Below are 112,381 nucleotides of genomic sequence, written 5' to 3'. Positions count from 1 at the left end.
ACGTGCTCTCGGCCTTCCGCCAGACCGTGACCAACCGCCAGACCATCGGCTATGCGACGGCTGCCGGCAGCGTCATCGGCGCGCTGTTTGCCTATGTGTTCTGCGCTCAGCAGGTCTTCACCGGCATCTATCATCTCGGCCATTATTTCCCGCTCGCCTTCGCGGCGATCGCGGCCGGCACCGCCATCGCAGGCTTCCTCAACGCGAGGCTGGTCGGACGGCTTGGCATGCGCGTGATCTCGCATGGGGCACTGGCGCTCTACACCTTAGTGGCGGGCGTGATGCTGCTGACGGAGATTTTTGGCGTACTGCCGCTCGCCCTGTTCATGGTGCTATCGGCGCTGATGATGTTCTCGTTCGGCATGATGGTTGCCAACTTCACCGCGCTCGCCATGGAGCCGCAGGGCCACATCGCCGGCACCGCTTCGTCGCTGTACGGCTCGATTACGACCTTGATCGGCATCGTGGTCGGCATGGCGATCGGCCAAAGCTTCGACGGCACGCTGCTGCCGTTTTCGGTCGGCTTCTTCCTGTCGACACTGGCGGCGCTCGCGATCGTGCTGGTGGTGGAGAAGGGACGGCTGTTCAAGCCGCATCATCGTCCCGTTAGTTAAGGAACTTCCCCGCCGCCTCCATGTTGTCCTGCAGCAATCGAGAGGATGGCGAGATGGAACCAAAGAAGAAGCCGGATCAGCCCACGTGGGAAGCGGAGCGACCCGCACCACAGCAAGGGCATTCCGAGGAGCGGCCGGACACAAGCCTGCCATTCGCGAGTGAAGGGCTCGAGCAGGTGCGCGACAGCCACTGCTGAGCGCGCACTCTACTCCGCAGCACGCCTGCTGGCGCTGAACTCTTCGGCAGCGCCCTCCGGGGCCGAGCTTCTCCCACGCGGCGGCACCATCAACACCACCACCTCACGCGTCAGGCCGGGCTTGCCCCAAAGCATTGCCTGCACCGTGAACTCGCGCTTGACGAAATGCTCGGCGCGCGACGACACCCCCTCCATCCAGCGGATGCAATAGTCCTGGCCGCGGAAACAGAGCGCGGCCCAGCCGCGGTCCAGCGTCGTCTTGCGCGGCAGGCCCCAATTGTACTGATACTCGAACGGCCGCGCGTAACGCGGATGGTCGGGGCTGTAGAATGCCGTCGCAAACGCCAGCGAATCGTCGCCGCTCACGGCGCTCAACGGCTCGCCGGTCAATTCGCGCCATTCGCGGGTCAACTCGTTCGCCGCCTGCGCGTAGAAATTCCGCCCTTCTTCATAGCCGTGGCCGTTGCGATAGACGGCATGGATCGGGGCCGCGACCAGAACTGCGGCGAGCGCGACGCCGGCCACGATCACCGTGACGCTGACGGTGTAGAAGCGCTCGATCGGATAGCGCGTGCCGCAGACGACGAGAACGGCGAACAGGAACAGCCCCTGCAACGCCCACAGCGACGGCAAATCCGTCCCCATCGCGAGCGAAATCAGCACCGGCAGCGCGATCGTTCCGATCGCAACGTAGAAGAGAAGTCGCAGGCCCGGGCTCATCGCGGCAAAGTCGGCCGGAAACTGCTTCAACCGCGTGCCGGCGATCAACGCCCAGAACACGGCCGACACGCTCATGGCCGCCGCCAGCCCCAGCAGGAAGTTTCTGACCTCACTAAGCGAGCTCACAACATTGCCGTTTGCGTGAGCCAACGCATAGGTGAAGGTCGATGCGCCCGTCGTGGCGAGCCAATACAGATGCGGCGACAGCGCCGCGAGCCCGACGACGACCGAGATCCAGGGCGATGCCGAGAAGAAATAGGCGCGCCGCTCCGGATGCGCCAGCGCGGCAAAGGCGAAGCTCGCGACGAGGAAGATCGAGTAATATTTGCCGACCATCGCCAGCGCCGTCGTGAATCCCACCGCAACCGCCCATGGAGCGGTGCGTGTCTCGAACGCGCGCAGGAAGCACCAGGTCGCCAGCGGCCAGGTCGCGAGCAGCACCGCGTTGGCGTTGAAGCGCTGGGCGTGGAATTGATAGGCCGGCGTCAGCATCAACAGCAGAAGCACCAGGACGCGCTTGTGCCCGGTCACGAACTGCCGCGCGATCAGATCGACGAAGAACAGCGCGAGCCCGGCATTGGCCATGGCCATCAATTGCAGCGACCAGTCGCTGAGCGGAAACACTGAGGTCCACCCCGCCGAAACCCAGCCCATCAGCGGCGGATGCTTGTGATAGCCGAAGGCGAAATTCCGTCCCAGCGTCCAGGCCTCGAGCGTATCGGGATGGAGGCCGCCGCCGGCATAGGCGATGGTGAGGTAGAGCGTCCAGATCGCGACAAAGCAGGCAATGAGAAGCGGCACGGCCCAGCCCGCCTCGACGCCATCGAGCCAGCGCAGGAAAGGCCGGCGCCAGCGCGCCGGCGCGCGATCGGACCGTTCGGCCGTCGCCTGGAATGCAAAATCGAACGGCACGGGAAGCAAATGGGACAACGAAAGTGATGCGCGAAGACGCCATATCTATTTCAGAACAGAAACAAATAGCAACAATTGGAAACTGGAAGAGTTAAAAAGCGGCCACCTTCTCTACCAACGCAACAACAAATGAAAACGGCGCCGCTGATGACAGCGGCGCCGCGCGATGATCGAGCCGAAAGGCGTGAGGCCGCGCCTTCGCCTTACTCCGACTTGTCGATGTTCCAGAACACCGGGGTTGCCGGACCGTCGATCACGCCGGTGAGCGATTTCCGCCACGCGCTCGGTGCCTGATATTGACCCAGCGGCATGTAAAGCACCTGGTCATAAGCTTCCTTCTGGATCTCGGTCGCGATTTTCTTCCGGTCCTCCATCGAGGTCGCGCGAACGAAGGCATCCTTGAGCTGCTCGATCTTGGCGTCCTCCGCCCAGCCGAACCAGCCGCCCTTCTTGCCCTGCCCGCCGACGGCGACGTTGGAGATCGGGTTGTCCACGTCGGCGCTGACCCAGTTGGTGATGAACATGTTCCAGCCCCCCTCCTTCGGGGGCTTCTGGCTGGCGCGCCGGCTCACCACCGTCTGCCAGTCGGTCGCCTGCAGGTCGACCTTGAAGCCGGCTTCGCGCAGCTGCTGAGCCACCACGATCGGCTGGGCCTTCAGCGTCAGCACGTCGCCCGGCGCCATCAGCACGACCGGTGTCCCGTCGTAACCGGACTCGGCGAGCGCTTTCCTGGCCGCAGCGATGTCCCCTCCCTTGGCGAGGGTCTCGCCGCCAACATCCGTCGCGAACGGCGTGTCGCAGATGAAGATCGCAGTGCAAGTCTTGTAGTACTTGGGATTGCCGATCAGCGCATCGAGCACGTCCTTCTGCTTGATCGCCAGGAATGCGGCGCGGCGGACCTTGACGTTGTCGAATGGCGGATGAAGGAAGTTCATCCGCGCGCCCGTTTGGTATCCGAACTTGTTCAGGATCTCGAGCTTGAGCTCCTTGTCGGCTTCGATGGTGGGCAACATTTCGATGGCAGGAATTTCCATGAAATCGACGTCACCCGACTGAAGCGCGTTCAACGCGGTCTGCGCGTCCGGCATCGTAATCCATTCGACGCGGTCGACCTTCACCACCTTGCCGCCGGTGGTCCAGCTCGCCGGCTCCTTGCGCGGCACGTAGTCGGTGTTCTTGACGTAGACTGACTTCACGCCCGGCTGGAATTCGCCCTGCACGAACTTGAAGGGGCCGGAGCCGATCTGCTCGGGGATCTGCTTGTCCACCGGCGTCTCGGCGAGACGCTTCGGCATCATGAAAGCGACCCGCGAGGACGGCTTGCCGATCGATTCCAGCACGAGCGCGTACGGCTCCTTCAGCTTCAGCGTGATGGTCTTGGCGTCGGTCGCCTCGATGCTCGCGGTGAACAGCATCATCTGCTGCCCCATCCCGTCGACGGCGGCCCAGCGCTTCAGGGAGGCAACGCAATCCTCCGCGGTGACGGGCGTGCCGTCATGCCACTTCAGGCCGTCGCGGAGCGTGAAGGTGTAGGTCAGCTTGTCGTCGGAGATCTTCCAATCCGCCATCTGCGGCTGGATCTTGAAGTTCGAATCCGTCGAGATCAGCGTGTCATAGACCATGTAGCCATGGTCGCGGGAGATATAGGCGCTGGTGAAGATCGGATCGAGGATGCGCAGATCCGAATGCATCACGGCCGTGATGGTCTTGCCTGCGGCAAGAACTGGCGAGGCCAGTGCCGAAAGCGCCACGATCGAAAGCGCAAGTTTGGAGGCGAACGCGAGACGTCCCCGGCGGATGAGTTGGAACATCGATGTTCTCCTGGCAGTTCTGTTGGCAGTTTTCTTGGCAGTTTTCCTGGCAGTTCTCCCGGCAAGCGGCGCCGCTGATGACAGCGGCGCCGCGCGATGGTCGAGCCGAAAGGCGCACGATGCGCCTTTCCTCAACTGGACTTGGTCTTACTCCGACTTGTCGACGTTCCAGAACAGCGGCGTCGCGGGGCCGTCGAGCACGCCTGCGAGCGATTTGCGCCAGCCGCTCGGCAGCAGGTACTGCCCGAGCGGGATGTAGATCACCTGCTCATAGGCTTCCTTTTGAATGTCGGCTGCGATCTTCTTCTGCTCGTCGATCGAGGACGCGCGGACGAAGGCCTCCTTGAGCTGCTCGATCTTGGCGTCTTCCGCCCAGCCGAACCAGCCCTTCTTGCCCTGGCCGCCGATCGAGAGGTTGGCGATCGGGTTGGACACGTCGGGCGCGACCCAGTTGGTGAAGAACATGTTCCAGCCGCCCTCCTTCGGCGGCTTCTGGCTGGCACGGCGGCTCACCACGGTCTGCCAGTCGGTCGCTTGCAAGTCGACCTTGAAGCCGGCCTCGCGCAGCAGCTGGGCCGCGACGATCGGCTGCGCCTTCAGCGTCGTGACGTCGCCCGGCGCCATGATCACCAGCGGAGTGCCGTCATAGCCGGATTCGGCCAGCGCCTTCTTGGCTTCCGCCATGCCATTGCCCTTAACCAGCGTCTCGGCGCCGACCTCGGTCGCAAACGGCGTATCGCAGATGAAGAACGCGCCGCAGATCTTCTGGTACTTGGCGTTGCCGACCAGCGCGTCGAGCACGTCCTTCTGGTTCATGGCCAGCAAGGCAGCACGTCGCACTTTCACGTTGTCGAACGGCGGATAAAGGAAGTTCATCCGGCCGAGCGTCTGATAGCCGAACTTGTTCAGGACCTCGATCGTGAGTTCCTTGTTCGCTTCCAGCACCGGTAGCATGTCATACGGCAGGTTTTCCATGAAGTCGATGTCGCCCGACTGCAGCGCGTTCACCGCGGTCTGCGAGTCCGGCATCGTGATCCACTCGACGCGGTCGACCTTCACCACCTTGCCGCCGGAGGTCCAGCTCGCCGGCTCCTTGCGCGGCACGTAATCGGTGTTCTTGACGTAGACCGCCTTCACGCCCGGCTGGAATTCGCCCTGCACGAACTTGAAGGGACCCGAGCCGATCTGCTCGGGGATCTGCTTGTCCGGCGGCGTCTCGGCGAGACGCTTCGGCATCATGAAGGCGACGCGCGAGGACGGCTTGCCGATGGAGTCGAGGACGAGGCCGTAGGGCTCCTTCAGCTTCAGCGTGATGGTCTTGGCGTCGGTCGCCTCGATGCTCGCCGTGAAGTCCATGAGCTTCTGGCCCATGCCGTCGACCGCGGCCCAGCGCTTGAGCGAGGCGACGCAGTCTTCCGCCGTCACGGGCGCGCCGTCATGCCACTTCAGGCCGTCGCGCAGCGTGAAGGTGTAGGTGAGCTTGTCGTCGGAGATCTTCCAGTCCGCCATCTGCGGCTGGATCTTGAAGCTCGAATCGGGGGCCACCAGCGTGTCGTAGACCATGTAGCCATGGTCACGCGTGATGTAGGCCGTGGTGAAAATGGGATCGATGATGCGCAGGTCGGAATGCATCACCGCGGTGAGAGTCTTGCCGGCCGCAAGCACTGGCGAGGCCAGCGCCGTTGAAAGCGCGACGACCGACAGCGCAAGTTTGGAGGCGAACGCGCGAGGCCCCCGGCGCATGAAGTTGGACATAAAAAGTTTCTCCTGACGTGAAACTGTTCAAAGGCAGGTTATTGATTGAGCATCCGGTTCGTTCCTTGGGCGAACTAACCTCATGCAATGCCTTTATCTTTTCGAGACTTGCAGACAGTGTTGAGCGCGTCAATCCGGTTTCGTCGCAAGCCCTCGCGGCGCGCGCACGGGCTCCACAAAGATCGGTTTAGCTCTACAACGCTCTCCGCTTGTCCTGCCCCGCGCCGATGCAATGCGCGTTCCATCTTTCGCAGCTTGAGAGACATTGAGATGAATCCAGCCAATCTTCCCTTCGATTCCGAGACCATGCTCGAGGGCCTTCGCACCTGGGTGGAATGCGAAAGCCCGACCTGGGACGCGAACGCGGTGAACCGCATGCTCGATATCGCCGCGCGGGATATGGCGATCATGGGTGCGACGATCGAGCGCATCGCCGGCCGTCAGGGCTTTGGCGGCGTGATCCGCGCGCGCTTTCCGCATCCGAAACAGGGCGAGCCGGGAATCCTGATCGCCGGCCACATGGATACCGTCCACCCGGTCGGCACCATCGAGAAGCTGAAATGGCGGCGCGAGGGCAACAAGTGCTACGGCCCCGGCATCTACGACATGAAAGGCGGCAACTATCTCTCGCTGGAAGCGATCCGGCAGCTGGCGCGCGCCTCGTTCACGACGCCGCTGCCGATCACCGTGCTGTTCACGCCGGACGAGGAAGTCGGCACGCCTTCGACGCGCGACATCATCGAGGCGGAAGCCGCACGCAACAAATATGTGCTGGTGCCCGAGCCCGGCCGCGCCGACAACGGCGTCACCACCGGACGTTACGCCATCGCACGCTTCAATCTCGAGGCGACGGGACGGCCGAGCCACGCCGGCGCGACGCTGTCGGCGGGACGTTCGGCGATCCGCGAAATGGCGCGGCAGATTCTCGCGATCGACGCGATGACGACGGAGGACTGCACCTTCTCGGTCGGCGTCGTGCATGGCGGCCAGTGGGTCAATTGCGTTGCGACGACCGCGACCGGCGAGGCGCTGTCGATGGCCAAGCGGCAGGCCGATCTCGACCGCGGCGTCGAGCGGATGCTGGCACTGTCCGGCACCAACAACGACGTCACCTTCAAGGTCACGCGCGGCGTGACGCGGCCGGTCTGGGAGCCGGATGCCGGCACCATGGCGCTGTATGAAAAGGCGCGCGGCATCGCCAAATCCCTCGGCGCGGAATTACCGCATGCGAGCTCCGGCGGCGGCTCCGACGGCAATTTCACCGGCGCGATGGGCATCCCGACTCTCGACGGCCTCGGTGTACGCGGCGGCAACGGCCACACACTCGAGGAGTTCATCGAGGTCGATAGCCTCGTCGAACGTGGGCGCTTGATGGCGGGGTTGCTGGCGACGCTGGAGTGACAAGCAACCCGTCATTCCGGGGCGCGTCGAAAGACGCGAACCCGGAATCTCGAGATTCCGGGTTCGCGCTACGCGCGCCCCGGAATGACTGCGACAGCTTCGCACTGCACAATGCGTTGGCAGTCGCGGTCTAAATTTAGCCTTGTCTAAAAATGAGGCGTATCGTACTGCTCGATCGTCCACGCGACGATGCGGGAGAGATCGCAACGAAGGTTTTCAGCTTTCGTTGCGGCGCCGACGGAGCAACCGCCCCGGAAACTCTCAGGCAAAAGGACCGTATCGTCAGGACGATCTGGAGAGAGGCGGCGCGATTTCAGGCAATCGTGACGTCCACCGAAGGGGATAGTCCGTTGCAGGATCCGCAGCGGATCAAGCTCTCAGGTACCGTGACAGATGGGGCGCCGCCAACGGCCTTTGGCCGGCGGTCGGCCTATCCTAACTCACGGGAGCCCCGAAACCTGCCATGACCCATATCGCCATCATCGGCGCCGGCATCACCGGCGTGACGACTGCCTATGCCCTGCTCGAACGCGGCTTTGAGGTGACGGTGCTCGACAAGCACCGTTACGCCGCGATGGAGACATCGTTCGCCAATGGCGGACAGCTCTCCGCCAGCAATGCCGAAGTGTGGAACAGCACCGCGACGATCCTGAAAGGCCTGCGCTGGATGTTCCGGCGCGACGCGCCGCTGCTGATGAACCCGCGGCCGAACTGGCACAAATATTCGTGGATGAGCGAGTTCGTCGCCAACATCGGCAACTACCGCGCCAATACCATCGAGACCACGCGGCTCGCGATCGAAGCCCGCAAGTATCTGTTCGAGATCGCGGCGCGCGAAGGCATCGACTTCGATCTCGAACGCCGCGGCATCCTCCACATCTATCACGACAAGACGGGTTTTGAGTCCGGCCTGCGCGTCAATGCGCTGCTGCAGGAAGGCGGCCTCGATCGCCGTCCGGTGACGCCGGAGGAGATCCGCGCGATCGAGCCGACATTGCGCAAGACGTATTATGGCGGCTTCTACACGCCGTCGGATGCGACCGGCGATATCCACAAGTTCACCCGCGGGCTTGCGAACGCCTGCAAGCGGCGTGGCGCGACCTTCATCCACGAAGCCGATATCGATTCAATCGCACGCGCCGGCAGCGGCTTCGTGCTCGGCTGGGCCGATCTTGCTGCAAGCGATGCCGCAGCGCCTGCGCGCGGCATGCTGAAGGCGGACGGTGTCGTGGTCTGCGCCGGCGTCGCCAGCCGCCACTTCGCCGCCCTCCTCGACGATCGCATCAACGTCTATCCCGTGAAGGGCTACTCGATCACCGTGCAGCTCGACACCGCCGAGAGCCGCAACGCGACACCGACCGTGAGTCTGCTGGACGAAGCCGCCAAGATCGTCACCAGCCGGCTCGGCGCAGATCGTTTTCGTGTGGCCGGCACGGCCGAGTTCAACGACTTCAATCGCGACATCCGCGCCGACCGCGTGCAGCCGCTGGTCGACTGGGTCCGCAGCAACTTCCCCGCCATCGAAACATCGCGCGTCGTGCCCTGGGCCGGGCTGCGCCCGATGATGCCGAACATGATGCCGGTGGTGCGCGCAGGAAGGATACCGGGCGTGTTCTTCAACACCGGCCACGGCCATCTCGGCTGGACCCTGTCGGCCGCGACCGCGCAGATGATCGCCGGGACCATCGACGGCTGGCGCGGGCTCAATGCGCCGCCGACAGTGCCTTCACTTGGGGTTGAGCGAGAGCTGCGTCATGCATCCTGAGTGGTTTCGATCGGGCGCGGGGCGGCCTCTTGCGACCGCCCTGCCCTTGGCACGCAATTTGCCCCGAAAGACCGGCATCTCCGGCCGGCTTTCCAGCCCGAGCGACAGGCGCGCATGATAGACACGATCGAATCCACGGGCGCCCCAGGGCCCCACAAGTTCCGCAGCCGGAGATAGGTGCATGCTAGGTTATCTCATTCGCCGCGTTCTGGCCGCGGTGCCCGTGATGGGCGTCGTCGCGCTGTTCGTGTTCCTGCTGTTGCGGCTGACGCCGGGCGATCCCGCCGCGATCCTCGCCGGCGACAACGCGACCCCGGAACGGCTGGAGCGCATCCGCGAATCGCTCGGCCTCAACGAGCCCCTGATCGTGCAGTTCATCACCTGGGTGAACAAGCTGCTGCACGGCGACCTCGGAACCTCGCTGATCTCCAACCTGCCGGTCATGAAGATGATCGGCCAGCGCGTCGAGCCGTCGATCTCGATCGCGCTTTGCACCATCATCCTCGCGGTCATCGTCGCAGTTCCCTTGGGGGTGATCGCCGCATGGAAGCACGGCACCTGGATCGACCGTTTCGTGATGGGTCTGTCCGTGCTCGGCTTCTCGGTGCCGGTGTTCGTGGTCGGCTATGTCCTGATCGAGGTCTTCGCGATCGATTTGCGCTGGGTGCCGGTGCAGGGCTTCCGCAGCATCTTTAACGGCTTCGGTCCGTTCTTCGAGCGCATGATCCTGCCGACCTGCGCCCTGTCCTTTATCTATATCGCATTGATCGCGCGCATGACGCGCGCGGCGATGCTCGACGTGCTCGGTGAGGACTATGTCCGCACCGCGCGCGCAAAAGGCATCAACGAGGTCGCCGTCATGATGCGGCATGCGCTGCGCAACGCCGCCGTGCCCGTGATCACCGTGATCGGCACCGGCTTTGCGCTGCTGATCTCCGGCGTCGTCGTCACCGAGAGCGTGTTCAACATCCCCGGCATCGGGCGCCTCACCGTCGATGCGGTGCTGGCGCGCGACTACCCGGTGATCCAGGCCATGATCCTGTTGACGTCGCTGATCTATGTCGTCGTGAATCTTCTGATCGACGTCGCCTACACCCTGCTCGATCCCCGGATCCGGTACTGAGGCAAGGACAAGAACAAAATGTCGGTCGATACCCTTCCCCAGTCGTCCATTCCGATCACGTCGCCGCTGCGGCCGCGCTTCGGATTCCTCACCTCGACGCCGATCATCGCGACGGCGACATTCCTGCTCGCGCTGATCGTGGTGATCTCGATCCTCGCGCCGCTGATCGCGCCGCATGATCCGATCCAGCTCGCGCCGTCGCAGCGATTGAAGCCGGCCTCGGCGCAATTCCTGCTCGGCACCGACGCTTACGGACGCGACCTCTTGTCACGCGTGATCTATGGCGGCCGCATCTCGCTGCTGATCGGCATCGGCTCGGCGATCCTGTCGATCGCCATCGGCCTTTCGATCGGCCTCGTCTCCGGCTTCTTCAAGCTGGTCGATTCCGTGATGATGCGCATCATGGACGGCCTGATGGCGATGCCGAGCATCCTGCTCGCGATCGCGGTGGTGTCGCTGTCCGGCGCCAGCATCTGGACCGTGCTGATCGCGATCACGATCCCTGAGATTCCGCGCGTGGCGCGCCTGGTCCGCTCGGTCGTGCTGTCGGCCCGCGAGGAGCCTTACGTCGAGGCAGCGATCTCGGTCGGCTCGTCCTTGCCGAAGATCATGTGGCGGCATCTGATGCCGAACACGATCGCGCCGCTGATCGTCCAGGGCACCTATGTCTGCGCCTCCGCGATCCTCACCGAGGCGATCCTCTCCTTCCTCGGCGCCGGCATCTCGCCGGAGACGCCGACCTGGGGCAACATCATGGCCGAGGGCCGCCAGTACTTCCAGATCAAGCCCTCGCTGATCTTCTGGCCGGGCCTGCTGCTCTCGATCGCCATCCTCAGCATCAACCTGATCGGCGACGCCGCCCGTGACGCCCTCGATCCCCGCATGAAGCAGCGGGAAGGGAAGTGATTTGTTTCGCCGGCCCATCCCCTTGTTCCGTCATTGCGAGCGAAGCGAAGCAATCCAGTCTGCCTCCGCGGAAAGATTCTGGATTGCTTCGTCGCTTCGCTCCTCGCAATGACGACGGAGAGACCTGATGACCAACCCTGTTCTCGACATCAACAACCTCGTCGTCTCCATCGGCAAGAAGCCGAAGGGCGCCAACATCATCGACGGCATCTCGATCCAGGTGCGCGAGCGCGAGACGCTCTGTCTCGTCGGCGAAAGCGGCTCGGGCAAGTCGGTGACCTCGCTCACCACGATGGGCCTCCTGCCGAAGGGCACGCTGGTGCCGACCTCCGGCAGCGTCAAGCTGGTCGGCGAAGAGCTGCTCACCGCCACCGACCGTCGCCTGCGCCAGCTCCGCGCGACGCAGATGGCGATGATCTTCCAGGAGCCGATGACCGCGCTCAATCCGGTGGTGCCGGTCGGCCGCCAGATCGACGAGGTGCTGCGCGCGCACACCAATCTCGACGCGAAGGCGCGCAAGAAGCGCATCCTCGACATGATGGAGCAGGTCCGCCTGCCTCAGGTCGAGCGCATCTTCGCCTCCTACCCGCACCGCCTCTCCGGCGGCCAGCGCCAGCGCATCATGATCGCGATGGCGCTGGTGCTGGAGCCGAAGCTGCTGATCGCGGACGAGCCGACCACCGCGCTCGACGTCACCACGCAGAAACAGATCCTGACCCTGATCCGCGACCTCCAGCGCGATCACGGCACGGCGGTGCTGTTCATCACGCATGACATGGGCGTGGTGGCCGAGATCGCCGACCGCGTCGCGGTGATGCGGCAGGGCCGCCTCGTCGAGACCGGCCCGCTCGAGACCGTGCTGCGCAGTCCGACCATGGAGTACACCCGCAATTTGCTGGCGTCGGTGCCGAGCCTGGTGCCGCGGCCGCCGCGCGAGGAGAGCCGGGAGCCTGTCGTGCTGGAGGCCAACGACCTCAGCAAGGTCTACAAGGAACGCGCGTTCTTCGGCAAAGGCCGCGAGGTCGTCGCCGCCGACAAGGTTACGCTGACGCTGCGCAAGGGCCGCACGCTCGGCATCGTCGGCGAAAGCGGCTCGGGCAAATCGACGGTGGCGCGCTGCATCGTCCGCCTGATCGACCCGACCTCCGGCGGCGTGCGCCTCGCCGGCCGCGAAATCTCCGACATCTCGCGCCGCCTGCTGCAGCCACACCGGCAGAAGATCCAGATCGTGTTCCAGGATCCCTACCGCTCGCTCAACCCGCGCGTCAGCGTCGGTGAGAGCATCGCGGAAGGCCCGATCAACTACGGTATCTCACATGCCGACGCGATGAAGCGCGCCCGCGAGCTGCTCGAGCTCGTCGGCCTGCCGGCCGATGCGGTGTCGCGCTATCCGCACCAGTTCTCCGGCGGCCAGCGCCAGCGCATCGCGATCGCCCGCGCGCTTGCGCTCGATCCGGACGTGCTGGTCGCGGACGAAGCGGTCTCCGCGCTCGACGTCTCGGTGCAGGCGCAGGTGCTGGAACTGCTCGACGAGATCCAGAAGCGGCTCGGCATCGCCATCCTGTTCATCACCCACGATTTGCGCGTCGCAGCCCAAATCTGCGACGAGGTCGTGGTGATGCAGCACGGCCGCGTCGTCGAACAGGGCCCCGCCGCCGAAGTGCTGACGCATCCGAAGGAGGCCTACACCAAGGCGCTGCTGGATGCGGCCCCGGGGCGCAACTGGGACTTTGCGAACTTCCGGCCGGTGGCGGAGGGCGTGGCGGCTACCGCGTGATGTCCATCCGCGCGTGATGGCGTGGTGTGGAGCGCTATTGCCTCCACACCGTCGTCCCGGCGAAGGCCGGGACCCATACCGCGGAATCTTTCGATTGCGGGCGGCAGAAGTCCCGAACTACGACTCTTCGCCAAACTTCTCCCTGGGGTTATGGGTCCCGGCCTTCGCCGGGACGACACTGAGTATGTCGAGGTATCTCCTCTCACACCACCCACCGCATCTGCAGCATTCCCAAAACGTCTTGACCCTATGCGCGGCGCGATTGCTTCCCGCCTTGCTCTTCTCGCAAGGCCGGGGCTAACGTCGCGCACTCTTGTGATTGACTGGACTGGAATTGATGACACGTATCGCCGTCGGCGGCTTCCTGCACGAGACCAACACTTTCGCCCCGACCAAGGCGACGTTCGCGGACTTCCAGCATGGCGGCGGCTGGCCGGCGATGACTGAGGGTGCCGACGTGCTGAAGGTGATGCGCCGCATCAATGTCGGCCTCGCGGGCTTCGTCGACAGCACTGAGGCGAACGGCTGGGAACTCATCCCGACCATTGCTTGCGGAGCGAGCCCGTCGGCGCATGTCACGGAGGATGCCTTCGAGCGGATCGTGAAGGTGATGGTCGACGGCATCGCCGCCGCGGGCCCGATCGATGCGGTTTATCTCGATTTGCACGGCGCGATGGTCACGGAGCATCTCGACGACGGCGAAGGCGAGATCCTGGCGCGTGTGCGCCGCGTCATCGGCAAGGACGTTCCGCTGGTCGCGAGCCTCGACCTGCACGCCAACGTCACTCCCGAGATGATGGAACACGCGGACGCGCTGATTGCCTACCGCACCTATCCGCATGTCGACATGGCCGACACCGGCCGCGCCTGCGCAAAGCATCTCGCGCTGCTGCTGAAGACCAAGCAGCGCTTTGCAAAGTCGTTCCGCCAATTGCCGTTCCTGATCGCGATCAGCTGGCAATGCACCAACGACTTCCCCACCAAGGGCATCTACGAAAAGCTGGCCGCGCTGGAGAACGATGCGGTTCCGACCCTGTCCTTCGCGCCCGGCTTCCCCGCCGCCGACTTCCGCGATTGCGGCCCGAGCGTGTTCGCCTATGGGAAGACGCAAGCCGACGCCGACCGCGCGGCCGATGCGATCGTCAGGCTCATTGAAAGCCACGAGGACGATTTCGACGGCAAGATCTGGACGCCCGACGACGGCGTGCGCCACGCCATGGAACTTTCGAAGAGCGCGAGCAAGCCGATCATCATCGCCGACACCCAGGACAATCCCGGCGCCGGCGGCGATTCCGATACGACGGGCATGCTGCGCGCGCTGGTGCGCAACAAGGCGAGTGCCGCCACCGGTGCCATCTACGATCCGGAGTCGGCGAAGGCCGCGCACGCGGCCGGCGTCGGGGCCACCGTGACGCTCGCGCTCGGCGGCAAGTCAGGGATTCCCGGCGACGAGCCCTATCGCGAGACTTTTGTCGTCGAAAAGCTCTCCGACGGCCGCTTCATCGCGCCCGGTCCCTACTATGGCGGCCGCGAGATGGAGATGGGTCCCTCCGCAGCCTTGCGCATCGGCGACGTCCGCGTCGTCGTCTCTTCGCACAAAGCGCAGCTCGCCGACCAGGCGATGTATCGCTATGTCGGCATCGAACCGACGCAGGAGAAGATCCTCGTCAACAAGAGCTCGGTGCATTTCCGTGCCGATTTCGAACCGATCGCGGAAAAGCTGATGATCTGCGCCGCACCAGGCGCGATGCCGGCCGACACCGCTTCCCTGCCGTGGACGCGCCTGCGTCCGGGCATCCGCATCAAGCCCAACGGCCCCGTTTTCAATCCTCCTTCACACTAACCGGACAGGACCACATGCCCACGATCGACCGCATCGACGGCTATGCCGACGAACTCACCGCCATCAGGCGCGACCTCCACGCCCATCCCGAGATCGGCTTCGAGGAAGTGCGCACCTCCGGCATCGTCGCCGACAAGCTGAAGAGCTGGGGCATCGAGGTGCATCGCGGTCTCGGCGGCACCGGCGTGATCGGCGTCGTCAAGGGCAAGGGTTCGGGCGGCAAGCGCATCGGCCTGCGCGCCGACATGGACGCGCTGCCGATGGAAGAGAACACCAATCTGAAATGGAGCTCGAAAATCCCCGGCCGCTTCCACGGCTGCGGTCATGACGGCCACACCACGATGCTGCTCGGCACCGCGCGCTATCTCGCCGAGACCCGGAACTTCGACGGCACCGTGCATCTGATCTTCCAGCCGGCCGAGGAAGGCCTCGGCGGCGCCCGCGCCATGATCAAGGACGGCCTGTTCGAGAAGTTCCCCTGCGACGAACTCTACGGCCTGCACAACGCACCCGACCTCAACCACGGCGAGATCGCGATCCTGCCCGGCCCGGCCATGGCCAGCGCCGACTTCTTCGACCTCCGCATCACCGGCTACGGCGCCCATGGCGCGATGCCCGAGCGCTCCAAGGACGCGGTGATCATCGCAACCACGCTGGCGCAGGCGATCCAGACCATCGTCAGCCGCAACGTCGAGCCGCTGCAGGCCGCGGTCGTCTCGATCACCCAGATCCATGCGGGTTCCGCCTATAACGTCATTCCGGGCGATGCGCATCTGTGCGGCACCATCCGTACCTTCTCGAATGAAGTCCGCGCCCTGATCGCCGAACGCATCCGCACGATCTGCGCCGGCGTCGCGGCCGCGTATCAGTGCACGATCGAAGCCGACATCCGCGACACGTTCGGTGTTCTGGTCAACCAGGTCGAGCAGTCCAAGGTGGTCGAGGAGGTCGCGCGCACCATCGTCGATCCCGCCAACGTGATCACCCGCGCCCAGCCGAAGATGGGCAGCGAGGATTTCGCCGACATGCTGCAGACCATTCCCGGCGCCTATTTCTGGGTCGGTCATGACGGCTCGGTGCCGGTGCACAATCCCGGCTTCGTGCTCGACGACAAGATCCTGCCGATCGGCGCCAGCATGTTCGCCCGGATCATCGAGACCCGTATGCCGGTAGGTTAGCAATGCACAAGAAGAGTCCTGAGGAGGCGGTCACCTCGCTGCACGATCTGTCCGCGGTCGATCTGATCGCGGGCTATCGCGCAAAGCAGTTCTCGCCGAGCGAGGTGCTGGAGGACCTGCTCGCGCATGTCGCTGCGTGGGAACCGCATCTGAAGGCGCTCTATGCATTCGACCCCGACGGCGCGCGCGAGGCCGCAAAGGCCTCGACCGCGCGCTGGACCGGCGGCGAGCCCTCCGGCGCGCTCGACGGCGTACCTGTCACGGTGAAGGACAACATCGCGACCAAGGGCGTGCCGGTGCCGCTGGGCGCAGCCAGCGTCAAGCTGGTGCCGGCCGAGAAGGACGCCCCGCCCGCCGCGCGGCTGCGCGAGGCCGGCGCGATCATCTTCGCCAAGACCACCATGCCCGACTACGGCATGCTGTCCTCCGGGCTGTCCAGCTTCCATGCGCTCGCGCGCAACCCGTGGGATCTCAGCAAGAACCCCGGCGGCTCCAGCGCAGGCGCAGGCGCCGCTGCCGCGGCCGGCTATGGTCCCTTGCATCTCGGCACCGATATCGGCGGCTCGGTGCGCCTGCCCGCCGGCTGGTGCGGCCTCGTCGGCCTGAAGCCGAGCTTCGGCCGCGTGCCGATCGATCCCACCTATGTCGGTCGTGTTGCCGGTCCCATGACCCGTACCGTCGATGATTGCGCGCTGATGATGAGCGCGATCGCAAAGCCCGACCGGCGCGACGGCATGAGCCTGCCGGCCGAGCCGCTGAACTGGAAGGGACTGGAGAAGTCTCCGCGAAAACTGCGCATCGGCCTGATGCTCGATCCCGGCTGCGGCCTGGCGCTGGAGAAGCCGGTGCGCGAGGTCGCGGTGAAGGCCGCGCAGGCATTCGAATCCGCGGGCGCAGTCGTGACGGAAGTCGACGGCATCCTCACCCGCGAGATGCTCGACGGCCTCGACAATTTCTGGCGCGCGCGGATGTGGGACGATCTGGCCAAGCTGACGCCGGCCGAGCAGGCAAAGGTGCTGCCTTACATCTTCAAATGGGGCGAGTCCGGCGCGAAGCTCTCGGGTGTCGACGTCATCCGCGGCTTCAACCAGACCGTGGCGATCCGCGCGGCGGCAGGAAAGCTGTTCTGCGAGCTCGACTATTTGATCTCGCCGACCGCGCCGAACGTGAGCTATCCGGCCGACTGGGCCTCGCCGACCAACGATCCCATGAAGCCGTTCGAGCACATCGCCTATACCGTGCCGTGGAATATGTCGGAGAATCCTGCCGTCTCCATCAACGGCGGCTTCGACGCCAAGGGTTTTCCCATCGGCGTGCAGATCGTCGGCCGCCGCTTCGACGATATCGGCGTGCTCGGCATGGCCAAGGCATTCGAGGGCCTGCGCGGTGCGCAGAAGCCCTGGCCCAAGCCGCCGGCTCATTAAGCGCGCATCTAGCGTCTCAGCACAAATCGTCATGCGCGGGTTCGCCGTCTTCGCATACGCTTCGCCGGCCCTGGACCGAGGGTCCGGCGAAGCCTTGGCGTAGCCGGGACCCGCGCATCCATCCTCTTCAAAAAAGATGGATTGCCGGGTCAAGCCCGGCAATGACAGAATTGATTCAAGAATGACAAGGAAGGAAACCACCATGGCGTATGAGACGATCAAATACGAGGTCGCCGAGCAGATCCTCACCATCACGCTGAACCGGCCCGACAAGCTCAACGCCTTCAACGCGCAGATGCAGGCAGAGCTGATCGACGCGTTCGACGCCGCCGACAAGGACGACAACGTCCGCGCCATCATCGTCACCGGCGCCGGCCGCGGCTTTTGCGCAGGCGCTGATCTGTCCTCCGGCGCCGACACGTTTGATCGCGACGCGCGGCGCGGGCCCGTCAAACGTTTTGCCGACGGCAAGGTCGATTACAGCGATCCGCAGGTACGCGACGGCGGTGGCCAGGTGACGCTGCGCATCTTCAAGTGCCTCAAGCCCGTCATCGCCGCGGTGAACGGTCCCGCCGTCGGCATCGGCGTCACCATGCAGCTTGCGATGGACATCCGCATTGCCTCGGATGCGGCGCGCTTCGGCTTCGTGTTCTCCCAGCGCGGCATCGTGCCGGAGGCCGCCTCGAGCTGGTTCCTGCCGCGCATCGTCGGCATCTCGCAAGCGCTGGAATGGTGCTATTCGGGCCGCGTCTTCCCGGCGCAGGAGGCGCTCGCTGGCCGCCTCGTCAGCAAGGTCGTCGCCCCCGATGATCTGCTACCGACAGCCCGCGCGCTCGCCAAGGAGTTTGCGGCCAAGACTGCGCCGGTGTCGGTGGCGCTGATCCGCCAGATGATGTGGCGCATGATGGGCGCCGACGATCCCATGGAAGCCCACAAGGTCGACAGCCGCGGCATCTACGCCCGCGGCCGCTCCGACGATGTGAAGGAAGGCGTGGTGTCGTTCCTGGAGAAGCGTCCTGCGCAGTTCAAGAACAAGGTCTCGACGGACATGCCGGACTATTTTCCGTGGTGGACGGAGCGGGAGTATAAATAGCTCGCGGTCATTCCGGGGCTCGCGAAGCGAGAACCCGGAATCTCGAGATTCCGGGTTCGATGCTCCGCATCGCCCCGGAATGACGGCGGTAGAAACTACTCCATCACCAGCGCCACGCGCCCGATCGCCTTGCGCTCGATCAGCAGCCGCATTGCCTTCGCGTAATCCTCCAGCGGCAGGCGGTGCGAGACGTTGGGGCGCAGCTTGCCCTCTTCCGCCCATTGCAACAGCGCCTTCAGGCGCACTTCGCCGAGCGCGGGGTTCTTCCGCACCGCTTCGCCGGCACGCACGCCGAGCACGCTTGCACCCTTGATCAGCAGCAGATTGGTCTTGGCCGAGCCGATGCCGCCGGTGAAGCCGATCACCAGCAGCCGCGCCCCCCAGGCGATGCAGCGCATCGAGTCTTCAAAGACCTTGCCGCCGACGGGGTCGAACACGACATCGGCACCGCGGCCGTCGGTGACGCGCTTGACGGCGTCGCGGAACGGCTCGCGATCGTAGCGCACGAGATGGTCGGCGCCGCGCGATTTCGCGATCGCAAGCTTCTCGTCGCTGGAGGCCGTCGCGATCACGGTTGCGCCCAGCATCTTGCCGATCTCGACGGCGGCAAGGCCGACGCCGCCGCCGGCGCCGTGCACCAGCAGCACCTCACCCGGCTCGACCCGGCCGCGATCGATCAGCGCATGATAGGCCGTGCCGTGGCCGGCGAGATAGGTCGCAGCCTCGGCGTAGTCGAACGTCGAGGGCATCGGCGTGAGCTGTGACGGCGTGACCACAGCTTCATCGGTGAAGGCGCCATGACGCATCTTGACGATGACCTTGTCCCCGACGGCGACGCCGCTCGCCTCCGCGCTCAATTCGGTCACGTCGCCGGCAGCTTCCATGCCGGGCGTGAACGGCAGATCGGGCTTGAGCTGATATTCACCGGCGGCCATCAGCACGTCAGGAAAATTCAACCCGGCCGCGCGGATCGCGACGCGCACCTCGCCCGGCTTCAGCGCGCGCGGCGGAAACTCCTCCAGCCGCAGCGTCTCGGGCGCACCAAGCTCGCGGCAAACGACGGCGCGCACCATCAGGCCGCGCTCGCCTTGCTGCGCTGAAGCGCCTCGCGGATCAGCGGCAGGCGGTCGTTGCCGAAATACATGTCGGTCTTGCCCACGAAGATCGTCGGCGAGCCGAAGCCGCCACGGGCAACGACCTCTTCGGTATTGGCCTTGAGCTGGTCCTTGATGCCCTGCTCGGAAATGCCGGCAAAGAATCTCTGCTCGTCGATGCCGACCTTCTTGCAGATCTCGGCAAGCACCGCGTCCTGCGAGATGTCCTTGTCCTCGCCCCAATAGGCCTCGAACAGAGCGGTCGCGAACGGCACCATGTCCTTGCCGAGCCAGATGCAGCCGCGCATCGCCTTGACGCTGTTCACCGGAAACACCGTCGGCGGCATCTTGATCGCAAGGCCTGCGGAACGTGCCCAGTCGGCGAGGTCCTTCTTCATGTAGCGCGCCTTCAGCGGCACCGGCTTTTCGCGCTGGGCGTAGACGCTCGGATTGACCGTGTTGAAGATGCCGCCGACCAGGATCGGCCGCCAGACGATCTCGGCGCCGAGCTCTCTGGCCAGCGGCTGGATGTTGTGGAAGGCGAGATAGGTCCAGGGGCTGGAGCAGTCGAAGAAGAATTCGATCATGGGGGTTCCTTGTGTCTTGTTTCTCTCGATCTCTCCGCCGTCATTGCGAGCGAAGCGAAGCAATCCAGAGTCTTTCCGCGCAACCAGTCTGGATTGCTTCGCTTCGCTCGCAATGACGAGGAGGGAGCGGATGCCTACCTCTTTCCCAATACTTCCTTAGCCCTCTGGCCGAACATGATCTTGCGTGATTCCTCGTCGAACGGCTCTTTCACGAATTTTCCGATCGCAAGCCCCGCCTGCACCTGCGGCCTCGCGCGCACCTCAGCGTACCAGCGCTTGACGTTCGGATAGTCGTCGAGCGTAAAGCCTTGCGCCTTGTGGGTCATGGTCCAGGGGAAGCAGGCGATGTCGGCGATGGAATAGTCGCCGGCGACATAGGCGCCCGTCTTGCCGAGCTGCCGGTCGAGCACGCCGTAGAGCCGCGCTGCCTCGTCGCGATAGCGCTCGATCGCATAGGGAATCTTCTCGGCCGCATAGAGCGCGAAGTGACCGTGCTGGCCGAGCATGGGCCCGAGGCCCGCCATCTGCCACATCACCCATTGGATGGTGCTGGAGCGCCCGCGCAAATCCGTCGGCAGCAAGCGGCCGGTCTTCTCTGCGAGATAGATCAGGATCGCGCCGGTCTCGAACGCCGAGAACGGCGCGCCGCCGTCGGCGGGTTCGTGATCGACGATCGCGGGAATTCGGTTGTTTGGAGAGATGGCCAGAAACTCAGGATTGAACTGCTCGCCAGCGCGGATATTCACGGGGATCACCTTATAGGGAAGCCCGAGTTCCTCCAGCATGATCGAGATTTTCCAGCCGTTCGGCGTCGGCGCGTAATAGAGGTCGATCATGACCTGTCCATTGGCCTTTCCTCTGGCCCTTTCCTTGGGCCTTCCCTGTCGCCGCCGCTGGAATAGAGAGCGACTTTCGTTGTTCTGTACCTCGACGTTAGGACATGGCAGGAAGGGGCGCAACTCAACCTGCCGGGAGGGCCGCCATGCTGTTTCCAACCACAATCGCCGGCTCCCTGCCGAAGCCGGAGTGGCTCGCCGAGCCCAACATGCTCTGGGCACCCTGGAAGTCCGGAGGCGACGAGCTTCTTCGCGCCAAGCGCGACGCGACGCTGATCTGGCTGAAGATCCAGGAGGACGCCGGCATCGACATCGTCACCGAGGGCGAGCAGGCCCGCCAGCATTTCGTGCACGGTTTTCTGGAGAAGATCGAAGGCATCGATTTCGCCCACAAGGTCGAGATGGGCATCCGCAAGGACCGCTACAAGGCGATGGTCCCGCAAGTGGTCGCGCCGCTCCGGCTGAAGGGCCGCGTCCACGCCTTCGAGGCGCGCGTCGCGCGCACGCATACGAAGAAGAAGCTGAAATTCACCCTGCCCGGCCCGATGACCATCATCGACACCATAGCCGACCGCTACTATGGCGATCGGGTCAAGATGGCCTTTGCCTTCGCCGAGCTGCTCAATGAAGAAGCCAAGGCGTTGCAGGCCGACGGCGTCGATCTCGTGCAGTTCGACGAGCCCGCCTTCAACGTCTACATGGACGAGGTCAACGACTGGGGCATCAAGGCGCTGGAGCGCGCTGCGCAGGGCCTCACCTGCACCACCGCCGTGCACATCTGCTACGGCTATGGCATCAAGGCCAATACCGACTGGAAAGAGACGCTCGGCAGCCAGTGGCGGCAATACGAGCAGATCTTCCCCGCGATCGACGCCAGCCCGATCCAGCAGGTCGCGATCGAATGCCGCAATTCGAAGGTGCCGCTCGACCTGCTCGCGCTGCTCAAGACCAAGATCGTGCAGGCCGGCGTGATCGACGTCGCCAGCGATACGGTCGAGACCGCCGAGGACGTCGTCAAGGTGATCGACGCGGTGTCGAAATTCGTACCCAAGAGCAACATCATCGCCACCACCAATTGCGGCATGGCGCCGATGCGGCGCGAGATCGCCGAAGCCAAGCTGATGGCGCTCGGCGCCGGCGCGGCGCTGGCGCGCGAGAGGCTGGGATGATGGCGGTGCGCGTCGCCTGCATCGTCGCCGTGCTGGCGGTCGCCGCGTTGCCGGCACGCGCGGAGGACCGCTCGGTGCTCGTCAATTGCAAGGCGACGGTGGAGCGCGCATCGAAAATTGCGACCGCCGCAAGCGAAGCCGAGCTCGCCCGCTGCCGCCAGGTGATCCGGGAATGGGCGCTCCGCGATGCGCGGATGACCGTCGACGAACAGGGGCAGCCTATACGCTAGCTGCGCGCGCTGTCGGATGCAGCACCGGCTGATATCCGGCGATGATCGCGCGCAGCGTGGACGGCGGCGTCAGCAACATCGGACGATCGAGGGCGCGTGCATGCGGGTCGTAGCCCGCGAACGACCACAGCAGCGCCCTGCCCTGCGTCACCAAAAAGCTCTCGTTACCCTGCTGCACCATCGCGCCATCAGGCAATTGCGCGAGCGGCATCGGCAGTTCATGCAGCCGTTTCTTGCCACGATCGAGCCGCTCCCGATGCAGCACGGCATCCATCGCCTTCGCGCTCACCTCGCCTGCACGATTCCCCTTCTCCCAGGCAGCCCGAAACCGCTTGGCGTCGCCGCGGCGGCAGAAGAAGCACGGCCGATGTCCGGCTGCAAAGGCGGTGGCCTCGTCAAGAAAGAACAGCTCGGTCCAGCTCCGCCGCGCCATCACAGAACGCCGCCAGCCGCGAAATTCGCACAGGCAGGTGATCCATGCCGGCGTCGACCAGCGCTTGTTCAGAAGCGTCTTCGTGGAGGGATCGTGGATGATGCCGCGGTTGCCGGTGAACATCCCGCGATGCGGCGTCGCGATGATCTCGCCGGTGGGCGTGACGCGGTTTTGCAGGGGCATGGTGGCTTATTCAACTGCCGTCATTCCGGAATGGTCCGCAAGGACCAGACCCGGAATCTCGAGATTCCGGGTTCGATGCTTCGCATCGCCCCGGAATGACTCCGTCCCTCACGCCGCCCCGTCGCGCAGCGGCGGGTGGTAGGACAGCGCGGTGTCCCAGGGGAAGAAGATCCAGGTGTCCTGCGACACCTCGGTGATGAAGGTGTCGACCAGCGGGCGTCCCATCGGCTTGGCATAGACCGTGGCGAAATGCGCATCCGGCAGCATCTCGCGTACCAGCTTGCCGGTCTTGCCGGTATCGACGAGGTCGTCGACGATCAGGAGCCCCTTGCCGGTGCCGTTGCCGAGCTTGATCGCGGCCTCCGAGATGCCCTTGAGCACCTGGAGCTCGCCCTGCTTGTCGTGGTCGTAGCTGGCGATGCAGACCGTATCGATGATGCGAACGCCGAGCTCGCGCGCGACGATCGCGGCCGGCACCAGGCCGCCGCGGGTGATCGCGATCACCGCGTGGAACGGGCCGACCTCGTTGAGCCGCCAGGTCAGCGCCCGGCAATCCCGGTGGAACTGGTCCCACGAGACCGGAAAGGCCTTGCCCGCCCGCTCCTGCGCACTCAGTTCCGGTGCTTCACCAGCCATCGTCGTCTCCTGCTTCGTCTGCCGGCAAATCCTCTGCTAGCGGGTGATGTTCAATCCCGCCAGCATTTCCTTCACTGCCGCCATCGCTGCGGCGAGCTTGTCCGCATCGCGCGAGCGCACCACCAGATTGGTGTTCGGCTTCTGCTCCTCATCCATGAAGGGATAGCTGCCGATGATGGTGTCGGGATGGGCGGCGGCGATCGCCCGCAGCGGACTGCCGATGTCACCCTCCCGGGCGTTGGCACGAACCGATTCGGAGAGCATGCGCACACCCGATTTCAGCTTGGGCGAAACGATGTCCATCATCGCCTGCATGATCGAGGGCACGCCCGCCATCACGATGACATTGCCGATCTTGAAGCCGGGGGCGAGGATGGTCGCGCTCTGGATCAGCTCGGCGCCGTCGGGGATGCGGGCCATGCGCAGGCGGGCCTCGTTGAGGTCCTGCTCGCTCCAGCGCTCGCGAAAACGGGCGACCACCTCCGGGTGGTGATCGATGCCGACGCCAAAGGCCTTGGCGACGCTGTCGGCCGTGATGTCGTCATGGGTCGGCCCGATGCCGCCCGTGGTGAAGACGTAGGTGTAGCGATGCCGCAGTGCATCCAACGCGGCGATGATGTCGGCCTCGTCGTCGGAGACGACCCGGACTTCCTTCAGGTCGATGCCGATATTGGTCAGGTATTCGGCGATGAAGCCGATATTCTTGTCCTTGGTCCGGCCGGACAGGATTTCATCCCCGATGACCAGAATGCCCGCCGTGACGATCTCGCTCATAAACCCTGTCCCTCACCAGTAGCGCCGACTTTGCCGAGGTAACGCGTTGAAGTCACGCGGTTTTGCTGCCGAAATAAGCAGTCCTCAGCCATTTTTTCAGGCAAGCGGCCGGCCATCCCCGGTAAATGCTGCCAGTCCATGCTTATCGCGCTGGCCCGGCCCTTGCTACCACATGAAAGTCATGCACTGTTGACGCATGGCCACGGAGAACAGTCGGGATCTATGGCAGTCGCGTTTGATGAAATGAATATTCCCGGCGGGGACCTTCGCCCCGCCTATCAGGAGCTGGCACGCTGGCTCAAGGAGACGCCTCCCGAGGCGCTCGAATATCGCCGCCAGGAAGCCGAGCTCCTGTTCCGCCGGATCGGCATCACCTTTGCTGTCTATGGCGAGGCGGAGTCCACCGAGCGCCTGATCCCGTTCGACGTGATCCCCAGGATCATGTCCGGCAAGGAATGGGCGCTGCTGGAGAAGGGCCTGAAGCAGCGCGTGCGCGCACTCAACATGTTCCTGCGCGACATCTATCACGGCCGTGAGATCCTCCGCGCCGAGGTGGTGCCCGACGATTTGATCTTCCAGAACCCGGTCTTCCGCCCCGAGATGAACGGCCAGCAGGTGCCGCACGACGTCTACGTGCACATCGCCGGCATCGACATCGTACGGGTCGACGCCGAGGACTTCATCGTGCTGGAGGACAATGCGCGCACGCCCTCGGGTGTGTCCTACATGCTGGAAAACCGCGAGATCATGATGCGGCTGTTTCCGGACCTGTTCGCCCGCCACAAGGTGGCGCCGGTCGAACGCTATCCGGACGAGCTGCTCGCGGCCCTGCGTTCAGTTGCGCCGCAAAGCGCCTCGGGCGAGCCGACGGTCGCCCTGCTCACGCCGGGCGTCTACAACTCCGCCTATTACGAGCACTCGTTCCTGGCCGACAAGCTCGGCATCGAGCTGGTCGAGGGCCGCGACCTCATCGTCAAGAACAACGAAGTGTTCATGCGGACGACTGAGGGCGTGAAGCGGGTCGACGTGATCTACCGCCGCGTCGACGACGACTTCCTCGATCCCCTCACCTTCCGCCCCGACTCCGTGCTCGGCGTGCCCGGACTGATGTCAGCCTATGCGGCCGGCAACATCACGCTCGCCAACGCCGTCGGCACCGGCATCGCCGATGACAAGGCGATCTACTCCTACATGCCGGATATCGTGAAATTCTATCTCGGCGAGGAGCCGATCCTGAAGAACGTGCCGACCTGGCGCTGCCGCGAGCCGAAGGACCTCGCCTACGTGCTGGATAACCTCGGCGAGCTTGTCGTGAAAGAGGTGCACGGCTCCGGCGGCTACGGCATGCTGATCGGCCCGGCCGCGACCAAGGCGACGATCGAAGCCTTCCGCGAAAAGCTCAAGCGCGAGCCGGAAGGTTTTATCGCCCAGCCAACGCTGGCGCTCTCGACCTGTCCGACCTGCACCGCAAGCGGCCTTGCCCCGCGCCACGTCGACCTTCGCCCCTTCGTGCTCACCGGCAGCAAGAGCACCACCATCGTGCCCGGCGGCCTCACCCGCGTCGCGCTGAAGGAAGGCTCCCTGGTGGTGAATTCGAGCCAGGGCGGCGGCACCAAAGACACCTGGATCCTGGACGAGTAGAGAGATGCTGTCGCGTACCGCCGAAAACCTCTACTGGCTCGCCCGCTACGTCGAACGGGCCGAATATCTCGCGCGCACCATCGATGCGACGCTGCGCGTCACCGCGCTTCCCGCCGCCTATATCGGCAAGACCAATGAATGGGACTCGGCGCTGCTGACCGCCGGCGTCGCCGCCAGCTTCTATCAGACCTATGAGGAAGCCAACGAGCACAACGTCGTCGAATATCTCTCGTTCTCGCCGAACAACCCGTCCTCGATCCGGAACTGCATCGAGGCGGCGCGGCTGAACTCGCGCTCGGTGCGCACCGCGCTCACCAGCGAGATGTGGGACACCATCAACTCGGCCTGGATCGAGCTTCAGGCAGTCTGGAGCAAGGGCACCTCGACGCGCGAGGACCTCGCCAAATTCCTCCGCTTCGTGCAGGAGACCTCGCTGCGCTTCGACGGCTCGGCCTACCGGACCATGCTGCGCAACGACGCCTACTGGTTCTCGCGCATGGGCGTGCACCTCGAGCGCGCCGACAACACCGCCCGCATCCTCGACGTGAAGTACCATGTGCTGCTGCCCGAGGAAGAACATGTCGGCGGCCCGCTCGACTTCTACCAGTGGAGCTCGATCCTGCGCTCGGTCTCGGCGCTGACGGCCTATCACTGGGTCTATCGCGAGACGCTGAAGCCGTGGCTGATCGCGGATCTCCTGATCCTCAACGACACCCTGCCGCGCTCGCTGGCGAGCTGCTACGGCAATCTCGTGCGCAATCTCGACCAGATCGGCGTCGCCTATGGCCGCCAGGGCCCGGCCCAGCGCCACGCCCGCGGCATCCGCAACCGGCTGGAACACAGCAATATGAACGACATTTTCCAGCATGGCGTGCATGAATTCATTCAGGAATTCATCGCGGACAATTCCAGGCTGGGCGAAATCATCACGAAGCAGTATTTGATCTGATACACGCCGTCATTCCGGGATGGTCCGAAGGACCAGACCCGGAATCTCGAGATTCTCAAGTGCGCAATTGCGCACTAGAGTTCGATGCCGGCGCATCGCCCCGGAATGACGCCAGAACAACGGTCCACCATGCGCCTGCGAATCCAGCACACCACGACCTACCGCTACGAGCCGCCGGCCACCAGCGTGATCCAGATCCTGCGCATGACGCCGTGCAGCCATGACGGACAATATGTGGCGGAGTGGCAGATCGACGTCTCCACGGACACCAAGCTCGACACCCATGAGGACGCCTTCGGCAACGTCACCCATGTGCTGTCCTGCGGGCCCGTCGGCGACATCAAGATCACCGCCGAGGGATTGATCGAGACCCACGACACCGGCGGGGTGCTGCGCGGCGCCGACGAACGCTTTCCGGCCGGCATGTTCTTGCGCGCCACCGATCTCACCTCCGTCAATCCGGCGATGGCGGCGGTCGCACGGCAGCTGCGCAGCGAGGCCGAGAGCGACACGCTCGGCTTCCTGCACACGCTGATGAGCGAGATCAGCGACCACATGACCTTCGACGAGGACCCGACCAACAGCGGGACATCGGCGGCGGAGGCGTTCACGCTCAAGCGCGGCGTCTGCCAGGACTATGCGCATATCTTCATCGCCTGCGCCCGCACCGGCGGCGTGCCGGCGCGCTTCGTCTCCGGCCATTTCCTGCGCTCCGACGGCACGGTGCACCAGGACGCCGGCCACGCCTGGGCGGAGGCGTATGTCCCCGATCTCGGCTGGGTCGGCTTCGATCCCGCCAACTGCATCTGCACCACCGATGCCCATGTCCGCGTCGCCATCGGCCTCGACTATCTCGGCGCCGCCCCCGTGCGCGGCACCCGCTATGGCGGCGGGGCGGAGACGCTGACGGTTGCGGTCAAGGTCGAGCAGGCCGGCCGCGGCGGGCAATCGCAGTCGCAGTCCCAGCGGCAGAGCTAGCAGCGTTACAGCCGTAACCGACGACTGCCGCGTTGAAACCGCGCCGTAGCGCGGTTGGTCCAATTCTTGTTGCGATCCGTTCCCGCAACAGAGGTTGAGACAGATGCGGCTTCAAGAAAGACTCAGCGATCACTTCGCACTGCGCGATCCCCAGAAAGCCATGCTTGTGGGCATCCGGGAGTTGGCACCCGAGATCGTGGCGCGCACCGCCGAGATCGAAGCTGCGCGCCGCCTCCCGCCCGACCTCGTCGAGCGGCTGAGATCGATCGGAATCTTCCGCATGTTCGTTCCGCGGAGCCATGGCGGGCTGGAGCTCGATTTTCCTGATGGCCTCGAGGTCATCAAGGCGCTGACCCGTCTCGACGGCTCGGTCGGCTGGACCGCGATTGTCGCCGGCGTCGGCAGCCTGTTCGCCGCGGCGGCACGCCCTGAATTGTATCAGCAAATGTACCAGGACGGTCCTGACGTCGCGATCTGCGGCTCGTCACAACCGGCAGGAACGGCGGAACGCGTGTCCGGCGGTTATCGCGTCAAGGGCCGCTGGCCGTTCGCCAGCTCCTGCATGCATGCCGACTGGATCGGCGGATTCTGCATCGTCACCGAGAATGGCAAGCCGGTCCCCGGCCCGCACGGCAAGCCGCAGATTGGCGCCGTCGCCTTGCCGGCGCGCGACTGGGATATCGAGGACACCTGGCACGCGGCCGGGCTCAAAGGCACCGGCAGCCAACACATCGCGCTACGGGAGAGGCTGGTTCCCGAAGCAAATGTCTTCGATCTCGAGACTCCCCCTCGCATGTCCGGTCCGCTCTATCAGGCATTGCGGCAATGGCTGCCTGTGGCGCACGGCGCGTTCTCGGTGGGCCTCGCCGAAGGCGCGGTCGATGACCTGCTCGCCCTGGCCCATACCGGGCGGCAGCAATTATATGCGGCCGTCCCGATGCGGGAGTCCGAGACCTTCCAGTACGAGCTCGGCCGCATCTCCGCGAACCTTAAGGCCGCGCAGGCCCTCCACGAGGTCCAGGTCGCCAGCCACTGGCGGCGTGCGCTGGCGGGCACGCTGAACGACGAAGACCTGGTCATCGAGGCCGCTCAATCCGCGGTCTGGCTCGCCACGACCTGCGTCGGCATTGCGGATGCCTGCTTTGCGCTGGCCGGAAGCAGTGCGGTCTACGACAGCTCGCCGCTGCAGCGGCGCCTGCGCGACCTTCACGTCGGCGCGCAGCACGCTCACGCGCAGCAGAGGCAATATGTCGACGTCGGCCGACTGGCGTTGCGCCGCTCGGCTGAGGATGCCGCCTGAACGCATCAGCCGTGCTACACTCGCGGGATCACCCGACCCCGCGAGGCCCTCATGGCAACTGTAAAACTGCTTTCGGACGATGAGCTCTCCAGCGAGGCGCGCGCCGTTTTCGACGACATCCGCAAGGTGCGGCAATCGGATTTCGTCAACAATTTCTGGCGCGCGCTGGCGCATGATCCGAAGACGCTGCGGCGGACCTGGGAAAGCCTCAAGGAGGTGATGGCGCCGGGGGCGCTCGATCCCAAGGTCAAGGAAATGCTCTATGTCGCGGTTTCCGTGGCGCATGGCTGCAGCTACTGCATCCATTCGCACACCGCGAGCGCCCGGGCCAAGGGCATGACCGCGGCCGAATATGGCGAGCTGCTCGCCATCGTCGGTATGGCCGCGGAAACGAACCGGCTGGTCACGGCCCTCGGCGTTCCCGTCGATGAGGCGTTTCTCGTCGATGCCGCCGACTGAGGTCGGCGGTCGCAGTCGCGCCTGGGAATGACGACCTCCCCGCGGGAATCGGGGGTTTCATGCCTCCCTGAAATTCGCTAGTAATTTCGCGCTAACGCGTTCGGGGACTGGAAATGACCTATTGTTGCGGAATCCTGGTTCGGGACGGTCTGGTGATGATCGCCGATACCCGCACCAATGCCGGTCTCGACAACGTCTCGACCTTCCGCAAGCTGCATATCTTCTCCAAGCCCGGCGACCGCATCATGGCGATCGCCAGCGCCGGCAACCTCGCCATCAGCCAGTCGGTGCTCTCGACGCTGACCGAGGGCCTCGAAGACCCCAATACGGGCGAGATCGAGACGCTGATGAACGCCCCGACCATGTTCCAGGCCGCCCAGCGCATCGGCCGGGCGATCCGAGCCGTGCATGCGACCGAAGGCCCGGCGCTGAAGTCCGAGGACGTCTCCTTCGACGTCTCGTTCCTGTTCGGCGGCCAGATCAAGGGCGCGCGCATGCGCCTGTTCATGGTCTACACCGCCGGCAATTTCATCGAATGCACCACCGACACGCCCTACCTGCAGATCGGCGAGCACAAATATGGCAAGCCGGTGCTCGACCGCGCCATGCATTACGACGTCGAGCTCTATGAGGCGCTGAAGACCGGCCTGATCTCGATGGACTCGACCATGCGGTCCAATCTCGGCGTCGGCCTGCCGATCGACGTGCTGGTGGTGCGCACGGACGCCTGCGAGGCCGATCTCAACCACCGCATCGAGGCGGGCGAGCCCTATTTCCACGATCTGCGCTCGCGCTGGTCGGCGGCGTTGCGCGCGGCGCATCAGAACATTCCGCGCCCGCCCTACAAGAACGAAAAAGAACCCAAAACCTGACAGCTCAAGAGAAAAGGCAGGAAACGATGAGTGAAGCGAAAAAGATCGCAGTGGTGACAGGCGCCGGCACCGGTGTCGGGCGCGCGGCGTCGCTGGCGCTGATGAACACCGGCTTCACCGTGGTGCTGGTCGGGCGCCGAATGGAGATGCTCGAGGAAACCGCGAAGCTCGGCCCCGCCGGCAAAAGTCTGTGCGTCACCGCCGACATGACCAAGCCGGACTCGATCGCCGCGCTGTTCGACAAGGTGAAGGCGACCTATGGCCGCCTCGACGTGCTCTTCAACAATGCCGGCATGGGCGCGCCGGCGGTGAACTTCGAGGACCTCAGCCTCGAGCAGTGGCAGGCGGTGGTGAACACCAACCTCACCGGCCCGTTCCTGTGCACCCAGCACGCCTTCCGCATCATGAAGGACCAGACCCCGCGCGGCGGCCGCATCATCAACAACGGCTCGATCTCGGCGCATGCGCCGCGGCCGTTCTCGGCGGCCTACACCTCGACCAAGCACGCCATCACCGGCCTCACCAAGGCCAGCAATCTCGACGGCCGCATGTATGACATCGCGGTCGGCCAGGTCGACATCGGCAATGCGGCAACCCCGATGACCGACCGCATGGTCAACGGCCCCGGCGTGCTGCAGCCCGACGGCACCACCAAGCACGAGCCGCGCATGGACGCCAAGGCGGTCGGCGATGCCGTCGCCTACATGGCCGGCCTGCCGCTCGACGCCAACGTGCTGACCATGACGGTGATGGCGACCAAGATGCCGTTCGTCGGGCGGGGCTGAACAAAAAGCGCGAAAACAACCCCATGCACAGTAGGCGTCAAGTGGCGCCTGCTGCTGCTCGGCTGCTGGGGTGACGCAAGTTAAATCCCCGCGCTATCTCAACAATCGTCATTGCGAGCGCAGCGAAGCAATCCAGACCGTCAAATGCGGCGGGATTCCGGATTGCTTCGCTGCGCTCGCAATGACGGGGAAAGAGTGGAGGCCTACTCCAGGCTCTCCACCTGCCGCAGGGTCGGAAACAGCTTCATCCACAAGAGCGCCACCGCCACCGTGCAGACGCCGCCGAGCACGGCGGCGGGCATGGTGCCGAACAGGGCGGCCGTGAGGCCGCTCTCGAACTGGCCGAGCTGGTTGGAGGCGTTGATGAACAGGAAGTTCACCGCGCCGACGCGGCCGCGCATCTCGTCGGGTGTCGAGAGCTGCACCAGCGAGAAGCGGATCACGACGCTGATCGTGTCGGCCGCGCCGAGGATCGCGAGCGACAGCACCGACAGCCACATCCACGACGACAGCGCGAATACGATCGTGGCAATGCCGAACACGATCACGGCCTGGAACATGCGCAGGCCGACATGGCGCGAGATGGCGTGGCGCGCCAGCACCATGGTCATCAGGAGTGCGCCGACCGCAGGCGCCGCGCGAAGCACGCCGAGGCCCACCGTGCCGGTCTGAAGGATGTCGCGGGCATAGATCGGCAACAGCGCGGTGACGCCGCCGAACAGCACGGCGAACAGGTCGAGCGAGATGGTGCCGAGAATCGCGGGATTGCTGCGGATGAAACGGACCCCGGCGAAGATATTGTCCGCAACGTCCATGTCCTTGGCAACAGCCTGCGGACGCGGCCGGATGAAGCCGGTCAGGATCATCCCTAGGATCCAGAACAGAAGCATCACGGCGTAGGCGAGATGCGGCGCGATCGCGTAGGCGAATCCGCCGAGGGCCGGACCGGTAATGGTCGCGACCTGCCCCGCACCGCTTGCGACCGCCGTGGCGCGCTGGAGCGATCCCTGCGGCGCGATCAGCGGCAGCAGCGCCGCGGTGGTCGGGCTCTCGAACGCGCCGGCAATGCCGAGTACGAACGTCGCGATGAAGATCTGCACCTCGCTGACTGCGCCGAGATAGGTGATGGTTGCGAGATAGAGCGCGGTCAGAGCTTCCACGAGCTGGCAGAGCTGGACCACGCGTTTGCGCTCGAAACGGTCGGCGGCGTGGCCGGCAACGAACACCAGGAGCGCGGTCGGCAGGAACTGCACGAGGCCGACCATGCCGAGGTCGAAGGCCGAGCCGGTGAGATCGTAGATCTGCCAACCGATCGCGACCGCCGCGATCTGGCTCGAAAAGCGCGACAGGCTGCGCGAGAGCAGGAAGAACAGAAAGGCGCGGTGGGCGAGGAGCGCGCCGGCGCTGACCGGCGGATTTTGGGATATTGGCTGCTCTGGCATCGCCGCTTCGGTCACCTCGGACTGTCCGCCCCCTGATCTCGATGGGCCTTTCGCGTGGCTGAGACGGGTCCGCTTGTCAACAATGGGACACTTCCGTGGCCTGTCGGCATTGCCTTTGCAACGCACGCGCGGCCATAATCATTGGGGGTTTGGGGACATCATGCTTCGACTGCAATCGGCACTCGGCATTTTCGCATTGCTGCTGATCGCCTTCGCGCTGGCAGAGAATCGCCGCGCGGTCTCGCTGCGCCAGGCGGCGATCGGCCTCGCCGCGACCTTCGTCACCGCGGTCGTGCTGCTGAAGCTGCCGGTCGTCGCCCATGCGTTCGGTGCCATCAACGACGCGGTCGGCGCCATCTCGGCGGCCTCGCGCGCAGGCTCCGCCTTCGTGTTCGGCTATATCGGCGGCGGCACCCTGCCCTTCGACCTGAAGGTGCCCGGCGCGGACTTCATCCTGGCGTTCCAGGCGCTGCCGATTGTGCTGGTCATGAGCGTGCTGACGACGCTGCTGTTCTATTGGCGGGTACTGCCGCCGATCGTGCGCGGCATGGCCTGGCTGCTGGAGCGCACGCTCGGCGTCGGCGGCGCGGTCGGCCTGTCGACCGCCGCCAACATCTTCCTCGGCATGGTGGAGGCGCCGCTGTTCGTGCGGCCGTATCTGGCACAGATGACCCGCAGCGAATTGTTTCTGGTCATGACCGGCGGCATGGCCGGCATCGCCGGTACCGTGCTGGTGCTCTATGCGACGCTGCTGGCGCCGCTCATCCCCGACGCGGCCGCGCATTTCGTCATCGCCTCCGTGCTGGGCGCGCCGGCCGCGATCCTCGTCAGCCTGATCATGGTGCCCGAGACCTCGGACAAGCGCACCGGCGGCGCGCTGGAGGATCCCGAGACGGACGTCGCCAGCACGATGGACGCGATCGTGAAAGGCACCAGCGCAGGGCTCGAGCTGCTGCTCAACATCGTCGCCATGCTGCTGGTGCTGGTGGCGCTGGTCTATCTCGTCAACGCCATCCTCGGCCTGTTGCCAAACATCGGCGGCGCCGCGATCTCGCTGCAGCGTCTGCTGGGTCTCGTCATGGCGCCGGTGTGCTGGCTGATGGGATTGCCGTGGGACCAGGCGGTGACGGCCGGCAGCCTGATGGGCACCAAGACCGTGCTCAACGAATTGATCGCCTATGTCGATTTCTCGAAACTGCCGCCCGATGCGCTCGACCCACGCTCGCGCCTGATCATGCTCTACGCGATGTGCGGCTTCGCCAATTTCGCCAGCCTCGGCATCATGATCGGCGGCCTGGGGGTGATGGCGCCGGAGCGGCGCGACGAGATCAACGCACTGGGGCTGAAGTCGATCATATCGGGGACGCTGACGACATGTCTGATGGGGGCGGTGGTGGGGGTGCTGGCGTAGCAACGAAGCCCTCGTAGCCCGGATGAGCGCAGCGATATCCGGGACTTTGTGCGTCGTCGCTGGCGGTGCCCCGGATGTCGCTGCGCTCATCCGGGCTACAAGAGAACCGTCATTGCGAGCCAACGGGTCCGCGCGAAGCGCGCCCCGATGACAGGCTCCGCGAAGCAATCCAGAAATGCGTCTGCGGAGATAGTCTGGATTGCTTCGTCGCAAGAGCTCCTCGCAATGACGGCGGAGAGACCTACGCCTTCAACTCAACCGTCTTGAACTCCGCCGGCAGGATCACCTCCAGCAGCTCGACGTCGTCCGAATAATCCAGGATCATGTGCTTGATCTTCGGCGGCTGGGTCCAGGCGCTGCCTTGCTTCATCAAGGTCTCGCCCTGCCCGTCCATGTAGGTCTTCACCCAGCCCTTGAGCACGTAGACCATCTGGAACTCGACGTCGTGGAAGTGCAGCTTCGAGACTTCCGCCGGGTCGCAGGGACCTTGCAGGCGGATCACATGCGCCTGTGCGAGGCCGTGGGTCGCATCGGCAATGCCGAGGTCGCGATACTTCGCGTAGGCGCGCAGGCCGTCGGCCTTGAAGTCTTCCTCGCGGTGATGGCTGATCGCGATGCGCTGCCTGGGGCGCGCGGGCTTCTTCGGCGCGGCCGTGCGCGCCTTCGCCTTCACCGCCTTGCGTGCCGAGGATCGTGCCGCGGCCTTGGCGCCACTCCGCTTCTTCGCCGCAGTCTTGGTTTCGGGTCTTGATGCCTTTTGCCTGGCCATTGTCTGCCTCCCTGATCTGAGCCGCGCCCGCCGGACGGGGACAACCCGAAGGCAGATTAGCCAGTCCTGGAGCGGGCAGCAATTGCGGGCTTGGGTCAGCAAGCGCGATGCCCCGCTCGCTCGTAGCTTGTCCGAAGCTGTCGTCGCGAACGGCCGTCGTCTCGTATTCGTTCCCTCGCCGACTTAATCTCCCGCATGAGATTCTGGGGGATTGATTCATGAGCAACAGCGTAGGTCAGCGTGCATTTCACAATGCCCGGCTTCAAAAGCGACAGAAGGCCGAAGTGCTGCCATTGCTCGGGCTGGCCCTCCAGCTGCACAAGCAAGGGCTTCTCTCCGAGGCCCGGGCTGGCTATCGCCAGGTCCTGCAGCTTGCGCCCAACCAGTTCATCGCGCTGCATATGCTCGGCAGCTTGGAGTCTGATGCCAAGAACTATCAGGAAGCCGAAATTCTGCTGAGCCGGGCGGTTGCCGTGGATCCGCAATCTGCCGATGCTCACATGAGCCGGGGCATCGCGCTCAACAAGCTGCGACGTCACGATGAGGCCCGCGAGAGCTATCGACGGGCCCTCGCCTTGCGCCCCAACTACGCCGTAGCCCTGTCCAATCTCGGCAATGCGAGCGTGACTCTTGATCTTCAACAAGCGCTCGAGTGCTACGACAAGGCGCTCGCAATCGACGGGAACCTTGCCGAAGCCCACAACGGCCGGGGTTGGGTGCTCTGCCGTCTGCGCAATTTTGACGAAGCCATCGCAAGCCTGAACCGCGCGCTAGCGATCAAGCCCAACTACGCCTCGGCGCTGGCGAACCGCGCCATCGCCTTGCAGGAGCTTCTGCGATTTGACGAAGCCATGGCGGATTGCAATCAGGCAATCGCGCTCGCGCCCGACGACATGAACGGGTGGTTCGGGCGCGCCAATGTCTGGCTCCAGATCCAGCAAATCGCCGAAGCACTGCACGATAGCGAGAAAGCCATCGCGATCGATCCCGATGCTGCTCAAGCTCACCTGGTGCGGGGCGTTTGTCTCTCCACACTTGGGCGGATCGACGAAGCTCTGGCCAGTTACGACAGAGCCCTCGAGATCGAGCCCAACTTCCCGGGCGCGATCTCCAACAAGATATTCACGCTCGATTTCGCGGCGGATGCCAGCGTTGAGCAGCATCAGCAAGCGCGGCAGGTCTGGTGGGAGCGGATCGGCAAGACGTTCGCTCCAGAAGCGGCGGGACCGTACGACAACAGCCGCGATCCGGATCGCCCGCTGGTGCTCGGCTATGTCTCGTCGGACTTCAACGCGCATTCGGCCGCGTTCATATTCAAGCCGGTCCTGCAATACCATGACCGGGCCCAGTTTGAGGTCGTGTGCTACTCCTGTTCGTCGAAAGTGGACCAGGCGACCGACGAATTTCGAAAGATCGCCGATCGCTGGCGCGACGCCTCGCAATGGAGCGACGATCGCCTCGCCGCCGAGATCCGCGCCGATGGCATCGACATCCTGATCGATCTGTCTGGCCATACCAAAGGAAACCGCCTCAGCATGTTTGCGCGCAAGCCGGCGCCGATCCAGGCGCATGGCTGGGGTCACGGCACCGGCACCGGGCTGCCGACGATCGATTATCTGTTCTCGGACCCGGTCGCGATTCCTCCCGCGGTCCGGCATCTGTTTGCGGAAACCGTTGTCGATCTACCGTGCTTTGTGACGCTGGAGCCGCTGCCGATCGAGCTTGCGCGGGCGTCGACGCCGGCGATCTCGAACGGCTTCGTCACATTCGGCGTCTTCAACCGCATCAGCAAGATTTCGGACCAGGCCGCGAAAGCCTGGTCCAGGATTCTCGAGCGGGTGCCGGGGTCACGACTGCTGATCAAGGACGTTGCGCTGGACGATCAACTGGTCCGCGACAATCTGCTGGCGCGGCTTGCAGCTTGCGGAGTGCCGGCCGAACGCGTCGATCTGCTCGGAACCACGTTGCGAGTCGATCATCTGGCAGCGTTCAATCGCGTCGATATTGCCCTCGACCCGTTCCCGCAGAATGGTGGCGTCAGCACATTGGAAGCCTTGCAGATGGGCGTGCCCGTGGTGGCGAAGCTCGGGCAGAGCCTGCCCAGCCGTGCCGCCGGCTCCATCCTCACCGCGCTTGGCCTGCCGGACTGGGTGACGGACAGCGAGGAGGCCTATGTCGACATCGCGGTGAGCCGTGCGGCTGAGCTCGGCGACCTCGACAAGTTGCGCAGCGAGCTGCCCGGGCAGGTCAGGGCTGCGGCCGCCTGCAACCCGGTCGCCTACGCGGAAGCGGTGGACGAGGCCTATCGCGCGATGTGGAAGCGCTATTGCAGCAGCGGCGCCTGATCGCTGCCCCAGGCGATCACGGGGGATAGTGCGTCCGTAGGGTCGGCATAGCGGCTTGTCCGCCATAGCTCGAAGAGCGACGGCGGAAGCGTGCCCATCATTGTCAGATGTCGCGAGAGATGGTGGGCACGGCGCGCATGCCGCGCCTTTCCTACGAGACCGGTGCTCTGCTCAATGCAGCCGGAACACGCCGTCGACGGCGCGCAGCTCGGCGGGCTTGATCAGCTTGGAATGCGCGACCGTCACCGAGAACAAGGGACCGTCGAGCTTCTCCTGCCAGAAGGCCAGGAAGTCGGTGAGCGCCGGGAATTTCGGAAACATGTCGTAGTTCTGCCAGACATAGGTCTGGAGCAGCGAGGGATGATCCGGCATCCGGTAGAGAATTTGTGCCGTCGTCAGCCCGTAGCCCAGCATCTGTTTCCGGAAGTCCTCGGAAACGCCCCCAACCCGCAGTCCCATGCCAACCTCCTTTGCAGGAGCGCATTCAGGGGGCGGCTTTCCGGTACGCTGCTTACGAGCCACCCGGTGGAGATGCGCTCACATGAGAGAAATGTGACGCAAACTGACAACCCATCTCAAGCCCAAAAGTTTAACAAGCTGTTGAAATTCAATGCGTTAGCAGCAGACATGACTCCGTGCTAATACGGCCTCCCAAGGGGCCTCGAAGAGCCTCCGAGGCTGGTTAACGATGGAAAAGAGATTCTGGCAGTCCACGCTTCCGGCTGCTGATTTTTCTGCTAGAAGCCCTTGCCCCCGCAAAATTCCTGTCCTATTTCAGCCTCGCCTGTGCTAGCACTCGCGGGCACAGACTGCTAACGCCCAAAAATTTCCATATCGTGCAACTACTTAGGAGGACTGCATGAAATTCCGTCCGCTTCACGACCGCGTCGTGGTCAAGCGCATCGACGCAGAAGAGAAGACCGCTGGCGGCATCATCATTCCCGACACTGCCAAGGAAAAGCCCTCCCAGGGCGAAGTCGTCGCCGTCGGCCCGGGTGGCCGCGACGAGGCCGGCAAGCTGATCCCGATCGACCTGAAGGTCGGCGACCGCGTGCTGTTCGGCAAGTGGTCCGGCACCGAGGTCAAGATCGACGGCGTCGATCTCCTGATCATGAAGGAAAGCGACATCATGGGCGTCCTCGACGTCCCCGCTTCCAAGAAGAAGGCGGCCTAACAGCCCCTCTCTCCCTCCAGTCAAAATCCTCAAGGAAAAATCCAGATGGCAGCCAAAGAAGTCAAATTCTCGGTTGAAGCGCGCGACAAGATGCTGCGCGGCGTCGACATCCTCGCCAACGCGGTGAAGGTCACGCTCGGTCCGAAGGGCCGCAACGTCGTGCTCGACAAGTCGTTCGGCGCTCCCCGCATCACCAAGGACGGCGTCACCGTCGCCAAGGAGATCGAGCTCGAGGACAAGTTCGAGAACATGGGCGCGCAGATGGTGCGCGAAGTCGCCTCCAAGTCCGCCGACGCGGCCGGCGACGGCACCACCACCGCGACCGTGCTCGCGGCCGCGATCGTGAAGGAAGGCGCCAAGTCGGTTGCCGCCGGCATGAACCCGATGGACCTCAAGCGCGGTATCGACCTCGCGGTCGAAGCCGTCGTTGCGGACCTGCAGAAGAACTCCAAGAAGGTCACCTCGAACGAGGAGATCGCCCAGGTCGGCACCATCTCGGCCAACGGCGACGCCGAGATCGGCAAGTTCCTCTCCGACGCCATGAAGAAGGTCGGCAACGAGGGGGTCATCACCGTCGAGGAAGCCAAGTCGCTCGAGACCGAGCTCGACGTCGTCGAGGGCATGCAGTTCGACCGCGGCTACATCTCGCCCTACTTCGTCACCAACGCCGACAAGATGCGCGTTGAGATGGACGACGCCTACATCCTCATCAACGAGAAGAAGCTCTCCTCGCTGAACGAGCTGCTGCCGCTGCTCGAGGCCGTGGTGCAGACCGGCAAGCCGCTGGTCATCGTCGCCGAGGACGTCGAAGGCGAAGCCCTCGCGACCCTGGTCGTGAACCGCCTGCGCGGCGGCCTGAAGGTCGCGGCCGTCAAGGCTCCGGGCTTCGGCGATCGCCGCAAGGCCATGCTGCAGGATATCGCGATCCTGACCGGCGGCCAGGCGATCTCGGAAGACCTCGGCATCAAGCTCGAGAACGTCACGCTCAACATGCTCGGTCGCGCCAAGAAGGTGATGATCGACAAGGAGAACACCACGATCGTCAACGGCGCCGGCAAGAAGGCCGACATCGAGGCGCGCGTGGCCCAGATCAAGGCGCAGATCGAGGAGACCACCTCGGACTACGACCGTGAGAAGCTCCAGGAGCGTCTTGCCAAGCTCGCGGGCGGCGTCGCGGTGATCCGCGTCGGCGGCGCGACCGAGGTCGAGGTGAAGGAGCGCAAGGACCGCGTTGATGACGCGATGCATGCGACCCGCGCGGCTGTCGAGGAAGGCATCGTCCCGGGCGGCGGCGTCGCCCTGCTCCGTGCCTCCGAGCAGCTCAAGGGCCTGCGCACCAAGAACGACGACCAGAAGACCGGCGTCGAGATCGTGCGCAAGGCGCTGTCGGCCCCCGCTCGCCAGATCGCGATCAACGCCGGTGAAGACGGCTCGGTGATCGTCGGCAAGATCCTGGAGAACAAGGCCTACAATTACGGCTTCGACTCCCAGACCGGCGAATATGCCGACCTCGTCAAGAAGGGCATCATCGACCCGACCAAGGTGGTCCGCACCGCGATCCAGAACGCAGCTTCGGTTGCGGCCCTGCTGATCACCACGGAAGCCATGGTCGCCGAGCTGCCCAAGAAGGGCGGCGCCGGTCCGGCGATGCCTCCGGGCGGCGGCATGGGCGGCATGGACTTCTGATCCAGCCTCTCAGGCAAACTACGAAATGCGAAAACCCCGGCAGCGATGCCGGGGTTTTTGTTTGGAATGCAATAGAGGTAAATGTTTTGGGAGACCCTGTGAGGCACCTCAGATACCGCCTCGCATGCGGTCTTCGCAAAATATAAGTTACCTGTAGCGCAAATCTCGGATCGTCATTCCCTTCCAGATGTCGACGCCGTGTCCCAGAATCTCTTCTCCCCGTTCAGTTCGCGCAATTACAACCTCGGAAACAAGCTGCCTATCATCAAATCGCCCTGCTCTGAGCGCTCGAACTAAGCTTGCATCCAATGCCCAGCAATCGCCGACAATCCCAATAACGAGATCAGCCACGCCTGGATAGCCATGACCGCGCAATACGCGATCGAATCCCTCACCATCTCTCGACTCGAACACCGTTGAGTAGGAGCCATCCGCTCCCAACACATGCTTCGATCTGACCGCATTGGGATTCATCTTAGCCAGATTCCTTAACTCATACGTACTCACGACACTTACACGATCGACACCTGACAGAAACTCAGCAAGCTGCTGCTTCGAAAGGATATCAGCGTCAAGGCTGCATATTCCAAGCCGCCTTGTATCACCACCGAGAACGCATATTATCTCCGAGCAAGCCACCTGCTCCTCTCCCGAGAGGGCCATGTCCGACAGCAAATCGGCCTGTTCAATCAACCAACGGCCAAACTCTTCCCTGGTCGGCGTTGGCTCCGCGCGAGATCTATCAGCAGCGACGATGTTTCCTTCGACTACTCCATAGATGCCATGAATAAGCGAAACGAAGACCCCACGCGACGCAACAACTCCATTACAATCAAATGCGCCTCCCGTTAGTCTGAATGAATACGACGAGGGGGCAAGAAAAATCCGTCCCGCCACTTTTTGGTCAGGTCCATAGATGGGGCGAATATTTTTCAGATAAGGTTCCAGATAACTGGGAATTTCGGACAGAACTCCCAATCTCTTTAGCAAAACTTCTGGTTCGACTATCTTCCAGTCAATCGGCTGAATCACTTGCAGTTCGGAAAATTCATTCACATGGATCGCGACCTCTGAAAGAGGAAATTGTAATTCACAAAGGTGACGCAACGAAAGCTTGCGCTTATCTAGCAGGTCACCTGCAACTTCCGTTTCACCCTTAAACCACACCTTCACCGAAGTCCCCCCTTCAGTCATCCACTCTGACTGCGAAGCGGGGCGCAGAATTGGTCGATGACCTACTCCACCTCCAAAAGACAAAACAATGGTGTCTTGAAAGCTTCGATCAAATCGACGGGTTCTCACTTCAACTTTATCGCCGAGCATGAACACAGAGAAGAAGCCGATCCCAAACTTGCCAATCATGTTTAGCTTTTGAGGATCTGCATTTGGATAGTCAACGAATGCCGGATCAGTCGACCAGCCGCTGTTTCCAAAATCTAGAAATGGGCCAGCAATAATCTCCTGCGACATTCCAATCCCGTTGTCGGCAACTTCTAAAAAGAAACCAGCACCATCTTTTCCCAGTCGAACCCGAATTCGCCCATCTTTCAATGTAAACGCTGAAAGCACCTCGGACTTCAATCGAATTGCGTCCGCAGCATTCTGCAACAACTCCCGAAGCGGAACCTTCCTGCTATCTCCATATAATGAGCGACCGCCGAGATTGCGGATCAGATCAGGAACATCTGATATTTTGATACTCGTATCGATGGGTATCCAGTCTCGAACTCTTATGGAGTTCACCAAAGTCGTCGCGGATTCAACGTTCGCCACGCGACGAGCAGAAAATCTCAGAGAACCTCCTCTCAGGTCGGCCAACAGCACGTCGGTGGAGCGGAGCTCCTCGTTTATCATCCTGAGCACGTCGTGCGCGAGCCACCATGATTCCGCTTCAGATGGAAGAAACTCGGAAGTTGAGCCAAAATATAGAGCATCCGCTCTCCTCTCGGGTTGCGTCAGCCTGTTCTGAAACAGCCAATGCAGATTAGATGTGTCGTCTAGACTATGCCGGCGCAATGCCCATACGAAGCCGGGAGCTCTCCGCTCGTCAACATGAGCTGCATCGCTTACCCTAAGAAGAGATGCGATTTTCAGAAGATCTACTCTCCATTCGACGGGAAACGGAGGTGGAGCTGGCAATATACGATCCAACCGAGCTGCAACCTTGTTATGATCCCACCAATGACTCGCCGAGATTTCACCAATGACATTTCCAAATTTTTGTCGGATATCCGCATCTTCGAGGAGGTAATATCTTGCCCCTGCGACGGTCGACCACTCCACGTGCGGCAACTCCATGGCACGGTTGGCATGCTCAATTCTAAGCAACGCCTTCACAGCGGCGTCGACCTCGGCGTCGCATGGACTTTCAGGATTGCGAGCGAATTTCCTTAGGGTACCCTGCCATAGCTTGTGGCGCTTAAGCTCGGCTAGTCCCCCGGGATAAGCAGCTAGGCACATCCCCGCATCATGCAGGAGAAAGGAAGCGCCTAGAACGAACGCCTCGGTAGGCGTTATAGGATATTCCGGTCCGACAATTTCACTTGCGACGCCCCAAAGCGCATCCAAGTGCGTGATATCGTGGATCGTGAGGTGACGAAGATCGGCACTGATATTTTGGACCAACTGCTCGACTCTTCTTCGCGACGACAGATATGCATTGCAAAGAATGTCCCTCTGTTCCTTGTGAATGTTAGCCGCAGCGTCACCGAATGCGGCGTTCCATAAGTACGAATATGTATAGCTCATAGTACAACCTTAAAATGATTCTATTGGATCGCAATGGGGTTCCGTTATATCTTAGTTGAGACCATAGGACTTATGGCGCAGCGCGACGCAACTCGCCGCACAAGAAGGGCATCATCGACCCGACCAAGGTGGTCCGCACCGCGATCCAGAACGCTGCCTCGGTGGCCGCGCTCCTGATCACCACGGAAGCCATGGTCGCCGAGCTGCCCAAGAAGGGCGGCGCCGGCCCGGCAATGCCCCCGGGCGGCGGCATGGGCGGCATGGACTTCTAAGGTCCGGCCATCTCAAGGACTACGAAACCCCGGCAGAGATGCCGGGGTTTTTGCTTTTTGACACACGGTGAAGCGGTATCCTCTTTCGTCGTTCCGGCGCGGCAAGCGCCGAGCCCGGAATGACAGAGACCATGCCTTCTGACTGCTCCTCTCCCGAGAGCTGTATGGCCAAGGGCGCGCGATCGATCGAATATTTCTGTCGTCGCAAGATGCAATCAAAACGAGGTTGGCGATCGAGCGTCCGCGGGATACCCTCCGCGCATGCCGACGAACAAGACATTCCGGCTTGTTCTCATCAAGCCGTCGCATTACGACAGTGATGGCTACGTGATCCGTTGGTGGCGGGGGGGCCTGCCTTCCAATTCCTTGGCATGCCTTCATGGCATCGCGCTCGATTGCCGCGAGCGTCAGGTTCTCGGCGCAGATTTCGACATCGACCTTGAAGCGATCGACGAGACCAACCGGAGAGTGCGGGTTGAAGAGCTGGCGCGCTCGATCAAGGCGGCCAATGCCGGTATGGTGATGCTGGTCGGCGTACAGTCCAACCAGTTTCCACGAGCGATTGATATCGCACGACAATTTCGAAGCCGGGGTATCCAGGTCGCGGTCGGCGGCTTCCATGTCTCGGGGACGCTGGCCATGTTGCCGGATTGCGACCCTGACGTTCGCAAGATCATGGATCTGGGCGTGTCGGTGTTTGCCGGAGAGGCTGAAGGACGTCTTGAGCACGTCCTGCAGGATGCCGTCGCCGGGCGGCTTCAGCCACAGTACAATTTCCTCGATGACCTTCCGCATCTCGAAGGTCAGTCGTTACCAATCATTCCCCAAGAGCAGATCAAGCGGGTAATGGGTCGCACCACGAGTTTCGACGCCGGCCGTGGCTGCCCCTTCCAGTGCTCGTTCTGCACGATCATCAACGTGCAAGGCCGCAAGTCTCGGCGCCGGACTGCCGACGACATCGAGGCCCTGATCCGCGCCAATGTCGCGCAGGGCATTCATGCCTTCTTCATCACCGATGACAATTTCGCCCGCAACAAGGACTGGGAGGTGTTGCTCGACCGCATCATCGCGCTTCGCGAGAGCGAAGGATGGCAGCTGAGCTTCACGATCCAGGTCGACACCCTCTGCCACAAGCTGCCGAACTTCGTCGAGAAATGCGCAAAGGCAGGCGTACGAAGGTGCTTCATCGGCCTGGAAAACATCAATCCGGACAGTCTGCTCGGCGCCAAGAAGCGCCAGAACAAGATCACGGATTACCGCGAGATGATGCTAGCCTGGAAGCAGGCCAAAATCGTCACCGTCGGCGGCTATATCCTCGGTTTCCCGAACGACACGCCGGCGTCGATCATCCGTGACATCAAGATCATCCAGGACGAGCTGCCGATCGACATGCTGGAGTTCTTCTTCCTGACGCCGCTGCCCGGATCGGAGGATCACAAGACGCTATACACCAAGGGCGTCACGATGGATCCGGACCTCAACAAGTACGATCTGGACCATGTCACGGTCGCGCACGCGACGATGTCGCAGGCCGAATGGGAACACGCCTACGCGACGGCCTGGGCCACCTACTACAGCTGGGCGCATGTCGAAACGATCATGCGGCGGGCCGCGGCAACCGGCAACAGCGTCAACAGGATCAAGACCTTCGTTCTCTATTTCAGAGGCTACCATCCTATCGAGCATGTCCATCCGCTCGAGGGTGGCGTGCTCCGCCTGAAGAGCCGGCATGAGCGCCGGCCACATCTGCCCACGGAGCCAGCGTGGCTGTTCTATCCGCGCCTCGTCGCGGAAACGGCGACCAAGGCAGCGCGCTGGGCGACGCTCGCAATCCATCTCGAGCGGCTTGCGCGCAAGGTCAAGCGCGACCCGTATCGGCTCGCATATACCGACAAGGCGCTGACGCCTTCGACCGATCAAACCGAGAGCCTCGAATTGTTCAAGACGAGGTCAAGCCAGGCCTTTCTCGATCAGCGGCGACACATCGAAGAAGCGCAGGGGCGGAAGATGCCCACCACGTGAGGCGCGCCTCACCACACCTTACCCAGCCGCTCAAAGCGCGGCTCCCCGTTCTCGTCGAGCGACCAGAAGATCCGCTTTACCTTGCCGATCAGATTGTCCATCGGAATGAAGCCCATCGCACTCATCATGCGGCTGTCGGTGGAGTTGTCGCGGTTGTCGCCGAGCACGAAGAAGTGGCCCGGCGGCACCGTGAAGACGCTGGTGTTGTCGAGGAAACCATTGTCGACGCAGTCGTAGGTCACATAGCTCGCGCCGTTCGGCATCGTCTCGCGCCAGCGCTTGGCCTTGGCCTCGTCATCGCCTCCGCAAGCCGCGCCGGCGAACACCTCCTTCAGCGCCACGCGCGTCACCGGCTTGTCATTGAGGATGAGCTGCCCTGCGCGCATCTGGACGCGATCGCCGGGCAGACCGACCACGCGCTTGACGTAATCGACCGAGGTGTCCTTCGCCGTGCGAAACACGACGATGTCGCCGTATTCGGGGTCGGCGGCAAGGATGCGACTCGACGGTGCGAAGGGGAAAGAATAGCGGCCATAGCCGTAGGCGTATTTGGCGGCGAGGACATAGTCGCCAACGACCAGCGTCGGCGTCATCGAGCCGGACGGGATGTTGAACGGCTTGTACAGGAAGAAGCGAACCAGGAACGGCGGCGACCACAGCACCGGGATCAGCAGGATCAGGACGACGATCGCCTTCCAGTCGCTGGATCGCACCGAGGGGCGGATCGTTTGCTCAAGAGTGGTCATTCGCCTGCCTGATCAAGATCGTCATCGTGAGATTACGCAACCCTTGCGCGCGCGCAATCCCCTCTCAGGATTTTGGTCGCACGGGCGCGCTCACGCGTTCACCGCAAACAAGGACAACGGATATGTGAAGGGCCGCCCGTGAGCGGCCCTTCCGTGTCATGCACTCTCGGGCGCCTTCAGGCGCACGAGCCGGGTCAGGAGGGCATCGAGGCCCTGGCCGTCGCCGGCGTGGAGGTCGATGCGGCCGACCTTCTCGACCAGCCGCTCCAGCGACTCCAGCTCCTTGAGCCGCAGCAGCAGGGGGTTCTCCTCCATCAGGCGGGCGGTGTTCAGGAGCGACCGCGTCGCCGCGGTCTCTTCCTGCCGGCGGATCAGGTTCGCCTTCGCGACCCGCTCCGCCTCCACCACCTTGTTCACCAGCTCCCGGATCTCGCCGGGCAGGATCACGTCCTTGACGCCGAGCTCGGTCACCTCGACACCGGACTCTGCGACGCGTGCGCGCACATAGTCGCGCAGCTCCGCATCCAGCGCCGCCTTCGCAGACAGCACCTCGTCCAGCGTCCGGCCCGCGACCGCCTCGCGGATCGCGAACTGCACCAGGCGGTACAGCCACGCATCCACGTCGGGCACGGTCGCAACCGTCCGCTCGGGATCGACGATCCGGCGGAACGCCGTCAGCGTCACCCGCAGCGCGATGCGATCCTTGGTCAGCATCTCCTGCGCGGTGATCTCGACCGCCTGGGGCCGCAGGTCGAGGCGCTTCACCTCGATCTTGCGGCCGACGGTCCAGAAGGCGTGCCGGCCGGGCGCGAGCCGCTCCACGAGCCGGCCCTCGACGTAAAGAAGACCCGCCTCGTGGTTCTCGACCACCGTCTCCGACGTCACGGCCGAGCGGTTGCGCTCGATCATGGCGAGGTGCCGCGCGTCGACCCGGACATCGCTGGACACATCGATGCGCTCGACATCGATGCGCGTTGCGACCTTCCAGTAGACGCGCACCTGCCAGGGCGTCATCAGATGCACAGGCCGGCCGTCGAGGCTGACGATGGCGATCTCGTCCGCCCTGGTCTCGACCGCCTCGAACAGCTCGGCGGCAAGATCGGGCCGCGCGGCCTTCAGCACGGCGTAGCGCTCCGCAGAGAACTCGCTGCGGACCACGTCGAGCACCTCGGCCTTCAGCTCGTGCAGGGGATCGAACAGGCGATGCTTGCCAGGCGCGAGCACGCGCACGAGCTGCCCGTTGCGCGTCAGCAACGCACGTTCGCCATCCTTCACCGTCACGTTCAGCATCAGCAAGTGCCAGGTCATGGCACGCCTCCATCATTTGCGCCCGGCCGGATGCCGGACAACAGGTTTCGTTTGCAAAGGATTTGAGGACGCGGACGACGCTTCCCATGAAATCGGCGGACCGGGGCTTGAGCTTGCCTGACGACGGGCGCACGCGCGCGATCGCGCGAGAAGTGTCGCGCGGTCATGCGGAGCCACCCGGCATCAGCGCAAGCGGTATCGACCCGCGGCGCAAAGCCGGTCTCACAGTGTCTAGGTTCGGACGGAAAGCCTTGCGGCAAAACGGCCGGACTGCGACTGAAGCGCGCGTCCGGTCCCCTTCAGAGGAATCAGCTTTTCAGGCTGAAACGGAGCGCTGGAGCGGGATTCGAACCCGCGACCCGATGATTAACGTCACCTGCTCTACCCAACTGAGCTTTCCTTTGTGGGACAAGAGACCGGAATCGAACCGATGCCTTCGGGTGTTCAGCCCGACGCTCTCCATGAGCTACATCCCGCTTTTTCCTTCATTCGGCGGAACACGAAACCGGAGACCGGCCCGCGCCAGTCGGGATCTCAGAGAGCCCGAACCCATGGCCTAGCGAAGGACGGCGCTAATAGACCAGGCACGTTCGGGTTGCAAGAGGCAGGTTCAAGATTTTTCGTCGCAGCTTGCGCGCTGTGACGCAGTCGTCACACCGCGACGTGGCCTCAACTGCGCGACATCTCCTGGAAACACGCCCTCACCCAGTCGATGGTCACGCGCGCTGCGGCGTCGCGCTTGAGATGGTTCTGCACCAGCAGCCAGACGTCGCGGCGCTTCGGCAGCAGGGTGGCGCGCAGGCGGCGATCGCCGAGCAAGTCCGCGCAAACATACTCTGGCAACACGCCGGCTGCCTGATGCGCGCGGATCAGGTTACGGATGACGCGAACGTTGTCGGTGACGCAGCGCGCGCGGGCCTTCTTCGTGCGCAGGAATTGCATCTCGGGAATGGTCCCGAGCTCATCCGGATAGGCGCACAGCATCGGCTCGCCCTCGGTCGCAACCGGCTCGAAATAATAGAGCTTGATGTCACCGAGCTTTGAGATCGCGAAGTCGCCCTTGTCGGGTTTGCGCAGGCGGATGGCGAGATCGGCCTCCCAGCGCGAGAATTTGACGTTCTCGCTCGAGGTGAGGAATTGCAGCGTCAGGCCGGGATTGGCACGCAGGAAGTCGCTCGCGCGCGGCGAGAGCACCTCCTCGGCGGCCGTGTTGGTGGAGGCGATGCGCAGGCGTCCCACCGGACCTTCCAGGCTCTCACTGAGGCGATCGATCTCGGACGCATGCGCGGCCATCGCCTCGACATGCGCCAGCACCGCCTCGCAACTCCGCGTCGGCCTGCGGACGCCGTCGGCGGCCTCGAACAAACGCAAGCCGAGCGCACGCTCGATGCGCGACAGCCTGCGCCCGACCGTCGTCTCGTCGATGCGCAGCCGCGCGCTGGCGCCGGCATAGGTGCCCTCGTCCCTGACGGCAGCGATGATGCGCAGATCGTCCCAGTTCATTGCGCGAGGTTATACCGGCCGGCAGGAGCCTGCAATATCGCAGCCACCGGCTGCAATATCCCTGCATATCGGCAGGCCTTCCCGGAGCTATGTTTGCCCAGCCTTTTTGCCCGGAGATTTCCAAGACCATGACGACCGCAAAGACCCTGCTGCAGCTCGCCGGCGCCGATCTCAACCCGCCGCGTCTTGCCGACGCCGCGCTGGTGCTGATCGATATCCAGAACGAATATCTCGCAGGCCCTCTCGCTTTGCCCGACGCGAGACCTGCGATCGCGCGGGCGGCCGTACTCCTGGCACGGGCTCGCGAGAGCGGAGCTGCGATCATCCATATTGCCCATCGCGGCAAGGCCGGCAGCCTGTTCGATCGCGGCGCCGACCGAGGCGCCATCGTCGCCGAGCTAAGCCCCCGTGCCGGCGAACTGGTGATCGAGAAGGAGTTGCCGAATGCGTTTGCCGGCACTGATTTGCAGGCGCGCCTTGCCGCAACCGACAGGAAGAACATCGTGCTGGCCGGCTTCATGACGCATATGTGCGTCAGCTCCACCGCGCGAGCCGCGCTCGACCTCGGCTTTCGCACGACGATCGACGCCGACGCCTGCGCCACGCGCGACCTGCCCGACGGCCGCGGCGGCACGCTGGACGCTCGCATCATCCACGAGGTTGCGCTTGCCGAGCTATCCGACCGCTTCGCCATCATCGCGCGCGGCGATGCACTGAAATAACGGAGCAACGCGATGCTGCAACTCTATTTCTCGCCGATGGCCTGCTCGCTTGCGAGCCGCATCGCGCTGATGGAAGCAGGCCTCGATGCGCGCTATCATCTGGTGCATCTCAGGACCAAGATGGTCGCGGACGACGACAGCGACTTTCGCGACATTTCGCCGAAGGGTGCGGTGCCGGTCCTCGTGCTCGAGAACGGCGAGCGGCTGACCGAATGCGCGGCGGTGCTGCAATACATCGCCGACCTGAAACCGGAGGCCGGCCTTGCGCCGCGGTTCGGCGATCCCGATCGCTATCGTCTGCAGGAATGGCTGAGCTTCGTCGGCGCCGAGATCCACAAGGCGTTCCTGTTTCCGACCTTCTGGTACAGGGACGACGGCTCGCTCGCCAAGCCTCGTGCACGAATCCCGCAGACCTTATCGGTGCCGTCAGCGCATCTTGGGAATCGCGAATTCCTCGTCGGCAACAGCTTCACCGTCGCGGATGCCCATCTCACCTGGGCCTTGCTGCTGCTCCGTCCGGCAGGAATCGACATCGCGGAGTGGCCGTCGCTGGCGGCCTATCTCGAACGCATGCAGGCGCGGCCCGCCGTGAAAGAAGCGATCAGGACCGAGATGGCGCTGCGCAAGACCGTTGCGGCTTAGGGCGCGCCTTACTCCACCCGCGCCAGCACCGCGAGCTTGCGGATGCCCTTGTTGCGGTAGGCGTCGAGGAACGCGTAGTAATCCCTGAACGACACGCAGCCGTTGGAGTCGCCGTTCGGCCCGAGCATGAAGGTGTGCGCGAGCAGGCCGTCGCGGCCGTAGATCGCGCTCTCGCCGCCGATCGGGGTCAGGCGCAGCGCCGGCACGCCGTGGAACAGCGCTTCGCGCGGCTTCAGCGTGTAGATGTGCGGCGGCGTCACGCCGCGCATGCGGGTGCGCTGCGAGCGAGGATCGTCGAGATTGGAGCCGAGGCCGGAATGCGCCTCGAGCTTGGTGCCATCCGGCAGATACACCGTCTTGGCCGTGATATCGTAGACCGCCGTGTCGCGCTCATAGGGCGGCGCGCCGCCGAACATCGGGTTCTGCTCCTTCGGCGCGATGGCCGAGGTCACGCTGGCATCGGCCGAGGCGTAGGCGAGCAGTCCGCCGGACGGCTCACGCTTGCCCCAGAGCTTTTCCACCATCGACTGACGCGGTCCGGTGATCGACATCACCGCGGCCTTGGCGCGGTCGGCAAACGACTTCGGCTTTGCCTCGGGCGCCGGCACGATCTCGGCCGGGTCGGCCGAGGCCAGTTGCATCTGGCCCTCGGGCGCACGCTTGGCCTTGTCCGCAGTCTTGTCAGTGGTCTTGTCAGTGGTCTTGGCTGCCGGCTTCAGCGCTTCCGCGACCTTCGCGATCACGCTCTGCTTCGGGGCGTCTTTGGCCGCAGCAACCTGGGTCGCGGGCGCGGCGCTCGCCGCATTCGATGGCACGCCCTGCGTCGCAGCGGCGGCAAAGCGCTCGTTGAACATCTCGCGGGAGATTGGGGCTGCGACCTGGAGCCGGTCGGGCAGCAGCAGGGCAAAGGTCTCGTTGATGGCCTCGCTGGCCTCGCGCAGCGCCACCCTGGGCGCACGCTTGATCACGGGCTCGTCGTAGCCGATGCTGCCGACGCTCGGATAGACACTCGCGCCGAAGATGTTGCTGTGGATGGTCCAGCCGGCGCCCATCACGACGCAGCCGATCGCCGCGGCGCCAAGCCAATTGGTCGTGGTCATTTTCCGGGAAGGCTTCCGAAGAGAATTCTTTGAAAACTTCTTGGACTTCCGTGCCGCGTTACTCTGCGCAGCGATACTCGTACTCATTCGCCTTGCGTCCAGGACGGTGTCACTCAGTCCCCCTTCGAAGCGCCGCTGGTCACGATCCGGGAACAGCATCTCGCAGAGGGTCGGAGCGTCATTAAGGCGACTTTTAGTTAAATGCGGATTAAGTTCGGGCAGATGTAGGGCAGCTCGTTAACGCTGTCTCATTCTGAGAAAAAAGCCCGCAGAACTACGGACTTAGTCGCGTTTGTTAACCATAATTCTCGGCTGGATCGGGCGATCAGCGAACGTCTTACGGCCGCCTCTCTAGGCGCATCCAACCAAGTCATTTTCGTGGTCTTCAATACCCGGACGATAGCGGGGAAGGATTGCGCGAGGCTGGTGTGCGCCATCGCGATCGTCGTCACTCTCACCGCTTGCGGAGCGCGGGAGAAGGCTGGCGCTCACGGGCCACAGCACCCTGACTGAAAGTTGATCGCGCCGGACTGGAAAATGCCGCGGCAAGAAAATACCTGCGAGAAGCGGCACTATTCAGCAGCCTCTGCGTGTGATACGGTACCGTATCAGCATCGCCTTGAACTGTGCCGAGCACGCAAACGGAGGCTGGCATGAAAGGGATCGCACGCGCCGGATTCATTGCTCTGGCGTGGTCGTCGTTGTTGATGGGATACGCGGCCGCGCAGCCGGCCAATGCGGGTTGCACACCGTCGCCATCCGCAGCGGGAACGCAGACCTGGCGCTGCGACAACGGCATCACGATTGTTGCGGAGAACGGCGCCAGGATTGAACTTAAGGACGCCAACCGCGACGGACATATTGACTCCGTGGAGTTGAGCAGCAAGGCGCTGCTGGTCGATGTGCCCAAAAAGCCCGGCGGCAATCCTTTCAAGGTGCTGACGCCACGGGCGATCGCCGCGGTGCGCGGCACCAAATGGGCCGTCGATGTGACAGAGGCCAAGACCGCGGTCTTCGTGGCCGACGGCCGTGTCGGCGTGTCCCGCAGGAGCGGCGGACGCGGCGTCGTGCTCGGACCGGGCGAAGGCGTCGATGTCGAGGCAACCGGTCCATTGACCGTCAAGACATGGGGCCAGCCGCGCGTCGACGCGCTGATGGCGAGACTAGGTCAATAAGACTGGGCCAATAAGGCTCCGACAATTTAAGGCTCGCGCAACAAGGCCCGGGCCACAAAGAAGATTGCAGCACGTAATGACTAGACGCGTTCAGATCCTGGTGGCCCTCGTCCTCACCGCGCTGTGGGGCGCCGGTATCTATGCGGCTCACGCCAACGGTCATCTGCGCTTTCTCGATCGCCTCGAGGCGACGCTGACGGATTGGCGGACGCAGGTCCGCGGCGTGCAGGCGCCGCCCGATCTCGTCACCATCGTCGCGATCGACGACACCGTGGTGAAGCGCGGCGGCAGCTATCCGCTGCCGCGCGCCGATCTCGCCCGCGTCGTCGACACCATCGTGCAGTTCAAGCCGAAGGTCGTCGCCATTGACCTGCTGCTGGTCGATCGCAGCGCCGCGATCGGCGATGCCACGCTCGCCAGTACGCTCGCCACCGGCCCCATGGTGCTGGCTGCCGCCGCGATCTTCCCGTCCGCCAGCGAGACCGTGGCCCCAAGCAGCCAGGGTCCCCTTGCCGTCCTGCCGCAGGCCGAACGCTTCCTGCTGCCGCTGCCGGCGTTTGCCAACCATGCCGAGGTCGGCGTCGTCAATGTCGCCACGGGGCAATCGGGCTCGCCGCTCTCGGTGCCGATGCTGTTTCGGACCCACGACAAGGTCGAGCTCTCCTTCCCCTTGCGCGTCGCAACCCGCGCGCTCGACAAGCCACTGACGATCGCGCCGGACCGTCTCATGTTGGGCGACCGCGCGGTGCCGACCGACACCGACTTCGCGCTTCCGATCACTTATTACGGCCCGCGCCGCACCATCCGCACCGTCAGTGCGCAGAGCATCTTCGACGGCACGCTCAACCGCGCGGCGATCGAGAACCGGATCGTGGTGATCGGCGCCTCGGTCGCCGGCGGCGGCGACTTCTATCCGACGCCGTTCGATTCCCTCATGCCCGGCGTCGAAGTGATCTCCACTGCGATCACGCATCTCGTCGCCGGCGATGGCATCATGCGCGACCGCAAGGTTCATATCGCCGACGCGCTCACCGCGATCCTGCTGCCGGTGCTGCTGGTCGGCCTGCTCGCCTGGCGGCGCAGCGCGCTCGGGCTTGTCGCGGCCGCTGTGGTGATGATCGCCTGGGCCGGGCTCAATTTGTTCGCCTTCACGCACGGCGTCTGGCTGAACGCCGCGACCACGCTCGCAGCGACGGTCCCGCCGGTTGCGGTCTTTGCCGGCGTGCAGCTGTGGGCGGGAGGCCGCAAGGCCCAATATCTCACCGCCAAGAGCAGGTCGCTGGCGCAGTTCCAGGCGCCGGCGGTGCAGGAATGGCTGGCGCGCGATCCCGATTTCCTGACGAAGCCGGTCCGGCAGGACGCGGCTGTCGTCTTCATCGATCTCTCGGGCTTCACCGCGCTCAGCGAGCGGACCGATCCCGATGCATTGCGGGACATCCTGAATGCGTTTCACGCGCGGATCGACCAGGCGGCGACCGCCTGCGGCGGCATCGTCACCGGCTTCCTCGGCGACGGCGCCATGATCCTGTTCGGTCTGCCTGCGGCGATGCCTGATGATGCGGCTCGCGCGCTCAAATGCGCGATCGAGCTGCATCGCAGCGTCGATCGCTGGATCGCTTCGCTGCCGCCCGCAATCGGGGATCAGCTCGGCTTCAAGATCGGCGCGCATTGCGGCCCCATCGTCGCCTCGCGCCTCGGCGGCAGCCACCAGCACATCACGGCGACCGGCGACACCGTCAATGTCGCGAACCGGCTGATGGAGGTGGCGGCCCAGAACGGCGCGTGCCTCGCGCTGAGCGATACGCTGCTGGATGCGTCCGACTATCTCGGCGATCCCGACAGCACGTTGAGAGGCCCGCTGTGCACGCAGGTCCGCGGCCGCTCCGGCATGATCGCGGTGTGGTTCTGGCGCGACGAGAGCAGGCCGGATGAGGCGGCCACCGGGGCAGAGATGATCGACTGAACAGCCACCGCTGTGCGCCCAGCATTCCGCTGTCGTCCCGGCCTAGTGCGCAATTGCGCACGGGGGGCCGGGACCCATAACCACAGGAAGCGGTTTGGCGAAGTCTGGTCGTGAATGGGTCTTCACGCGGTACGGGTACCTGCGCTCATCGAGAGATCACGCGGTATGGGTCCCGGCTTTCGCCGGGACGACGATGAGGAGGAAGCGTGGCTTCCTCACAACCTGCTACCGCGCCTCCGGCGGCGGCGAGCGATCCAGCACGTCGCCCTTGGCGCCTTCCAGAAGATCGATGCCGTAGGTCTCGACCACGAGTGGCCCGCGCTTGCGCTGCAGTTGCGCGATTTGCGTCACCTGCGTGAAGAGGTCGTGGACGGCAGGATGGCCGCCTGCGCGCAGCTCGTCGACATAGAGCAGCTTGCCGGCGAGCTGCTTGGGATCTGGCTCGGGCATGTTGACCCAGCGGATGCGCTGGTTCTGCTGCACCACGCAGGTGCCGCGCGGCAGATAGAAGGCGAGCCAGCCCGTGGTGCCGTAGTCCGGCGCGAGCACGCAGGTCGCACCATTGCGCGCGCGCTCGGCTTCGATTGCCGCGGCGAGCTCGCGCCAGCCGACGCCGACGCTGCGCACGGTCGCGTCGCGGCGATAGCCCGACAGCCAGCCGGTGTTGGCCTGCACGACCAGTGCTGCGAACATCACGATGCCCACGGGCGCGGCCCAGCGCAGGCAGAAGTCCGCCAGGCGGCGCGCGCGCGGCTTCCACTGCACGAGGTTGGCGGCGGCCGCCGCAGCAACAACAAAGGGCGGATAGACCGGCGCGAACCAGTTGGCTTCGACGCGGGCATGCAGCGAATGCCAGACAAAATAAGCGACGATGGTCCAGAACATCGTCTCGATCAGCACGCGCGAGGCCAGCGCGCCGGCCCGGTGCCAGGTCAGCGCGTGCAGGCCCATCGCGCCGAGGATGAAGACCAGCGGGGTCGCGAACGCGACCTGGGTCGGGACCAGCTCGGCGATGAAGACGGGACGGAAGTCCTCGATCTTCGCGCGCCCGAGCTGCTTTGCGAACGAGACCCATTGGTGGTCCGCGTTCCAGAGGATCACCGGCGAGAACAGCGCCAGCGCAACGAGGCCGCCGAGATAGGGCCAGGGCGAGAGAAACCAGCGCCTGAGCTTCGGCACGGACGCGAGCCAGATCAGGATGGCGGCGCCAAAGAACATCGCGGTGTATTTCGACAACAGCGCCGCACCGACCGCCGCACCAACCGCAAGCCACCAGACGCCGCGGCCAGTCTCGAGCACCTTGGCGAGGAAGAACAGCACGAAGCTGGAGGCGACCAGCAGCGGCGCATCGGGCGTCACGATCAGCGTGCCGACCGAGGCCAGCAGCGTCACGTTGAGCAGGATGGCGCTGGTGGCCGCGACGCGCGCCCCGCCGAACAGGATCGCGGCGGAGCGATAGATCGCATAGCTCATCGGCAGCGCGAGCAGGATCGAGACCAGGCGGACGCCGAGCTCGGTGTCGCCGGCGATCATGGTGCCGGCACGGATGACGTAGGCGACCATCGGCGGGTGGTCGTAATAACCACCGGCCAGGTTCTTCGACCACATCCAGTAATAGGCTTCGTCGAAGGTGATCGGGGTGAAGGCGGCGGCGACGAGCCGCAGGGCCACCAGCGCGAGGATCGCCAGCGCGGTGTTGCGGACGATCCGCGCGTCAGCTCCGCCCATCGTGAGCTATTTCTTGCGCCAGACGAACAGTCCGGACATCGCGTAGTTCCACACCACGCCCATCAGTGCGCCGGCCATACCAGCCAGCCACCAGATCGGCTCCTGGTCGTAGACCGAGAAAGCGACGCCGACATTGGCGAGCAGGCCGACGCTGCACACGATGTAGAAGGCGATCAGGCCGCGGAGCAGCGCAAATCCCTTCAGCCGCTGATCGCGATAGGTGAGGAAGTTGTTGAGGATGAAATTGCTGGTCATGGCGACAATGGCGCCGGCAGCCTGCGCCTCCGCGAACGGCGCCTTGAACAGCTGGAGGGCGATGAACAGTGTGGCCAGATGCACCACGAGGCCAATGCCGCCGACCATTGCGAACAGGATGAAGCGCAGCGAGACGATGTCGTTGGTCAGCTTGGCCAGCACGAGGCCCAGGAAGTCGAGCGCGACCATGGAATCGAGCTTGCTCTCGCCGTGCTGGCGGGCGCCGAAGGTGTAGGGGATCTCGACGGCGCGCAGGCCGCCATGGGCGGTCGCGACGACGTCGAGCAGAATCTTGAAGCCGTGCACCGACAGTTTGGGCGCGAGCTGCTCGAAACGGTCGCGGCGGATCATGAAGAAGCCGCTCATGGGATCGGCGATCTCGACCCGCAGCATCTTCCTGGCGACCTCGGTCGCCAGCGCGCTGGCGCCGGCGCGCTGCTTGTTGAAGCCTTCGCTCTTGTAGCCCTCGATATAGCGGCTGCCGACCACGAGCTCGGCCTGGTCGCTGGCGAGCAGCAGCAACATCTTCGGCAGCTGCGTCTCGTCGTGCTGGAGGTCGGCGTCGATCACGGCCACATAGGGTGCGCTGGAGGCCAGGATGCCCTCGATGCAGGCCCCCGACAGGCCGCGGCGGCCGATGCGGCGGACGCAGCGTACGCGGCTGTCGCGTTGCGCCAGCGCGCGAACGACGTCCCAGGTGCCGTCAGGCGAATTGTCGTCGACGAACACGACTTCCCAGGCGACGTTGACGAGCGTCGCCTCCAGGCGCCGATACAGCACCGTGACATTGTCGCGCTCGTTGAAGGTCGGGACGATGACCGACAGTTCCGGCCCCTCTTGGGCCTGCAGCGGATGGTCGGAGCCCGGTCTGATCGCTTCATTCATGACGGCAGCGTATATCCGCCGCGTCCTGCGATGCCAAGCCGGGGTTTTGAGGGAGAACGGGCCAGTTGGGGCCCCAAAATGCCAACGACCCCGGAACGGCCGACCGCGCGTACATCCGGCGCAGGCCCAAGCTATTCCAAGGTCGTCCCAGCGCCGGAGTTTTTCGCTCAACGTCGCCGTTAGAAGCTAAATAGGAACGACAAGACTGCTTCGCAAGGGGTCAAAAGGGTCGATTTCGCACCCTATTGGTTGGGGACTTCCCGGATCACCGGTCCTCGCGGCGCGGGCGCGGCGGGGGCTGCGGGTGCCGCAGCAGGGGCAGACTCTGCCCTCGCCGGCTTGGGGGGCTTGCCGTACTGGCCGATCGGTCCGAAGACGACGGCGACCGCGAGCACGACCGCCGCGACGATCGCGCCCAGAATGCCACCCACCGACTCAGACGACATGACCCATCCCTGTTCCAGATGCGGCGAGTGATACCACGGATGAATATGGCGCCGGAAGGCCCCGGGGCGAATAGCGATTGAAGGAGGCTGGGGTCCTACTTCGCCGGCGGCCTGTGCTTGACGAAGGCCGTCACGATGTCCTTCTGCGCCGACTCGACCGCCCTGTTCGCGGTCGCGAGATGCGCGCCGGCATCGATGTTCGGATATTGCGTGGTGAGATAGTCGAGCAAGGCCACACGGTAATATTGCCGCTCGGACGGACAGGCGCTCGCGACCGAGCGGCCGAAATCCTGCTCCGACAGGCCCTGATTGCTCTCGCGCGAATATTCCCGCGCGAGGCAACGCCAATAATCGTCGCGGCCCTGCATGGCGAGCTTCTGCGCGTTCTTGTCGTCGTCATCGTCCGCCATAACAGCAGAAGTCATGGCAGCAGTTGTCATCATCATGAGCGCCGCTCCCACCATCAGCATCCGCATCTTGTTCTCCTTCTCGCAGATGATCTTCGGAAGCTTAGACGGGACGCGGCAACTGGCCAATCACAACTGGTTTGATTAGGATGCCGGCCTTCCCTCCACGTCGATGCGAGATCCTTCCGTGGCCAAAGCAAAAACCGCGTCCAAAAAATCCGGCAACATCTTCATCGGCGTCGGCGGCTGGACCTTCGAGCCCTGGCGCGGCGTGTTCTATCCGGAGAAGCTGACGCAGGCGAAGGAGCTGTCCTACGCGGCCTCGAAGCTGACCTCGATCGAGATCAACGGCACCTATTACGGCTCACAGAAGCCGGAGAGCTTCCGCAAATGGGCAAGCGAGGTGCCCGAGGGCTTCGTGTTCTCGGTGAAGGGACCGCGCTTCGCCACCAATCGCCGCGTGCTGGCCGAGGCCGGCGATTCCATCAAGCGGTTCTACGATTCCGGCGTGCTGGAACTCGGCGATCATCTCGGCCCGGTGCTGTGGCAGTTCGCGCCCACCAAGAAGTTCGACGGCGCCGATTTCGGCAAGTTCTTGGAGCTGCTGCCGCGCAAGCTCGACGGGCGCGCGCTGCGCCACGTGGTCGAGGTCCGCCACGACAGTTTCTGCACGCCGGATTTCGTCGCGCTGATCCGCGAATTCGAGACGCCGGTGGTGTTCGCCGAGCACGGCAAATATCCGGCGATCGCCGACGTCGCCGGCGATTTCGTCTATGCCAGGCTGCAGAAGGGAAATGACGAGATCAAGACCTGCTATCCGCCGAAGCAGCTCGATGCCTGGGCGGAGCGCTTCAAGGACTGGGCTTCGGGCGGTGAACCGGACGACCTGCCGAAGGTTGACAAGACGAAGCCGAAGAAGGAGCCGCGCGACGTGTTCGCCTATGTCATCCACGAAGGCAAGGTGCGCGCACCGCACGGCGCCATGGAACTGATTGCGCGGGTGAGCTGAGGATGGTTCATGGCAAAGGCGAAGAAACTCTTCACCATCGGCTATGAGCAGACACCGCCCAAGGCGGTGCTGGACGAGCTGGAAGAAGCCGGCGTCAAGCTGGTCGTCGACGTGCGCGCGGTGACGTCATCGCGCCGGCCGGGCTTTTCCAAGAAGCAGCTATCCGCCGGGCTCGACGAGCGCGGCATCGCCTATGTCCATCTCGCAGCGCTCGGCACGCCGAAGGAAGGCCGCCTCGCCGCCCGCAGCGGGCAATATGACGTGCTGGAGAAGATCTATTCAAAGCACCTGAAGACGTCGCAGGCGAAAGAAGAGATGGACGAGCTCTCGGCTCTGGTGAAGAAGGCCGGTCCAGTGTGCCTGCTCTGCTACGAGCGCGACCACACCCACTGCCACCGCCAGATGATCGCGGAGATCATCGAGGAGCGCGACGGGGTGACGGTGAAGAATCTGGCGGGGCGGCAGGTCTGATCGTCGTTCCGGGGCAACCCGCAGGGCTGAACCCGGAACCTCGAGATTCTCAGGTGCGCAATTGCGCACCATAGTTCGCGCTACGCGCGCCCCGGAATGCCAATCACGCCTCTCCCTCCAACCGAAACGTTCCCTCCATCATCTGCACGCTGCTGCCGCCGACATGGGCGGAGACGATCTTGCCGTCCTGCTTGTGCACGCGCGTCAGGAGGATGCTCGGCCGGCCCATGTCAAAGCCCTGGCCGACCGTGAGCTTCAACTCGCCGTCGCGCGTGGGATCGAGATCGGCGAACAGGGCGGCGGCTGCGACCGTGGCGCTGCCGGTGGCGGGATCCTCGGCGAGGCCGCCGGCGCCGCGCATGAACATCCGCGCCTGGATATCGCAAGGCGCCTCCGCTGCGGCCACGTCGCGCGTATAGAACCACACCGAGAAGGCACCGTCGCGCGGAAGCACCCTGCCGAAGGCGGCGGCATCGGGCCTCGCCCGCTTGAGCGCATCGCGCGATCGCACCTCCACGACCACGAACGGCGTTCCGACGCCGACGACTTGCGGCGCGTGGTGATCGGTCCTGATATCATCCGCCGTCAGAGAGATGCAGGCCGCGACATCCTCGGCGGAAAGCTGTGCAAGCCGCGACAGCGGCTGCGGCGCGGTGAGCTCGGTGCTGACCACCCTTCCCTGCTCTCTCCGAATGTCGACCGGCACGAGCCCCGCCTTCTCCTCGAACAACAGGCGCGGCTTCGGCTCCTTCGCGAGGCTCGCCAGCACGAAGGAGGTGCCGACATTGGGATGGCCCGCGAACGGCATCTCCCTCACCGGCGTGAAGATGCGCACTTCCGCATCATTGGCCTTGTCGCGCGGCGGCAGCACGAAGGTCGTCTCGGAATAGTTGAACTCGGTGGCGATCGCCTGCATCTGTGCGGTCGACAGGCCGCCGGCATCGAGCACCACGGCGAGCTGGTTGCCGCCGAAGGCGCGGTCGGTGAACACGTCGACGGTGATGTAGCGGCGCTGCATCTGCACTTCCCCATGCAAGTCGCGGCCACGACCGGCCGCATCGCGCAGCACTCTACAAGCCGAAAACATCGCTCGTCATGCCCCAAAATTCGGAGCAATCGGAGCAATGGCTTATGATGAAGGAGAACTGCGCGCAGCGATGTGTAATGCGCGCTACCCCAGCTGAAACACCGCCACCTTCTGCTCGTAGCCGCGCACCTCGACCTCGCCGAGCGGGACGGCATCGTCGCCGTCCGCGCCCAGTGCGTCGCGCACGGATGCGGAGATCAGGAGTTGCGAGCCGAACTCCTTGTTCAGCGCCTCCAGGCGCGAAGCAAAGTTCACGGTGTCGCCGATCACGGTGTATTCCTTGCGCCGGGGCGAGCCGATATTGCCGACGACGACCTCGCCGAAATGGATGCCGATGCCGATCCGCAGCGGCCAGCTCGTCTCCTCGTTGATATGGTCCATCGCGGTCAGCATCTCGCGGCCCGCAGCGACCGCCCGGTGCGCGGCGTCGGATGCCTCCAGCGGCGCGCCGAACAGCGCGAGGAAGCCGTCGCCCAAAAACTTGTTCACGATGCCGCCCTGGCGGTCGAGGATGTCGACCAGCACGGCGAAGGCGCCGTCGAGCCGGTCGACCACCTCCTGCGGGGTGCGCGTCTGCGCGCCGGCGGTGAAGCCGCGGAAATCGACGAACATCACCGCGACGCGGCGGACGTCGCCGCTTGCGCTCGTTCCCGCCGCCATCAATCGTTCCACCACTTGCGGCGAAACGTGCTGGCCGAACAAATTGGTCACGCGGTCGCGCGCGGTGGCGGCTGCGATGCTCGTGGCAAATTGCCGGCGGAGCTGCGCGCCGACGGCGCCCGCCAGCACGCCGCAGATCAGGATGACAGTGCTGCGCACGGCGTGGAAGTAGATAAGGGGCTCGCCTGTGTCGCTCGCCGAATTGTAATACAGCGCGACGGCCAGGAGTTGGGCCGCAGCCACGAATCCCGTGAAAGTCGACAGCCAGAAATCGAGCCGCAGCGTCGAAAGAATGACGAAGATGAAATAGACCAGTGGCAGCACGAAACCAAGCGCGGGCCCAGCGCCCATGCTGCGGATCTGCAGGATCAGGATGACCGTCGGCAGCGACGTTTCGATAAAGGCGCCGATATAGCGCCGGATCACCGGCAGGTCGCGATCGAGCTTGAGGTTTCGCCTGATCTGGCTGTGGACCCAGGCTTCGAAGAGGATGAAGCCCCCCAACAGGATGTATTCGCGGACGAGGCCCTCCGTCCCGCGCCAGACCCGGTTCACGAGAGCAGGGTCGATCAGGAAGGTCGAGGTGAGGAACAGGATCATGACGCAGCCGGTGATGATCAGTGTCCGCACCCGCAGCAGCTCGGTGCGCAACACCTCCCGCATCAGCTCGTGCTCGACGTCCTCCGACAGAACGGCGTGCTGCCGCGTCTTCCTGCTCGCAAAGCTGACCATCATTCCCCCTCGATTCAGGGGCCAGTTTGCCTCAATCCAGCGTGCGGCGGAAGCGCGTCACAGCGATGGTCATGGCGATCAGCATCAGGGCCGCCAGCGCCAGCGTATCGAAGCGCAGGTTCTGCATGGTCGCGCCCTTCAGCATGATGGCGCGGACGATGCGCAGGTAATGGGTCAGCGGCAAGGCCTCGCCGACATATTGCGCCCAGGCCGGCATGCCGGCGAACGGGAACATGAAGCCGGACAGCAGAATGCTCGGCAGGAAAAACATCATCGACATCTGCATGGCCTGGAGCTGGTTCTGCACCAGCGTCGAGATGGTGTAGCCGATCGACAGATTGGTGGTGATGAACAGCGTCGAGAGCAGCGCCAGCAGGAACAGATTGCCGAGCACGGGCACGCCGAACAGACCGACCCCGATGCCGATGATCAGGAAGGCCTGGACGAAGCCGACCAGCACGTAAGGGATGATTTTGCCGAACATCACCTCGACCGGCTTGATCGGCATCGACAACAGGCTCTCCATGGTGCCGCGCTCGACCTCGCGCGTGACCGAGAGCGCGGTGAAGATCAGCATGGTCATGGTGAGAATGGTGCCGACGAGGCCCGGCACGATGTTGAGGCTCGAAGCTGCCGCCGGGTTGTAACGGGCATGCGCGCGGATCTCGAACGGCATCTCCGGGGGATCGCCGATGTAGAGATCGTGCTTGAGCGCGGTCTGCACGACCATGCCGAGCGAACCGATCGCGGCGCTCGCCGCGACCGGATCGGTGGCGTCCGCCGCGACCAGCAGCGCCGGCTTGTCGCCGCGCCGCACTGCCCGCTCGAAGCCGCGCGGGATCTCGACGCCGAACAGCACCTTGCCGGATTTCAGCAGATTGTCGAAGTCATCGACGTCGTGCACCTCGTAGAGGAAACGGAAATAGGCGGTGTTCTCCAGCGCCTTCAGGATCGAGCGGGCGAGATCGGAATCCTCCTGCAGCAGCACCGCACTCGGCAGATTGTGCGGCGTGGTGTTGATGGCAAAGCCGAACAGCAGGAGCTGCATCACCGGCAGCATCACGATCATCGCGAACGAGACGCGGTCGCGCCTCAGCTGGATGAACTCCTTGACCAGCATCGCGTAGGAGCGCCGCAGGAAGCCGAAGCGCTCGCGGATTTCTTGTGGGGTGTCTGGGTGATCAATAGCGCTCATTGGAAGTTGTCCCTGGAGCGGCTCATCAGCTCGATGAAGACGTCCTCGAGCGATGGCGACGACTTCTGCCAATGCAGCTCGCTTTTCTCGCGCCACGGCGCGATGCTGGCTTCGAGCGCCGCGACGTCGCGGCCGGAGACGTGCAGCGAGGTACCGAACGGCGCCACCATGTCCACGCCCGGCTTGCCGGTGAGCGCGGCCGGGAGCCCGTTCAGATCCTCGCCCGTGACGGTGTAGGTCGTCAGCGCCGACTTCGCGATCACCTCCTCGACCGTGCCGTGCGCCAAGAGATGGCCGTAGGCGATGTAAGCGATCTCGTGACAGCGCTCGGCTTCGTCCATGTAGTGGGTCGAGACCAGCACGGTGAGGCCGTCGGCCGCGAGCGCATGGATCTCGTTCCAGAAATCGCGCCGCGCCTTGGGATCGACGCCTGCCGTCGGCTCGTCCAGCAACAGCAGCTTTGGACTAGGCAACGTGCAGGCCCCGAGTGCCAGCCGCTGCTTCCAGCCGCCGGAGAGCTCGCCGGCAAGCTGCTCCTCGCGCCCCGAGAGCCCGAGCCGCTTGATCATGTCGCGTGCAACGCCGCGGGCGTCAGTGAGGCCATAGAGCCGCGCGACGAATTCGAGATTCTCGCGCACCGACAGGTCCTGGTAAAGGCTGAAGCGCTGGGTCATGTAGCCGACCTGGCGCTTGATCTTCTCGGCATCACGCCGGATGTCGTAGCCGAGACAGGTGCCCTCGCCGCTGTCGGGCGTGAGCAGGCCGCAGAGGATGCGGATGGTGGTGGTCTTGCCCGAGCCGTTGGGCCCGAGGAAGCCGTAGATCGAGCCGCGCTTCACCTGCATCGACAGATCATGCACGACCTCGCGGCCGCCGAATGATTTCGACAGTCCCTTGACGTCGATTGCGATGCCGTTGCCGCCGTTCATCGCTTGTCCGCCACGGGTGTCTTGGGGTTGAGGTAGACGTCGATCGGCTGCCCGACACGAAGAGCGTCGGGACGCGAGGGTCGCGCCTGGATCAGATAGACCAGCTTGTTGCGCTCCTCGAGGCTGTAGATGACAGGCGGGGTGTATTCGGCCGAGGTCGCGATGAAGTAGATCTTCGCGGTGAGATCGGCCGCGCAATTGTCGCAGGCGATCCGCACCGTGTCGCCGATCGTAAGCTTCGGCAGCTCGGTCTCCGGCACGAAGAAGCGCAGCTTCATGTTGCCGGGCGGCATGATCGAGAGCACCGGCCGCTGCGCCGCCACCATCTCGCCCTCGCGGAAATAGATTTGCTGGATCGTGCCGGCGACGGGCGCAAAGCCCTTGCGCCGCGCCATCCGCGTCTCCGACGTCGCCACCCGCGCTTCCGCCACGCGCAGAGCGGACACGGCGGAATCGAGATTGGCCTGCGTGCCCGCCCCGGTCTTGCTGAGCGAGGCCGCGCGGTCGTAGGTCTGCTGTGCATTCGCCAGCGTCGCCTTGTTCTGGTTGAGATCGGCGAGCTGGAGGTCGTCGTCGACGGAATAGAGCTGATCGCCGACCTTGACCTCGTCGCCCTCGCGTATGTTGAGCTTCGTCACCCGGCCCGCTTCATCAGGGCTGACATAGATCATGTCGGCCTCGACCCAGCCCTGGAAACCCGGATCGCGCTTCTCGTTACAGGCAGCAAGGCCGGTTGCGAGCACGAGCGCCAAAGCAAATGCAGAAAATACCCGCGACGACGTCATGTCGTCCTCCGTTCGCCAAAAATCAAATCAAGATGAACGCGCAGCATGTCCTGCGCGTCGAGCGGCGCATGCCGTGCAAACAGGCTCTGCCAGATCACCGCGATCATCGCGGGCGCGACCAGGATCTGCGGATAGCGCGCGAGATCCTTTTCGCGGATCTCGCCGCGGGCAATGCCGAGCTCGATCAGCGCGCGCATGGCGGCGATCCCGCGCGAGACCACCTCGCGGTAGTAGAAGTCGGCGACCGAAGGAAAGCGCGGCCCCTCCGCCACGATCAGGCGGACGAGATCGCCGCGCCTGGTGCCGATCACCTCCTTCAGGAAGTTGCCGGCGAAACTCTCGATGAGATCGCGCACCGAACCCGCCGGCGGCGGCAGCGTCGTCAGCCGCGCCACCACAGGCACGATGACGATGCGCACCAGCTCTTCGAACATCGATTCCTTGTCCTTGAAGTGCAGGTAGATCGTGCCCTTGGCAACGCCCGCGCGCTTGGCGATGTCGTCGAGCCGCGTCGCGGCAAAGCCGCGCGCGATGAATTCCTCCATCGCCGCCTCCACGATCGCCGCACGCCGCTCCGCCGCGCGTGCAGCGCGGTTCGAGGCGGGTACCTCCTCACTGCCAGCAGGCGCAGGGCCCTTCGCGCTGGCGCGAGTTGCGGACGGCAAGGCGGCTTGGGTTGGCTTCTTGGTCATTCTACAAATATGACTGACTGGTCAGTCATTGTCAAGTCAGTGAGGCAGCCCTATTTCGGCGAATGAATTAGCCTTGACTAATGCATTAGCCGATGCTAATTGAATTGCATGATTGAAGCCGCCCCAAACCCCGTCACCGCCGTCATGCGCGCCCTCGCCGATCCGACGCGGCGCGCTGTGTTCGAGCGAGTGTTCGAGAGCAAGGAGATCAGCGTCGCCGCGCTGACGCGCGGCAGCGGCGTCACGCAAGGAGCCGTCTCGCAGCACCTGAAGTCGCTGAAACAGGCTGGCCTCGTCGCCGAGCGCGCCGAGGGCCGCAACGTCTACTACCGCGCCGCGCCGCAAGGACTCGAGCCGCTGGTGACCTGGATGGATCATTACGGCGTCTTCTGGCGCGAGCGCTTCCAGAACCTGCGTGACCTGTTGAAGGAGATCGATCCGTGAGTGCAGCCGCGTTGAAAGCCGAAACCAAAGACATCGTCATCGACGAGGTCTTCCCTCACACGGCCGAGACGATCTGGAAGGCGCTGACCAGCGCGCAGCTGATCGCCCGCTGGCTGATGCAGCCGACCGGCTTTGAAGCCGTCGAAGGCAAGGCCTTCACGTTCCAGACCAAACCGGGCGGCAACTGGGACGGCGTGATCCATTGCCGGGTCCTGGAAGTCGTGCCCAACCGCCGCCTCGTCTACGCCTGGAAGGGCGGCCATGCGCGCAACACCGGTTACGGCGCGCCGCTCGACACCGTCGTGACCTGGTCCCTCACGCCGGTCGAAGCCGGCACGCGGATCAGCCTGGTTCATGCGGGCTTCGTCCTGCCCAGGAACGAGTGGGCCTACACGGTGATGAGCGGCGGCTGGAAGAAGGTTGTCCGCCAGCTCGACGAGATCAGCGGCGAAGAGTGAGGAGATATCGCGATGGACAAGCCCTATACCGGCGGCTGCGCCTGCGGCGCGATCCGCTATTCGATTGTCGGTGAGCCGCTGTTCAGCAATCACTGCCAGTGCCGGGACTGCCAGCGGGAAAGCGGCAGCGGCCACGGCTCTTACGCCACGTTCGCGCGCGCCGGCGTCACACTGAGCGGCGAGGCGAAGCACTGGGACATGGTCGGCGACAGCGGCAACGTGAAGACGCGCGGCTTCTGTCCGCAGTGCGGCCTGCCGGTCTACATGACCTTCGCTGCCATGCCCGATGTTTTCACCATCCGCGCCGCGAGCCTCGACGAGCCCGCCCGCTACAAGCCGCAGGCGGTGACCTACGCCGCGCGCGGACATGGCTGGGATCCGCTCGATCCGGACTTGCCGAAATTCGAAGGGATGCCGCCGGGGTGAGGCGCTGGATTCTTGTGTTGACGCGTTTTCTTGACGCGAACCGGTATCCACTTCGCTCGAAAACGCTTTAGGCAAAATCCAGCACCATGCGGCCTTCGATCTTGCCGGCCTTCATGCTGTCGAAGACGTTGTTGATCTCAGTGAGCGGCACCTTGGTCACTTCGGCCTTGACCTTGCCGTCGGCAGCGAAGGCGATGGCTTCGTCGAGGTCGCGGCGGGTACCGACGATGGAGCCGCGCACCGTGATGCGCTTGAGCACGACGTCGAAGATCGGCGTCGGGAATTCGCCCGGCGGAAGGCCGACGAGACTGACGGTGCCTTTCCGCCGGACCATCTTCAGCGCCTGGGCGAATGCCGGAGTCGAGACCGCTGTCACCAGCACACCGTGCGCCCCGCCCCCGGTCGCGGCCAGCACCTTGTCGACCGCGTCAGCCGCAAGCGCGTTCACGGCGAGATCGGCGCCAGTCTCGCGTGCGAGCTTGAGCTTGTCTTCGGCGATATCGATAGCCGCGACCTTGAGTCCCATCGCCTTGGCGTATTGGACCGCGACGTGGCCGAGCCCGCCGACGCCCGAGATCACGACCCACTCGCCCGGCCTCGCCTCGGTCTCCTTCAAGCCCTTGTAAGTGGTGACGCCGGCGCACAGGATCGGCGCGACGCCCGCGAAATCGATCGTCGCCGGCAGCTTGGCCGCGAAGGCAGCCGATGCGATGACGTATTCGGCGAAGCCGCCGTTCACGCTGTAGCCAGTGTTGTGCTGGTGCTCGCACAGCGTCTCCCAGCCGGTCTCGCAATATTCGCACGACATGCAGGCGTCGTGCAGCCAGGCGACGCCGACAGCATCGCCCACCTTCAGATTCTTCACACCGGGTCCGAGCGCTGCGACGACGCCGGCGGCTTCATGGCCGGGGATGAAGGGCGGAACCGGCTTCACCGGCCAGTCGCCTGAGGCGGCGTGCAGATCGGTGTGGCAGACACCGCAGGCCTTGACCTTGACCAGGACCTCGCCGGGACCGGGCTGCGGCACCGGCACGTCCTCGATCACCAGCGGCTTGCCGAATTGTCTGACGACTGCGGCTTTCATGGTCGGCATGGGTCTGCTCCGTTTCAATTGCGGCAACAGACTAGCGGCGACGGGCCATGCGCCTTTGATTGGAGTCAAACCGCACAAAGTTTACGCAAGCGCTCGCGCCATCGTGACATCGCGATGACAACGCGGCGACGCGCGACAGACCTGTCAGCTGTGGAACTTGAGGCCGTCGACGATCTTGTCGATCACCTTGCGCTCGGCGCGCATCGCGATGCCGACGAGATTGAGATCGGCGCGCGCTACCGCCCTCACCGCCTCGCGATTGGCGGCATCATGCGTGGTCTTGAACATGTCCTCGGTGTAGACCGCCGGCTTGACGTTGCGGGTGAGCGCGCGATCGAGCGCGCGCGACAGGGCGGGACCATCGGCGCCGTAAATCAGGATCGGCTGGCCGATCAGCGAGAGATATTTCGTGCTTGAAGCGTCCTCATAGGGCTCGCCGATGCATTCGGGAAACGCAGCCGCGATACCGCTGGTGAGAAAGGCCGCAACGTTGAGCTTCTGCCACGCCTGAAGATCGGTGCGGATCACGACGGCGATCTTGGTATCGAACTGCATGGTTTCCTCGACTGTCATTCCGGGGCGCGCCACTTGGCGCGAGCCCGGAATCCATACTCCCGATAGTGGTTATGGATTCCGGGTTCGATGCTACGCATCGCCCCGGAATGACAGCAAGAGAAATTCAGCCCTTGGCGTCGCAGGCCCAGGCGCGGATCACGCACTCCTTGCCGCCGTACTTGTAGCATTCGCGCGTGGCGGCATTGAGAGAAGCGGAAATCTTCGGCTTGACCGCATAACCATAGGCGCCGCAGGGGTTGGCGAGATCGACCGACATCGCCGCGCAAGCGCGCTTCATCGTCACCGTCGTGCAATCGCCCTTGCACTGCTTCTGCGCCGCGGCGCGGGCCTCGTGCTCGGCGCCGTAGTCAAAGGCCTGGCCATAGGCACCGCACTTGCCGACTGCGAAGGCGCCGGCGGCATGCGCGTGCGTGATGTGACGCGCACCGGCGACACAGACCGACAGCGCAAAGAAAAACATCGCGCAACGGCGCGCGACGACGTTCGAAGCCATGGAAAAACCCCTCACCCCCAAGGCAGGTGGCGGCAACTCTAAGCGGCGGTCGTTTCCAGATGGTGAACGGGTGGTTGAAATCGGGAGGAACGGGAGATGCCGTACGGTGGGCAAAGCGCAGCGTGCCCACCAATTGTCGATCGCAACGAAGAGATGGTGGGCACGGCGCTACGCGCCTTTGCCCACCCTACGGCACCGTCGTTTACGGCACCTTCATCCCCGCCTCGCCGCTTCCAGCGCCTGCGGCGTGTCGATGTCGAGGAAGGCGCTCTCACCGTCGACGGGCACTTCAGCGACTGCCTCGGTGTGTTTGGCGATCAAGTGCCGCGCGCCGACGTCGCCGTCGAGCGTCATCAGCTCCTTGAAGAAGCGGCGCGACCACAGCACGGGGTTGCCGCGGCGGCCCTCGCTGACGGGCACGACGATGAGATTGCCGCGGTCCGGCGCAAAACTGTCGATCAGGCGATCGATCAGGCCGGCATCGATCAGCGGCATGTCGCCGAGGCAAACCAGGGCACCGTCGCAGGTCTCGGGCACAGCCGCGATGCCGGCCTTGACCGAGCTGGCGATGCCGCCGGCGAAATCCGGATTCCTGACGAATTTCACCCTCAGGCCTTCTAGCGCCTGCTCGACCAGCTCGGTCTGATGGCCGGTAACGACGATCACCTCGGATGCTTTCGAAGCTAGCGCCTGCTCGGCCGCGATGCGCACCAGCTTCTTGCCGTCGAGTTCGGCGAGCAGCTTGTTCGGTCCGCCCATACGCGTGGAACGGCCGGCCGCGAGCACGATGGCCGCGACCTGGCTGTTGCCCTCGGTCTCCGGCTGCGCGCGCGGCTGCGGCCGCGTCACGATCTCCATCAAGAGGCCGCCGACGCCCATGCCCATCAGCTCGGACCGCGTCACCTTGATGCCGGCGAGGAGCCGCATCAACACCCAGTCAAACCCGTTCTCGACCGGCGAGCGCGCGCAGCCCGGCGCGCCCAGCACCGGCACATTGCCGGCGCGGGCGATCAGCAAGAGATTGCCGGGATCGACCGGCATGCCGAAATGCTCGATCTCGCCGCCGATGCCGGTGACGGCCGCCGGGATCACGTCACGGCGATCGGCGATCGCGGATGCCCCGAACACGATCACGAGCTCGGCGCCGAGCGCGAGCAATTCCTTGATCGCGGCCGACAGTGCGTGCTCGTCGTGCTGGACCCGCCGCTCGGCGATGATGCTGGCGCCGGCCGGCGCCAGCCGCTCGGCGGTGACGCGCAGGGTCTTGTCGACCACCTTGGACGACAGGCCCGGCAGCAGCGTCGAGACGACGCCGACACACTGGATCACGTAAGGCGCGATTCTGAGCACGTCCTTGCCCGCCGCCTTCACCGCGGCGTCGCGCAAGGTGCCCTCGACGCCGAACGGGATGATCTTGACGGTGCCGACCATCTCGCCCTCGACCACCGGCTTGTAGGCGGTGAGCGTGGCAAAGGTAATGGCCTCGTCGATATTGTTGATGCGGTCAACCGCGGCGCGGTCGATCACCAGCACGCCCGGCTGCGCGGCGAACAGATTGGCGCGGCCGGTGAAGGCGCGCTCGACATGGATGCCCTCGCCGCCGACGGCCAGCGCAATGCTGGCGGCCGCGACGTCCTCGGAGACGTCGCCCGCCTCCATCCGCACCACGACGATGTCCTTGATGCCGGCGCGCTCGAGCGACTCGACCTCGGCAGGTCCGATGGTCGTGCCTTTCTTCAGCACCAGCGGTCCCTGGCGCAGGGTGTGGACGGTCACCCCGCCGATCGCATCCCTGGGGCTCGCCGGGCCGAACTTCATGCCGCTTCTTCTTTTTCTTTGGGAGGCAGGCGGAGCACAGCCGTGATCTCGGCCATGATCGCCACGGCGATCTCGGACGGCGAGACCGCGCCGATCGCAAGGCCAATGGGCGCGTGGATACGCGCGATGTCGCTCTCCTTCGCGCCCTGAGCCCGCAACCGGTCGCCGCGCTTGGCATGCGTCTTCCGCGAGCCGAGCGCGCCGATATAGAAGCAGTTGCGCTCGAAGGCGTGCAGCAGCGCGGGATCGTCGATCTTGGGATCGTGCGTCACGGCGACGAACGCCGTATAGGCGTCGACATTGAGCGGCGGTAGCGCCGTGTCGGGCCACTCGGCGATCAGGGGAATGTCGGGGAAGCGCTCGGGGCTTGCAAACGCGGTGCGGGGATCGACGACGGTGACGTCATAGCCGAGCGAGCGCGCCAGCGGCGCCAGGGCCTGGCTGATATGGACCGCGCCGACGATGACGAGCTTTGCCGTCGGCGCGTAGACGTTGAGGAACAGCTTCTTGCCGCCGGCCTCGACATTGGCGCTCTTGCCCATGCGAAGCTGTTTCTCCAGCTCGGCGCGCAGCGGGTCCTTGGCAAAATCCGCTGATTTCACCAGGCGCTGCTCACCGGTCTCGGTGTCGGTGACCAGGATCACGGGCCGACGCGCGGCGCGCTCGGCATTGAGTTCGTGCAAAATCGCGAGCTTCACGGCTAGCCGACCTTCTCGACGAAGACGCGGATGGTGCCGCCGCAGGACAGCCCGACATTCCAGGCGGTCTCGTCGGCCACGCCAAACTCCAGCATCTTGGGTTTGCCGCTCTCGATCACGTCCATGGCCTCGGTGACCACGGCTCCCTCGACGCAGCCGCCGGAGACGGAGCCCAGGAACGTCCCCTCGTCGTTGATGACGAGGCTCGAGCCCGCCGGGCGGGGCGCCGAGCCCCAGGTCTCGACAACGGTCGCCAACGCAACGCCACGGCCGGCCTTCTGCCAGTCCTCCGCCGCCTTCAGAATGTCCTCGTCGCGATCGAGCATGGCTGGCCTCTCAAGCTGCGGAGCGGATCAGGCTGCGGTGATGCGGCGGCAGCGGCTGGGAGAGCGTCGTGATCAGCTCCTGGATCGAACTCAAATTATGCACGGGCCGGAATTCGTCAACGTGCGGAAGCATCATTTTGATGCCCTGGGCCTTGGCCTCGAAGCCGCCGAACCGCAACAGCGGATTGAGCCAGATCAGCCGCCGGCAGGACCGGTGCAGCCGGTCCATCTCGAAGGCGAGCCTGGAATCGGCCTCCCGCTCCAGCCCGTCGGAGATCAGGAGCACGATGGCGCCCTGGCTGAGCACCCGCCGCGCCCACAATTTGTTGAAGTTATGCAGCGAGGCCGAAATCCGCGTGCCGCCGGCCCAGTCCTCGACCGAGGCCGAGCAGCTCGCCAGCGCCTCGTCGGGATCGCGCTGGCGCAGCGCCCGGGTGACGTTGGTGAGGCGCGTGCCGAACAGGAATACCGAGACCCGCTTTCGCGCATCCGTGATCGCATGCAGGAAGTGCAGGAACAGGCGGGTGTATTCGCTCATCGAGCCCGAGATATCGAGCAGCGCCACGATCGGCGCCGGCTTCTCGATCCGCCCGAGGCGATGGATGTCGATGATGTCGCCGCCGGTGCGTAAAGATGCACGCAGCGTCCGGCGGAGGTCGAGGCGCAGGCCGCGCGCATCAGGCCGGTGCCGGCGCGTCAGGAGCTCGGCCTGCGGCAGGTGCATCCGCTCGATGGCGCGGAGCGCCTCGGTAATCTCCGCCGCGCTCATCTGCGCAAAATCCTTCTTCTGAAGGATCTCCTTGTCGGAGACCGACAGGCGCAGGTCCTGCTCCTGGTGCTGCGGCGTCTCGGTCATGCGCGGCTGCGACATCGCCTCCTGGACGCGACGAGCGCCGGCCTGCGGCTTCTTCTTGGCCTGCTCCGGCAGCGGCACCGAATCCAGCATGTGCTTCCACTCTTCGGAGGCGCGGAAGAACAGGTTGAAGGCCTGCTTGAAGATCAGCGCATGCTCGTGGCGCTTGACGAAGATCGCCTCAAGCGTGGTGAAGACGTCGGAGCGGTTGCCGATGTCGATCACCTGCAGCGCACTCATGGCATCGATGACAGCGCCCGGCCCGACCGGCATGCCGGCAGAGCGCAGCGCGCGGGCGAAGCCGACGATGTTGTCGGCGAACTGCTCGGTCTGCTCGGGGGCAAGATGGTTGATGGCCATGGTCTATCCTCGCTCCGTCATTCCGGGGCGTCGCGAAGCGACGAACCCGGAATCTCGAGGTTGTAGTTCGAGATTCCGGGTTCGCGCTGACGCGCGCCCCGGAATGACGAACTCAATTGACGTGCGTCAATTCTCGCTCGTCGCTTCCTTCAGCACCTTCTGCAGGGTGTCGCCCTGCATGCGGGTGATGTCGTCCTGATACTTGAGCAGCGCGCCCAGCGTGTCGCCGACCACTTGCGGCGTCAGCGAGCGGGCGTCGAGCTCGGACAGGGCGGTGGCCCAGTCGATGGTCTCGGCGACACCAGGCGACTTGTAGAAGTCCTGGTTGCGCAGCGCCTGCACGAAGCGGACGACCTGCTGCGACAGCTTTGCGGAGATACCGGGCACGCGCGTCTTGACGATCGCAAGCTCGCGCTCGGCGGCGGGATAATCCACCCAGTGATAGAGGCAGCGCCGCTTCAGCGCGTCGTGGATCTCGCGGGTGCGGTTGGAGGTGATGATGACGATCGGCGGATGCGGCGCCTTCACGGTGCCGAATTCGGGGATGGTCACCTGGAAGTCACTGAGGATTTCGAGCAGGTAGGCTTCGAACGCCTCGTCGGCGCGGTCGAGCTCGTCGATCAGCAGCACCGGCGGACCGGCAACGTCAGGCTCCAGCGCCTGGAGCAGCGGCCGCTTGATCATGTAGCGATCGGCGAAGATGTCGCTCGAGAGCTGGTCGCGATCGGTGTCGCCGGCGGCTTCCGCCATCCGGATCGCGATCATCTGCGCCGCGCTGTTCCACTCGTAGACCGCGGAGGAGACGTCGAGGCCCTCGTAGCACTGCAGGCGGATCAGCTTCCGCCCGAGCGCCGCGGACAGCACCTTTGCGATCTCGGTCTTGCCGACGCCGGCCTCGCCTTCCAGGAACAGCGGCCGGCCCATGCGCAGCGACAAATAGGCCACCGTCGCCAGCGACCGCTCGGCCAGATAGCCGCGCGAGGTCAACAGTTCGAGCATCGCATCGACCGATGCCGGCAATCCAACTGAAGTATTGGCACCGGAAGTATTGGCCGCTGAAGTCATGAAAGGCCAGTCTCGTTTGCGCCCTCACACGGGGCAGGTATCGGGCCAGTTGATGGCCCGCTTATTCCTTTGCGTTGGCCGCATCGACCGCCCGCCGCGTCAGCACACCGATGAGATGTGCGCGGTATTCGGCGCTGCCATGGATGTCGCTGTTGAGGCCTTCCGCCGGCACGTCGATGCCCTCGAGCACCTTCGAGGAGAAGCGCTTCTTCAGCGCTTCCTCGAATGCGGTGACACGGAACACGCCTTCGGACCCGGCGCCGGTGACGGCGACCCGCACGTCCGACGGACGGCGCGCCACGAACACGCCAACCAGCGCGTAGCGCGAGGCCTGGTTGCGGAATTTGATGTAGGCCGCCTTCTTCGGCAGCGGGAACATCACCTTGGTGATGATCTCGTCGGCTTCGAGCGCGGTCGAGAACAGGCCCTGGAAATACTCCTCGGCCTTGAGGCGGCGCTTGTTGGTGACGATGGTGGCGCCCAGCGCGAGCACCGCAGCCGGATAGTCCGCGGTCGGATCGTTGTTGGCGAGCGAGCCGCCGATCGTGCCCCTGTGGCGCACGGCGGGATCGCCGATCCCGCCGGCAAGGCTCGCCAGCGCCGGGATCGCCTCACCGACGACCGCGGAGGTCGCGACTTCCGCGTGCTTGGCGGTGGCGCCGATCACGAGCGAGCGGCCCTTCATCTCGATCGTGTCGAGCCCTTCGATGTGGGAGAGGTCGACCAGATGCGGCGGGCTTGCGAGGCGCTGCTTCATGACGGGAATCAGCGTGTGGCCGCCGGCGATCACCTTGGCGTCCTCGTTCTTCACCAGCAGGTTGGCCGCCTGGCGCACGGTGCCGGGGCGATGATATTTGAATTCGTACATCTGAATGTCCTGATCGCGGGATGCGCGTTACGCGAGATCGGATTTCGCCATCGCCTTGGCGCCGGCGGAGATCGAGGCGACGATGTTCTGGTAGCCGGTGCAGCGGCAGAGATTGCCTTCCAGCTCCTCGCGGATGGTGTGGTCGTCGAGCTCGTTGCCCTTGCGGTGCACGATGTCGATCGCGGTCATGATCATGCCCGGCGTGCAAAAGCCGCACTGCAGGCCATGGTGCTCGCGGAAGGCTTCCTGCATCGGATGCAGCGGCGCGCCGTCGGCGGCCAGTCCCTCGATCGTCTTGACCTCGTGACCGTCGGCCATCACCGCAAGCGTGGTGCAGGACTTCACGGCCTTGCCGTCGAGATGCACGACGCAGGCGCCGCACTGCGAAGTGTCGCAGCCGACATGGGTGCCGGTCAGGCGCAGATTCTCGCGCAGGAACTGCACCAGAAGCGTGCGGGGATCGACGTTGGCCGTGACAGGATTGCCGTTCACGATGAGGGAGATTTTTGCCATAAGCACTCTCTATCAGCGCCCCGACGGGTCCCGTCGAAGCGGTTCTTATAATTATTCCAACCCATCATATGGGCCATTGTCCCCTTGGGCAACATCACCCCGGACGCAAGCCGCCATGCCGAAAGGCGATAGGTTTCAGCCCTGTACCGCTAGCCCTGTACAGCTTTGGCGAAGTTCGCGAAAAACTCGTCGGCCAGCTTCTTCGCGGCGCCGTTGATCAGGCGCTGTCCGAGCTGCGCCAACTTGCCGCCGATCTGCGCCTCGACATCGTAGGAGAGCAGCGTGCCGCCGTCCTTCTCCGCGAGCTTGACCGCCGCTCCGCCCTTGGCGAAGCCGGCCACCCCGCCCTCGCCTTCGCCCGAGATCTTGTAGCCGTTCGGCGGGTCGAGATCCGAGAGCATCACCTTGCCCTTGAAGCGCGCCGACACCGGCCCGACCTTCATTTTGGCGGTCGCACGGAAGCCGCCGTCCTCGGTCTTCTCCAGCTCCTCGCAGCCGGGGATGCAGGCCTTCAGCACCTCGGGATCGTTGAGCTTGGCCCACACGGCCTCGCGCGTCGCTGCGAGCTGGACTTCGCCGTTCATTGTCATGGCCATGGGCTGCCTCCCGGAATCTCGAACCTGGATCGCGTAACTATAGTGCTGCTCAAGTAACGTACGGAGGCCGCAAAGGAAAGGCCACTCCCGATCACGTGCAATGCATATTCGCAACTGCAAAAAGCTTGCGCGAGCGGATTTGGATTGGCAGAGCCGGGCCATGATGGTTAGGTCCCGCACGATATGAGCACATCCCTCTCCCCCCTGCTCGCGCCGATGCTGTCCAGCGCGGCCATGCGCGCCGTCTGCGACGACCGGTCGACCCTGCAGAACATGCTCGATTTCGAGGCAGCCCTGGCGCGGGCCGAGGCCTCCACGGGCGTGATTCCCGCGGCCGCCGTCGGGCCAATTGAAGCTGCCTGCAAGGCCTCTTCCTTCGACATCGCAGCCCTGGCCGACGCCGCGACGCGATCCGGCAATCTCGCGATTCCCCTGGTGAAGACACTGACCGCCAATGTCGCAAAAGCCGACGCCGAGGCCGCGCGCTACGTGCATTGGGGCGCGACCAGCCAGGACGTCATCGACACCGCAACCATGCTCACCCTGCGCGCCGGCATCGATGCACTCGATGCCGACCTCAGCCGCGCCATCAAGGGTTTTGCTGGGCTCGCCCGCACCCATCGCAACACTGCGATGGTGGCACGGACCTGGCTCCAGCACGCGCTGCCGATGCCGTTCGGGCTCAAGGCTGCCGAATATGCATCGAGCCTCGCCCGCGCCCGCTGCCGCCTGCGGCGGCTGCGCCGCGAGGGGCTCGCGCTGCAATTCGGCGGCGCCGCCGGCACGCTCGCAGCCCTCGGCGACAAGGGGCTCGTCGTTGCGGAAAGATTGGCGCAGGAGCTCGACCTGTCGCTGCCGGAAGCGCCCTGGCACACCCATCGCGACCGCATCGCGGAGGCAGCTTCAAGCTTTGCGATTTTGGCCGGTAGCTGCGGCAAGATCGCGCGCGACGTCTCGCTGCTGATGCAGACCGACGTCGGCGAAGCATTCGAGCCTGCCGGCGAAGGTCGCGGCGGCTCATCGACCATGCCGCACAAGCGCAACCCGGTCGCCGCCGCAAGCGCGCTCGGCGCAGCCACCATGGCGCCACAGCTCGCCGCGACGATTTTTGCCGCCCAAGTGCAGGACCATGAGCGCAGCGCCGGACCCTGGCACGCGGAATGGCCGACACTGCCGCAATTGATGCTGGTCGCCTCCGGCGCGCTCGCGGCAATCGTCGATATCGCCGAGGGCCTCGACGTCGATGCCGCGCGGATGCGCAGCAATCTCGATGCGACGCACGGGTTGATCATGGCCGAGGCCGTCACCTTCGCGCTGGCGGAAAAGATCGGCAAGAGCGATGCGCATCATCTCGTCGAGGCCGCCAGCAAGCGGGCGGTTGCCGAGAAGAAGCATCTGCGCGAGGTGCTGTCAGCCGATTCGCAGGTCACCGCGCATCTGCCGCCGGAAAAAATTGCGGCATTGTTCGAGCCGATGGCCTATCAAGGGGCGTCGCAGGCCCTGATCGACCGCCTGCTCGACAGCCTCGACCGCGAATAGATACGGAGACGCCGCATGCCCATGATCGATGCCGACGGTTGCCTGCTCAACGTCTCCGTCGAAGGCCGCGACGGCGGGCCGACCTTGATGCTCTCGAACTCGCTCGGCTGCACGCTACAGATGTGGGAGCCGCAGATGAAGGCGCTGACGCAGGTGTTCCGCGTCATCCGCTACGACCGCCGCGGCCATGGCAAGTCGAACGTTCCGCCCGGCCCCTACACGATGGAGCGGTTCGGCCGCGACGTGCTCGCGATCCTCGACGACCTCAACATCGAGAAGGTGCATTGGTGCGGCCTGTCGATGGGCGGCATGGTCGGGCAATGGCTGGGCGCCAATGCGCCGGAGCGCCTCGGCAAGCTCATCCTCGCCAACACCTCCTGCTATTACGCCGAGCCGACCAAATGGCTGGAGCGCATCGACGCCGTGAAGAAGGGCGGCATCGCGGCGGTGGCCGATGCCGTGATCGGGGGCTGGCTGACGGCCGATTTCCGCGAGCGCGAGCCTGAGATCACGGCAAAGATGAAGGCGATGCTGCTGGCTTCGCCCGTCGAGGGCTACCTCGCCTGCTGCGAGGCGCTGTCGACGCTCGACCAGCGCGCGCTACTGCCTGACATCAAGAGCCCGACGCTGGTGATCGCCGGCCGTCATGACATGGCAACGCCGATCTCGGCGGCCGAGCTGATCCGCTCGAACATTCCCGGCGCCAGCATGACCATCATCGACGCCGCGCACATTTCCAACGTCGAGCAGCCGCACGCCTTTACGGATGCGGTGGTGGGCTTCTTGACGCAGCGCTAGCCGCGCCCATCGTCATTCCGGGGCGATGCAAAGCATCGAACCCGGAATCTCGATCGGCATTCACAACTTCGAGATTCCGGGTTCGCCTCTTCGAGGCGCCCCGGAATGACTGATCCGGAGAAACACCATGGACGACCAGAAGCGCCGCGATGCCGGCATGAACGTGCGCCGAAAGGTGCTGGGCAACGCCTGGGTCGACAAGTCGATCGCCAACCGCAATGCCTTCAACACCGATTTCCAGGACCTGATCACGCGCTACGCCTGGGGCGAGATCTGGACGCGGCCGCATTTCGACGAGCGCACGCGGCGGGTGCTCGTGATCGGCACCATGGTCGCGCTCGGGCAATGGGACGAATTCCGCCTGCACGTGCGTGCGGCGCTCGCCGAGGGCGGCTTCACGCCCGATGACATCAAGGAAATCCTGCTCCAGCAGGCGATCTATTGCGGCGTGCCGGCGGCGAACCACGCCGTCAAGGAAGCCTCAGCGATTGTGCAGGAGCTCGGCCTGCTCAAGACCTAGCGGCTCAAGACCTAGCGGCTCAAGACTTGGCCGCTCAAGACTTGGCGTCGCGGCGGCCTCGACGGTCTTCGGCGCCGCCTCCGGCCGCTCGATCACCAGGACGATCGCAGCCCCCAGCAGCAGCAGAAGCTCGGTGGCATGCAGGCGGAGGGCGGCCATCTCGCCGACCTTCGAGGCCATGACCATGCTCGCAAACGAGATCAGGCTGCCGATCGCCAGCGCGATGGCGAGCGCCTCGTCACTGCCGCCGTTCCTGCGGGTCCGGGGAATGCACAGCAATGCAAGGTAGATCGCAAAGAACGCCACCACGGTCAGCCGTCCCAGCGCCAGCAGCCAGGCGGCACGCACCGTGTCCATCCCCGCCATCTGGAGATGATCGCTGAGGAACAGCGCCACCGCGACGCTCGGCCGCTCGTAGAGGCCGTGCACCGGTGCAACAAAGATGTTGAAGGCGACCAGCGCCCAGGCCGGGATGAAATAGCCCGCCAGCAGCGCGCCGTTGACCGAACCGATCCGCCAATTCCTGAACATGCCGCTACCCGCTTCGCCTGCCATCCGCCTTCGAGAGGAAGGCTTTGCGGGGAGCTAACTCGCATCGGACTATGGCGGCAATTTAAACCCTTTGTTTACCTTAACTGGCCCCCGCAGACCGTCGTCATTCCGGGATGGTGCGTCAGCACCAGACCCGGAATCTCGAGATTCTCAGGTGCGCAACCGCGCACCATAGCTCGGCTCTTCGAGCCGCCCCGGAATGACGAACCAAGAAGCCCAAAGAAAAAGGCCCCGCCTTTTGGCGGGGCCACTCCTACTCCTGGGCTCCCAAACTATTCGTCCTGATTGCGCTGGCCGCCCTGCTGCTGGCCGGGCCGATCGCCCTGGCGCATCGGGTCCTGCTGCTGCTGTCCGGGTTTCTGGCCGCCGCCCTGCTGCGGGTTACGCTGGCCGGGGTTCTGATTCTGCTGGCCCGGATTCTGGTTCTGCTGCTTCGTCATCGGGGGAAACTCCCTTGTTGGACGTCAGAGAACGGTGATAACGGCGGACCTCGACTTTGGTTGCCCTGGGAACCCGGTTCCTCGCAGGTGCGGAACCCGGAAACGAAAAATGACCTCTGTACAAGACCTTCTGCCGAGGCGTGAGCTGTTGCGGCGGCCAGTTCCCTCCTGTTACAAAACCAGCAGAACGCTCAAGGGCTGCCGGGGCCCGAGAAGAAACTTCAAGCACTCTCTCTCGAAAAGCTCCCTTTGAGCCGCGTCAGGTTTGGTAACGGCAGCCTATGGATTATTTCGCCCAGCAGCTCATCAACGGCCTCGTGCTCGGTTCCATCTACGGCCTGATCGCGATCGGCTACACGATGGTCTACGGCATCGTCGGCATGATCAATTTCGCCCATGGCGACGTCTTCATGATCGGCGGCTTCATCGCCCTGATCACCTTCCTGATCCTGGTTTCGCTCGGCCTCACCGCGATCCCCGTGATCCTGCTCGTGGTGCTGCTGGTGTCGATGGCGATCACCGCGCTCTACGGCTGGACCATCGAGCGGATCGCCTACCGGCCGCTGCGCCATTCCTTCCGCCTCGCCCCGATGCTGTCGGCGATCGGCATGTCCTTCGTGCTGACCAACTACTCTCAGGTGGCGCAGGGCGCCCGGGTCAAGCCGATCCCGCCCTTCATCACCGGGGGCTACACCTTGCATGAGAGCACGGACGGCTTCGTCATCCAGCTCTCCAACATCCAGATCATGGTGGTCGTCACCACCATCGTGCTGCTGGCGATCTTCACCTGGCTGGTGTCGCGCACGCGGCTCGGGCGCGACATGCGCGCCTGCGAGCAGGATCAGACCATGGCGGCACTGCTCGGCGTCGACGTCGACCGCACCATCTCCATGACGTTCGTGATCGGCGCGGCGCTCGCCGCGGTCGCCGGCCTGATGTACCTGCTCTATTACGGCCTGGTCGACTTCTTCATGGGCTTCGTCGCCGGCATCAAGGCGTTCACCGCCGCCGTGCTCGGCGGCATCGGCTCGCTGCCGGGGGCCATGCTCGGGGGTCTTGCGATCGGCCTGATCGAAACGTTCTGGTCGGCCTATTTCTCGGTCGAATACAAGGACGTCGCGGCGTTCTCGATCCTGATCGTCGTGCTGATCTTCATGCCGACCGGCCTGCTCGGCCGTCCCGAAGTCGAAAAAGTCTGACGGGCGCGCGCGTGACGGCTCCCTCGCTCAATACAGCCAAACCTGCAACGGGCATCCCTGCCCTCCTCAAGACCGCCTTCATCAACGCCATCGTCGCGCTGGTGCTGTTCTCGCTGATGGTCGGCATTCGCACCGAGGCAGGCTCCGACGGCCAGCTCACCTATATGACGCGTTTCGGCGAGCTCGCCTCCCTCGTCGGCATCGTGTTCGGCGGCTCGATCGTGATCGAGCTATTGCGGCAGTGGATCGGCCCGACCGGCACCGAGAAGCTGGTGCCGCCGGCGATACAAAGCGGAATGTCGTTCGTCGGCCGCTACCTCGCGCCGGCGCTGCTGATCTTCACGCTGCTGGTACCCGTCTTTTTCTATAACCAGCGCTACATCCTCGATCTCGCGATCCTCGTCCTCACCTATGTGATGCTGGGCTGGGGATTGAACGTGGTGGTCGGGCTCGCCGGCCTGCTCGATCTCGGCTATGTCGCGTTCTATGCGGTGGGCGCCTATTCCTACGCGCTGCTCGCCACCAATTTCGGCTGGTCGTTCTGGGTCTGCCTGCCGCTCGCCGGCATCCTCGCCGCGTTCTGGGGCGTGCTGCTCGGCTTTCCCGTGCTGCGGCTGCGTGGCGACTACCTCGCCATCGTGACGCTGGCCTTCGGCGAGATCATCCGCCTCGTCATCATCAACTGGCAGAGCCTGACCGGAGGCCCGAACGGGGTCCCCGGCATTCCGCGTCCCACCTTCTTCGGCATCCCGCTCGACAACAGCGATGACGGGTTAGCAGCAAAACTCGGCATCGAGTACTCCTCGACCCACCGCATCGTCTTCCTGTTCTACCTGATCCTGGCGCTGGCGCTGCTCACCAATTGGGTGACGATCCGCCTGCGCCGCCTGCCGATCGGCCGCGCCTGGGAGGCGCTGCGCGAGGACGAGGTCGCCTGCCGCGCGCTCGGCATCAACACCACGACGACGAAGCTCACGGCATTTGCGACCGGTGCGATGTTCGGCGGCTTTGCCGGCGCGTTCTTCGCCACCCGCCAGGGCTTCATCAGCCCGGAATCCTTCACCTTCCAGGAATCGGCGCTGGTGCTCGCCATCGTCGTGCTCGGCGGCATGGGCTCGCAGCTCGGCGTCGCTCTTGCCGCGCTCGCCATGATCGGCGGCTTCGAGCTGTTCCGCGGCCTCGAAACCTACCGCATGCTGGTGTTCGGCATGGCCATGGTGCTGATCATGATCTGGCGGCCGCGCGGCCTGATCGGCCATCGTGCCCCGACCGTGTATCTGACCAAGGCGAAGGCGATCTCCTCCGACCTCGTCAAGGAAGGGCACGGATGAGCGGCGACAAGACTAACGACAAGATTCTTGGCGTCGACCGGCTGACCATGCGCTTCGGCGGCATCGTCGCCGTGCAGGACCTCTCCTTCGCCGCCGATCGGAAGAAGATCACCGCGCTGATCGGGCCGAACGGCGCCGGCAAGACCACCGTCTTCAACTGCATCACCGGCTTCTACAAGCCGACCGGCGGCACCATCCGCCTCACCCATGACGACGGCCGGGTCATCGCGCTGGAGCGGCTGAACGATTTTCGTATCGCCAAGCAGGCCAAGGTCGCGCGCACCTTCCAGAACATCCGCCTGTTTCCCGGCATGACCGCGCTGGAAAACCTGATGGTGGCGCAGCACAACGCCTTGATGCGCGCCTCCGGCTTCACCCTGCTCGGCCTCGTCGGCGCGCCCGTGTACCGGGACGCCGAAAAACACGCGATCGACCTCGCCACTGACTGGCTGAGGCGCGTCAACCTGCTCGACCGCGCCGACGATGCCGCCGGCAACCTCGCCTATGGCGATCAGCGCCGGCTCGAGATCGCGCGCGCGATGTGCACCGAGCCCGCGCTTTTGTGCCTCGACGAGCCCGCCGCCGGCCTCAACGCGCGCGAGAGCGCCGCTCTGAGCGAGCTGCTGCTCTCGATTCGCAACGATGGCACCTCGATCCTGCTGATCGAGCACGACATGTCGGTGGTGATGGAGATCTCCGACCACATCGTGGTGATGGACCACGGGGTGAAGATCGCACAAGGCACGCCGCGCGAGGTCCGCGACGATCCCAAGGTGATCGCCGCCTATCTCGGCACCGACGAGGACGAGGCGGTGGCCGTGATGGAGGGCGGGACGTGACGGCGGCCCCCACTCCCCTGCTCGCGATCCGGTCCTTGCGCGCCGCCTACGGCAAGATCGAGGCGCTCAAGGGCGTCGATGTCGAGATCAATGCCGGCGAGATCGTGGCGCTGATCGGCGCCAATGGTGCCGGCAAGTCGACGCTGATGATGACGATCTTCGGCAAGCCGCGGGCCCGCGCCGGCCAGATCCTGTACGAAGGCCGCGACATCACCGACGTCCCGACCCACGAGATCGCGCATTTGCGCATCGCGCAATCGCCGGAGGGCCGCCGCATCTTCCCGCGCATGAGCGTCGCGGAAAACCTCCAGATGGGGGCCGATGCGACCGGATGCACCGAGGCGGAGCGCGAGGCGACGCTGCAGCGCGTCTTCGCGCTGTTTCCGCGGCTGAAGGAACGCTACGCCCAGCGTGGCGGAACCCTGTCCGGCGGCGAGCAGCAGATGCTGGCGATCGGCCGTGCCCTGATGAGCCGTCCCCGCCTGCTGCTGCTCGACGAGCCCTCGCTCGGGCTCGCGCCGCTGATCGCCCGCCAGATTTTCGACGCGATCCGCACCCTGAACCGGCAGGACGGCCTGACCGTCCTGATCGTCGAGCAGAACGCCAACCATGCGCTCAAGCTCGCCCACCGCGGCTATGTCATGGTCAATGGCCTGATCACGCTGGCCGGGACCGGCGCCGAGTTGCTGCAGCGCCCTGAGATTCGCGCCGCCTATCTGGAAGGCGGCCGGCACGGCTGAGTGCGGCCATCTGCAGCGCAATGTGGCGAGATATCTCCGCCAATGCCCGTATTTTGCCGGTGACTTCTCCTCGAATTCATTCAAGAATGGCGCCGGTTTGGACCGGGCATGCCCGGCGACTTCCACAGGCGACCACCCGCGAGGTATCTCATGAAATCACTGAAGCTCATCGGTCTGGCATTCGGCGCGTCGATCGCGCTGTCGAGCGCGGCATTCGCGCAGGATGTCACCATCGCAGTCGCAGGCCCGATGACCGGCGGCGAGTCCGCCTTCGGCCGCCAGATGAAGAACGGCGCCGAGATGGCGGTGGCCGATATCAACGCCGCCGGCGGCGTCAACGGCAAGAAGCTTGCGCTCTCCGTCGAGGACGATGCCTGCGACCCGAAGCAGGCCCGCTCGATCGCCGAGAAGATCGCCGGCGCCAAGATCCCCTTCGTCGCCGGGCACTATTGCTCGTCGTCGTCGATCCCCGCCTCCGAGGCCTATGCGGACGGCAACGTCCTTCAGATCACCCCGGCCTCGACCAACCCGCTCTTCACCGAGCGCAAGCTCTGGAACGTGGCGCGCGTCTGCGGCCGTGACGATCAGCAGGGCCTGATCGCGGCGCAGTACATTGCCAAGAACTTCAAGGGCAAGAACATCGCGATCCTCAACGACAAGACCACCTACGGCAAGGGTCTTGCGGACGAGACCAAGAAAGCGCTCAACAAGGCCGGCATCACCGAGAAGATGTACGAGTCCTATAACAAGGGCGACAAGGACTTCAACGCGATCGTCTCTCGCCTCAAGCGCGACAACATCGACCTCGTCTATGTCGGCGGCTACCATCAGGAGAGCGGCCTGATCCTGCGTCAGATGCGCGACCAGGGCCTCAAGACGGTGCTGATGGCCGGCGACGCGCTCGCCGACAAGGAGTACGCCTCCATCACCGGCCCCGCCGGCGAAGGCACCCTGTTCACCTTCGGCCCCGATCCGCGCAACAAGCCGACCGCCAAGAAGATCGTCGATGCCTTCAAGGCCAAGAACATCGACCCCGAAGGCTATACGCTCTACACCTACGCGGCGATGCAGGTGTGGTCGCAGGCGGTCAAGAAGGCCGGCACCACCGACGCGAAGAAGGTCATGGAGGCGATGAAGGCCGGCAAGTGGGACACCGTGATCGGCCCGATCGAGTATGATGCCAAGGGCGACATCAAGCAGATCGATTACGTCGTCTACAAGTGGGATGCCAAGGGCGGCTACGCCGAGATCAAGGGCAACGGCACCTAACGCGCTTGCGGGGCCTCAGGCTACCATCCAACCCTCATCACGCCCCGGCTTGCCCCGGGGCGTTTCTTCTTGCGCCAAAGTCAGACGGCGGCGGGCAGCTCGCCGCCGGCCGCCGCCTGGGCCATCCGCAGTGCCTGCAGGAGGTCGTTCGGCCGAAACGGCTTTTGCAGGCAGACCACATTGGCGAGGTGAGGCGCTTGGTCCAGAAAATCGAGCGTCGTCATCCCGGACACCGCAATGATGGGAAGTCCCGGCACACGCTCGCGCAGGCTGGCGATGACGTCGACGCCGCTGGTGTCGCCGAGGAAGATATCGACGATTGCCGCGTCACACGGGCTTTCCGCAAAGGCTATCAGCCCGGCGGCGCCGCTTTCGGCCTCCACGACCTCGAAACGATTGACCCGAAGCACGATCGCGACCATGGCGCGAACGTCCTTCTGGTCGTCGATGATGAGAACGCGGGGCATAGGGAACTACTCCCGGATATCGAGATCAAATCGAATGATTCAAACCTGGAACCCACCACGGCGGAAGGGCATTATGGCACCGTCCAGTAAAGCGCATCTTACCCGCCCCTATTCCGCGTCCCCACCAAAATTAAGTAAGCTGTAACCTTCGGTTGAGTCGCGGCCGAAAAGGTCCAGGATAGAGCCTATAACCCGCTACCATAGAGGTGGCCCACGGCAATCCGAATGACGTCGACGACGATGGCGAAGACCGGTCTGCGAGAGGTGGACGTGCCCGCAACGATCGACCGAAGCACATTCCTTTCGACCCTGCCGGCCACCTCGACCGACCGCACCGCCGCATTGGCGATCGTTGGCGTGTCCGCGATCCTGTTCGCGCTGGCCGTCCCCTTCGCAGGTATCCCGCTCCTGCCAGTCCCGGCGTTTGTCGCGAGCTATCAATCCGCCCTCGCCGTCAGCGACATCGTCACCGCGGTGCTGCTGCTGTCGCAGTTTTCGGTCTTGCGGACCCGCGCGCTGCTGTGGCTCGCCACCGGCTATCTGTTCACCGCCGCCGCCGCGCTGGTCCATGCCCTCACCTTCCCCGGCCTGTTCACGCCGACCGGGCTTTTCGGCGCAGGCCGGCAGACCACGGTCTGGCTCTACATGATCTGGCACGCCGGCTTCCCGCTCTGCGTGCTGGGCTATGCCTGGTTGAAGGAGGCCGATGGCGGCGCCAGGATCCGCGGCACGACGGCCGGCGCGATCTGCACCATCGTGTTCGGCGTCATCGCCGCCATGGCCGTCTTCGCCTGGATCGTCACCGTTCAGCACGACCTGCTCCCGGTCCTGCTGCGCGATGGCCGCTACACGCCGACCATGATCGGCGTCGTGTCCTTTGTGTGGTCGCTGAGCTTTGCCGCACTCGTTTCGCTGTGGTTTCGCAAGCCACATTCCGTGATCGACATCTGGCTCATGGTCGTGATGTGCGCCTGGCTGTTCGACATCGCGCTCTCGGCGATCGTGAACGTCGCGCGCTTCGATCTCGGCTTCTATGCCGGCCGCCTCTACGGCCTCTGTTCGGCGACGTTCGTGCTCGCGGTGCTCCTGGTCGAGAACGTCCGTCTCCAGGCCCAGACGGCTGGCATGGTCGGCGCATTGAAACGCCGATCGGACGCCGAGCGCGACTATCACGCCGAGCGCGAGCGGCTGTTCACCGCCGTCGTCGAATCCTCCAACGACGCCATCATCACCAAGTCGCTCGACGGCACGATCACGACCTGGAACCACGCGGCCGAGCGCGTCTTCGGCTACTCCGCCAGCGAGGCGGTCGGCCGCTCCATCGACATCATCATGCCGGACGACCAGCGGGAAGACATCGCCGAGAACCTGGCGCGCACCCGCAATGGCGAGGTCATCGACCAGCAGGAGGCGGTGCGGCTGCACAAGAACGGTCAACCGATCGACGTGGTGCTGAGCCAGGTCCCGCTGCGATCGACCGACGGCAAGATCATCGGCGCCTCCAAGGTGGCCCGCGACGTGACGGAGCGGAAGCGAGCCGAGATGGCTCTCAATCGGGAGATCGAGGAGCGCCAGCGCATCTTCGAGACCTCGCAGGACCTGATCCTGGTCACCGACGGTTTTGGCAATTTCATCCAGGTCAGTCCCAGCGTGAAGGACATCCTGGGCTTCGGCCCGGAGGACATGGTCGGGCACAGCGCGATCGAGTTCATCCACCCCGACGACCTCGACAAGACCCGGGGCGAGATGCGCGCAGCGCGGCGCGGCGCCGTCAAGCGCAGCTTCGAGGCGCGCTACTACCACCGTGACGGTCACGAGGTCACACTGAACTGGATGGGCACCTGGTCCGAGCCCGTGAAACGCCATTTCTTCATCGGCCGCGACCTCACCGAGAAGCAGGCTGCCGAAGCCCAGCTCAGGCAGGTCCAGAAGATGGACTCCATCGGCCAGCTCACCGGAGGCGTCGCCCACGACTTCAACAACGTGCTGACCGTCATCACCGGCACGATCGGCATCCTGGCGGATGCCGTGGCCGACCGGCCGGAGCTTGCCGCCATCACCAAGCTGATCGACGATGCAGCCGAGCGCGGCGCGCAACTGACCAAGCATCTGCTCGCCTTCGCCCGCAAGCAGCCGCTCCAGCCGCGCGAGATCGATGTCAATGCGCTGGCGCTCGAGGCCGCCAAGCTCTTGCATCCGACGCTGGGCGAGCAGATCACCATCATGCCGCAGCTCACCGAGGATGCCTGGCCGACGCTGGTCGACCCGGGCCAGCTCTCCACCGCGATCCTCAATCTGGCGCTGAACGCGCGCGATGCCATGCCCGATGGCGGCACCCTGGTGCTGGAGACCCGCAACGTCTTCCTCGACGACGGCTATGCCAGCATGAACCCCGACGTCACCGCCGGCAATTACGTGATGATCGCGGTCAGCGATACCGGCAGCGGCATCCCGGCCGATCTGATCGATCGGGTGTTCGACCCGTTCTTCACAACGAAGGAGGTCGGCAAGGGCACCGGCCTCGGGCTCAGCATGGTGTTCGGCTTCGTCAAGCAGTCCGGCGGACACATCAAGATCTACAGCGAGGAAGGCCACGGCACGAGCGTGAAGATCTACCTGCCGCGCTCGACCGGCGTGCAGGAGACCGAATTCGAGGCGCTGCAAAACGTCCCCATCGCCGGCGGCGACGAGAAGATCCTGATCGTCGAGGACGACGCCCTGGTGCGGCAATATGTGGTGACCCAGGTCAAGAGCCTCGGCTATGCCGCGCTGGAAGCCGCCAACGCGGCCGAAGCCCTCACCATCATCGACGCCGACAAGAACATCGACCTGCTCTTCACCGACATCATCATGCCGGGGGCCATGAACGGCCGCCAGCTCGCCGACGAGGCAGCCCGCCGCCGCCCCGACCTGAAGACGCTGTTCACCTCGGGCTACACCGAGAACGCCATCGTCCATCACGGCAGGCTGGATTCCGGCGTGCTGCTGCTCGCGAAGCCCTACCGCAAGTCCGAGCTTGCCAAGATGCTCAGGACCGCGCTCGCCAGTTGAGCCGGCGGTATCGGTGCGCTATCGCTGACACCAGCAGCGCATGGAGTGCCGCCCTTGAAAAACCTTCTCACCGACATCGCCGGCGTCCGCGTCGGCCATGCCGAGGACGCCAAAGTCGCCTCCGGCACGACCGCGATCATTTTCGACCAGCCCGCGGTCGCGGCGATCGACGTCCGAGGCGGCGGCCCCGGCACGCGCGAGGACGCACTGCTGGATCTCGCCAACACCGTCGAGCGCGTCGACGCGATCGCGCTGTCGGGCGGCTCGGCCTTCGGCCTCGATACCGGCGGCGGCGTGCAGGCCTGGCTCGCCGAGCAGGGCCGCGGCCACCGGGTTCGCGAAGCGCTGATCCCGATCGTGCCGGGCGCGATCCTGTTCGACCTCCTCAATGGCGGCGACAAGGCCTGGGGGCGCTTCTCGCCCTATCGCGACCTCGGCTACGCCGCCGCCGCCGCCGCCGCCGCCGCCGGCACGGACTTCGCACTCGGCAGCGTCGGCGCGGGACTCGGTGCCACCACCGCGACGTTCAAGGGCGGGCTCGGCTCGGCCTCGGCGGTCACGCCTGACGGCGTGAAGGTCGCGGCGATCGTCGCCGTAAACGCGGTCGGCAGTGTCACCGTCGGCGACGGGCCGTGGTTCTGGGCGGCGCCGTTCGAGCTGGGCGGCGAATTCGGTGGACGCGGCCTGCCCGACAAGTTCACCGACGACATGCTGCGCATGCGCATCAAGGGCGGTCCCGCGGCGACCGCGCGCGAAAACACCACCATCGGCGCCGTCGTCACCGACGCGGTGCTGACCAAGCCCCAGGCCAAGCGGCTGGCGATGATCGCGCACACCGGCTTTGCCCGCGCGATCTATCCGGTGCATGCACCGACCGACGGCGACGTGCTGTTCGCGGCTGCGACCGGCGAGAAGCCGATCGAGCCGCTGGCCGGCCTCACCGAGCTCGGCACGGTCGCAGCCAATGTGGTCGCGCGCGCGATCGCCCGCGGCGTCTACAGCGCGGCGGCGCTGCCATTCCCCGGCGCGCAGTTGGCGTGGCGGGATCGGTTTGGCGCGTAGTGGGCGCACGTCTCCCACCACACGTCGCGCGTCATCGCCCGGCGAAGACCGGGCGATCCAGTATTCCAGAGACAGGATTGTTTTGACCGAGAGGCCGCGGCGTACTGGATGCCCCGGTCAAGCCGGGGCATGACAGCGTTAGTTGTGGAGAGCGCGCGTGGTGCTTAGACGCTCATCGACATGGACGAGCCGGCCGTCGCTGAGGCGCCTTGGCTCTGCCCGCCTTGCCGCTGCATCAACTGAGCGAACAGATCGTAGGCCGAATTGGCGGAGGACCTGGAGGCGCCTGGCACCGTGGTCGACATCTTGAAGCCGTCGGCATAGGTGACGGTGGTGGTGGTCGAGCCGTCGGCATTGGTCGTCGTGGTCGAGGTCGATCCGCCGCTCGACGACGACGAGGAATCCGAGCCGCTGCCGGAGGCCTCGCCCGCGCCGCTCGCGCCATGGGCATGGTGGCCGCGGTGACCGCTCTTCAGGGCCTTCGACATCTCATCCAGGCTGACGCTGCCGTCCGAATTCGAATCCAGCTTCGAGAACACGTCATCGGCCTGCGCCAGATTGGTGCCGCCGGCACCGAGCGCGTCCTCGAATTCCGACGTGGTGATGCTGCCGTCGCCATCGGCATCGATCTGCGAGAACAGGTGCTTCAGCGCGGCATCCCGGCTCGACGAGATCGAGGACGTCGAGTCGGACGAGGTCGAGGCCGTCGCGCTGGCGGTGCCGTCCGAGGACTGGCTCTGCGCGGCGAACAACGCGTTCATCGTCTCCGACGAGATCTGCGGATATCTGCCTGCATTGACCGATGAGGTGGCGTTGCCAGTCGTGCTGCTGCCGCTGTCGATCGCGAACGGATTGGTCGGCGCGCTCTGCGAGGATCCCGTCTTCTGCGTCGACGACGACGATTTCGAGCTCGTCAACGACTGGATCGCGTCGAGCGCACTCGAGACGGCGCCAAGGGCGAACAACATTGCACAACTCCAACCGATGCGCGGCATGCCGCGGCAAATGTTCTGCAGGTGAAGTCAGCAAGCGTCGTGCCAGCGCGAAAAGCTCAATGAAATCCGCATCCGCCACGCTGTACAGGTCGCGGGAACACCGGCAATTCATGCCGCAGACGGCAGAAATTTCCGCCCACAGGAAGCGCGCCCCTGCTGCATTGCCCGCCACGGAGGCCCATGTTAGGCGAGGCCCATTCGTCTCCGGCCGCCACGGGAAACAGCGCCATGACCCAAGCTTTCGCCCCCCGCCCCCTAGCCATCGCGCCCTCGATCCTGGCCTCGGATTTCTCCAGGCTCGGCGAGGAGGTGCGCGCGGTGGACGCCGCCGGCGCCGACTGGATCCATCTCGACGTGATGGACGGGCATTTCGTTCCCAACATCTCCTACGGCCCCGACGTCATCAAGGCGATGCGCCCGCACACCAAGAAGATCTTCGATGCGCATCTGATGATCTCGCCCTGCGATCCCTATCTCGAGGCCTTCGCGAAGGCCGGCTGCGACCACATCACGGTGCATGCGGAGGCCGGTCCTCATTTGCACCGCTCGCTCCAGGCCATCCGCGCACTCGGCAAGAAGGCCGGCGTCTCGCTCAACCCGGGCACGCCCATCAGCGCGCTCGAATACGTCCTCGACCTCGTCGACCTCGTGCTCGTGATGTCGGTCAATCCCGGCTTCGGCGGCCAGGCCTTCATCCCCTCGGCGATAAGCAAGATCCGCGACATCCGCGCGATGACGGCAGGCCGTCCGATCGACATCGAGGTCGATGGCGGCGTCGGCCCCGACGTCGCAGGCCCGCTGGCAGCTGCCGGCGCCAACGCCTTCGTCGCCGGCACCTCCGTGTTCAAGGGCGGCACGCAGGACGCCTACAAGACCAATATCGCCGCGATCCGCAACGCGGCGCTCGGGGCGCGCGGCGAGGCCATCTGACGGCTGGTCGCGGTCCGAACCGGCCTTGCGGCCGCCGCGACCAACAGGGATGGACGAAATCCGCGCCACTCCGTTTTCCGCAGGCCTGCGGCGCCTGCTCGCCGAGACCCTTCAGGACGGCGAGCAGGTGGTCTGGCAGGGTCAGCCCGACGGCGTCGCCCGCATGATGATGTGGCGATTTCTCTGGTGGATCGGATTTCCCTGGCTGCTAATGACCATCGTCGCCGTCAGAGCGGATTGGATCGAGCAGGCGGCCCGCCCTCTCGTGATACTCGGGGTTGCAATGGTTGCGGCCCCGCTGGTGATGCTGCTGCAAGACCTGCAGACTCTCTATCTCATCACCGATCGCCGCGCGCTGATCCTGCGAACGGCCTGGGGCCGGCGGACGGTCAGCCAGACGCCGTTCGAGGCCATGGACGCCGTCTTCGAAGTCCTCGACATCGGCCGCAGTGCCGGCCATCTCAACTTCGCATCTGGGCGATCGACCCGTTCGCCCGATACCGACTACACCGGCCGCTACGGGTTTCGGTGTGTTCGCGACGCTCCGCGCCTGCGTGACATCCTTGAAGCTGCGCGCGCAGACAGGGTACGGCGGCCGCACCCGGAAAAAGCTGCGGCCCTGACGGGCGCTGCGGCGCGCAATGCCTAAAATTGCAACTTCGACCCGTACTCATCCGGGCTTCACTGATTCGTGCAAATCACTGCAAGTGATTCCTGCCTGTTTTCGCGGGAGCACATCATGACGACGACCCTGGTTTGGACTGGCGTGGCGTTGTGGATTGGTTTCAGTGCGTTTGTCGTGTTCGGCCCATCGGCTGGACCGGTCGAGGCCCCGGCACGCTCGGCCCGCAACATCCGTCGCGACCGCTATCGGGTCTGACGTCCATGCAGACCGCCCTCGTCAAGCGCCAGCCGAAACGCAGGTGCCGGATTCCGCGGCGCCCGCATCCGAACCTCGACTATTTCTTCGGTCGGTTCGAACGCACTGACGGCGCGCCGGACGACGATAACAGGCTCGACAATTCGGACCTGGACCATCCGTCGCAGCGCCACCACTGACGATCTCCTTTTTCGGAACGACCCCATGAAACCGCATTGCCCGAACTGCCTGAAGGAAATGACCAAGGCATCCGCGTCGCGTAACCTGTTCAATTGCGAGCCCTGCCGCGAGATCATCCAGTATTTTGGCGGCAGCGCGGATCACGGCGAGCCCGGCCCGCAATTCTCCTGGCCCATCCGCCGCAAGCGCGTGGTCCACACCGCTCACGCGGCGTGATTTCGTCTAACCAACCTCATCTGCATCTCCGGCCATTCGCGGCGGCCGCACCACGGTGACGGTGCAGGCCGCCTCCGAGGCCACCTTGGCCGAGACGCTGCCGAGCAGCGTGCGGCGGAACGAGCTCTGCCGCGCGCCGATGATGACGTGGTCGACCTGGTTGACCTCGGCGAATTCCAGCAGCGCCGCCGCAGGATCGACGGCCTCCAGCACGTGAACCGTCAGCCGGCTTTCGTCGAGCTTCAGCGGCGTCGCCCAATGCCGGAGCGCCACCAGGCGGTCGATATGCTTGTTGGAGCCCTGCTCGTCCAGCGTACGGTCGATCGCGATGCGGTTGAGCTTCAGGACGTTGACGCAGGCAAGCCGCGCCGAGGGCAGCGTGGCGAGAATGCGCTCGGTGGTGACGCGCAGCGCCTCGTTCAGCTCCGGCGCGCCCTCAACCGTGTCGAGTGCGACCGCGAGGATCGGGCTCGATGCGATCTGGGCCGCGACATCCGATTTCGCGCGCGGGGCCATGACGCCCTGATTGAAGCGCCGCCGCCAGGCGACGCTGAGCGGATCGCGCTTCAGCCGCTCCGAACGCGCGGTGAGCTTGACCTGGTGCGGATGGGCAAGATCGAAGGCGAGCTGGGATGCGGTCGGATAGCGCCACACCGGCTCGATCTCGAGGCAGCGCAGCACCACCTCCTGGAGCCAGGGCGGATAGTCGGCGCGAAGCGCGCGCGGCGGATGCGGATCGCGCCAGAGCCTGCGCCGCATCGCGCGCAACGTCTCGCCCTCGCCGAACGGACGCTCGCCGGTGGTGAAGAAATAGAGCAGCACGCCGAGCGAAAACAGGTCGCTGCGCGGATCATCGCGCACGCCCAACAGCCGTTCCGGCGCCATGTAGGGCGCGGTGCCGTAAGGCAGGCGGAATTCCTCCTGCAGGAGATCAGGCAAATGGTCGTGGTGCGACAGGCCGTAGTCGATCAGCACCGCCTCGCCGCTCTCGCGGAACATGATGCTGCTCGGCTTGATGTCGTGATGAATCACGTTCTGCCGGTGCAGGTCGGCGAGCGCGGTCGCGATCTTCGCAACGAGCTGGCGCGCCTCGTCATAAGGCAGCGGCAGGTCGGGCAGACGCTTGTAGAGCGTGGTCCCGGAGATGCGCTCGATCACGACATAGGCCTGGTGCGCGAAATCGCCGGTGCCGAAACACGTGGGCACGTGCGGCCCCGCCAGCCGCGGCAGGATCATCATCTCCATCTCGAAGGAGACGATCGCGGCGGGGTCCTCGCCCTCCGACACCCGCGGGATCTTCATCAGCAGCGGTACGTCGATGCCGGGATGAGTGACCGTCCACAGCGTCGCCATGCCGCCGGCATGGACGCATTCGCCGATGGTGTAGCCGTCGATCACGGCGCCTGACTTGACCAGGGGTTTCGGCATCGGCCTCTAGCGCCCCTGCGACAGGCGGTCGGCGAGCCAATGCGGCAGGCCGTTCTCGCGGATCCGGCTCGCGGCCGTCTCGATGTCATAGGGCGCGCGGCAATAGGTGATCTGGCACGACATCGTGTCGAACAGCACGAAGGCCGCAGACGGATCGCCGTCGCGGGGCTGGCCGACCGAGCCCAGCACCGCCAGCCATTGCCGTCCGCGCAGCAGCGGCACCGCGACGTCGGTCTTGGGCACGAGGCTCGTCATCTTCGCCGTCACCGACATCGAATAGAGCGCCGGACGATGGATATGGCCGCAGAAGGTGACATGGGCAGACGTCGAGATCAGGCTCTTGGCGGCATCCGCCGTCGAGCGGACATAGTGCCAGCGCTGCGGGCTGGAGGCTTCCGAATGCACGAACAGACGATCGCCGTCCTCCACCACCATCGGCAATTCGGCCAGGAATCGCCGCTGCGCGGCGTCGAGCCGGCCGCGGGTCCATTCGATCGCGATCTGCGCCTCGGCATTCATGGTCTCGGCCGAGGAATTGACCGCCTGGTCGTGGTTGCCGCGCACGGCGACAGCGCCCTGCGCGACCAGCTCCATCGCCGTATCCACCACCCATTCCGGATCGGCACCATAGCCGACGAAGTCGCCGAGCAGGATGAACCGCTCAGCGCCCTTGGCGCGGGCAAGCTTCAGGCAGGCCTCGAACGCCTGCCGGTTACCGTGGATATCCGAGAAGACAGCGAGAAGCACGCACCCTCCACCCTCAAATTCTTATTGGAGGCCGATAAGGCCAAATTGAGGGAGGTCAAGAAGATGCGCCAGCACCGAGCCGTTTACCAGCGCTGCCCTGCGGTGATGGTGAAAGGCCTATTGCTCGTCCTTCGGCGGCATCCGGGGCGGCGGAATCGGGGTGAACACCGCGCCTTGCGCGCCGGCGGGCGGAGCATTGAATTCGCCGGTCGAGGAATCGCCGCCGCTCGTCTCCAGAATCGTCTTGGGCGTCACATACTCCCGGACCATGTCGATCAGGCTGCCGTCGCCGCCGCCGAAATCGGCCGCACGCCCCCCTTGCGGATGTCCGAGCGCAATCTCGTTCTCCGCCGCATGGGTCTTGTCGGCCAGTCTGTCATTGTAGGGCACACGAAAGGCGCGCGGGATGCCGCTCGGGCGATTGTCCTCGTCCAGCGCCTCGACCCAGAGATAGATCGAGCCGGGATCGCCTTCCAGCGAATGCGGCTCGACGATGCGGGCCTTCAGCAGCTTGAAGGTAGCAGGCAGCCGGTCCGTGCTGGCCCAGCCGAGCAGTCCGCGCATCTCGGTGAAGCTGACGACGTAGAAGGCGCTGGTCACGACCACCGCGACCGCCTTCAGCGACCAGTGCAGCCGCGCATAGACCAGCACGACCAGCAGCAGCGCGCCGATGACGGCGTAAGCGACCGACAGCGTGACGATGACCGTCTGCGGATTACTCACGGCGCACCCTCACCCGAGTCTTCGGATCGACATCGGCACCGTTGCGCCAGCTGCTGCGGAACGTCTCCAGCAGCGATTTCGGCCGCTGATCGACATTGACGACCTTGCCTTCGGCATCGATACGGAATCGCACCGCGGTCTTCTCGTCGCCGGTGTGGTCGAGCGTGAACTTGTTGTCGAAGATCACCTGCGCGGTCGGATTGAGCTTCTGCACCTTCACATTGGCCGTCACCGGCTCGCCGGTGGTGGCGACGAAATGCGAGACGTTGACGGTGTATTCGCCGGCGAGAATGCCGCGCACCGTGACGATCTCCTCGCGGATGGGCGAGGCGATCTTCTTGCCGGCGACCATGATGAAGTCGTTGGCCCCGCCGCGGTCGTCGCGGTCGAGGGTGAGGAAGCCGGCCTCGCGGTGGCGATACCAGGCGATGTTGCCGGCGGGATCCTGCACGAACAGGTCGAGATCGTCGGGGTGGTTGTCCGGCCAGTCCAGCGTGATCATGAACTCCGCCTTGGAGTCGATCTTGCCGTCCTTGGCGTCCGGGGACACCGCGAGCAGCGCGAGAAAGAACAGGAAAGCGATCACCTGGAGCGCCTTGAACAGCATCACGCCCAGGGGATCGAACGGCTCCTCGCGCGGATAGAGGCCGAAATCATCCATCATGACGGCGTTCCGGCGCCCTTAATTCCAGCGCCTTGGCGCTCCAGGACCGGCGTCACATAGGTCTCGGTCAGCACCACCGCATCCGAGAACACGCGCTGGGTCGCGGAATCCAGCATGTAGTACTGGATGCGGACCAGGATCGAGCCGACGAGGCCGGCCAGCGTCGTGTACATCGCGACCGCCATGCCGTCGCTCATCAGCCCCATCGAGGAGCGCATCGCCACCTTGTCGGCAGCATCCAGCCCCGCGATCGGCGCCAGCATGATGATGAAGCCGATGATGGTGCCGAGCAGGCCGAGCTTCATCAGCGTGTCCGAGACGAAGGCGCCGAAGCCGTTGGAGCCGCGCAGGCGGTCGGCCAGCGTTCGCAGCAGCAGCGTCTGGTCCACGGGGCGGTAATCCTGCGCCGCCGCCTTCGTCACCAGGCTCTCGATGTGATCGCGCACCAGCCCGCGCGGCAGCGACGTCCCGCGCGCATCGAGCACCCTGCCGCCGTCAGGCGCCGCAAGCGCCGCCCGGCAACGCCGCGCCGCCGCCCCCTCGCGCGCGATCGCGCGCGTGCGCAAGAAGCAGTGGCCGCAGGTCAGGATGTAGAGCACCGCGATAATGCTGGAAATGTAGGTGCGGTCCGAGGTCAGCATCAGATGGATCAGGCCGAAGCGCCACAGCAGCACGACGGCGAAGATCGACAGCCCGGTGAAGATCATCCAGAACAGCAGCGCGCTGCGCTCGGATGGGTCGGCGGCCTGGCCCACGACCGGTCCAATCGTCATCGAACTCATGCTGCACCGCTCCTCGCTCGCAACGATGGGCCTATAAAGATTCCTGCCCGATTAGATCAAAGCCGCCGCGCCCGGTCCAAAGACCCATGCCCAATCCGGCTTGGGAAATTTGCCCGAACTGCAACCGGCCCAAACCCAGCAATTGGCAAGGCGCGGCGGCGTTGTTAGGCTGATCCTACCAAACGTCGGGGGTAATCGCATGCGCCTCGTGCTTCAGCTTGTTGCCCGCCTGCTCCTCATCGTGGCGCTATGTCTGGGCGCGGCGACCGTATGGGCCACTTTCGAGGCCTACCGCAGCGTTGACCGGGCGACCGCGGCCTCGGCGCAGCGGGTCGCGCAGGCGCTTCAGGCACTGTACTGGCATGAGTTCTTGTTGCGCAGCAGCAGAATACGCGAGCAGCTTTTGCCGGTTCCGGAATGGCGTACCCTGGAGACGATGAAGCTGATCTCGCCCGGCGTCTGCGTCGAGTTCCAGCCGGCCATTGCATTCGAAAAGCCGCTCTGCGGCCAGAGTGAGGGGCTAGGCAAGACCCCGCCGCGCTGGTTCGCATCGATCGTGCCGATCTTCCTCGGCAGCCACACCGAGGTGGTGCGGCCCGTCAGCCCCCGCGCCACGTCAGCCGGTGCGGTGGTCGCGACGCCCGATGCGGCCGCCGCGATCTCGCTCGCCTGGGAATACATCCTCAACGTCATCGACGTCGCGCTGCTGATGGCGGCGGCGATCGCCCTGCTCGCCTCGCTCGCCATCGCGCACGCACTGGCGCCGGCGCGCGCGATCGTCACCGCTCTCCAGCGCATGGCGCGCGGACAGTATCGCACGAAACTGCCGCGCTTCCGCTCGATGGAGCTGGCGATGATCGGGGACGCCGTCGGCGAACTTGGCGGCCGACTGGAGGAAGCGACCGAACAGCGCGCGGCGCTGACGCGACGCCTGATCGAGATCCGCGACGACGAACGCCGCGCGCTCGCTCGTGAGCTGCACGACGAGTTCGGACAGAACCTTTCCGCCATCCTCGCCTTCGCCAACACCATCGAGACGGCGAGCGCGAAGCAGAACAAGGACGATGGGATCGCGCAGGACGCGCGCATGATCTCGCAGGCGACGCATCACCTGATGGCCTCGCTGCGCGATGCGCTGAAGCGGCTGCGCAATCCGCTGCCTGAGGAGCTCGGGCTCGAGGCCAGCCTCGTCAACCTCGTCGACAGCTGGCGCTCGCACAGTACGGCGCGGCCGACGATCCAGCTCGACCTCAGGGGCGACCTCACCGACATCAGTGGCCCGGCCGCCACCACCGCTTATCGTGTCGCGCAGGAATGCCTGACAAACGCGCTGCGTCACAGTGCGGCGCGCGAGATCTCGTTGCGCGTCGAGCGGCGCGCGGGCGAGGACGATGCGCTCGTGATCCGTGTCGAGGACGACGGCGGCGGCGATGCCGCGCGCGTCGCGCAGTCAGCGGGCTTCGGCCTCACCGGCATCCGCGAGCGCGTCGCGGCGGCCGGCGGATCGCTGTCGATCCTGCCCGCCAATCGCGGGCTGAGCATCGCCGCCACCATCCCTCTCGCCGCGTGAGGCCGACGTGAACGATGTCGCGGCAACTGGCATCTCGGTCCTGCTGGTCGACGATCATCCGATCGTCCGGCAAGGCTATCGGCGCGTGCTGGAGAGCCAGGGCGACCTGCACGTCGTGGCGGAGGCCGACAACGCCGCGGATGCCTACGGCGCCTTCAAGGCGCACGATCCTGATGTCGTCGTGCTGGATATCTCGATGCCCGGCGCGAGCGGGCTGGAGGCCATCCGCAACATCCGCGCCCGCAGCCCGCGGGCGCGTATCCTCGTCTTCACCATGCACAACGAGGCGGTGCTGGTGAAATCAGCCTTCAGCGCCGGCGCCTCCGGCTTCGTCACCAAGAGCAGCGAGCCGTCTGCGGTCGTGAACGCAATCCGCAGCGTCGCCCGCGGCGAGCGCGCCATGAGCGACGACATCGCACATATCCTCGCCGAGGACAGCCTGTCACCGACCGGCTCGGCGCTGGACCAGCTGGGCGAGCGCGAGATCGAGATCCTGCGCCAGTTCGCCGGCGGCGCCACCACCGAAGAGATCGCGACACATCTCAATCTCAGTGTGAAGACGGTGCAGAACTATCACTATCTGATCAAGACCAAGACCGGCGCGCGCACGGACGCGCAGCTCGTGCGGCTCGCCGCGACGTGCGGGCTGACCAGGATCTAGCAGCGGGGCTGCCGGATTCCTCGAGCGAGGTTTCGTAAATCTGCCGAACGGGATGGAACGGAGGCCATCCAGCCCCGGTTAGGAGTAGAGTGGAGGAGTAATCGCCATGAGTAAGGCTCATCACAAGGCAATCGACCATCCCCCGATCATTACCGTAGGCGAGCTCATCGACGAACTTTGCCGCCTGCCCGATACGGCCGTCGTCCACTTCCGCTGCCCCATGCTCGAGCAGGAGCTGACATTCTACCGCCTTCGGAGGCGGTCAAAGGATGCCGTCGAAATTGCGGTCAATACATATCCGGAGAGCCCGCCGGTCGTACCGGCCAACGGCGGGTTTCACCCGCGCAAGCATGCAACCGCCTCGCCCTCCATTCGCGAGGGCTCGCTTCTTCACAAGGCAAGAGGGTAAGTTAGTCTAGGCCGCCTTCAACCCGCGCAGCACCAGCGCGAGCGTCGCATCGACACGCGCGGGCAGATCGGCATCCTTCCACTCGTCGGCATGGGCCGGGTGGTGGAAGCGGACGGTCGCATCGAAGATCGCGCGCGCGGTCGCCTTGACGTCGCCCACGGCGAACACGCCCTGATTCACGCCATCGGTCAGGATCCCCGCGATCTGGTCGATCATGGTGTCCTTGTGACACTTGACGGCCGCACAGGCCTCGCGCGCCAGCGTCAGATAGGTCTCGAACATCTCGGGGTCGTCGAGCACACGCGAACGCTTGGCCGCGAACAGCGTGCGCAGCCAGCGGTCGAGCCTGTCGGGCGCCGGGCCATCCTCCTTGGCGATCGCCAGCAGCGGTGCGTCGATGCGGTCCAGCCAGCGTTTGGCAACGGCCTCGCGCAGCGAGGCCTTGCTCGGGAAATGGCGATAGACGCTGCCGTGGCTCACATCGAGCGCACGGGCAACGTCAACCACGGTGGCCTTGGCAAGTCCGTAGCGCCGCAAGACGTCCTCGGTGACTTCGAGGATCCGCTCCGGCGTCAGGATAACGGCTTCGTTCATGCCAGCACCTTGTTCCCGTTCAGGGTTCACCCGGCGACGGCGCTAATTCCGAAGCGCCCGTGCCGGTCGTTTCGGAAAGCTCTCGCCTTAATGAGGCAGTTTTGCAGCCTGCGCCGCGATCTGGCGCGCCACCAGCAAATTGAGCCAATGCCCAATCGCGCCGGTGAAATTGAGGATTTCGGTCGTCATTGTCTTAAGTCTCCATTCGTCCGCGGCGCCCACCTCCAAATTACGCCCTGAATCCGCAGTTGTTTCGGACCTGGGGCTCCCGGTGGGATAGCCACGGGACGCCCAATCGGAGCGTCCGGGAATGGATATACACGTCTCGCTGACAGATTTCAATATCTGTCAGTCAATGATCCGTGATTGACAGTTAATTTGCGGCCGGGCCCCGCCCCCCTGCTGGCCGGTCCGGTGGATAGCTTGGCGATCCCCCTCTCCCGGGGCCCAGACCGTTTGTTTCGCCCTGCCCGCTCTGTTAAATCACGGCGTAAAAAGCATTTTGGCCGGCGCCGCCCCTCAAGGACCGCCCGCCCACCTTCCTGGAGCCGTCAGATGATCCCCCGCTATACCCGTCCCGAAATGGCCTCGATCTGGGAGCCGCAGACCCGGTTCAAGATCTGGTTCGAGATCGAGGCGCATGCGGCGGACGCCCTCGCCGAGCTCGGGACAATCCCCAAGGAGGCCGCCAAGACGGTCTGGGCCAAGGCCAAGGACGCCACCTTCGACGTCGCCCGCATCGACGAGATCGAGCGCGAGACCAAGCACGACGTCATTGCCTTCCTCACCCACCTCGCCGAGATCGTCGGCCCCGAAGCGCGCTTCGTGCACCAGGGCATGACCTCCTCCGACGTGCTCGACACCTGCCTCAACGTCCAGCTCACCCGCGCCGCCGACCTCCTGCTCGCCGACCTCGACAAGGTGCTGGCCGCGCTGAAGAAGCGCGCCTTCGAGCACAAGATGACGCCGACCATCGGCCGCAGCCACGGCATCCATGCCGAGCCCGTCACCTTCGGCCTCAAGCTCGCCTATGCCTATGCCGAGTTCACGCGCGCCAAGGAGCGCCTGATCGCGGCACGGAAAGAAGTCGCGACCTGCGCCATCTCGGGCGCGGTCGGCACGTTTGCGCAGATCGACCCGCGCGTCGAAGAGCATGTCGCGAAAGCCATGGGCCTCGTGCCGGAGCCGATCTCGACCCAGGTAATCCCGCGCGATCGTCACGCCATGTATTTCTCGACGCTCGGCGTGATCGCCTCCTCGATCGAGCGCATCGCGGTGGAGATCCGCCACATGCAGCGCACCGAGGTGCTGGAGGCCGAAGAGTTCTTCTCCGAAGGGCAGAAGGGTTCTTCCGCGATGCCGCACAAGCGCAACCCGGTGCTGTCGGAGAACCTCACCGGCCTGTCCCGCATGGTGCGCGCCTATGTGACGCCGGCGCTGGAGAACGTCGTGCTCTGGCACGAGCGCGACATCTCGCACTCCTCGGCCGAGCGCATGATGGGCCCGGACGCGACCGTGACGCTCGACTTCGCGCTGGTGCGCCTCGCCGGCCTGATCGACAAGCTCCTGGTCTATCCCGCCAACATGCAGAAGAACCTCGACCGCCTCGGCGGCCTCGTGCACTCCCAGCGTGTGCTGCTGGCGCTGACGCAAAAGGGCGCAAGCCGCGAGGACGCCTACAAGCTGGTGCAGCGCAACGCCATGCCGGTCTGGCGCGGCGAAGGCGACTTCCTCCAGCTCCTGAAGAAGGACGCCGAGGTGAAGAAGTATCTCACCGACGCCGAGATCGAGGAGCAGTTCGACCTCGGCTATCACCTCAAGCACGTCGACACGATCTTCAAGCGCGTGTTCGGGGCGAGCTGAGCGTCACGTCCGTAGCCCGGGTGAGCGCAGCGATACCCGGGAAATCTCTTGCGAAGGATCCCGGATGTCGCTTCGCTCATCCGGGCTACAACCAATCAAAAAACGGATCCCCCATGCCCATCGTCAACCGCATCGCCGCCCTCTCCGACGAAATGGCCGCCTGGCGCCATGACTTCCACGAGAATCCGGAGCTGCTCTACGAAGTCCATCGCACCGCCGGCATCGTTGCCGACAAGCTGCGCGAGTTCGGTTGCGACGAGGTGGTGACGGGTATCGGCCGCACCGGCGTGGTCGGCGTGATCCGCGGCCGCAAGTCGGCCTCCGGCAAGACCATTGGCCTCCGCGCCGACATGGACGCGCTGCCGATCATGGAGACCTCGGGCGTGCCCTACGCCTCGAAGGTCCCCGGCAAGATGCACGCCTGCGGTCATGACGGCCACACCGCGATGCTGCTCGGCGCCGCCAAATATCTCACCGAGACGCGCAATTTCGACGGCACCGCAATCATGATCTTCCAGCCCGCCGAGGAAGGCGGCGGCGGCGGCAAGGCCATGGTCGAGGACGGCCTGATGACGCGCTGGAACATCCAGGAGGTCTACGGCATGCACAACATGCCCGGCCTGCCCGAAGGCCATTTCGCCACCACGCCCGGCGCGATGCTCGCCTCCTCCGACAACATCCAGATCATCGTCAATGGCAAGGGCGGCCATGCCGGCGCCGGCCCGCACAAATCGGTCGACAGCGTCCTGATCGGATCGCAGATCGTCAACGCGCTTCAGTCGATCGTCTCGCGCAATGTCGACCCGCTCAAATCGGCCGTCATCTCGATCACCCAATTCCACGCCGGCACCGCCTTCAACATCATCCCTGAAGTCGCCGAGCTCGCCGGCACCGTGCGCACCCTCGACCCCGAGGTGCGCGATCTCGTCGAACGCCGCATCGGCGAGGTCGCCGACAGCGTCGCCCGCGCCTATGGCGGCTCGGCCGAGACGAAATACACGCGCATGTATCCGGTGACGATGAACCATGCGCGCGAGGCCGGCCTTGCCGCCGACGTCGCCCGCGACATCGTCGGCACCGAGCGCGTCAACGACAAGTTCATCCCGATGATGGGCGCCGAGGACTTCTCCTTCATGCTGGAGGCGCGTCCCGGCGCCATGGTCCTGGTCGGCATGGGCGACGGCAACGAGTGCCACCACCCCGCCTACGTCTTCAACGACAACATCCTCGGCCACGGCGCCTCGTTCTGGGTGCGCATGATCGAGACGCGGATGCCGGCGTAGCTGACGCAGCATTCGCAAATTTGTAGCCCGGGTGAGCGAAGCGACACCCGGGACAACTCTCGACAAATTGCAGTGCGGCCCCGGATGTCGCTGCGCTCATCCGGGCTACGATGCTAATTGCATATCTCGGTGGTGGCCGTGACCCCGTTATTGAGCTTCGTCGTTCCGAGACGGCACCCCTTTGCGACGGGCCGGCATCCCGCGCCGCCGCAGACCATCTGTCCTGACGCTTGCGACTTCGGCGCTGCAGATTCGGCCTCTCTGCGATCCTGGTCTCTTTTTCGGGGCTCGCTACGAGCGGCAGGAGACGGCTTCCTCTCTGGAATCTTTTCGCATTCGTTGTCTTCGCTGACCTGATATCCGGCGCGGCAAGTGATCTTCGTGCATTGATCGCCGTCGGCCCTAAAGCCGAAATTGCACACGAGCGGGCAGACCCGGCCGGGCTTCGCTTTCAGCCCGTTGAGTGCGTCGTAGCTTGCGAACTTCACATCGAACTGGGTACCGGCATATTTGTTGAAGAGCGCCAGCGAGCGCTGCGACGCGGTGTTCCAGTCGCCATCAGGGACAGCGGAGAGGCAGCCGACGCGGCGCAATTCGCTCTGAACGGATTTTGTCAAATCATTTGCGGATAACGTCGATGTCGGCGCAGGCGAAAGTGCGGCGACTTTCTGGTTTTCGACTTCGGGCAACTGGCGATCCGCCGCCGGCTTCGCAGCCTGCTCTGCTCTCTCCGCCGCCTGCTTTGCGGCAAGCTCGGCCTTGGCCTTCTCTGCCGCCTGCTTCTCGGCCAGCGCCTTTGCAGCCGCCGCTTCTGCCGCCTTGCGCTCGCGTTCGGCCGCTTCAGCCTTCGCCTGCTCGATCTGCTTCTGTTTCTCCGCCGCGATGCGCGCCTCTTCGGCCGCCCTGGCGGCAGCGGCCGCCTTCTCCTGCTCGGCCTTCTGGGCGCGCTCGGCAATCAGCCTCGCCTTTTCCTGCTCGGCCGCCTTGGCCTTTTGTTCGGCCGCAGCGCGCGTCTCTTCGGCAGCGATCTTGTTCAGCTGCCCCTTGGCGAGGTTGGCGTAGAAGCCATCGGGATATTGCGCCAGAAACGCCTCCCAGCCGTCGCGCGTCGCGAGTTGGAGCGCAAGTTCGTAGTCTCGCCTGAGTTCTGACTGCGGATTTGCCTGCGGACCCGTCGCGACCGGCCTGGCAGGAACCAGCGGCACGTCATCGCCGCCCAGCGAGCCATATACGAAGGGTTCCTGCTTGTTCGCTGTGCTCCTCAGCACATCGTCACGGACGAACCCGAAGGCCTTGCGCAGGTCGAGCCCGGGTTTCGGCAGGTGGTCGGTCAACGCCATCGCAAATGGACTGTTGCGGGAATCGCCATCGGACGCGGTCGAGCCCGCCTTGGCCGCGAACGCGATCATGGTGTTGGGACTGGTCGGCTCGACCTTGGCAAGGCCGCGACCGATCGCACGCGAGGCCACGGTGCGCTTCATCGTCTTCGAAAAGGGATTGTCGCGGCAGGCGTCGAGGATGACGAGCCGAAGCTGCTTGGCGGGCTCGATGCTCACCAGCACGCGATCGATCGGCAATGCCTCGTCGTAAACGTCGGTGTCGGTCTCCAGCGCCGCGTCGGTCGGAATCAGGTAGTTGATGCCGTCCACTTCGAGGCCGTGGCCGGCATAGTAAATCACGGCGACATCCGCATCCCGCGTCCGCGCACCGAACTCGCGCAGCGCCTTGCGCATTTCGGGCGCGCTCAGGTCCAGCCTGACCTCGACCGTGTCGAAGCCGGCTTTCCGCAGCATGCCGCCGATCAAGCCGGCGTCATTCGCCGGATTGGCAAGCTTCGGCACGCTCTTGTAGGCGGAATTGCCGATGACGAGCGCGACCCGCTTCTCGGCAAGACAAGGGCTGCTGCCGAGGCAGTTTCCAAGAACAAGTAACAGTGCTCCGAGCACAAAGGAGAAAGTCCGAGCGGTATGCGTCATATCAGTTGCATATTTCGGCAGGTATTTTAACCGCGGGATTGGAGGGATGATTGGCTGTCCCGAGCCGGCACCCCTTGGCGATCGGTCTGCAACCGGCGCTGTTGCAGATCACCTGCCCCGAAGCCTGCGGCGCTGATGGCGCGGCCTCCGTCTGTTTCCGGTCTGCGTCCCGCCTTCTCGAATCCTCGCGCGTCGCAACCGGCTTCTTCTCCTGGATCTTCTCGCACTCGTTGTCGTCACCGACGCGATAACCGGCGCGGCAGGTGATCTTCACGCATTGATCGCCGTCGGCCTTGAAGCCGAAATTGCAAACGAGCGGGCAGACCCGCCCCGGCTTTGCCTTCAGCGCATCGAGCGCTTCGACGTTGGCAAGCTTCACGTCGAACTGGGTGCCGGCGTATTTGTTGAAGAGCGTCAGCGAGCGCTGCGCCGCCGACGTCCACTCGCCCTCCGCAGCCGACGTGAGGCAGCCGACGCGGCGCAATTCGCTCTGCACGGATTTCGTGAGGTCAGCCGCGGACAACGGGGATGTTGGCCCGGGCGAGAGCGCTGCGACCTTTTGCTCGGCCTCGGGTAACTGCCGGTCGACCGCCGGCTTCGCAGCCTGCTCTGCTCTCTCCGCCGCCTGCTTTGCGGCAAGCTCGGCCTTGGCCTTCTCTGCCGCCTGCTTCTCGGCCAGCGCCTTCGCGGCCGCCGCTTCCGCCGCCTTGCGCTCGCGTTCGGCGGCTTCAGCCTTCGCCTGCTCGATCTCCCTCCTCTTTTCCGCCGCGATCCGCGCCTCTTCGGCCGCCTTGGCCGCCGCGGCCGCCTTCTCCTGCTCGGCCTTCTGGGCGCGCTCGGCGATCAGCCTCGCCTTTTCCTGCTCCGCCGCCCTGGCCTTTTGTTCGGCCGCAGCACGCGTCTCGTCGGCGCCAATCTTGTTCAGCTGGCCCTTGGCGAGGTTGGCATAGAAGCCGTCGGGATATTGCGCCAGAAACGCTTCCCAGCCGTCGCGCGTCGCAAGCTGGAGCGCGAGCTCGTAATCCCTGCGAATGGCCTCCTGCGGGTTGGCCTGGGGACCGGCCGGGGTTTGCTTCGCGACCAGGGGCACGTCGTCGCCGCCGAGCGAGCCGTAGACATAGGGCTCCTGCTTGTAGCCGGTCGTCTTGAGCACGTCGTCGCGCACGAAGCCGAAGGCCTTGCGCAGATCGAGGCCGGGCTTCGGCAGGTGCTCGACCAGCGCGGCGGCGAACGGGCTGTTTCTGGCATCGCCGTCCGATGCGGTCGATCCCGCCTTGGCTGCGAACGCAATCATGGTGTTGGGGCTGGTCGGCTCGACCTTGGCAAGGCCGCGTCCGATCGCGCGCGAGGCCAGCGTGCGCTTCATCGTCTTCGCGAACGGGTTGTCGCGGCAGGCGTCCAGGATGATCAGGCGCAGCTGCTTGGCCGGCTCGACCGCGAACAGCGCCCGCTCGACCGGGATGGTCTCGTCGAGCACGTCGCCATCCGTCTCCAGCGTGGCGTCGGTCGGAATGAGATAGTTGTTGCCGTCGAGCTCGATGCCGTGACCGGCGTAATAGATCACCGCCATGTCCGCATCGCGCGTCCTGCCGGCAAACTCACGCAACATGCGCCGCATCTCGCTGGCGCTGAGATCCAGCCTGACATCGACGGAATCGAAGCCCGCCTTCTTGAACATGCCGCCGACCAGCGTGGCATCGTTCACGGGATTGCCGAGCTTGGGCGCGCTCTTGTAGGCGGAATTGCCGATGATGAGCGCGACCCGCCGGTCGGCATGCGCCGATCCGCAGGCAAGGCCCATCGCAAATATCACCAAAGCAAATAGCCGAACCGGAATCACTTGCGTCCCCCCGGATGCAATTCCATGAGACTATTCGCAGCATGGCAGAATGCCAAATCCTCCCTATGTGACTATCGTCACACAAGGCATCGCGGACAGCTTGGTGATCGTGCGACGAAGCGCCGCTCTGCAGTCCGGCCAGGCCGAGGTCTGACGCCGCCCTACGTCCTGTGGTTGCACCACGGCCCGGATCGCGAGACACGCGTGCTGCGCAGCCGCCTGGCCGCAAGAGAATAGCTTACGCGACCCCCGTCAGCTTGCCACAGAGCGCAGGCCCACTGGCTCGTCCGCCTTCAACAGGCGGGATGTGGCCTCGTCCGAGGCAAGAGGCAGGGTGAACTGAAAGACGGCGCCCCGAGGCTCGTTTGCGCCGGCCCACATTTGCCCGCCATGCGCCTCGATGATCGAGCGGCAGATGGCGAGGCCCATCCCCATGCCTGTCGGCTTGGTGGTGTAGAAGGCCTCGAACAGGCACTCGACATTCTTCGGATCTAGTCCCGGACCGGAATCCCGCAAGGTGACGTGCACGCCGTTCGAGACATGCCGATCGGTGCTGATCAGCAACTCGCGTTCCTCCTCGCCAACCACGGCCATCGCCTCGATCGCATTGACAATCAGGTTGAGCACCACTTGCTGAAGTTGAACCCGATCTGCCTGAACGGTCGGCAAGCCTTCGGCCAGTTGCGTTCGTACCGAGACGCGGTTCTTGAACGCTTCGCTGCGGGTCAGCGCGATGACCTCGAGCACCGCCTGGTTGATATCCATATCCTCCTTTTGCGGCGGCGCCTTCCTTATCAGCGCCCGGATCCGGCCGATGATGTCGCCGGCTCGCATGCCATCGCCGGTGATCCAGTCGAGCGTCTGTCGAACCCGCTCCAGATTTGGCGGTTGAGCCTCCAGCCAATTCAACCCGGCCTCGGCGTTCGCGACGATCGCCGCGATCGGCTGGTTGACCTCATGGGCAATCGAAGCCGTGAGCTGCCCCATGGTGGTGACGCGATTTGCGTGCGCGAGCTCCATCAGGGCTTCGTGGTAGAGCCGCTCGTGTTCGCGAGCTTCGGCCTCTGCCCGCTTGAGAGGCGTCAGATCGAGGACAAAGCCGACCCCTTGATCTCCACCTGGTGCAAACATCGTCCCGCCGATCAGCACGGAGACACGGCTTCCATCCTTCCGCACATATTCCTTCTCGAACGGCTGGGCCGTCCCGACCCGCTTCAACTCCGCCACGGTTTGTACGTCGCGGTCGCGCCATTCCGGTGGCGTGAGGTCGTATCGATGCAGGCGCCCTGAGGCGAGATCGTCCCGGTCGTATCCGACGATGCGCAGGAACGCGTCATTGGCCTCGAGAATGCGCCCCTCGACTTCCCAGATGATGATGCCGATGATGTTGGAGTCGAACAGGCGCCGGATCTTGATATCTCGCGCTGCAAGATCGCTCTGCAGTTGAATGTTCTCCTCGGTCGCCTGTCTCCGCCGTTTCGCTTCGAGCCGCGCGAGCGCCAACGCCGCTCCCGCCAGCGCGACGACGAGGACAACGGCGCCTGCAATCAGCCAGGTCCAGCGTTGCTCGAATGCTTCGGCATGCGTCTCCCGGTCGGCGAGCCGAAAGCGTTCGTCATCCACCATCTGATCGATCTGCGAGCGGATCTCATCCATGCTGCGGATCATCGCCAGCGCCGCCTGCCCGGAGGTGCCGGCGGTCTTCACCATCTCGTCGATCTCGCGCAGCTTTGCCGAAACGGTCAGCGCCAGATGTTGCGCGCGCAGGCTCTGCAACGGATCGTCCGCGACCAGCGCCTGCAGCGCCTGCGCCTCGCGCCGCACACCTTCGTCGGAGACGCCGTAGGCTTTGAGATAGGTGGGGTCGAGGGTCATTAGATACCCGCGCCGCTCGGTCTCCAACTCGGCTGTGATCGCACGCAACCGATCGAGTGTTTCGAGCACCTGGCGGCTATGTCCAAGCAGGTCATGAGCCGCCCGCCGCTCCTGCTGATATTGCAGGCCGAGAAAGACGGTCGCGGCGAACAGCGTCAGGAGCGCCACGACCGCCACGATCAGCGGACGAGCCAGCCATCGCAAAGACGGGACCAGAGCAGGGACTGACATCGGCTTGGGTCTTCGATGCTCGTGTGACAGCGCGTCTTCTGGTGTCGACGCCTGAGCGTGCTAGAATAATAGCATGGTTAGGTGGGGCGGAACCCGACATTCTCGCCTCCCAAGGTTACACCGGTCTGGCCAGTCGTTGCGCGAGGGCTGCAACATCACCGGTATGGCTCGTGTTGCGAACGATTGCCCGTCGCAGGGAGAGCCAACATGACGTACGCACAGAGCGGTCGAAGTCCGACCAGCCGCCGCAGCTTCGTTAGGGGATTGGGGGCGGCGGGCGCAGTCTTGCCGGCACTGGCCGCGCTGCCACGCTGGAGCTTCGCCGAGGATCGCGCTGCCACGTACGTCAATGCGAACATCGATTGGAAGCAGTTTGCGGGACAGACGATCTCTCTTTCGGGCGCGATCCATCCCTGGTCGAATGCGATCACGCCGCTGCTGCCGGAGTTCACCAGACTCACCGGCATCAACGTCACCATCGATTTCCAGCTCGAAACCACATTCCTCGGTGCCTTGCCGATCAGACTCGCCCGCGGCAGCCCGACGCCCGACGTCTTCATGTTCACGACCTATGGCCAGGGCATCTCAGGAGGATGGCTCGAACCATTGAACGGCTATTATTCCAACCGATCGCTGACCGATCTCGGCTGGTATGACGAGAGCGACCTGCTCAAGACGGCTCTAGCCTTCCCGCTGTGGTCCGACGGCGAACGCTACGCCATACCGATCACCTCCGAAGCGATGACCATGTTCATCAACGGGGACGCCCTGGCAGCCAAGAACCTGCCGGTTCCGCAAACGTTCGAAGAGCTGCTTGTGACCGCCAAGGCGCTCAAGTCCAGCGAGATGTCGGGAATCGCGATGCGGGCCCAGGCAAGCGGCAACTCCTCCCCGCCGGCCATGGGCTTCGTGTTCTCTCACGGCGGCGCCATGGTCAAGGACAACAAGGCCGTTTTCGCAAGCCCCGAAGCGATCGCGGCCGTCGAGATGTACGGACGCCTGCTCAGCCAGGCCGGGCCTGGCGGCGTCGGCAGCTACGAATGGTACCACGTGCTGGACGACTTCCTGCAGGGACGGACTGCAGTCGCGATCGACAGCAGCAATTTCGCGACCGACATCTCCAACCCGGCCAGGAGTCGCGTCGCGAAGCAGGCCCAGTTTGCGGTCTTCCCGCACGTCCCTGGCCGCGCCCCCGTGCCCTTCATGTCGCACTGGCAGGCCTGCATCAATTCAAAATCACGCAACAAGCGGGCAGCTTTCCTGTTCCTGCTCTGGGCGACAAGCAAGCCGACATCGCTGCAGACTGCGGCAGCGGGGCTGGCGACGACACGCGTGTCTGCGTGGTCCAGCGAGGGCTTCAAGAAGGCATTCGGCTCGCAAGCCGCCGAGGCGGCGCTGACCAACCTGCAAAATGCCGATGTCGACCGCGCCAAGGCGATTCTCTTCCATCCGCAATCGAGATCGATCCTCGATGCGTTCATGATCGGCGTCAATGAAGTGGTCAACGGCGAGAAATCGGCAAAGGATGCCATGACCGGCGCAGCCGCGCAGGCCAATGCGGCGATCCGCGGGTAGCGGCGAAGCGTCACCCAATCGGAAGAGCTGGTTTCGACGGACAAGTCGCCAACTCAGCCTTGCGGGCGCTCATCCTGATCTTGAGGCATCGGGTCTGGAGGAATGCCGCGAGGCATGCAAGCCTCGCGACAAGCCCCGCGTTCTGCGCCCTCACCTACACCTGCACCACCTCGTGTCGCATCACGAACGGCGCCAGCAGCGCATGCACCTCGCCAGCGACGACCTCGCGCTGGTCTGCCGGCAGGCCCGCAAGCGTCACCGTGACGATCGAACCGTGGCTGCCATGCGCACCGACCTTCACCTTGCAATCGATGCCGCGCTCGGCGAGCGGCGCCAGCACCTTGGTGAACACGCGCTGCGCCGCGTCCCAGCGCAGCTGCGGCTTGAACACCTTGCCGACGCCCGTCACCGGCATTGGATCGATCGGGATGACCTGCACCGGAACGGCGGCGCGCTCCGGCGTGCGCTCGCGCACCCACGTCTCCAATTCGCCCGGCGCGACGCTGGCGCCCGGCTTCAGCTGCACGTAGCCCACGGGCAGCTCACCCGCGTAAGCGTCGGGCTGGCCGACCACTGCGGCGAAGCCCACGGCGGGGTGGCGGAACATGATCTCCTCGATCGGCGCCGGATCGATGTTGTGGCCGCCGCGGATCACGAGGTCCTTGGCGCGGCCGGTGATCCAGAGATAGCCGTCGGCATCGAGGCGACCGAGGTCGCCGGAATTGACCCAGACCTCATCGACGAAGGCGCCCCTGTTGTGCTCGTCGTTGAGATAGCCGCCGAACACGCCGGGCCCGGCCATGATGACGAC

The 112,381-nt window shown here is 64.7% G+C and carries 106 protein-coding genes, 2 tRNA genes, 3 pseudogenes and 2 riboswitches (2 of these 113 cut by a window edge); of the genes and pseudogenes, 56 read left to right on the top strand and 55 right to left on the bottom strand.

Annotation, left to right across the window (positions count from 1 at the left end):
- Positions 1-614, top strand: partial view of a multidrug effflux MFS transporter gene (locus JQ592_RS16480; protein WP_211403866.1) — the final stretch only. The gene continues 637 nt to the left of window position 1, outside the view; the window shows 614 of its 1,251 coding nt (coding positions 638-1,251); its start codon lies beyond the left edge, outside the window; its stop codon occupies positions 612-614.
- 206 nt (positions 615-820) lie between these two features.
- On the opposite strand, the gene JQ592_RS16475 is transcribed toward JQ592_RS16480, so the two are convergent.
- From JQ592_RS16475 to JQ592_RS16465, 3 genes are all read right to left on the bottom strand, one after another.
- A complete protein-coding gene (locus JQ592_RS16475; protein ID WP_211403933.1) occupies positions 821-2,452 on the bottom strand; it encodes a glycosyltransferase family 39 protein in 1,632 nt (543 codons plus the stop codon).
- A 194-nt stretch (positions 2,453-2,646) separates the two neighbouring features.
- Positions 2,647-4,254, bottom strand: coding sequence for an ABC transporter substrate-binding protein (locus JQ592_RS16470; protein WP_211403865.1), 1,608 nt, complete (start codon positions 4,252-4,254; stop codon positions 2,647-2,649).
- A gap of 147 nt (positions 4,255-4,401) precedes the next feature.
- Positions 4,402-6,009 carry an ABC transporter substrate-binding protein gene (locus JQ592_RS16465; protein ID WP_211403864.1) on the bottom strand — a complete coding sequence of 536 codons (1,608 nt, stop codon included), beginning with the start codon at positions 6,007-6,009 and terminating at the stop codon, positions 4,402-4,404.
- 270 nt (positions 6,010-6,279) lie between these two features.
- Here JQ592_RS16465 and JQ592_RS16460 point away from each other — a divergent pair, with 270 nt between their 5' ends.
- From JQ592_RS16460 to JQ592_RS16420, 9 genes are all read left to right on the top strand, one after another.
- Positions 6,280-7,410, top strand: a complete 1,131-nt coding sequence (locus tag JQ592_RS16460) for a M20/M25/M40 family metallo-hydrolase (protein ID WP_211403863.1) — start codon at positions 6,280-6,282, stop codon at positions 7,408-7,410.
- 182 nt (positions 7,411-7,592) lie between these two features.
- Positions 7,593-7,697, top strand: a riboswitch (glycine riboswitch).
- Positions 7,698-7,700: 3 nt separating this feature from the next.
- A riboswitch (glycine riboswitch) is annotated at positions 7,701-7,805 on the top strand.
- Between the two features lie 68 nt (positions 7,806-7,873).
- The gene (locus JQ592_RS16455; protein ID WP_211403862.1) at positions 7,874-9,175 is read left to right on the top strand and encodes a D-amino acid dehydrogenase; all 1,302 of its coding nucleotides are present in this window, start codon (positions 7,874-7,876) and stop codon (positions 9,173-9,175) included.
- Between the two features lie 181 nt (positions 9,176-9,356).
- Complete coding sequence (locus JQ592_RS16450) at positions 9,357-10,298, top strand: ABC transporter permease (protein WP_211403861.1); 942 nt, start codon at positions 9,357-9,359, stop codon at positions 10,296-10,298.
- 18 nt (positions 10,299-10,316) lie between these two features.
- A complete protein-coding gene (locus JQ592_RS16445) occupies positions 10,317-11,204 on the top strand; it encodes an ABC transporter permease (protein WP_211403860.1) in 888 nt (295 codons plus the stop codon).
- 127 nt (positions 11,205-11,331) lie between these two features.
- Positions 11,332-12,981, top strand: coding sequence for an ABC transporter ATP-binding protein (locus JQ592_RS16440; RefSeq protein WP_211403859.1), 1,650 nt, complete (start codon positions 11,332-11,334; stop codon positions 12,979-12,981).
- A gap of 337 nt (positions 12,982-13,318) precedes the next feature.
- On the top strand, positions 13,319-14,824 hold the full coding sequence (locus JQ592_RS16435; protein WP_211403858.1) for a M81 family metallopeptidase: 1,506 nt from the start codon (positions 13,319-13,321) through the stop codon (positions 14,822-14,824).
- Between the two features lie 14 nt (positions 14,825-14,838).
- Positions 14,839-16,002, top strand: coding sequence for a M20 aminoacylase family protein (locus tag JQ592_RS16430; RefSeq protein WP_211403857.1), 1,164 nt, complete (start codon positions 14,839-14,841; stop codon positions 16,000-16,002).
- A 2-nt stretch (positions 16,003-16,004) separates the two neighbouring features.
- Positions 16,005-17,426 carry an amidase gene (locus JQ592_RS16425; protein ID WP_211403856.1) on the top strand — a complete coding sequence of 474 codons (1,422 nt, stop codon included), beginning with the start codon at positions 16,005-16,007 and terminating at the stop codon, positions 17,424-17,426.
- Positions 17,427-17,628: 202 nt separating this feature from the next.
- Positions 17,629-18,519 (top strand): crotonase/enoyl-CoA hydratase family protein, encoded by an 891-nt coding sequence (locus tag JQ592_RS16420; protein ID WP_194403033.1) that lies wholly within the window; start codon positions 17,629-17,631, stop codon positions 18,517-18,519.
- Positions 18,520-18,614: 95 nt separating this feature from the next.
- Here the strand turns inward: JQ592_RS16420 and JQ592_RS16415 are convergent, their stop codons facing one another.
- The 3 genes from JQ592_RS16415 to JQ592_RS16405 all read right to left on the bottom strand — a co-directional run bounded on the left by JQ592_RS16415 (position 18,615) and on the right by JQ592_RS16405 (position 21,036).
- Entirely contained in the window at positions 18,615-19,592 is a 978-nt protein-coding gene (locus JQ592_RS16415; protein WP_211403855.1) for an NADPH:quinone oxidoreductase family protein, read from the bottom strand.
- Positions 19,592-20,200, bottom strand: coding sequence for a 2-hydroxychromene-2-carboxylate isomerase (locus JQ592_RS16410; protein ID WP_211403854.1), 609 nt, complete (start codon positions 20,198-20,200; stop codon positions 19,592-19,594). The genes JQ592_RS16415 and JQ592_RS16410 overlap by 1 nt, the downstream gene beginning before the upstream one ends.
- Positions 20,201-20,334: 134 nt before the next feature.
- Positions 20,335-21,036, bottom strand: coding sequence for a glutathione S-transferase N-terminal domain-containing protein (locus tag JQ592_RS16405; protein WP_211403853.1), 702 nt, complete (start codon positions 21,034-21,036; stop codon positions 20,335-20,337).
- 146 nt (positions 21,037-21,182) lie between these two features.
- Between JQ592_RS16405 and JQ592_RS16400 the strand changes: the two genes are divergently transcribed.
- Positions 21,183-22,205, top strand: coding sequence for a methionine synthase (locus JQ592_RS16400; RefSeq protein ID WP_211403852.1), 1,023 nt, complete (start codon positions 21,183-21,185; stop codon positions 22,203-22,205).
- On the top strand, positions 22,202-22,435 hold the full coding sequence (locus tag JQ592_RS16395) for a hypothetical protein (RefSeq protein ID WP_246820435.1): 234 nt from the start codon (positions 22,202-22,204) through the stop codon (positions 22,433-22,435). The genes JQ592_RS16400 and JQ592_RS16395 overlap by 4 nt, the downstream gene beginning before the upstream one ends.
- Here the strand turns inward: JQ592_RS16395 and JQ592_RS16390 are convergent.
- From JQ592_RS16390 to JQ592_RS16380, 3 genes are all read right to left on the bottom strand, one after another.
- Complete coding sequence (locus JQ592_RS16390) at positions 22,425-23,051, bottom strand: hypothetical protein (protein ID WP_211403851.1); 627 nt, start codon at positions 23,049-23,051, stop codon at positions 22,425-22,427. The genes JQ592_RS16395 and JQ592_RS16390 overlap by 11 nt on opposite strands.
- A 108-nt stretch (positions 23,052-23,159) precedes the next feature.
- On the bottom strand, positions 23,160-23,687 hold the full coding sequence (gene gpt / locus JQ592_RS16385; protein WP_211403850.1) for a xanthine phosphoribosyltransferase: 528 nt from the start codon (positions 23,685-23,687) through the stop codon (positions 23,160-23,162).
- A 36-nt stretch (positions 23,688-23,723) separates the two neighbouring features.
- Positions 23,724-24,461: a competence/damage-inducible protein A gene (locus tag JQ592_RS16380; RefSeq protein ID WP_130369341.1), complete on the bottom strand. Its 738-nt coding sequence runs from the start codon at positions 24,459-24,461 to the stop codon at positions 23,724-23,726.
- 222 nt (positions 24,462-24,683) lie between these two features.
- Here JQ592_RS16380 and JQ592_RS16375 point away from each other — a divergent pair, with 222 nt between their 5' ends.
- From JQ592_RS16375 to JQ592_RS16345, 7 genes are all read left to right on the top strand, one after another.
- Positions 24,684-26,102, top strand: coding sequence for a circularly permuted type 2 ATP-grasp protein (locus tag JQ592_RS16375; protein WP_211403849.1), 1,419 nt, complete (start codon positions 24,684-24,686; stop codon positions 26,100-26,102).
- Between the two features lie 4 nt (positions 26,103-26,106).
- A complete protein-coding gene (locus tag JQ592_RS16370) occupies positions 26,107-27,051 on the top strand; it encodes an alpha-E domain-containing protein (protein WP_080134268.1) in 945 nt (314 codons plus the stop codon).
- Positions 27,052-27,180: 129 nt separating this feature from the next.
- Positions 27,181-28,029 carry a transglutaminase family protein gene (locus JQ592_RS16365; RefSeq protein ID WP_130369337.1) on the top strand — a complete coding sequence of 283 codons (849 nt, stop codon included), beginning with the start codon at positions 27,181-27,183 and terminating at the stop codon, positions 28,027-28,029.
- 160 nt (positions 28,030-28,189) lie between these two features.
- Positions 28,190-29,329: an acyl-CoA dehydrogenase family protein gene (locus JQ592_RS16360; protein ID WP_246820434.1), complete on the top strand. Its 1,140-nt coding sequence runs from the start codon at positions 28,190-28,192 to the stop codon at positions 29,327-29,329.
- A gap of 51 nt (positions 29,330-29,380) precedes the next feature.
- Entirely contained in the window at positions 29,381-29,788 is a 408-nt protein-coding gene (locus JQ592_RS16355) for a carboxymuconolactone decarboxylase family protein (protein ID WP_211403847.1), read from the top strand.
- Positions 29,789-29,901: 113 nt separating this feature from the next.
- Positions 29,902-30,660, top strand: coding sequence for a proteasome-type protease (locus JQ592_RS16350; protein WP_057740901.1), 759 nt, complete (start codon positions 29,902-29,904; stop codon positions 30,658-30,660).
- A 26-nt stretch (positions 30,661-30,686) separates the two neighbouring features.
- Entirely contained in the window at positions 30,687-31,445 is a 759-nt protein-coding gene (locus tag JQ592_RS16345) for an SDR family oxidoreductase (RefSeq protein WP_211403846.1), read from the top strand.
- Between the two features lie 203 nt (positions 31,446-31,648).
- Here the strand turns inward: JQ592_RS16345 and JQ592_RS16340 are convergent, their stop codons facing one another.
- Positions 31,649-32,887 carry an MFS transporter gene (locus JQ592_RS16340; protein WP_211403845.1) on the bottom strand — a complete coding sequence of 413 codons (1,239 nt, stop codon included), beginning with the start codon at positions 32,885-32,887 and terminating at the stop codon, positions 31,649-31,651.
- A 160-nt stretch (positions 32,888-33,047) separates the two neighbouring features.
- Between JQ592_RS16340 and JQ592_RS16335 the strand changes: the two genes are divergently transcribed.
- Positions 33,048-34,298, top strand: coding sequence for a NupC/NupG family nucleoside CNT transporter (locus JQ592_RS16335; protein WP_211403844.1), 1,251 nt, complete (start codon positions 33,048-33,050; stop codon positions 34,296-34,298).
- Positions 34,299-34,539: 241 nt separating this feature from the next.
- Here JQ592_RS16335 and JQ592_RS16330 read toward each other — a convergent pair whose 3' ends face one another.
- Positions 34,540-35,067, bottom strand: coding sequence for a cupin domain-containing protein (locus tag JQ592_RS16330; protein WP_211403843.1), 528 nt, complete (start codon positions 35,065-35,067; stop codon positions 34,540-34,542).
- 218 nt (positions 35,068-35,285) lie between these two features.
- On the opposite strand from JQ592_RS16330, the gene JQ592_RS16325 reads away from it, so the two are divergent.
- Positions 35,286-37,412 carry a tetratricopeptide repeat protein gene (locus tag JQ592_RS16325; RefSeq protein ID WP_211403842.1) on the top strand — a complete coding sequence of 709 codons (2,127 nt, stop codon included), beginning with the start codon at positions 35,286-35,288 and terminating at the stop codon, positions 37,410-37,412.
- Between the two features lie 171 nt (positions 37,413-37,583).
- Here JQ592_RS16325 and JQ592_RS16320 read toward each other — a convergent pair whose 3' ends face one another.
- Positions 37,584-37,871, bottom strand: coding sequence for an usg protein (locus tag JQ592_RS16320; RefSeq protein WP_018648592.1), 288 nt, complete (start codon positions 37,869-37,871; stop codon positions 37,584-37,586).
- A 400-nt stretch (positions 37,872-38,271) separates the two neighbouring features.
- Here JQ592_RS16320 and JQ592_RS16315 point away from each other — a divergent pair, with 400 nt between their 5' ends.
- Together JQ592_RS16315 and groL are read left to right on the top strand one after the other, a co-directional pair.
- A complete protein-coding gene (locus tag JQ592_RS16315) occupies positions 38,272-38,586 on the top strand; it encodes a co-chaperone GroES (protein WP_014494241.1) in 315 nt (104 codons plus the stop codon).
- 45 nt (positions 38,587-38,631) lie between these two features.
- Positions 38,632-40,272 (top strand): chaperonin GroEL, encoded by a 1,641-nt coding sequence (gene groL, locus JQ592_RS16310; protein ID WP_211403841.1) that lies wholly within the window; start codon positions 38,632-38,634, stop codon positions 40,270-40,272.
- Positions 40,273-40,419: 147 nt separating this feature from the next.
- On the opposite strand, the gene JQ592_RS16305 is transcribed toward groL, so the two are convergent.
- The gene (locus JQ592_RS16305; RefSeq protein WP_211403840.1) at positions 40,420-43,020 is read right to left on the bottom strand and encodes an HD domain-containing protein; all 2,601 of its coding nucleotides are present in this window, start codon (positions 43,018-43,020) and stop codon (positions 40,420-40,422) included.
- A 104-nt stretch (positions 43,021-43,124) separates the two neighbouring features.
- On the opposite strand from JQ592_RS16305, the pseudogene groEL reads away from it, so the two are divergent.
- Positions 43,125-43,292 (top strand): annotated as a pseudogene (groEL, locus tag JQ592_RS16300) (chaperonin GroEL); the annotation flags it as partial.
- Positions 43,293-43,553: 261 nt separating this feature from the next.
- Positions 43,554-45,314 (top strand): B12-binding domain-containing radical SAM protein, encoded by a 1,761-nt coding sequence (locus JQ592_RS16295; protein WP_211403839.1) that lies wholly within the window; start codon positions 43,554-43,556, stop codon positions 45,312-45,314.
- Positions 45,315-45,322: 8 nt separating this feature from the next.
- Here JQ592_RS16295 and lepB read toward each other — a convergent pair whose 3' ends face one another.
- The 5 genes from lepB to JQ592_RS16270 form a co-directional block, all read right to left on the bottom strand.
- Positions 45,323-46,060: a signal peptidase I gene (gene lepB / locus JQ592_RS16290; protein WP_211403838.1), complete on the bottom strand. Its 738-nt coding sequence runs from the start codon at positions 46,058-46,060 to the stop codon at positions 45,323-45,325.
- A 156-nt stretch (positions 46,061-46,216) separates the two neighbouring features.
- Positions 46,217-47,368 carry a slipin family protein gene (locus tag JQ592_RS16285; RefSeq protein WP_211403837.1) on the bottom strand — a complete coding sequence of 384 codons (1,152 nt, stop codon included), beginning with the start codon at positions 47,366-47,368 and terminating at the stop codon, positions 46,217-46,219.
- A 335-nt stretch (positions 47,369-47,703) separates the two neighbouring features.
- Positions 47,704-47,768: transfer RNA gene (locus JQ592_RS16280), tRNA-OTHER, on the bottom strand.
- 4 nt (positions 47,769-47,772) lie between these two features.
- A tRNA-Phe gene (locus JQ592_RS16275) sits at positions 47,773-47,845 on the bottom strand.
- A 192-nt stretch (positions 47,846-48,037) separates the two neighbouring features.
- Positions 48,038-48,871 carry a LysR family transcriptional regulator gene (locus tag JQ592_RS16270; protein WP_211403836.1) on the bottom strand — a complete coding sequence of 278 codons (834 nt, stop codon included), beginning with the start codon at positions 48,869-48,871 and terminating at the stop codon, positions 48,038-48,040.
- A 128-nt stretch (positions 48,872-48,999) separates the two neighbouring features.
- Between JQ592_RS16270 and JQ592_RS16265 the strand changes: the two genes are divergently transcribed.
- Together JQ592_RS16265 and JQ592_RS16260 are read left to right on the top strand one after the other, a co-directional pair.
- A complete protein-coding gene (locus JQ592_RS16265) occupies positions 49,000-49,593 on the top strand; it encodes a cysteine hydrolase family protein (protein ID WP_211403835.1) in 594 nt (197 codons plus the stop codon).
- A gap of 12 nt (positions 49,594-49,605) precedes the next feature.
- The gene (locus JQ592_RS16260) at positions 49,606-50,235 is read left to right on the top strand and encodes a glutathione binding-like protein (RefSeq protein ID WP_211403834.1); all 630 of its coding nucleotides are present in this window, start codon (positions 49,606-49,608) and stop codon (positions 50,233-50,235) included.
- 8 nt (positions 50,236-50,243) lie between these two features.
- On the opposite strand, the gene JQ592_RS16255 is transcribed toward JQ592_RS16260, so the two are convergent.
- Positions 50,244-51,335, bottom strand: coding sequence for a DUF2778 domain-containing protein (locus JQ592_RS16255; protein ID WP_211403833.1), 1,092 nt, complete (start codon positions 51,333-51,335; stop codon positions 50,244-50,246).
- Positions 51,336-51,988: 653 nt separating this feature from the next.
- Between JQ592_RS16255 and JQ592_RS16250 the strand changes: the two genes are divergently transcribed.
- Both JQ592_RS16250 and JQ592_RS16245 read left to right on the top strand, forming a co-directional pair.
- Positions 51,989-52,510: a FecR domain-containing protein gene (locus tag JQ592_RS16250; protein ID WP_211403832.1), complete on the top strand. Its 522-nt coding sequence runs from the start codon at positions 51,989-51,991 to the stop codon at positions 52,508-52,510.
- A 76-nt stretch (positions 52,511-52,586) separates the two neighbouring features.
- Positions 52,587-54,473: a CHASE2 domain-containing protein gene (locus tag JQ592_RS16245; RefSeq protein WP_211403831.1), complete on the top strand. Its 1,887-nt coding sequence runs from the start codon at positions 52,587-52,589 to the stop codon at positions 54,471-54,473.
- A gap of 225 nt (positions 54,474-54,698) precedes the next feature.
- Here the strand turns inward: JQ592_RS16245 and JQ592_RS16240 are convergent, their stop codons facing one another.
- From JQ592_RS16240 to JQ592_RS16230, 4 genes are all read right to left on the bottom strand, one after another.
- Positions 54,699-56,201 carry a glycosyltransferase family 39 protein gene (locus tag JQ592_RS16240; RefSeq protein WP_211403830.1) on the bottom strand — a complete coding sequence of 501 codons (1,503 nt, stop codon included), beginning with the start codon at positions 56,199-56,201 and terminating at the stop codon, positions 54,699-54,701.
- A 6-nt stretch (positions 56,202-56,207) separates the two neighbouring features.
- On the bottom strand, positions 56,208-57,341 hold the full coding sequence (locus JQ592_RS16235; RefSeq protein WP_211403829.1) for a glycosyltransferase family 2 protein: 1,134 nt from the start codon (positions 57,339-57,341) through the stop codon (positions 56,208-56,210).
- Positions 57,342-57,583: 242 nt separating this feature from the next.
- Positions 57,584-57,787, bottom strand: coding sequence for a hypothetical protein (locus JQ592_RS38260; RefSeq protein ID WP_246820433.1), 204 nt, complete (start codon positions 57,785-57,787; stop codon positions 57,584-57,586).
- A 95-nt stretch (positions 57,788-57,882) separates the two neighbouring features.
- Positions 57,883-58,263 (bottom strand): hypothetical protein, encoded by a 381-nt coding sequence (locus JQ592_RS16230; protein WP_211403828.1) that lies wholly within the window; start codon positions 58,261-58,263, stop codon positions 57,883-57,885.
- On the opposite strand from JQ592_RS16230, the gene JQ592_RS38580 reads away from it, so the two are divergent.
- From JQ592_RS38580 to JQ592_RS16220, 3 genes are read left to right on the top strand one after another with little or no spacing between them, the layout of a single operon-like run.
- Complete coding sequence (locus tag JQ592_RS38580; RefSeq protein WP_283816132.1) at positions 58,211-58,342, top strand: hypothetical protein; 132 nt, start codon at positions 58,211-58,213, stop codon at positions 58,340-58,342. The two genes, JQ592_RS16230 and JQ592_RS38580, sit on opposite strands and share 53 nt — an antisense overlap.
- 24 nt (positions 58,343-58,366) lie before the next feature.
- Positions 58,367-59,203 carry a DUF72 domain-containing protein gene (locus JQ592_RS16225; protein WP_211403827.1) on the top strand — a complete coding sequence of 279 codons (837 nt, stop codon included), beginning with the start codon at positions 58,367-58,369 and terminating at the stop codon, positions 59,201-59,203.
- A 9-nt stretch (positions 59,204-59,212) separates the two neighbouring features.
- Positions 59,213-59,674, top strand: coding sequence for a DUF488 domain-containing protein (locus JQ592_RS16220; RefSeq protein WP_211403826.1), 462 nt, complete (start codon positions 59,213-59,215; stop codon positions 59,672-59,674).
- 103 nt (positions 59,675-59,777) lie between these two features.
- Here the strand turns inward: JQ592_RS16220 and JQ592_RS16215 are convergent, their stop codons facing one another.
- From JQ592_RS16215 to JQ592_RS16190, 6 genes are all read right to left on the bottom strand, one after another.
- Entirely contained in the window at positions 59,778-60,692 is a 915-nt protein-coding gene (locus JQ592_RS16215) for a PhzF family phenazine biosynthesis protein (RefSeq protein ID WP_211403825.1), read from the bottom strand.
- 153 nt (positions 60,693-60,845) lie between these two features.
- Entirely contained in the window at positions 60,846-62,153 is a 1,308-nt protein-coding gene (locus tag JQ592_RS16210) for an adenylate/guanylate cyclase domain-containing protein (RefSeq protein ID WP_211403931.1), read from the bottom strand.
- Positions 62,154-62,184: 31 nt separating this feature from the next.
- Entirely contained in the window at positions 62,185-63,348 is a 1,164-nt protein-coding gene (locus JQ592_RS16205; protein ID WP_211403824.1) for an ABC transporter permease, read from the bottom strand.
- Positions 63,345-64,277, bottom strand: a complete 933-nt coding sequence (locus JQ592_RS16200) for an ABC transporter ATP-binding protein (RefSeq protein ID WP_211403823.1) — start codon at positions 64,275-64,277, stop codon at positions 63,345-63,347. Before JQ592_RS16200 ends, JQ592_RS16205 begins: the two co-directional genes overlap by 4 nt.
- Entirely contained in the window at positions 64,274-65,062 is a 789-nt protein-coding gene (locus JQ592_RS16195; protein WP_211403822.1) for an HlyD family secretion protein, read from the bottom strand. Before JQ592_RS16195 ends, JQ592_RS16200 begins: the two co-directional genes overlap by 4 nt.
- Entirely contained in the window at positions 65,059-65,754 is a 696-nt protein-coding gene (locus JQ592_RS16190) for a TetR/AcrR family transcriptional regulator (RefSeq protein WP_211403821.1), read from the bottom strand. Before JQ592_RS16190 ends, JQ592_RS16195 begins: the two co-directional genes overlap by 4 nt.
- A 108-nt stretch (positions 65,755-65,862) precedes the next feature.
- Here JQ592_RS16190 and JQ592_RS16185 point away from each other — a divergent pair, with 108 nt between their 5' ends.
- Genes JQ592_RS16185 through JQ592_RS16175 form a run of 3 tightly spaced genes read left to right on the top strand, consistent with a single transcriptional unit; the run spans position 65,863 to position 67,082 of the window.
- Positions 65,863-66,198 carry an ArsR/SmtB family transcription factor gene (locus JQ592_RS16185; RefSeq protein WP_211403820.1) on the top strand — a complete coding sequence of 112 codons (336 nt, stop codon included), beginning with the start codon at positions 65,863-65,865 and terminating at the stop codon, positions 66,196-66,198.
- Positions 66,195-66,656, top strand: coding sequence for an SRPBCC family protein (locus JQ592_RS16180; protein ID WP_211403819.1), 462 nt, complete (start codon positions 66,195-66,197; stop codon positions 66,654-66,656). Before JQ592_RS16185 ends, JQ592_RS16180 begins: the two co-directional genes overlap by 4 nt.
- A 12-nt stretch (positions 66,657-66,668) precedes the next feature.
- Positions 66,669-67,082 (top strand): GFA family protein, encoded by a 414-nt coding sequence (locus JQ592_RS16175; protein WP_211403818.1) that lies wholly within the window; start codon positions 66,669-66,671, stop codon positions 67,080-67,082.
- A gap of 67 nt (positions 67,083-67,149) precedes the next feature.
- Here JQ592_RS16175 and adhP read toward each other — a convergent pair whose 3' ends face one another.
- From adhP to JQ592_RS16120, 11 genes are all read right to left on the bottom strand, one after another.
- On the bottom strand, positions 67,150-68,175 hold the full coding sequence (adhP, locus tag JQ592_RS16170; protein ID WP_211403817.1) for an alcohol dehydrogenase AdhP: 1,026 nt from the start codon (positions 68,173-68,175) through the stop codon (positions 67,150-67,152).
- A 144-nt stretch (positions 68,176-68,319) separates the two neighbouring features.
- A complete protein-coding gene (locus JQ592_RS16165) occupies positions 68,320-68,730 on the bottom strand; it encodes a DUF2000 family protein (protein ID WP_211403930.1) in 411 nt (136 codons plus the stop codon).
- Positions 68,731-68,854: 124 nt separating this feature from the next.
- Positions 68,855-69,244, bottom strand: a complete 390-nt coding sequence (locus JQ592_RS16160) for a DUF4189 domain-containing protein (RefSeq protein ID WP_211403816.1) — start codon at positions 69,242-69,244, stop codon at positions 68,855-68,857.
- 213 nt (positions 69,245-69,457) lie between these two features.
- Positions 69,458-71,062, bottom strand: a complete 1,605-nt coding sequence (locus JQ592_RS16155; protein ID WP_211403815.1) for an NTP transferase domain-containing protein — start codon at positions 71,060-71,062, stop codon at positions 69,458-69,460.
- A complete protein-coding gene (locus JQ592_RS16150; RefSeq protein WP_211403814.1) occupies positions 71,059-71,760 on the bottom strand; it encodes an XdhC family protein in 702 nt (233 codons plus the stop codon). The genes JQ592_RS16155 and JQ592_RS16150 overlap by 4 nt, the downstream gene beginning before the upstream one ends.
- Positions 71,761-71,762: 2 nt before the next feature.
- Positions 71,763-72,086 (bottom strand): XdhC family protein, encoded by a 324-nt coding sequence (locus tag JQ592_RS16145; RefSeq protein ID WP_008564652.1) that lies wholly within the window; start codon positions 72,084-72,086, stop codon positions 71,763-71,765.
- A gap of 10 nt (positions 72,087-72,096) precedes the next feature.
- Positions 72,097-73,299, bottom strand: coding sequence for a vWA domain-containing protein (locus JQ592_RS16140; protein ID WP_211403813.1), 1,203 nt, complete (start codon positions 73,297-73,299; stop codon positions 72,097-72,099).
- A gap of 126 nt (positions 73,300-73,425) precedes the next feature.
- Complete coding sequence (locus JQ592_RS16135) at positions 73,426-74,364, bottom strand: AAA family ATPase (protein WP_211403812.1); 939 nt, start codon at positions 74,362-74,364, stop codon at positions 73,426-73,428.
- Positions 74,365-74,425: 61 nt separating this feature from the next.
- On the bottom strand, positions 74,426-75,232 hold the full coding sequence (locus JQ592_RS16130; protein ID WP_211403811.1) for an FAD binding domain-containing protein: 807 nt from the start codon (positions 75,230-75,232) through the stop codon (positions 74,426-74,428).
- A gap of 27 nt (positions 75,233-75,259) precedes the next feature.
- A complete protein-coding gene (locus JQ592_RS16125; protein ID WP_008137528.1) occupies positions 75,260-75,745 on the bottom strand; it encodes a (2Fe-2S)-binding protein in 486 nt (161 codons plus the stop codon).
- Positions 75,746-75,894: 149 nt separating this feature from the next.
- Positions 75,895-76,341: an SRPBCC family protein gene (locus tag JQ592_RS16120; RefSeq protein WP_211403810.1), complete on the bottom strand. Its 447-nt coding sequence runs from the start codon at positions 76,339-76,341 to the stop codon at positions 75,895-75,897.
- A 183-nt stretch (positions 76,342-76,524) separates the two neighbouring features.
- Here JQ592_RS16120 and JQ592_RS16115 point away from each other — a divergent pair, with 183 nt between their 5' ends.
- The 3 genes from JQ592_RS16115 to JQ592_RS16105 all read left to right on the top strand — a co-directional run bounded on the left by JQ592_RS16115 (position 76,525) and on the right by JQ592_RS16105 (position 79,198).
- Positions 76,525-77,880, top strand: coding sequence for a 3-carboxy-cis,cis-muconate cycloisomerase (locus JQ592_RS16115; protein ID WP_211403809.1), 1,356 nt, complete (start codon positions 76,525-76,527; stop codon positions 77,878-77,880).
- A gap of 15 nt (positions 77,881-77,895) precedes the next feature.
- Positions 77,896-78,678: a 3-oxoadipate enol-lactonase gene (gene pcaD / locus JQ592_RS16110; RefSeq protein ID WP_211403808.1), complete on the top strand. Its 783-nt coding sequence runs from the start codon at positions 77,896-77,898 to the stop codon at positions 78,676-78,678.
- A 127-nt stretch (positions 78,679-78,805) separates the two neighbouring features.
- The gene (locus JQ592_RS16105) at positions 78,806-79,198 is read left to right on the top strand and encodes a carboxymuconolactone decarboxylase family protein (RefSeq protein WP_024340834.1); all 393 of its coding nucleotides are present in this window, start codon (positions 78,806-78,808) and stop codon (positions 79,196-79,198) included.
- Here the strand turns inward: JQ592_RS16105 and JQ592_RS16100 are convergent.
- The gene (locus tag JQ592_RS16100; RefSeq protein ID WP_246820455.1) at positions 79,160-79,729 is read right to left on the bottom strand and encodes a hypothetical protein; all 570 of its coding nucleotides are present in this window, start codon (positions 79,727-79,729) and stop codon (positions 79,160-79,162) included. The two genes, JQ592_RS16105 and JQ592_RS16100, sit on opposite strands and share 39 nt — an antisense overlap.
- Before the next feature lie 293 nt (positions 79,730-80,022).
- A complete protein-coding gene (locus JQ592_RS16095) occupies positions 80,023-80,190 on the bottom strand; it encodes a hypothetical protein (protein ID WP_211403806.1) in 168 nt (55 codons plus the stop codon).
- A gap of 281 nt (positions 80,191-80,471) precedes the next feature.
- Between JQ592_RS16095 and JQ592_RS16090 the strand changes: the two genes are divergently transcribed.
- The 5 genes from JQ592_RS16090 to JQ592_RS16070 all read left to right on the top strand — a co-directional run bounded on the left by JQ592_RS16090 (position 80,472) and on the right by JQ592_RS16070 (position 85,568).
- Positions 80,472-81,389 (top strand): ABC transporter permease subunit, encoded by a 918-nt coding sequence (locus JQ592_RS16090; RefSeq protein WP_211403805.1) that lies wholly within the window; start codon positions 80,472-80,474, stop codon positions 81,387-81,389.
- A gap of 11 nt (positions 81,390-81,400) precedes the next feature.
- On the top strand, positions 81,401-82,720 hold the full coding sequence (gene livM / locus JQ592_RS16085) for a high-affinity branched-chain amino acid ABC transporter permease LivM (protein ID WP_211403804.1): 1,320 nt from the start codon (positions 81,401-81,403) through the stop codon (positions 82,718-82,720).
- On the top strand, positions 82,717-83,559 hold the full coding sequence (locus JQ592_RS16080; RefSeq protein WP_211403803.1) for an ABC transporter ATP-binding protein: 843 nt from the start codon (positions 82,717-82,719) through the stop codon (positions 83,557-83,559). The genes livM and JQ592_RS16080 overlap by 4 nt, the downstream gene beginning before the upstream one ends.
- The gene (locus JQ592_RS16075; RefSeq protein ID WP_211403802.1) at positions 83,556-84,299 is read left to right on the top strand and encodes an ABC transporter ATP-binding protein; all 744 of its coding nucleotides are present in this window, start codon (positions 83,556-83,558) and stop codon (positions 84,297-84,299) included. The genes JQ592_RS16080 and JQ592_RS16075 overlap by 4 nt, the downstream gene beginning before the upstream one ends.
- 150 nt (positions 84,300-84,449) lie before the next feature.
- On the top strand, positions 84,450-85,568 hold the full coding sequence (locus tag JQ592_RS16070) for a branched-chain amino acid ABC transporter substrate-binding protein (protein WP_211403801.1): 1,119 nt from the start codon (positions 84,450-84,452) through the stop codon (positions 85,566-85,568).
- An 80-nt stretch (positions 85,569-85,648) separates the two neighbouring features.
- Here the strand turns inward: JQ592_RS16070 and JQ592_RS16065 are convergent, their stop codons facing one another.
- On the bottom strand, positions 85,649-86,035 hold the full coding sequence (locus JQ592_RS16065) for a response regulator (RefSeq protein WP_211403800.1): 387 nt from the start codon (positions 86,033-86,035) through the stop codon (positions 85,649-85,651).
- Positions 86,036-86,260: 225 nt separating this feature from the next.
- Here JQ592_RS16065 and JQ592_RS16060 point away from each other — a divergent pair, with 225 nt between their 5' ends.
- Entirely contained in the window at positions 86,261-89,086 is a 2,826-nt protein-coding gene (locus JQ592_RS16060; protein WP_211403799.1) for a PAS domain S-box protein, read from the top strand.
- A gap of 54 nt (positions 89,087-89,140) precedes the next feature.
- Positions 89,141-90,148, top strand: a complete 1,008-nt coding sequence (locus JQ592_RS16055) for a P1 family peptidase (RefSeq protein ID WP_211403798.1) — start codon at positions 89,141-89,143, stop codon at positions 90,146-90,148.
- 164 nt (positions 90,149-90,312) lie between these two features.
- Here JQ592_RS16055 and JQ592_RS16050 read toward each other — a convergent pair whose 3' ends face one another.
- Entirely contained in the window at positions 90,313-91,116 is an 804-nt protein-coding gene (locus JQ592_RS16050; protein WP_211403797.1) for an EF-hand domain-containing protein, read from the bottom strand.
- Positions 91,117-91,371: 255 nt separating this feature from the next.
- Between JQ592_RS16050 and rpe the strand changes: the two genes are divergently transcribed.
- The 5 genes from rpe (at position 91,372) to JQ592_RS16025 (ending at position 93,349) form a co-directional block, all read left to right on the top strand.
- Positions 91,372-92,073, top strand: a complete 702-nt coding sequence (gene rpe / locus JQ592_RS16045; protein ID WP_211403796.1) for a ribulose-phosphate 3-epimerase — start codon at positions 91,372-91,374, stop codon at positions 92,071-92,073.
- A gap of 49 nt (positions 92,074-92,122) precedes the next feature.
- A complete protein-coding gene (locus tag JQ592_RS16040) occupies positions 92,123-92,722 on the top strand; it encodes a hypothetical protein (protein ID WP_211403795.1) in 600 nt (199 codons plus the stop codon).
- Between the two features lie 90 nt (positions 92,723-92,812).
- Positions 92,813-92,953 carry a hypothetical protein gene (locus JQ592_RS16035; RefSeq protein ID WP_211403794.1) on the top strand — a complete coding sequence of 47 codons (141 nt, stop codon included), beginning with the start codon at positions 92,813-92,815 and terminating at the stop codon, positions 92,951-92,953.
- A 5-nt stretch (positions 92,954-92,958) separates the two neighbouring features.
- A complete protein-coding gene (locus JQ592_RS16030; protein ID WP_211403793.1) occupies positions 92,959-93,132 on the top strand; it encodes a hypothetical protein in 174 nt (57 codons plus the stop codon).
- Between the two features lie 25 nt (positions 93,133-93,157).
- Positions 93,158-93,349, top strand: coding sequence for a hypothetical protein (locus tag JQ592_RS16025; RefSeq protein WP_211403792.1), 192 nt, complete (start codon positions 93,158-93,160; stop codon positions 93,347-93,349).
- 6 nt (positions 93,350-93,355) lie between these two features.
- Here JQ592_RS16025 and JQ592_RS16020 read toward each other — a convergent pair whose 3' ends face one another.
- From JQ592_RS16020 to JQ592_RS16000, 5 genes are all read right to left on the bottom strand, one after another.
- The gene (locus tag JQ592_RS16020) at positions 93,356-94,777 is read right to left on the bottom strand and encodes a serine/threonine protein kinase (protein ID WP_211403791.1); all 1,422 of its coding nucleotides are present in this window, start codon (positions 94,775-94,777) and stop codon (positions 93,356-93,358) included.
- A gap of 6 nt (positions 94,778-94,783) precedes the next feature.
- Positions 94,784-95,524, bottom strand: a complete 741-nt coding sequence (locus JQ592_RS16015) for a metallophosphoesterase family protein (RefSeq protein ID WP_211403790.1) — start codon at positions 95,522-95,524, stop codon at positions 94,784-94,786.
- Positions 95,525-95,641: 117 nt separating this feature from the next.
- Positions 95,642-96,247, bottom strand: coding sequence for a hypothetical protein (locus JQ592_RS16010; protein WP_211403789.1), 606 nt, complete (start codon positions 96,245-96,247; stop codon positions 95,642-95,644).
- Positions 96,240-96,911, bottom strand: a complete 672-nt coding sequence (locus JQ592_RS16005) for a hypothetical protein (protein ID WP_183240384.1) — start codon at positions 96,909-96,911, stop codon at positions 96,240-96,242. The genes JQ592_RS16010 and JQ592_RS16005 overlap by 8 nt, the downstream gene beginning before the upstream one ends.
- Complete coding sequence (locus JQ592_RS16000; RefSeq protein ID WP_211403788.1) at positions 96,908-97,693, bottom strand: MotA/TolQ/ExbB proton channel family protein; 786 nt, start codon at positions 97,691-97,693, stop codon at positions 96,908-96,910. Before JQ592_RS16000 ends, JQ592_RS16005 begins: the two co-directional genes overlap by 4 nt.
- 199 nt (positions 97,694-97,892) lie before the next feature.
- Between JQ592_RS16000 and JQ592_RS15995 the strand changes: the two genes are divergently transcribed.
- From JQ592_RS15995 to JQ592_RS15985, 3 genes are all read left to right on the top strand, one after another.
- Positions 97,893-99,263, top strand: a complete 1,371-nt coding sequence (locus JQ592_RS15995; RefSeq protein WP_211403787.1) for a sensor histidine kinase — start codon at positions 97,893-97,895, stop codon at positions 99,261-99,263.
- A 7-nt stretch (positions 99,264-99,270) separates the two neighbouring features.
- Positions 99,271-99,924 carry a response regulator gene (locus JQ592_RS15990; protein ID WP_211403786.1) on the top strand — a complete coding sequence of 218 codons (654 nt, stop codon included), beginning with the start codon at positions 99,271-99,273 and terminating at the stop codon, positions 99,922-99,924.
- Between the two features lie 106 nt (positions 99,925-100,030).
- Positions 100,031-100,333: a hypothetical protein gene (locus tag JQ592_RS15985; protein ID WP_211403785.1), complete on the top strand. Its 303-nt coding sequence runs from the start codon at positions 100,031-100,033 to the stop codon at positions 100,331-100,333.
- A gap of 6 nt (positions 100,334-100,339) precedes the next feature.
- On the opposite strand, the gene JQ592_RS15980 is transcribed toward JQ592_RS15985, so the two are convergent.
- Positions 100,340-100,927: a TetR family transcriptional regulator gene (locus tag JQ592_RS15980; RefSeq protein WP_211403784.1), complete on the bottom strand. Its 588-nt coding sequence runs from the start codon at positions 100,925-100,927 to the stop codon at positions 100,340-100,342.
- A gap of 555 nt (positions 100,928-101,482) precedes the next feature.
- Between JQ592_RS15980 and purB the strand changes: the two genes are divergently transcribed.
- Together purB and JQ592_RS15970 are read left to right on the top strand one after the other, a co-directional pair.
- Positions 101,483-102,790, top strand: coding sequence for an adenylosuccinate lyase (gene purB / locus JQ592_RS15975; protein ID WP_211403783.1), 1,308 nt, complete (start codon positions 101,483-101,485; stop codon positions 102,788-102,790).
- 113 nt (positions 102,791-102,903) lie between these two features.
- Complete coding sequence (locus tag JQ592_RS15970) at positions 102,904-104,073, top strand: M20 aminoacylase family protein (protein WP_211403782.1); 1,170 nt, start codon at positions 102,904-102,906, stop codon at positions 104,071-104,073.
- A gap of 113 nt (positions 104,074-104,186) precedes the next feature.
- Here the strand turns inward: JQ592_RS15970 and JQ592_RS15965 are convergent, their stop codons facing one another.
- The 4 genes and pseudogenes from JQ592_RS15965 to JQ592_RS38255 form a co-directional block, all read right to left on the bottom strand.
- Complete coding sequence (locus JQ592_RS15965; protein WP_211403781.1) at positions 104,187-106,049, bottom strand: caspase family protein; 1,863 nt, start codon at positions 106,047-106,049, stop codon at positions 104,187-104,189.
- Position 106,050: 1 nt separating this feature from the next.
- Positions 106,051-107,850, bottom strand: coding sequence for a caspase family protein (locus tag JQ592_RS15960; RefSeq protein ID WP_211403780.1), 1,800 nt, complete (start codon positions 107,848-107,850; stop codon positions 106,051-106,053).
- A 291-nt stretch (positions 107,851-108,141) separates the two neighbouring features.
- A pseudogene (locus JQ592_RS15955) lies at positions 108,142-109,437 on the bottom strand (sensor histidine kinase); the annotation flags it as partial.
- Between the two features lie 96 nt (positions 109,438-109,533).
- A pseudogene (locus JQ592_RS38255) lies at positions 109,534-109,995 on the bottom strand (CHASE3 domain-containing protein); the annotation flags it as partial.
- 207 nt (positions 109,996-110,202) lie between these two features.
- On the opposite strand from JQ592_RS38255, the gene JQ592_RS15950 reads away from it, so the two are divergent.
- Positions 110,203-111,570, top strand: coding sequence for an ABC transporter substrate-binding protein (locus tag JQ592_RS15950; protein ID WP_211403778.1), 1,368 nt, complete (start codon positions 110,203-110,205; stop codon positions 111,568-111,570).
- A gap of 154 nt (positions 111,571-111,724) precedes the next feature.
- Here the strand turns inward: JQ592_RS15950 and JQ592_RS15945 are convergent, their stop codons facing one another.
- Positions 111,725-112,381: the 3' portion of an acyl-CoA synthetase gene (locus tag JQ592_RS15945; protein WP_211403777.1), read on the bottom strand. Its footprint extends 1,251 nt past the window's final position; 657 of the gene's 1,908 nt are visible here — the last part of the coding sequence; the start codon falls outside the window, past its right edge; the stop codon is at positions 111,725-111,727.

Origin of the sequence: Bradyrhizobium iriomotense (assembly GCF_018129405.1) — a bacterium.
Lineage (GTDB): Bacteria > Pseudomonadota > Alphaproteobacteria > Rhizobiales > Xanthobacteraceae > Bradyrhizobium > Bradyrhizobium iriomotense_B.
This window is presented reverse-complemented; position numbering and strand designations above follow the sequence as displayed.

Coding starts and splice junctions, on each gene's coding strand:
- JQ592_RS16470 (WP_211403865.1), bottom strand. CDS start 4,254: ATGTTCCAACTCATCCGCCGGGGACGTCTCGCGTTCGCCTCCAAACTT.
- JQ592_RS16465 (WP_211403864.1), bottom strand. CDS start 6,009: ATGTCCAACTTCATGCGCCGGGGGCCTCGCGCGTTCGCCTCCAAACTT.
- JQ592_RS16460 (WP_211403863.1), top strand. CDS start 6,280: ATGAATCCAGCCAATCTTCCCTTCGATTCCGAGACCATGCTCGAGGGC.
- JQ592_RS16455 (WP_211403862.1), top strand. CDS start 7,874: ATGACCCATATCGCCATCATCGGCGCCGGCATCACCGGCGTGACGACT.
- JQ592_RS16450 (WP_211403861.1), top strand. CDS start 9,357: ATGCTAGGTTATCTCATTCGCCGCGTTCTGGCCGCGGTGCCCGTGATG.
- JQ592_RS16445 (WP_211403860.1), top strand. CDS start 10,317: ATGTCGGTCGATACCCTTCCCCAGTCGTCCATTCCGATCACGTCGCCG.
- JQ592_RS16440 (WP_211403859.1), top strand. CDS start 11,332: ATGACCAACCCTGTTCTCGACATCAACAACCTCGTCGTCTCCATCGGC.
- JQ592_RS16435 (WP_211403858.1), top strand. CDS start 13,319: ATGACACGTATCGCCGTCGGCGGCTTCCTGCACGAGACCAACACTTTC.
- JQ592_RS16430 (WP_211403857.1), top strand. CDS start 14,839: ATGCCCACGATCGACCGCATCGACGGCTATGCCGACGAACTCACCGCC.
- JQ592_RS16425 (WP_211403856.1), top strand. CDS start 16,005: ATGCACAAGAAGAGTCCTGAGGAGGCGGTCACCTCGCTGCACGATCTG.
- JQ592_RS16420 (WP_194403033.1), top strand. CDS start 17,629: ATGGCGTATGAGACGATCAAATACGAGGTCGCCGAGCAGATCCTCACC.
- JQ592_RS16415 (WP_211403855.1), bottom strand. CDS start 19,592: ATGGTGCGCGCCGTCGTTTGCCGCGAGCTTGGTGCGCCCGAGACGCTG.
- JQ592_RS16410 (WP_211403854.1), bottom strand. CDS start 20,200: ATGATCGAATTCTTCTTCGACTGCTCCAGCCCCTGGACCTATCTCGCC.
- JQ592_RS16405 (WP_211403853.1), bottom strand. CDS start 21,036: ATGATCGACCTCTATTACGCGCCGACGCCGAACGGCTGGAAAATCTCG.
- JQ592_RS16400 (WP_211403852.1), top strand. CDS start 21,183: ATGCTGTTTCCAACCACAATCGCCGGCTCCCTGCCGAAGCCGGAGTGG.
- JQ592_RS16395 (WP_246820435.1), top strand. CDS start 22,202: ATGATGGCGGTGCGCGTCGCCTGCATCGTCGCCGTGCTGGCGGTCGCC.
- JQ592_RS16390 (WP_211403851.1), bottom strand. CDS start 23,051: ATGCCCCTGCAAAACCGCGTCACGCCCACCGGCGAGATCATCGCGACG.
- gpt (WP_211403850.1), bottom strand. CDS start 23,687: ATGGCTGGTGAAGCACCGGAACTGAGTGCGCAGGAGCGGGCGGGCAAG.
- JQ592_RS16380 (WP_130369341.1), bottom strand. CDS start 24,461: ATGAGCGAGATCGTCACGGCGGGCATTCTGGTCATCGGGGATGAAATC.
- JQ592_RS16375 (WP_211403849.1), top strand. CDS start 24,684: ATGGCAGTCGCGTTTGATGAAATGAATATTCCCGGCGGGGACCTTCGC.
- JQ592_RS16370 (WP_080134268.1), top strand. CDS start 26,107: ATGCTGTCGCGTACCGCCGAAAACCTCTACTGGCTCGCCCGCTACGTC.
- JQ592_RS16365 (WP_130369337.1), top strand. CDS start 27,181: ATGCGCCTGCGAATCCAGCACACCACGACCTACCGCTACGAGCCGCCG.
- JQ592_RS16360 (WP_246820434.1), top strand. CDS start 28,190: ATGCTTGTGGGCATCCGGGAGTTGGCACCCGAGATCGTGGCGCGCACC.
- JQ592_RS16355 (WP_211403847.1), top strand. CDS start 29,381: ATGGCAACTGTAAAACTGCTTTCGGACGATGAGCTCTCCAGCGAGGCG.
- JQ592_RS16350 (WP_057740901.1), top strand. CDS start 29,902: ATGACCTATTGTTGCGGAATCCTGGTTCGGGACGGTCTGGTGATGATC.
- JQ592_RS16345 (WP_211403846.1), top strand. CDS start 30,687: ATGAGTGAAGCGAAAAAGATCGCAGTGGTGACAGGCGCCGGCACCGGT.
- JQ592_RS16340 (WP_211403845.1), bottom strand. CDS start 32,887: ATGCCAGAGCAGCCAATATCCCAAAATCCGCCGGTCAGCGCCGGCGCG.
- JQ592_RS16335 (WP_211403844.1), top strand. CDS start 33,048: ATGCTTCGACTGCAATCGGCACTCGGCATTTTCGCATTGCTGCTGATC.
- JQ592_RS16330 (WP_211403843.1), bottom strand. CDS start 35,067: ATGGCCAGGCAAAAGGCATCAAGACCCGAAACCAAGACTGCGGCGAAG.
- JQ592_RS16325 (WP_211403842.1), top strand. CDS start 35,286: ATGAGCAACAGCGTAGGTCAGCGTGCATTTCACAATGCCCGGCTTCAA.
- JQ592_RS16320 (WP_018648592.1), bottom strand. CDS start 37,871: ATGGGACTGCGGGTTGGGGGCGTTTCCGAGGACTTCCGGAAACAGATG.
- JQ592_RS16315 (WP_014494241.1), top strand. CDS start 38,272: ATGAAATTCCGTCCGCTTCACGACCGCGTCGTGGTCAAGCGCATCGAC.
- groL (WP_211403841.1), top strand. CDS start 38,632: ATGGCAGCCAAAGAAGTCAAATTCTCGGTTGAAGCGCGCGACAAGATG.
- JQ592_RS16305 (WP_211403840.1), bottom strand. CDS start 43,020: ATGAGCTATACATATTCGTACTTATGGAACGCCGCATTCGGTGACGCT.
- JQ592_RS16295 (WP_211403839.1), top strand. CDS start 43,554: ATGCCGACGAACAAGACATTCCGGCTTGTTCTCATCAAGCCGTCGCAT.
- lepB (WP_211403838.1), bottom strand. CDS start 46,060: ATGACCACTCTTGAGCAAACGATCCGCCCCTCGGTGCGATCCAGCGAC.
- JQ592_RS16285 (WP_211403837.1), bottom strand. CDS start 47,368: ATGACCTGGCACTTGCTGATGCTGAACGTGACGGTGAAGGATGGCGAA.
- JQ592_RS16270 (WP_211403836.1), bottom strand. CDS start 48,871: ATGAACTGGGACGATCTGCGCATCATCGCTGCCGTCAGGGACGAGGGC.
- JQ592_RS16265 (WP_211403835.1), top strand. CDS start 49,000: ATGACGACCGCAAAGACCCTGCTGCAGCTCGCCGGCGCCGATCTCAAC.
- JQ592_RS16260 (WP_211403834.1), top strand. CDS start 49,606: ATGCTGCAACTCTATTTCTCGCCGATGGCCTGCTCGCTTGCGAGCCGC.
- JQ592_RS16255 (WP_211403833.1), bottom strand. CDS start 51,335: ATGACCACGACCAATTGGCTTGGCGCCGCGGCGATCGGCTGCGTCGTG.
- JQ592_RS16250 (WP_211403832.1), top strand. CDS start 51,989: ATGAAAGGGATCGCACGCGCCGGATTCATTGCTCTGGCGTGGTCGTCG.
- JQ592_RS16245 (WP_211403831.1), top strand. CDS start 52,587: ATGACTAGACGCGTTCAGATCCTGGTGGCCCTCGTCCTCACCGCGCTG.
- JQ592_RS16240 (WP_211403830.1), bottom strand. CDS start 56,201: ATGGGCGGAGCTGACGCGCGGATCGTCCGCAACACCGCGCTGGCGATC.
- JQ592_RS16235 (WP_211403829.1), bottom strand. CDS start 57,341: ATGAATGAAGCGATCAGACCGGGCTCCGACCATCCGCTGCAGGCCCAA.
- JQ592_RS38260 (WP_246820433.1), bottom strand. CDS start 57,787: ATGTCGTCTGAGTCGGTGGGTGGCATTCTGGGCGCGATCGTCGCGGCG.
- JQ592_RS38580 (WP_283816132.1), top strand. CDS start 58,211: ATGGCAGCAGTTGTCATCATCATGAGCGCCGCTCCCACCATCAGCATC.
- JQ592_RS16230 (WP_211403828.1), bottom strand. CDS start 58,263: ATGCGGATGCTGATGGTGGGAGCGGCGCTCATGATGATGACAACTGCT.
- JQ592_RS16225 (WP_211403827.1), top strand. CDS start 58,367: ATGCGAGATCCTTCCGTGGCCAAAGCAAAAACCGCGTCCAAAAAATCC.
- JQ592_RS16220 (WP_211403826.1), top strand. CDS start 59,213: ATGGCAAAGGCGAAGAAACTCTTCACCATCGGCTATGAGCAGACACCG.
- JQ592_RS16215 (WP_211403825.1), bottom strand. CDS start 60,692: ATGCAGCGCCGCTACATCACCGTCGACGTGTTCACCGACCGCGCCTTC.
- JQ592_RS16210 (WP_211403931.1), bottom strand. CDS start 62,153: ATGGTCAGCTTTGCGAGCAGGAAGACGCGGCAGCACGCCGTTCTGTCG.
- JQ592_RS16205 (WP_211403824.1), bottom strand. CDS start 63,348: ATGAGCGCTATTGATCACCCAGACACCCCACAAGAAATCCGCGAGCGC.
- JQ592_RS16200 (WP_211403823.1), bottom strand. CDS start 64,277: ATGAACGGCGGCAACGGCATCGCAATCGACGTCAAGGGACTGTCGAAA.
- JQ592_RS16195 (WP_211403822.1), bottom strand. CDS start 65,062: ATGACGTCGTCGCGGGTATTTTCTGCATTTGCTTTGGCGCTCGTGCTC.
- JQ592_RS16190 (WP_211403821.1), bottom strand. CDS start 65,754: ATGACCAAGAAGCCAACCCAAGCCGCCTTGCCGTCCGCAACTCGCGCC.
- JQ592_RS16185 (WP_211403820.1), top strand. CDS start 65,863: ATGATTGAAGCCGCCCCAAACCCCGTCACCGCCGTCATGCGCGCCCTC.
- JQ592_RS16175 (WP_211403818.1), top strand. CDS start 66,669: ATGGACAAGCCCTATACCGGCGGCTGCGCCTGCGGCGCGATCCGCTAT.
- adhP (WP_211403817.1), bottom strand. CDS start 68,175: ATGCCGACCATGAAAGCCGCAGTCGTCAGACAATTCGGCAAGCCGCTG.
- JQ592_RS16165 (WP_211403930.1), bottom strand. CDS start 68,730: ATGCAGTTCGATACCAAGATCGCCGTCGTGATCCGCACCGATCTTCAG.
- JQ592_RS16160 (WP_211403816.1), bottom strand. CDS start 69,244: ATGGCTTCGAACGTCGTCGCGCGCCGTTGCGCGATGTTTTTCTTTGCG.
- JQ592_RS16155 (WP_211403815.1), bottom strand. CDS start 71,062: ATGAAGTTCGGCCCGGCGAGCCCCAGGGATGCGATCGGCGGGGTGACC.
- JQ592_RS16145 (WP_008564652.1), bottom strand. CDS start 72,086: ATGCTCGATCGCGACGAGGACATTCTGAAGGCGGCGGAGGACTGGCAG.
- JQ592_RS16140 (WP_211403813.1), bottom strand. CDS start 73,299: ATGGCCATCAACCATCTTGCCCCCGAGCAGACCGAGCAGTTCGCCGAC.
- JQ592_RS16135 (WP_211403812.1), bottom strand. CDS start 74,364: ATGACTTCAGCGGCCAATACTTCCGGTGCCAATACTTCAGTTGGATTG.
- JQ592_RS16130 (WP_211403811.1), bottom strand. CDS start 75,232: ATGTACGAATTCAAATATCATCGCCCCGGCACCGTGCGCCAGGCGGCC.
- JQ592_RS16125 (WP_008137528.1), bottom strand. CDS start 75,745: ATGGCAAAAATCTCCCTCATCGTGAACGGCAATCCTGTCACGGCCAAC.
- JQ592_RS16120 (WP_211403810.1), bottom strand. CDS start 76,341: ATGGCCATGACAATGAACGGCGAAGTCCAGCTCGCAGCGACGCGCGAG.
- JQ592_RS16115 (WP_211403809.1), top strand. CDS start 76,525: ATGAGCACATCCCTCTCCCCCCTGCTCGCGCCGATGCTGTCCAGCGCG.
- pcaD (WP_211403808.1), top strand. CDS start 77,896: ATGCCCATGATCGATGCCGACGGTTGCCTGCTCAACGTCTCCGTCGAA.
- JQ592_RS16105 (WP_024340834.1), top strand. CDS start 78,806: ATGGACGACCAGAAGCGCCGCGATGCCGGCATGAACGTGCGCCGAAAG.
- JQ592_RS16100 (WP_246820455.1), bottom strand. CDS start 79,729: ATGTTCAGGAATTGGCGGATCGGTTCGGTCAACGGCGCGCTGCTGGCG.
- JQ592_RS16095 (WP_211403806.1), bottom strand. CDS start 80,190: ATGACGAAGCAGCAGAACCAGAATCCGGGCCAGCAGAATCAGAACCCC.
- JQ592_RS16090 (WP_211403805.1), top strand. CDS start 80,472: ATGGATTATTTCGCCCAGCAGCTCATCAACGGCCTCGTGCTCGGTTCC.
- JQ592_RS16080 (WP_211403803.1), top strand. CDS start 82,717: ATGAGCGGCGACAAGACTAACGACAAGATTCTTGGCGTCGACCGGCTG.
- JQ592_RS16070 (WP_211403801.1), top strand. CDS start 84,450: ATGAAATCACTGAAGCTCATCGGTCTGGCATTCGGCGCGTCGATCGCG.
- JQ592_RS16065 (WP_211403800.1), bottom strand. CDS start 86,035: ATGCCCCGCGTTCTCATCATCGACGACCAGAAGGACGTTCGCGCCATG.
- JQ592_RS16060 (WP_211403799.1), top strand. CDS start 86,261: ATGACGTCGACGACGATGGCGAAGACCGGTCTGCGAGAGGTGGACGTG.
- JQ592_RS16050 (WP_211403797.1), bottom strand. CDS start 91,116: ATGTTGTTCGCCCTTGGCGCCGTCTCGAGTGCGCTCGACGCGATCCAG.
- rpe (WP_211403796.1), top strand. CDS start 91,372: ATGACCCAAGCTTTCGCCCCCCGCCCCCTAGCCATCGCGCCCTCGATC.
- JQ592_RS16040 (WP_211403795.1), top strand. CDS start 92,123: ATGGACGAAATCCGCGCCACTCCGTTTTCCGCAGGCCTGCGGCGCCTG.
- JQ592_RS16035 (WP_211403794.1), top strand. CDS start 92,813: ATGACGACGACCCTGGTTTGGACTGGCGTGGCGTTGTGGATTGGTTTC.
- JQ592_RS16030 (WP_211403793.1), top strand. CDS start 92,959: ATGCAGACCGCCCTCGTCAAGCGCCAGCCGAAACGCAGGTGCCGGATT.
- JQ592_RS16025 (WP_211403792.1), top strand. CDS start 93,158: ATGAAACCGCATTGCCCGAACTGCCTGAAGGAAATGACCAAGGCATCC.
- JQ592_RS16020 (WP_211403791.1), bottom strand. CDS start 94,777: ATGCCGAAACCCCTGGTCAAGTCAGGCGCCGTGATCGACGGCTACACC.
- JQ592_RS16005 (WP_183240384.1), bottom strand. CDS start 96,911: ATGATGGATGATTTCGGCCTCTATCCGCGCGAGGAGCCGTTCGATCCC.
- JQ592_RS16000 (WP_211403788.1), bottom strand. CDS start 97,693: ATGAGTTCGATGACGATTGGACCGGTCGTGGGCCAGGCCGCCGACCCA.
- JQ592_RS15995 (WP_211403787.1), top strand. CDS start 97,893: ATGCGCCTCGTGCTTCAGCTTGTTGCCCGCCTGCTCCTCATCGTGGCG.
- JQ592_RS15985 (WP_211403785.1), top strand. CDS start 100,031: ATGAGTAAGGCTCATCACAAGGCAATCGACCATCCCCCGATCATTACC.
- JQ592_RS15980 (WP_211403784.1), bottom strand. CDS start 100,927: ATGAACGAAGCCGTTATCCTGACGCCGGAGCGGATCCTCGAAGTCACC.
- purB (WP_211403783.1), top strand. CDS start 101,483: ATGATCCCCCGCTATACCCGTCCCGAAATGGCCTCGATCTGGGAGCCG.
- JQ592_RS15970 (WP_211403782.1), top strand. CDS start 102,904: ATGCCCATCGTCAACCGCATCGCCGCCCTCTCCGACGAAATGGCCGCC.
- JQ592_RS15965 (WP_211403781.1), bottom strand. CDS start 106,049: ATGACGCATACCGCTCGGACTTTCTCCTTTGTGCTCGGAGCACTGTTA.
- JQ592_RS15960 (WP_211403780.1), bottom strand. CDS start 107,850: ATGGGCCTTGCCTGCGGATCGGCGCATGCCGACCGGCGGGTCGCGCTC.
- JQ592_RS15950 (WP_211403778.1), top strand. CDS start 110,203: ATGACGTACGCACAGAGCGGTCGAAGTCCGACCAGCCGCCGCAGCTTC.